Source organism: Pseudomonas sp. E6002 (assembly GCF_013385565.1).
Taxonomy (GTDB): domain Bacteria; phylum Pseudomonadota; class Gammaproteobacteria; order Pseudomonadales; family Pseudomonadaceae; genus Aquipseudomonas.
Map to the genome: position 1 here is coordinate 229,104 of NZ_JACAPT010000002.1, position 115,343 is coordinate 344,446.

The 115,343-nt window shown below is 60.6% G+C and carries 100 protein-coding genes, 5 tRNA genes and 1 pseudogene (2 of these 106 cut by a window edge); 44 read left to right on the plus strand and 62 right to left on the minus strand.

Annotated features, from left to right (window positions below):
- Positions 1-98 carry the 3' end of an RNase adapter RapZ gene (rapZ, locus tag HX815_RS03125; protein ID WP_003216111.1) on the plus strand. 760 nt of this gene lie to the left of the window's left edge, so the window shows 98 of its 858 coding nt (coding positions 761-858); its start codon lies off the left edge, out of view; its stop codon occupies positions 96-98.
- Positions 99-114: 16 nt separating this feature from the next.
- Positions 115-387, plus strand: coding sequence for an HPr family phosphocarrier protein (locus tag HX815_RS03130; RefSeq protein ID WP_003216108.1), 273 nt, complete (start codon positions 115-117; stop codon positions 385-387).
- Positions 388-407: 20 nt separating this feature from the next.
- Here the strand turns inward: HX815_RS03130 and HX815_RS03135 are convergent, their stop codons facing one another.
- Positions 408-1,409: an SLAC1 anion channel family protein gene (locus tag HX815_RS03135; RefSeq protein WP_177027797.1), complete on the minus strand. Its 1,002-nt coding sequence runs from the start codon at positions 1,407-1,409 to the stop codon at positions 408-410.
- Between the two features lie 114 nt (positions 1,410-1,523).
- Here HX815_RS03135 and HX815_RS03140 point away from each other — a divergent pair, with 114 nt between their 5' ends.
- Positions 1,524-2,474: a GlxA family transcriptional regulator gene (locus tag HX815_RS03140; protein WP_177027798.1), complete on the plus strand. Its 951-nt coding sequence runs from the start codon at positions 1,524-1,526 to the stop codon at positions 2,472-2,474.
- 13 nt (positions 2,475-2,487) lie between these two features.
- Here HX815_RS03140 and HX815_RS03145 read toward each other — a convergent pair whose 3' ends face one another.
- The 6 genes from HX815_RS03145 to pmbA all read right to left on the minus strand — a co-directional run bounded on the left by HX815_RS03145 (position 2,488) and on the right by pmbA (position 7,757).
- Positions 2,488-3,381 (minus strand): ZIP family metal transporter, encoded by an 894-nt coding sequence (locus HX815_RS03145; RefSeq protein WP_087692866.1) that lies wholly within the window; start codon positions 3,379-3,381, stop codon positions 2,488-2,490.
- A gap of 31 nt (positions 3,382-3,412) precedes the next feature.
- Positions 3,413-4,024: a superoxide dismutase gene (locus tag HX815_RS03150; RefSeq protein WP_008434313.1), complete on the minus strand. Its 612-nt coding sequence runs from the start codon at positions 4,022-4,024 to the stop codon at positions 3,413-3,415.
- A 1-nt stretch (position 4,025) separates the two neighbouring features.
- Entirely contained in the window at positions 4,026-4,469 is a 444-nt protein-coding gene (locus tag HX815_RS03155; RefSeq protein ID WP_003216099.1) for a hypothetical protein, read from the minus strand.
- A 27-nt stretch (positions 4,470-4,496) separates the two neighbouring features.
- Positions 4,497-5,873 (minus strand): aspartate ammonia-lyase, encoded by a 1,377-nt coding sequence (locus tag HX815_RS03160; protein ID WP_008434316.1) that lies wholly within the window; start codon positions 5,871-5,873, stop codon positions 4,497-4,499.
- The gene (locus HX815_RS03165; RefSeq protein WP_008434319.1) at positions 5,866-6,261 is read right to left on the minus strand and encodes a hypothetical protein; all 396 of its coding nucleotides are present in this window, start codon (positions 6,259-6,261) and stop codon (positions 5,866-5,868) included. The genes HX815_RS03160 and HX815_RS03165 overlap by 8 nt, the downstream gene beginning before the upstream one ends.
- Before the next feature lie 149 nt (positions 6,262-6,410).
- Positions 6,411-7,757, minus strand: a complete 1,347-nt coding sequence (gene pmbA, locus HX815_RS03170; protein ID WP_003216094.1) for a metalloprotease PmbA — start codon at positions 7,755-7,757, stop codon at positions 6,411-6,413.
- Between the two features lie 108 nt (positions 7,758-7,865).
- Between pmbA and yjgA the strand changes: the two genes are divergently transcribed.
- A complete protein-coding gene (gene yjgA / locus HX815_RS03175; RefSeq protein WP_003216092.1) occupies positions 7,866-8,387 on the plus strand; it encodes a ribosome biogenesis factor YjgA in 522 nt (173 codons plus the stop codon).
- 45 nt (positions 8,388-8,432) lie between these two features.
- On the opposite strand, the gene tldD is transcribed toward yjgA, so the two are convergent.
- From tldD to mreB, 8 genes are all read right to left on the minus strand, one after another.
- Positions 8,433-9,875 carry a metalloprotease TldD gene (gene tldD, locus HX815_RS03180; RefSeq protein ID WP_010170608.1) on the minus strand — a complete coding sequence of 481 codons (1,443 nt, stop codon included), beginning with the start codon at positions 9,873-9,875 and terminating at the stop codon, positions 8,433-8,435.
- A 16-nt stretch (positions 9,876-9,891) separates the two neighbouring features.
- Complete coding sequence (locus HX815_RS03185) at positions 9,892-10,740, minus strand: carbon-nitrogen hydrolase family protein (RefSeq protein ID WP_177027799.1); 849 nt, start codon at positions 10,738-10,740, stop codon at positions 9,892-9,894.
- Positions 10,741-10,788: 48 nt separating this feature from the next.
- On the minus strand, positions 10,789-14,604 hold the full coding sequence (locus tag HX815_RS03190; protein ID WP_177027800.1) for a YhdP family protein: 3,816 nt from the start codon (positions 14,602-14,604) through the stop codon (positions 10,789-10,791).
- Between the two features lie 76 nt (positions 14,605-14,680).
- Positions 14,681-16,138, minus strand: a complete 1,458-nt coding sequence (rng, locus tag HX815_RS03195) for a ribonuclease G (RefSeq protein ID WP_003216085.1) — start codon at positions 16,136-16,138, stop codon at positions 14,681-14,683.
- Positions 16,139-16,208: 70 nt separating this feature from the next.
- Positions 16,209-16,805 (minus strand): nucleoside triphosphate pyrophosphatase, encoded by a 597-nt coding sequence (locus HX815_RS03200; RefSeq protein ID WP_003216083.1) that lies wholly within the window; start codon positions 16,803-16,805, stop codon positions 16,209-16,211.
- A 50-nt stretch (positions 16,806-16,855) separates the two neighbouring features.
- Positions 16,856-17,344 carry a rod shape-determining protein MreD gene (gene mreD, locus HX815_RS03205; protein WP_003216081.1) on the minus strand — a complete coding sequence of 163 codons (489 nt, stop codon included), beginning with the start codon at positions 17,342-17,344 and terminating at the stop codon, positions 16,856-16,858.
- Positions 17,344-18,453 carry a rod shape-determining protein MreC gene (gene mreC / locus HX815_RS03210; RefSeq protein WP_080673268.1) on the minus strand — a complete coding sequence of 370 codons (1,110 nt, stop codon included), beginning with the start codon at positions 18,451-18,453 and terminating at the stop codon, positions 17,344-17,346. Before mreC ends, mreD begins: the two co-directional genes overlap by 1 nt.
- Before the next feature lie 140 nt (positions 18,454-18,593).
- On the minus strand, positions 18,594-19,631 hold the full coding sequence (mreB, locus tag HX815_RS03215; protein WP_002555108.1) for a rod shape-determining protein MreB: 1,038 nt from the start codon (positions 19,629-19,631) through the stop codon (positions 18,594-18,596).
- 210 nt (positions 19,632-19,841) lie between these two features.
- Here mreB and gatC point away from each other — a divergent pair, with 210 nt between their 5' ends.
- The 6 genes from gatC (at position 19,842) to HX815_RS03245 (ending at position 25,101) form a co-directional block, all read left to right on the plus strand.
- Positions 19,842-20,129 carry an Asp-tRNA(Asn)/Glu-tRNA(Gln) amidotransferase subunit GatC gene (gene gatC / locus HX815_RS03220; RefSeq protein ID WP_003216077.1) on the plus strand — a complete coding sequence of 96 codons (288 nt, stop codon included), beginning with the start codon at positions 19,842-19,844 and terminating at the stop codon, positions 20,127-20,129.
- Between the two features lie 16 nt (positions 20,130-20,145).
- Complete coding sequence (gene gatA / locus HX815_RS03225; protein WP_003216075.1) at positions 20,146-21,597, plus strand: Asp-tRNA(Asn)/Glu-tRNA(Gln) amidotransferase subunit GatA; 1,452 nt, start codon at positions 20,146-20,148, stop codon at positions 21,595-21,597.
- A gap of 10 nt (positions 21,598-21,607) precedes the next feature.
- A complete protein-coding gene (gatB, locus tag HX815_RS03230) occupies positions 21,608-23,053 on the plus strand; it encodes an Asp-tRNA(Asn)/Glu-tRNA(Gln) amidotransferase subunit GatB (RefSeq protein WP_003216073.1) in 1,446 nt (481 codons plus the stop codon).
- A gap of 193 nt (positions 23,054-23,246) precedes the next feature.
- Positions 23,247-23,618 carry a septal ring lytic transglycosylase RlpA family protein gene (locus tag HX815_RS03235; protein ID WP_003216071.1) on the plus strand — a complete coding sequence of 124 codons (372 nt, stop codon included), beginning with the start codon at positions 23,247-23,249 and terminating at the stop codon, positions 23,616-23,618.
- A 59-nt stretch (positions 23,619-23,677) separates the two neighbouring features.
- Positions 23,678-24,724 (plus strand): calcium/sodium antiporter, encoded by a 1,047-nt coding sequence (locus HX815_RS03240; RefSeq protein ID WP_032899620.1) that lies wholly within the window; start codon positions 23,678-23,680, stop codon positions 24,722-24,724.
- The gene (locus HX815_RS03245) at positions 24,721-25,101 is read left to right on the plus strand and encodes a carboxymuconolactone decarboxylase family protein (protein ID WP_177027801.1); all 381 of its coding nucleotides are present in this window, start codon (positions 24,721-24,723) and stop codon (positions 25,099-25,101) included. Before HX815_RS03240 ends, HX815_RS03245 begins: the two co-directional genes overlap by 4 nt.
- On the opposite strand, the gene HX815_RS03250 is transcribed toward HX815_RS03245, so the two are convergent.
- The 5 genes from HX815_RS03250 to kdgD all read right to left on the minus strand — a co-directional run bounded on the left by HX815_RS03250 (position 25,098) and on the right by kdgD (position 31,645).
- A complete protein-coding gene (locus HX815_RS03250; protein WP_102604562.1) occupies positions 25,098-26,039 on the minus strand; it encodes an AEC family transporter in 942 nt (313 codons plus the stop codon). The two genes, HX815_RS03245 and HX815_RS03250, sit on opposite strands and share 4 nt — an antisense overlap.
- A 175-nt stretch (positions 26,040-26,214) precedes the next feature.
- Positions 26,215-27,768 (minus strand): galactarate dehydratase, encoded by a 1,554-nt coding sequence (gene garD / locus HX815_RS03255; RefSeq protein WP_177020453.1) that lies wholly within the window; start codon positions 27,766-27,768, stop codon positions 26,215-26,217.
- Positions 27,769-27,781: 13 nt separating this feature from the next.
- A complete protein-coding gene (locus tag HX815_RS03260; protein ID WP_008437249.1) occupies positions 27,782-29,146 on the minus strand; it encodes an MFS transporter in 1,365 nt (454 codons plus the stop codon).
- An 87-nt stretch (positions 29,147-29,233) separates the two neighbouring features.
- On the minus strand, positions 29,234-30,679 hold the full coding sequence (locus HX815_RS03265; protein WP_003216060.1) for an aldehyde dehydrogenase family protein: 1,446 nt from the start codon (positions 30,677-30,679) through the stop codon (positions 29,234-29,236).
- Positions 30,680-30,733: 54 nt separating this feature from the next.
- Entirely contained in the window at positions 30,734-31,645 is a 912-nt protein-coding gene (gene kdgD / locus HX815_RS03270) for a 5-dehydro-4-deoxyglucarate dehydratase (protein WP_003216058.1), read from the minus strand.
- A 224-nt stretch (positions 31,646-31,869) separates the two neighbouring features.
- On the opposite strand from kdgD, the gene HX815_RS03275 reads away from it, so the two are divergent.
- Positions 31,870-33,024, plus strand: coding sequence for a phospholipase (locus HX815_RS03275; RefSeq protein ID WP_177027802.1), 1,155 nt, complete (start codon positions 31,870-31,872; stop codon positions 33,022-33,024).
- A gap of 201 nt (positions 33,025-33,225) precedes the next feature.
- Here the strand turns inward: HX815_RS03275 and HX815_RS03280 are convergent, their stop codons facing one another.
- The 8 genes from HX815_RS03280 to rplM all read right to left on the minus strand — a co-directional run bounded on the left by HX815_RS03280 (position 33,226) and on the right by rplM (position 39,034).
- Positions 33,226-33,975, minus strand: coding sequence for a FadR/GntR family transcriptional regulator (locus HX815_RS03280; protein ID WP_008437251.1), 750 nt, complete (start codon positions 33,973-33,975; stop codon positions 33,226-33,228).
- 170 nt (positions 33,976-34,145) lie between these two features.
- Positions 34,146-34,565, minus strand: coding sequence for a ClpXP protease specificity-enhancing factor (locus tag HX815_RS03285; protein WP_003216051.1), 420 nt, complete (start codon positions 34,563-34,565; stop codon positions 34,146-34,148).
- Between the two features lie 17 nt (positions 34,566-34,582).
- Positions 34,583-35,200, minus strand: coding sequence for a glutathione S-transferase N-terminal domain-containing protein (locus tag HX815_RS03290; protein ID WP_003216049.1), 618 nt, complete (start codon positions 35,198-35,200; stop codon positions 34,583-34,585).
- Positions 35,201-35,345: 145 nt separating this feature from the next.
- Positions 35,346-36,125 (minus strand): cytochrome c1, encoded by a 780-nt coding sequence (locus tag HX815_RS03295; protein ID WP_003216044.1) that lies wholly within the window; start codon positions 36,123-36,125, stop codon positions 35,346-35,348.
- Positions 36,125-37,336 carry a cytochrome bc complex cytochrome b subunit gene (locus HX815_RS03300; RefSeq protein WP_003216042.1) on the minus strand — a complete coding sequence of 404 codons (1,212 nt, stop codon included), beginning with the start codon at positions 37,334-37,336 and terminating at the stop codon, positions 36,125-36,127. The genes HX815_RS03295 and HX815_RS03300 overlap by 1 nt, the downstream gene beginning before the upstream one ends.
- The gene (gene petA, locus HX815_RS03305; protein ID WP_003216040.1) at positions 37,336-37,932 is read right to left on the minus strand and encodes a ubiquinol-cytochrome c reductase iron-sulfur subunit; all 597 of its coding nucleotides are present in this window, start codon (positions 37,930-37,932) and stop codon (positions 37,336-37,338) included. Before petA ends, HX815_RS03300 begins: the two co-directional genes overlap by 1 nt.
- 266 nt (positions 37,933-38,198) lie before the next feature.
- Positions 38,199-38,591 carry a 30S ribosomal protein S9 gene (gene rpsI, locus HX815_RS03310; protein WP_003216038.1) on the minus strand — a complete coding sequence of 131 codons (393 nt, stop codon included), beginning with the start codon at positions 38,589-38,591 and terminating at the stop codon, positions 38,199-38,201.
- A 14-nt stretch (positions 38,592-38,605) separates the two neighbouring features.
- Positions 38,606-39,034 (minus strand): 50S ribosomal protein L13, encoded by a 429-nt coding sequence (rplM, locus tag HX815_RS03315; RefSeq protein WP_003216032.1) that lies wholly within the window; start codon positions 39,032-39,034, stop codon positions 38,606-38,608.
- Positions 39,035-39,282: 248 nt separating this feature from the next.
- Here rplM and HX815_RS03320 point away from each other — a divergent pair, with 248 nt between their 5' ends.
- The gene (locus HX815_RS03320; RefSeq protein WP_177027803.1) at positions 39,283-40,323 is read left to right on the plus strand and encodes an NADP(H)-dependent aldo-keto reductase; all 1,041 of its coding nucleotides are present in this window, start codon (positions 39,283-39,285) and stop codon (positions 40,321-40,323) included.
- Between the two features lie 123 nt (positions 40,324-40,446).
- Here the strand turns inward: HX815_RS03320 and HX815_RS03325 are convergent, their stop codons facing one another.
- Positions 40,447-41,583, minus strand: coding sequence for an acyl-CoA dehydrogenase family protein (locus tag HX815_RS03325; RefSeq protein WP_003216028.1), 1,137 nt, complete (start codon positions 41,581-41,583; stop codon positions 40,447-40,449).
- Positions 41,584-41,803: 220 nt separating this feature from the next.
- Here HX815_RS03325 and HX815_RS03330 point away from each other — a divergent pair, with 220 nt between their 5' ends.
- Complete coding sequence (locus tag HX815_RS03330) at positions 41,804-42,724, plus strand: GlxA family transcriptional regulator (RefSeq protein WP_173406101.1); 921 nt, start codon at positions 41,804-41,806, stop codon at positions 42,722-42,724.
- A gap of 194 nt (positions 42,725-42,918) precedes the next feature.
- On the opposite strand, the gene zapE is transcribed toward HX815_RS03330, so the two are convergent.
- The 3 genes from zapE to HX815_RS03345 form a co-directional block, all read right to left on the minus strand.
- The gene (zapE, locus tag HX815_RS03335) at positions 42,919-44,013 is read right to left on the minus strand and encodes a cell division protein ZapE (protein WP_003216025.1); all 1,095 of its coding nucleotides are present in this window, start codon (positions 44,011-44,013) and stop codon (positions 42,919-42,921) included.
- A 78-nt stretch (positions 44,014-44,091) separates the two neighbouring features.
- Positions 44,092-45,447, minus strand: coding sequence for a tryptophan--tRNA ligase (locus HX815_RS03340; protein WP_102604564.1), 1,356 nt, complete (start codon positions 45,445-45,447; stop codon positions 44,092-44,094).
- A gap of 16 nt (positions 45,448-45,463) precedes the next feature.
- Positions 45,464-46,093: an alpha/beta hydrolase gene (locus tag HX815_RS03345; RefSeq protein ID WP_023659190.1), complete on the minus strand. Its 630-nt coding sequence runs from the start codon at positions 46,091-46,093 to the stop codon at positions 45,464-45,466.
- Between the two features lie 147 nt (positions 46,094-46,240).
- Here HX815_RS03345 and HX815_RS03350 point away from each other — a divergent pair, with 147 nt between their 5' ends.
- Entirely contained in the window at positions 46,241-46,678 is a 438-nt protein-coding gene (locus tag HX815_RS03350; RefSeq protein WP_003216019.1) for a YhcB family protein, read from the plus strand.
- 198 nt (positions 46,679-46,876) lie between these two features.
- On the opposite strand, the gene HX815_RS03355 is transcribed toward HX815_RS03350, so the two are convergent.
- The 3 genes from HX815_RS03355 to HX815_RS03365 all read right to left on the minus strand — a co-directional run bounded on the left by HX815_RS03355 (position 46,877) and on the right by HX815_RS03365 (position 50,517).
- Positions 46,877-48,601, minus strand: a complete 1,725-nt coding sequence (locus HX815_RS03355) for an ABC transporter ATP-binding protein/permease (protein ID WP_008437256.1) — start codon at positions 48,599-48,601, stop codon at positions 46,877-46,879.
- Positions 48,602-48,701: 100 nt separating this feature from the next.
- A complete protein-coding gene (locus HX815_RS03360; RefSeq protein WP_003216016.1) occupies positions 48,702-49,262 on the minus strand; it encodes a response regulator transcription factor in 561 nt (186 codons plus the stop codon).
- Complete coding sequence (locus HX815_RS03365) at positions 49,255-50,517, minus strand: ATP-binding protein (RefSeq protein ID WP_003216013.1); 1,263 nt, start codon at positions 50,515-50,517, stop codon at positions 49,255-49,257. Before HX815_RS03365 ends, HX815_RS03360 begins: the two co-directional genes overlap by 8 nt.
- Before the next feature lie 206 nt (positions 50,518-50,723).
- On the opposite strand from HX815_RS03365, the gene HX815_RS03370 reads away from it, so the two are divergent.
- The 13 genes from HX815_RS03370 (at position 50,724) to HX815_RS03430 (ending at position 70,623) form a co-directional block, all read left to right on the plus strand.
- Positions 50,724-51,437 (plus strand): SIMPL domain-containing protein, encoded by a 714-nt coding sequence (locus tag HX815_RS03370; RefSeq protein WP_003216012.1) that lies wholly within the window; start codon positions 50,724-50,726, stop codon positions 51,435-51,437.
- A gap of 299 nt (positions 51,438-51,736) precedes the next feature.
- Entirely contained in the window at positions 51,737-55,084 is a 3,348-nt protein-coding gene (locus HX815_RS03375; protein ID WP_023659189.1) for a dermonecrotic toxin domain-containing protein, read from the plus strand.
- Between the two features lie 119 nt (positions 55,085-55,203).
- Positions 55,204-55,515, plus strand: coding sequence for a hypothetical protein (locus HX815_RS03380; protein ID WP_134327322.1), 312 nt, complete (start codon positions 55,204-55,206; stop codon positions 55,513-55,515).
- Complete coding sequence (locus HX815_RS03385) at positions 55,512-57,884, plus strand: hypothetical protein (RefSeq protein WP_218168889.1); 2,373 nt, start codon at positions 55,512-55,514, stop codon at positions 57,882-57,884. The genes HX815_RS03380 and HX815_RS03385 overlap by 4 nt, the downstream gene beginning before the upstream one ends.
- A 135-nt stretch (positions 57,885-58,019) precedes the next feature.
- On the plus strand, positions 58,020-59,621 hold the full coding sequence (locus HX815_RS03390; RefSeq protein WP_177027804.1) for an ABC transporter substrate-binding protein: 1,602 nt from the start codon (positions 58,020-58,022) through the stop codon (positions 59,619-59,621).
- 258 nt (positions 59,622-59,879) lie between these two features.
- Positions 59,880-61,508 carry an ABC transporter substrate-binding protein gene (locus HX815_RS03395; protein WP_003216000.1) on the plus strand — a complete coding sequence of 543 codons (1,629 nt, stop codon included), beginning with the start codon at positions 59,880-59,882 and terminating at the stop codon, positions 61,506-61,508.
- A gap of 364 nt (positions 61,509-61,872) precedes the next feature.
- Positions 61,873-63,417: an ABC transporter substrate-binding protein gene (locus HX815_RS03400; protein ID WP_371135981.1), complete on the plus strand. Its 1,545-nt coding sequence runs from the start codon at positions 61,873-61,875 to the stop codon at positions 63,415-63,417.
- A 171-nt stretch (positions 63,418-63,588) separates the two neighbouring features.
- Positions 63,589-64,986, plus strand: a complete 1,398-nt coding sequence (locus HX815_RS03405) for an OprD family porin (RefSeq protein WP_003215995.1) — start codon at positions 63,589-63,591, stop codon at positions 64,984-64,986.
- A gap of 81 nt (positions 64,987-65,067) precedes the next feature.
- The gene (locus tag HX815_RS03410) at positions 65,068-66,666 is read left to right on the plus strand and encodes an ABC transporter substrate-binding protein (protein ID WP_003215993.1); all 1,599 of its coding nucleotides are present in this window, start codon (positions 65,068-65,070) and stop codon (positions 66,664-66,666) included.
- A 74-nt stretch (positions 66,667-66,740) separates the two neighbouring features.
- Positions 66,741-67,751 carry an ABC transporter permease subunit gene (locus HX815_RS03415; RefSeq protein WP_003215992.1) on the plus strand — a complete coding sequence of 337 codons (1,011 nt, stop codon included), beginning with the start codon at positions 66,741-66,743 and terminating at the stop codon, positions 67,749-67,751.
- Between the two features lie 10 nt (positions 67,752-67,761).
- Complete coding sequence (locus HX815_RS03420) at positions 67,762-68,673, plus strand: ABC transporter permease subunit (RefSeq protein WP_003215991.1); 912 nt, start codon at positions 67,762-67,764, stop codon at positions 68,671-68,673.
- A gap of 10 nt (positions 68,674-68,683) precedes the next feature.
- The gene (locus HX815_RS03425; protein WP_003215989.1) at positions 68,684-69,652 is read left to right on the plus strand and encodes an ABC transporter ATP-binding protein; all 969 of its coding nucleotides are present in this window, start codon (positions 68,684-68,686) and stop codon (positions 69,650-69,652) included.
- Positions 69,652-70,623: a peptide ABC transporter ATP-binding protein gene (locus HX815_RS03430; RefSeq protein WP_003215987.1), complete on the plus strand. Its 972-nt coding sequence runs from the start codon at positions 69,652-69,654 to the stop codon at positions 70,621-70,623. Before HX815_RS03425 ends, HX815_RS03430 begins: the two co-directional genes overlap by 1 nt.
- Before the next feature lie 113 nt (positions 70,624-70,736).
- On the opposite strand, the gene HX815_RS03435 is transcribed toward HX815_RS03430, so the two are convergent.
- A complete protein-coding gene (locus HX815_RS03435; protein ID WP_003215984.1) occupies positions 70,737-71,012 on the minus strand; it encodes a hypothetical protein in 276 nt (91 codons plus the stop codon).
- A gap of 168 nt (positions 71,013-71,180) precedes the next feature.
- Positions 71,181-72,764 carry a peptide chain release factor 3 gene (locus HX815_RS03440; RefSeq protein ID WP_177027805.1) on the minus strand — a complete coding sequence of 528 codons (1,584 nt, stop codon included), beginning with the start codon at positions 72,762-72,764 and terminating at the stop codon, positions 71,181-71,183.
- Between the two features lie 295 nt (positions 72,765-73,059).
- Here HX815_RS03440 and HX815_RS03445 point away from each other — a divergent pair, with 295 nt between their 5' ends.
- From HX815_RS03445 to HX815_RS03465, 5 genes are all read left to right on the plus strand, one after another.
- Positions 73,060-73,812 (plus strand): ABC transporter permease, encoded by a 753-nt coding sequence (locus HX815_RS03445; RefSeq protein ID WP_233092015.1) that lies wholly within the window; start codon positions 73,060-73,062, stop codon positions 73,810-73,812.
- Between the two features lie 38 nt (positions 73,813-73,850).
- A complete protein-coding gene (locus tag HX815_RS03450) occupies positions 73,851-74,744 on the plus strand; it encodes a glycine betaine ABC transporter substrate-binding protein (protein WP_003215975.1) in 894 nt (297 codons plus the stop codon).
- Between the two features lie 11 nt (positions 74,745-74,755).
- Positions 74,756-75,409, plus strand: a complete 654-nt coding sequence (locus tag HX815_RS03455; protein WP_003215973.1) for an ABC transporter permease — start codon at positions 74,756-74,758, stop codon at positions 75,407-75,409.
- Positions 75,406-76,563: a betaine/proline/choline family ABC transporter ATP-binding protein gene (locus HX815_RS03460; protein ID WP_003215971.1), complete on the plus strand. Its 1,158-nt coding sequence runs from the start codon at positions 75,406-75,408 to the stop codon at positions 76,561-76,563. Before HX815_RS03455 ends, HX815_RS03460 begins: the two co-directional genes overlap by 4 nt.
- Before the next feature lie 474 nt (positions 76,564-77,037).
- Complete coding sequence (locus tag HX815_RS03465; protein ID WP_003215969.1) at positions 77,038-78,201, plus strand: type III PLP-dependent enzyme; 1,164 nt, start codon at positions 77,038-77,040, stop codon at positions 78,199-78,201.
- Positions 78,202-78,267: 66 nt separating this feature from the next.
- On the opposite strand, the gene HX815_RS03470 is transcribed toward HX815_RS03465, so the two are convergent.
- Both HX815_RS03470 and HX815_RS03475 read right to left on the minus strand, forming a co-directional pair.
- Positions 78,268-79,068, minus strand: a complete 801-nt coding sequence (locus tag HX815_RS03470) for a tetratricopeptide repeat protein (RefSeq protein ID WP_177027806.1) — start codon at positions 79,066-79,068, stop codon at positions 78,268-78,270.
- A 2-nt stretch (positions 79,069-79,070) separates the two neighbouring features.
- On the minus strand, positions 79,071-79,751 hold the full coding sequence (locus tag HX815_RS03475; protein WP_008437276.1) for a Fe2+-dependent dioxygenase: 681 nt from the start codon (positions 79,749-79,751) through the stop codon (positions 79,071-79,073).
- 219 nt (positions 79,752-79,970) lie between these two features.
- On the opposite strand from HX815_RS03475, the gene HX815_RS03480 reads away from it, so the two are divergent.
- Entirely contained in the window at positions 79,971-82,265 is a 2,295-nt protein-coding gene (locus HX815_RS03480) for a TonB-dependent siderophore receptor (protein WP_177027807.1), read from the plus strand.
- Positions 82,266-82,400: 135 nt separating this feature from the next.
- Positions 82,401-84,926, plus strand: coding sequence for a sulfite reductase flavoprotein subunit alpha (locus HX815_RS03485; protein ID WP_177027828.1), 2,526 nt, complete (start codon positions 82,401-82,403; stop codon positions 84,924-84,926).
- A 145-nt stretch (positions 84,927-85,071) separates the two neighbouring features.
- On the opposite strand, the gene HX815_RS03490 is transcribed toward HX815_RS03485, so the two are convergent.
- The 4 genes from HX815_RS03490 to ptsP all read right to left on the minus strand — a co-directional run bounded on the left by HX815_RS03490 (position 85,072) and on the right by ptsP (position 92,303).
- Positions 85,072-86,613: an alkaline phosphatase gene (locus HX815_RS03490; protein WP_087694616.1), complete on the minus strand. Its 1,542-nt coding sequence runs from the start codon at positions 86,611-86,613 to the stop codon at positions 85,072-85,074.
- A gap of 186 nt (positions 86,614-86,799) precedes the next feature.
- The gene (locus HX815_RS03495; protein WP_008437280.1) at positions 86,800-88,512 is read right to left on the minus strand and encodes a PTS fructose-like transporter subunit IIB; all 1,713 of its coding nucleotides are present in this window, start codon (positions 88,510-88,512) and stop codon (positions 86,800-86,802) included.
- An 11-nt stretch (positions 88,513-88,523) separates the two neighbouring features.
- The gene (pfkB, locus tag HX815_RS03500; RefSeq protein ID WP_087694617.1) at positions 88,524-89,444 is read right to left on the minus strand and encodes a 1-phosphofructokinase; all 921 of its coding nucleotides are present in this window, start codon (positions 89,442-89,444) and stop codon (positions 88,524-88,526) included.
- Entirely contained in the window at positions 89,445-92,303 is a 2,859-nt protein-coding gene (gene ptsP / locus HX815_RS03505; protein ID WP_177027808.1) for a phosphoenolpyruvate--protein phosphotransferase, read from the minus strand.
- A 294-nt stretch (positions 92,304-92,597) separates the two neighbouring features.
- On the opposite strand from ptsP, the gene cra reads away from it, so the two are divergent.
- Entirely contained in the window at positions 92,598-93,593 is a 996-nt protein-coding gene (cra, locus tag HX815_RS03510; RefSeq protein WP_003215943.1) for a catabolite repressor/activator, read from the plus strand.
- 5 nt (positions 93,594-93,598) lie between these two features.
- Positions 93,599-94,375 (plus strand): TatD family hydrolase, encoded by a 777-nt coding sequence (locus HX815_RS03515; protein WP_177027809.1) that lies wholly within the window; start codon positions 93,599-93,601, stop codon positions 94,373-94,375.
- Between the two features lie 32 nt (positions 94,376-94,407).
- On the opposite strand, the gene HX815_RS31875 is transcribed toward HX815_RS03515, so the two are convergent.
- The 5 genes and pseudogenes from HX815_RS31875 to HX815_RS03535 form a co-directional block, all read right to left on the minus strand.
- Complete coding sequence (locus HX815_RS31875) at positions 94,408-95,337, minus strand: methyl-accepting chemotaxis protein (RefSeq protein ID WP_371135982.1); 930 nt, start codon at positions 95,335-95,337, stop codon at positions 94,408-94,410.
- A pseudogene (locus HX815_RS31880) lies at positions 95,314-96,405 on the minus strand (methyl-accepting chemotaxis protein); the annotation flags it as partial. The gene HX815_RS31875 and the pseudogene HX815_RS31880, both read right to left, overlap by 24 nt.
- 192 nt (positions 96,406-96,597) lie before the next feature.
- Entirely contained in the window at positions 96,598-97,434 is an 837-nt protein-coding gene (gene ampE / locus HX815_RS03525) for a regulatory signaling modulator protein AmpE (RefSeq protein ID WP_003215936.1), read from the minus strand.
- Positions 97,431-97,994 carry a 1,6-anhydro-N-acetylmuramyl-L-alanine amidase AmpD gene (ampD, locus tag HX815_RS03530; protein WP_003215934.1) on the minus strand — a complete coding sequence of 188 codons (564 nt, stop codon included), beginning with the start codon at positions 97,992-97,994 and terminating at the stop codon, positions 97,431-97,433. The genes ampE and ampD overlap by 4 nt, the downstream gene beginning before the upstream one ends.
- Positions 97,995-98,055: 61 nt before the next feature.
- Complete coding sequence (locus tag HX815_RS03535; protein WP_087694621.1) at positions 98,056-100,215, minus strand: DUF1631 domain-containing protein; 2,160 nt, start codon at positions 100,213-100,215, stop codon at positions 98,056-98,058.
- Between the two features lie 282 nt (positions 100,216-100,497).
- Here HX815_RS03535 and nadC point away from each other — a divergent pair, with 282 nt between their 5' ends.
- Positions 100,498-101,346: a carboxylating nicotinate-nucleotide diphosphorylase gene (nadC, locus tag HX815_RS03540; protein ID WP_177027811.1), complete on the plus strand. Its 849-nt coding sequence runs from the start codon at positions 100,498-100,500 to the stop codon at positions 101,344-101,346.
- Positions 101,347-101,480: 134 nt separating this feature from the next.
- On the opposite strand, the gene HX815_RS03545 is transcribed toward nadC, so the two are convergent.
- The 4 genes from HX815_RS03545 to HX815_RS03560 all read right to left on the minus strand — a co-directional run bounded on the left by HX815_RS03545 (position 101,481) and on the right by HX815_RS03560 (position 103,944).
- A complete protein-coding gene (locus HX815_RS03545; protein WP_008437299.1) occupies positions 101,481-101,786 on the minus strand; it encodes a DUF6388 family protein in 306 nt (101 codons plus the stop codon).
- A gap of 136 nt (positions 101,787-101,922) precedes the next feature.
- A tRNA-Thr gene (locus HX815_RS03550) sits at positions 101,923-101,995 on the minus strand.
- Between the two features lie 39 nt (positions 101,996-102,034).
- A complete protein-coding gene (locus HX815_RS03555) occupies positions 102,035-103,444 on the minus strand; it encodes an O-antigen ligase (protein ID WP_177027812.1) in 1,410 nt (469 codons plus the stop codon).
- A gap of 86 nt (positions 103,445-103,530) precedes the next feature.
- Positions 103,531-103,944, minus strand: coding sequence for a pilin (locus HX815_RS03560; protein ID WP_087694624.1), 414 nt, complete (start codon positions 103,942-103,944; stop codon positions 103,531-103,533).
- A 201-nt stretch (positions 103,945-104,145) separates the two neighbouring features.
- On the opposite strand from HX815_RS03560, the gene HX815_RS03565 reads away from it, so the two are divergent.
- The 4 genes from HX815_RS03565 (at position 104,146) to yacG (ending at position 107,046) form a co-directional block, all read left to right on the plus strand.
- A complete protein-coding gene (locus tag HX815_RS03565) occupies positions 104,146-105,354 on the plus strand; it encodes a type II secretion system F family protein (protein WP_218168891.1) in 1,209 nt (402 codons plus the stop codon).
- 68 nt (positions 105,355-105,422) lie between these two features.
- Positions 105,423-106,229: an A24 family peptidase gene (locus HX815_RS03570; protein WP_256351036.1), complete on the plus strand. Its 807-nt coding sequence runs from the start codon at positions 105,423-105,425 to the stop codon at positions 106,227-106,229.
- Positions 106,226-106,849, plus strand: a complete 624-nt coding sequence (coaE, locus tag HX815_RS03575; protein ID WP_003215920.1) for a dephospho-CoA kinase — start codon at positions 106,226-106,228, stop codon at positions 106,847-106,849. Before HX815_RS03570 ends, coaE begins: the two co-directional genes overlap by 4 nt.
- The gene (yacG, locus tag HX815_RS03580; RefSeq protein ID WP_003215918.1) at positions 106,846-107,046 is read left to right on the plus strand and encodes a DNA gyrase inhibitor YacG; all 201 of its coding nucleotides are present in this window, start codon (positions 106,846-106,848) and stop codon (positions 107,044-107,046) included. The genes coaE and yacG overlap by 4 nt, the downstream gene beginning before the upstream one ends.
- On the opposite strand, the gene HX815_RS03585 is transcribed toward yacG, so the two are convergent.
- The 3 genes from HX815_RS03585 to HX815_RS03595 all read right to left on the minus strand — a co-directional run bounded on the left by HX815_RS03585 (position 107,043) and on the right by HX815_RS03595 (position 108,477).
- Positions 107,043-107,258, minus strand: coding sequence for a hypothetical protein (locus tag HX815_RS03585; RefSeq protein WP_003215917.1), 216 nt, complete (start codon positions 107,256-107,258; stop codon positions 107,043-107,045). The genes yacG and HX815_RS03585 overlap by 4 nt on opposite strands.
- A 65-nt stretch (positions 107,259-107,323) precedes the next feature.
- Positions 107,324-108,013 (minus strand): energy-coupling factor ABC transporter permease, encoded by a 690-nt coding sequence (locus tag HX815_RS03590; RefSeq protein WP_003215915.1) that lies wholly within the window; start codon positions 108,011-108,013, stop codon positions 107,324-107,326.
- Positions 108,010-108,477, minus strand: a complete 468-nt coding sequence (locus HX815_RS03595) for an FAD/FMN-containing dehydrogenase (RefSeq protein ID WP_177027814.1) — start codon at positions 108,475-108,477, stop codon at positions 108,010-108,012. The genes HX815_RS03590 and HX815_RS03595 overlap by 4 nt, the downstream gene beginning before the upstream one ends.
- Positions 108,478-108,579: 102 nt before the next feature.
- Here HX815_RS03595 and HX815_RS03600 point away from each other — a divergent pair, with 102 nt between their 5' ends.
- From HX815_RS03600 to HX815_RS03610, 3 genes are all read left to right on the plus strand, one after another.
- Positions 108,580-109,209 carry a DUF1780 domain-containing protein gene (locus tag HX815_RS03600; protein ID WP_008437312.1) on the plus strand — a complete coding sequence of 210 codons (630 nt, stop codon included), beginning with the start codon at positions 108,580-108,582 and terminating at the stop codon, positions 109,207-109,209.
- An 89-nt stretch (positions 109,210-109,298) separates the two neighbouring features.
- Positions 109,299-109,472, plus strand: a complete 174-nt coding sequence (locus tag HX815_RS03605) for a DUF3094 family protein (RefSeq protein ID WP_010174986.1) — start codon at positions 109,299-109,301, stop codon at positions 109,470-109,472.
- A 60-nt stretch (positions 109,473-109,532) separates the two neighbouring features.
- Positions 109,533-110,831, plus strand: a complete 1,299-nt coding sequence (locus HX815_RS03610) for an NAD(P)/FAD-dependent oxidoreductase (protein ID WP_003215906.1) — start codon at positions 109,533-109,535, stop codon at positions 110,829-110,831.
- Positions 110,832-111,023: 192 nt separating this feature from the next.
- On the opposite strand, the gene HX815_RS03615 is transcribed toward HX815_RS03610, so the two are convergent.
- From HX815_RS03615 to rluD, 7 genes are all read right to left on the minus strand, one after another.
- A tRNA-Pro gene (locus HX815_RS03615) sits at positions 111,024-111,100 on the minus strand.
- Between the two features lie 94 nt (positions 111,101-111,194).
- Positions 111,195-111,270, minus strand: a tRNA-Lys gene (locus tag HX815_RS03620).
- 5 nt (positions 111,271-111,275) lie between these two features.
- Positions 111,276-111,352: transfer RNA gene (locus HX815_RS03625), tRNA-Pro, on the minus strand.
- A 10-nt stretch (positions 111,353-111,362) separates the two neighbouring features.
- Positions 111,363-111,438, minus strand: a tRNA-Asn gene (locus HX815_RS03630).
- 300 nt (positions 111,439-111,738) lie between these two features.
- The gene (gene clpB / locus HX815_RS03635; protein WP_177027815.1) at positions 111,739-114,303 is read right to left on the minus strand and encodes an ATP-dependent chaperone ClpB; all 2,565 of its coding nucleotides are present in this window, start codon (positions 114,301-114,303) and stop codon (positions 111,739-111,741) included.
- Between the two features lie 151 nt (positions 114,304-114,454).
- Positions 114,455-115,180: a peptidoglycan editing factor PgeF gene (pgeF, locus tag HX815_RS03640; protein WP_177027816.1), complete on the minus strand. Its 726-nt coding sequence runs from the start codon at positions 115,178-115,180 to the stop codon at positions 114,455-114,457.
- On the minus strand, positions 115,177-115,343 hold the 3' end of the coding sequence (gene rluD, locus HX815_RS03645; RefSeq protein WP_003215899.1) for a 23S rRNA pseudouridine(1911/1915/1917) synthase RluD. The gene runs 796 nt beyond the window's last position; only the last 167 of its 963 coding nucleotides appear in the window; its start codon lies off the right edge, out of view; the stop codon is at positions 115,177-115,179. The genes pgeF and rluD overlap by 4 nt, the downstream gene beginning before the upstream one ends.

Genomic DNA, 115,343 nt, shown 5'->3' on the forward strand with positions numbered 1-115,343 from the left:
GCGGCCACCACCGATCCGTCTACCTGACCGAACGCCTGGGCAAGGTGCTGCAACAAACCCTCAAGAACGTCCAGGTTCGCCACCGCGACCTCAGCTGAAAGGAACACCCCCGCGATGCCCGCTCTGGAAATTGAAATCATCAACAAGCTGGGCCTGCACGCCCGGGCCTCGGCCAAGTTCGTCGGCGTCGCCGGGCAGTTCCCTTGCCAGATCCGCGCCGGGCGCACCCCGGAATCCATGGTCGACGGCAAAAGCATCATGGCCATGATGATGCTGGCTGCGGGCAAGGGCACGAAGATTCATTTGAAGACCGAAGGCGAGCAAGAGCAGGAAGCGATGGATGCCCTGGTAGCGTTGATCAATAATTTCTTTGATGAGGGCGAGTAGGTAATCGCCCCTCCCCTGCGTCAGTTGGACAGCAGTTTGCCGTTGAACAGAATCTTCAACGTCTTGACCGTCAGTACGGCCAGGGCGATCGTCAGGAAAGCCAGGATCAGATAGGCAATCGCTTCCAGGATCACGCCTCCTTTGGCATCGGCATATTTCAACGCAGCGTTGCTCAATGCCGCAATCGGAAAGCTGATTGCCCACCAGGCAGGAGAAAAAGGCGCGGCCTGACGGAATACTTTGAATGCCAGCACCCCAAACAGGAACAGGCCAAAGTAGAAGAGCACGCTGGCAAAGTAGTCGACGCTGCCAAAGAAGTTGGTGTAAGCCAGAAAGCCGACTTCAAAGGGGGCGATAAGTATCATCAGCGAAGGTGTCATACCTTTGGCCATCACCGGCTCGTGAACCAGACGTGAAAAAATTCGCGTGAAGAACACCAGCGCAATCACACTCCCTACCGCCATCGCGAACAGATTGAACTCGTATGCCCACGCCATGGGCATGTGGGCACCTGTCACCGCGATGTCGAGCGCCGCCACCCCCGGGATCAGCCAGGCAGGCACCGCATATTGCGACTCCTGATTACCGGACAACAGTCGCGAGAGCACAATTGCCGCCAGGATCATGGTCAGCAGGCTACCCAACATCCAAAGCCCCTGGCTGATCAGGGTGCTAGCTGAGCCTACGACTGCCGAAAGCAGCAGCAACGCGATCGTCACCGTGCCAAAGAAATTTCCTGATATCGGGTGATTGAACTCGGCTTTGACCGCCACAGGGTATTTAACCCATTTGGTGAGATACCCCGCCACCAGTGCGATAAACACCAGAATGGCAAACCCACCAATGACCGCTCCGATCATTTGCGCGTAAGCCACATATTCACTGGCGGACTGCCAGGCCAGGCTCAGGCCGGCCAACCCCATCACGGCGCCAAACAAATTGATGGGAAGATTCTTGATGGACCCCGACCGCTCGCTCGATTCGACAGCGAAGGGGGGAAGTGGCGCGTTACAGATGCTCATGCGGGTCTCCGGTTGACGATAAAGCACGTGACGGACAGTGTCGCCTACCTCCCCTCTGTCCTATAGTGTCGCTTAACGACGATTTCAGCCATTTCCACTACGGAGACCGACACCATGCGAATTGCCCTCCTGGCATTTCCCCGCGTGCAAATGCTGGATGTCGTCGGCCCTGCCGATGTGTTCGCTGAAGCGGCCAGGCAATTGGGTAATTCCCGTGCATACAGGATCTCGGTCATCGGTACCGTCGCCGGGCAGATCAAGGGAACCAATGGGCTTCGCCTGGCCACGGATGACTCCATCGAGACGTTCAAGGGGGCTATCGATACGCTGCTGATCGCTGGAAGCCCCAGCGTGAATGACGTGGCACACGACGCCCACCTGCGGGACTGGGTACGCGACCAGGCCACGCGCGTGCGGCGGATAGGCTCGGTTTGCAGTGGCGCTTTTGTGCTGGGGGCTTCTGGTTTGCTGGTCGGGCGACGCGTCACCACGCACTGGAATTCCAGTGCATTGCTGGCCAGGCAATACCCCGATGCCGTGGTCGAACCGGACAGCATTTTTATCCGCGACGGTAACCTGTACACCTCCGCCGGTGTGACGGCCGGTATGGATCTGGCGCTCGCGTTAGTCGAGGAGGACCACGGCCGTGATTTGGCGCTCAGTGTGGCCAGGGAAATGGTGATGTACTTCAAACGGCCGGGCGGCCAGTCACAGTTCAGCGCCCAACTGGCGGCACAGACCGCAGAGCGCACGAACATTCGCCAGATACAGACCTATATCGTCGACAACCTGGCCGCAGACCTGAGCGTGGCATTGCTGGCCCAACGCGCTGACATGAGCGAACGCAACTTTGCCCGGGTATTCAAGGCCGAGGGTGGATTCACCCCTGCCGAGTTCGTGGAGCTGGCACGTATCGACCAGGCACGGCGGCTGATCGAAGGCTCGAATGTCTCGCTCAAACGCCTGGCCGATCAGGTCGGCTATGCCAATGTTGATGGGTTCCGGCGCGCCTTCGTTCGCCGCCTGGGCGTTACCCCCAGCGACTACCGCAAGCGCTTCTTGTAGAAGCGCGACAGCCTCAGCCCAACGCCGTATCCATCACCATCATCAAGCAAAACCCGATACACAGCCCCAGGCTGGCGAGCTTGTCATGGCCATTGCGCCGCGACTCGGGAATGACTTCGTGAGTCACCACCAGCAGCATGGCCCCGGCCGCCAGCGCCAGCCCCAGCGGCAACAGCACCTGAGCCAGGCTCACCAGCCAGGCACACAGCACCGCAAACACCGGCTCCACCAGCCCTGACGCTGCGCCGATCAGGAACGCCTTGACCCGCGACATCCCTGCCCCGGCCAGCACCAACGCAATCACCAGTCCCTCCGGCACATCCTGCAAGGCAATACCCATGGCGAGGCTGTCGGCATCCGGCATGCCGCCGCCTGCCGAGACACCCACGGCCATGCCTTCGGGAATGTTGTGGGCAATGATGGCGAACACAAACAGCCAGATACGCGGCGGTATCACCGGATGATCCGGACTGCCCACCAGCATTTCCGGGCTCGCGCCGGAGACCTTGCGGTCCACCAGATACAGCCCGAACGCGCCCAGCATGATGCCGAAACTGATCAATCCACTGGCGCCCCATGGCGTCAGCCCCAGGCTTTGGGCAGCCGCAATACCCGGCACGATCAGCGAAAATGCCGTAGCGGCCAACATCACCCCGGCACCGAAGCCCAGCAGCGTGTCGCTCACCGCCAATGGCATCCGGCGGATCACCAGTACCGGCACGGCACCCAGGGCGGTGCCGAGCGCGCAGATGGCCCCGCCCTGCAAGGCACGCAGGATGCGCGGTTCCAGGTCAAGCCAGGCCAGCCCTTGGGCCACCAGCAATGCAGTTCCTGCCAATAGCAGCAGCGAGCCAAACGCATAACGAAACATTCGCACGCTGCTGATCGCCAGTGTTTCAGTGCCCATAGTCGGCCTTAGATCTTGTTATAGAGGAGTTTCAGCCCAGCGCAGCCTGGTAGCGGCCGGCAACTTCCGGCCAGTTGATGACGCTGTAGAACGCATTGATGTATTCCGGACGACGGTTCTGGTACAGCAGGTAATAAGCGTGTTCCCAGACGTCCAGGCCGAGGATTGGCGTATTGCCGTTCATCAACGGGCTGTCCTGGTTGCCGCTGCTTTCCACCACCAGGGTCTTTTGCGGCGTCACGCTCAACCACGCCCAGCCGCTGCCGAAACGGGTCAAGGCAGCTTTGGTGAAGGCCTCTTTGAAGGCGTCGAAACCGCCCAACTGCTCGTCGATGGCGTCACCCAGCGCGCCGTCTGGCTTGCCGCCGCCCTTGGGCGACATGACAGCCCAGAACAACGAGTGGTTGGCGTGGCCGCCGCCCTGGTTGATCACCGCCGCCCGGAGTTTTTCCGGCAGTTGCTGGACGCTGGACACCAGTTTCTCCACCGGCCAAGCGGCAAACTCGGTGCCTTCGACGGCTGCGTTGAGGTTGTTGATGTAGGTCTGGTGGTGCTTGGTGTAGTGGATCTCCATGGTTTGCGCGTCGATATGCGGTTCAAGGGCATCGTAGGCGTAAGGCAAGGCCGGCAAGGTGTAGGACATATCAATGAGCTCCATAAAAAGGGCTGTTGCGGGTCGACGCATCCGATGGCGCCACGTTGCTGCCCAGCAGGCGGTGGGTACGTGGGTACTCACCGTGATCGCTGATGAAATTCAGCAGTTCGACGTAGGTCTTGCTGCTCTGGCGCAGGGCCGCTTCCCGCAATAGCGGGTTAAGACGGGTGTCTTGCATGGTCTGCAACAGGCGCTGGTGAATGGCGCAGAGGTATTCCGCGCTTTCTTCCGGCTGGTTCAGGCGCAAGTGCAGGTCGGCCAGGTTGTGATGGGAAATGACGCAAGCCGCCACCGCTTCGTCGGCATCCGCCCAGCGCTCAAACAACACTTGAGCCAGGGCCAGGGCTTGCAGGTAGGCCTCGCGGGCATCTACCAGCTCGCCCGCCATAAAGCAGCGATTGGCCCGTTCGATCGTGCGTTTCCAGTGCTCCATGGTGAGCCTCCAAAGCAGGGTCGGTGATTACACGCCGCCAGCCGTGAGCTTTTCCGGATCCAGCAGGATTTCCAGTTGGCTGCGGGGCAAGTCGGTATGTTCGAGCGCCACATCAATCACCGGGCGGCCTTGTTGATAGGCCTTCTTGGCGATTTCGGCGGCCTTTTGGTAACCGATGATCGGGTTGAGTGCGGTCACCAGGATCGGATTGCGCGACAGCGCTTCCTTGAGCTTGGCTTCGTTGACCTTGAAGCTGGCGATGGCCTTGTCGGCCAGCAGGCGGCTGGAGTTGGCCAGCAACTCCAGGCTGCCGAGCAGGTTCTGGGCAATGATCGGCAGCATCACGTTGAGTTCGAAGTTGCCGGACTGGCCGGCGATGGTAATCACCGTGTCGTTGCCGATGACTTGTGCGGCAACCATGGCGGTGGCTTCCGGGATCACCGGGTTGACCTTGCCGGGCATGATCGAAGAGCCCGGCTGCAGGCCTTCCAGCTCGATTTCACCAAGGCCCGCCAATGGGCCGGAGTTCATCCAGCGCAGGTCGTTGGCGATTTTCATCAGGGACACGGCGGTGGTCTTGAGCTGCCCGGAGACCGCGACGGCCGTGTCCTGGGAGCCGATCAGCGCGAACAGGTTCTTGCCTGGGGTGAACTGGACGTGGGTCAGGCTGCTCAGTTGCTGGCTGAAGCGCGCTGCAAACTCCGGATGCGCATTGATCCCGGTGCCGACTGCAGTGCCACCCTGGGCCAGCGCCTGCAAACTCGGCAGCAGGTCTTGCAGATGACCGATATTGGCCTTGAGCTGCTGCGCCCAGCCATTGAGCACCTGGCTCATGCGCACCGGCATGGCGTCCATCAGATGCGTCCGACCGGTCTTGACGAAACGGTGCACCTCCTCGGCCTTGTGCTCGATCACCTGGACCAGGTGCAGCAGCGCCGGCAGGGTTTGCTCATGCAGCACCAGCGCCGCGCTGACGTGAATGGTGGTGGGGATGATGTCGTTGCTGCTCTGGCCGCAGTTGACGTGATCGTTAGGGTTGACCGGCTCGCCCAGCAAGCGGCTGGCGAGGGTCGCAATCACTTCGTTGGCGTTCATGTTGGAGCTGGTGCCGGAACCGGTCTGGAAGATATCCACCGGGAAATGCTGCATGAAATCGCCTTCCAGCAAGCCTTGGGCGGCATCAACGATGGCCTTGCCCTGGGCTTCGCTCAGTTGTTTCAGCTCGACGTTGGCTTTAGCGGCGGCAGCCTTGGCCAGGATCAACGCACGAATGAACTGCGCCGGCATGCGCTGGTGGCTGATGGGAAAGTTGTTCACCGCACGCTGGGTTTGTGCGCCATACAGGGCCTCGGCGGGCACTTGCAGTTCGCCCATGCTGTCGCGTTCGATACGGGTGTTACTCATCGGAAGATCCTTGCACCAGGTCAGAGTGAGAAATCGATGGCAGCAATTCGCAGGTCGCCAATTGCCAGGCAAAGGTCTGCCAGCGCTTGAGGCGGCAGGCACAGTGGGAAAGTTTTTCCAGGTCGCGCAACGGGCGCCAGGCCTGGTCCAGGCACATGGACCGCCAGTGCCAGGGCAAGGCGATGTCGGAGGCGGTGTCCAGCAGCAGGCGGAATGAGGTTTCGCCGATGGTCCACGGGTGGGTCGCAGTGCAACAGGCGAGGTACCGGCCTTCGGCCAGATAATGTTCGATCAGGCGGGGCTCGTCGGGAGCAAGGCCGCAACGAATCTGACGACTCATCCAACGCCAGCTTTCCAGGTAGGGATCCTCATGCAGGACAGAACTCATGATCCACACTCATTCGGTAATGATATTTATTATTAAATGATATTGAGAATCAAAACAATAGCCTGAGGGAATCACTCGGAATTCCAGGCACAAAAAAAGGCGCGCCACCCAATGGGTGGCGCGCCTTCTTTATGGCGTCTGTCGGCGGATTAGCTGCCGGCGACGGTCATCTTTTCGATCAACACCGAACCGGTGCGGATGTTGCTGCGCAGTTCCAGGTCATTACCCACCGCGACAATCTGCTTGAACATGTCACGCATGTTGCCCGCGATGGTCACTTCCTGCACGGCGAACTGGATTTCGCCGTTTTCCACCCAGAAACCCGCCGCACCACGGGAGTAATCACCCGTGACCATATTCAGGCCATGGCCCATCAACTCGGTGACCAGCAAGCCACGGCCCATGCGCCGCAACAGCGCCGCCTGGTCTTCATCGCCATGGGTGATGAACAGGTTGTGTACGCCACCGGAGTTGGCGGTGCTTGGCAGGCCGAGTTTGCGACCGGCGTAGGTGCCCAGCACATAGGACACCAGCTCACCGTTCTCGACGAACGGCTTGGCATAGGTGGCCAGGCCATCACCGTCAAACGACGAACTGCCCATGGCGCGCATCAGGTGCGGGCGCTCGTCGATGGTCAGCCATTCCGGGAACAGCTTCTGGCCAATCGCACCTTCCAGGAACGACGACTTGCGGTACAGGTTGCCACCGGAAATCGCCCCAAGGAAACTGCCGAACAAACCACCGGCCAGTTCCGCCGAGAACAACACCGGCACTTCACAGGTCGGCACCGGGCGCGCGCCCAGGCGGCTGGCAGCACGCTGCGCGGCACGCTGGCCGATGAGTACCGGGTCCATCAGCAATTCGCCCTGGCGGTTCACGTCGTACCAGTAATCACGCTGCATCTGGCCGTTGGCTTCGGCGATCATCACGCAGCTCAGGCTGTGACGCGTCGAGGCATAACCGCCGATAAAACCGTGGCTGTTGCCGTATACGCGGCAACCCTGATGAGTACTCAAGGTGGTGCCATCGGCGTTCTTGATCCGGCTGTCGGCATCGAATGCCGCCGCTTCACAGGTCAAAGCCTGTTCAATAGCCTGTTCCGGGGTGATGTCCCAGGCATGGAACAGGTCAAAATCCTTCAAGTCCCGAGCCATCAGGGCTGCATCAGCCAGGCCGGAGCTTTCATCTTCGGAGGTGTGCTTGGCAATCGCCAGTGCTGCTGCAACGGTTTCGCGAATCGCTTCCGGGCCGCTGGCAGAAGTGCTGGCCGAGCCCTTGCGCTGGCCCACGTACAAGGTGATGCCAAACCCCTGGTCGCGGTTGAATTCGACGGTTTCCACTTCCCGCTGGCGCACCGAAGTCGACAACCCCTGCTCCAGGGACACCGCCACTTCACAGGCACTGGCCCCCTGGCGCTTGGCCTCGGCAATGATCTGCTCGACTTGTTCCTGCAGTGCCGGTAACGCTTGCGGACCGACGCTTTGGGCTGCACTCATGGTTTTCTCCACTCAAATTCTGCTTTCGGTTAAGGCCTTCTAGCGACCGGGCCGGACAAGCGGCCCCCGACTGGTTATCATGGCGGCGTTTCTTTGCGGACTGCCACCATGGTTGATTCTTACGACGACTCCCTCGATGGGGAGAAAAGCAAATCTCAGGTCAAACGCGAGCTGCATGCTCTGGTTGACCTCGGCGAGCGCCTTACAACACTCAAGCCTGACTTGTGTGCAAAACTGCCATTGACCGACGCCCTGCGCCGGGCTCTGAACGATGCGCCCAAGCACACCGCGAATATCGCGCGTAAACGGCACCTCATGTTCATCGGCAAACTGATGCGCGACCAGGACACTGACGCCATTCTGACGTTGCTCGATCAACTCGATGCCTCCACTCGCCAGTACAACGAGCGCTTCCATAACCTGGAACGCTGGCGTGATCGCCTGATCGCTGGCGATGACGCGGTACTGGAGAAGTTCGTCATCGAGTACCCGGATGCCGATCGCCAACAATTGCGCTCCCTGATCCGTCAGGCCCAGCACGAACTGGCGCAAAGCAAGCCACCGGCCTCCAGCCGAAAAATCTTCAAATACATCCGTGAGCTGGACGATAGTCAACGCGGCCTGCGCTGACCCTCTTCCCCGGGTGGCGGCCTTCGCCACCCGAAGCTCCCGTTCTTACGACCCCGTGCCACCCACGGTGATCGCATCGATTTTCAAGGTTGGCTGGCCGACACCCACCGGCACCGACTGACCATCCTTGCCGCACGTCCCCACACCGCTGTCCAGCGACAGGTCGTTACCGACCATCGACACCTTGCTCATGGCTTCCGGGCCGTTGCCAATCAACGTTGCACCCTTGACCGGCGCGGTGATCTTGCCGTCTTCGATCAAATACGCCTCGCTGGTGGAGAACACGAACTTGCCGCTGGTGATGTCCACCTGCCCACCACCGAGGTTGGCGCAGTAGATGCCGCGTTTCACCGAGGCGATGATTTCGGCCGGATCGCTTTCGCCGCCGAGCATGTAGGTGTTGGTCATGCGCGGCATCGGCAGGTGCGCGTAGGACTCGCGACGACCGTTACCGGTGCGGGCCACGCCCATCAGGCGCGCGTTGAGCTTGTCTTGCATGTAGCCCTTGAGCACACCGTTTTCGATCAGCGTGGTGCACTCGGTCGGGGTGCCTTCGTCATCGACGCTCAACGAACCGCGACGCCCGGCCAGGGTACCGTCATCGACGATGGTGCAGAGCTTGGACGCAACCATCTCGCCCATGCGCCCGCTGTAGGCGGAACTGCCCTTGCGGTTGAAATCACCTTCCAGGCCGTGGCCCACCGCTTCATGCAGCAGCACGCCGGACCAGCCAGAGCCCAATACCACCGGCAACGTACCTGCCGGGGCCGGAATTGCTTCCAGATTGACCAGGGCCTGGCGCAACGCTTCACGGGCATACCCCATGGCGCGGTCTTCGGTGAGGAAATAACGGTAGTCGGTACGCCCACCGCCGCCATGGCCACCGCGCTCGCGACGGCCATTCTGTTCAACGATCACGCTGACATTGAAGCGCACCAGCGGCCGCACATCCGCCGCCAGGCCGCCATCGGTGGAGGCCACGAGGATGCGTTCCCACACCCCGGCCATGCTTACGGTGACTTGCTGGATACGCGGATCCAGGGCGCGGGTCGCCGCGTCCACACGCTTGAGCAGCTCGACCTTTTCGGCGCGGCTGATCACTTCCAATGGGTTATCCGGGGCATACAGCTGGGCCACGTCCTGGGTGCTGAACGCCTGCACCGTGCCGTTTTGCCCGGCACGGGAGATCGAACGCGCTGCGCGAGCCGCCAGCCCCAGGGCTTCCAGGGTGATGGCGTTGCTGTAGGCAAAGCCGGTTTTTTCACCGGACTGCGCACGCACACCCACGCCTTGGTCGAGGTTGAAGCTGCCTTCCTTGACGATCCCGTCTTCCAGGGCCCAGGACTCGGAAATCTGCCCCTGGAAATACAGGTCCGCAGCGTCGATGCCTGGCCCGGCCAGATCGCCGAGGACCGTTTGCAAGCTTTCGATGGTCACGCCACCAGGCGCCAGGAGGTGTTCACTGACTGAGGACAACAACTCGCTCATAGGTTTGGCCTTAAATTCATCGTTCTGAAGCAGGTCGCTGTGCGCCCTGCGAGAAAAAGCGCCGGTGGCCCGCCACCGGCATGCGCGTCCGTATCGACGCCTGTTCGCTGCTATCGCGTTCGGCCAACAACACCGCCTCGCCTTGATCCTGTTGTGCCAGCACGCGCCCCCATGGGTCGATGATCGCTGCATGCCCGAAGGTTTCCCTGGGCCCCGGATGCACGCCACCCTGGGCGGCCGCCAGCAGGTAGCACTGGGTCTCGATGGCACGCGCACGGATCAGCACATCCCAGTGCGCGGCGCCGGTTACCGCTGTAAAGGCCGAGGGCGCGGTGATCAACTCGGCACCCGCAGCGCGCAATTCGCTGTATAGCTCCGGGAAGCGCAAGTCGTAACACACCGTCAGCCCCAGGCGGCCGACCGGCGTATCCGCCACGACCACCTGGCTACCATGAGCATAGTCATCGGATTCACGATAACGACCCCGGACATCGGCCACATCGACATCGAACAGGTGCAGCTTGTCGTAGCGGGCAACGATTTCGCCCTGATCATCGATCAGCAGCGAGCAGGCATTGGACTTGGCGTTCGGCTGATCCTTTGGGGGCAGCGGCAAAGTGCCGGCCACTATCCATAAGGTGAGGTCGCGGGCGGTCTGTTTCAACCATGGCAGGATCGGACCTTCGCCCAAGGCCTCGGCGCGACCGATATCGGCCACATCGCGACGGCCCATGGCGGCGAAGTTTTCCGGGAGTACCGCAAGCCTTGCACCGCCCGCCGCCGCTTGCTCCAGCAGGCGCCGAGCCTGAGCCAGGTTGGCCAGCACATCGCTTTGGCTGACCATTTGAATTACCGCAAAGGACATGGGCCCACACTCCAGAAAAGGCATGAGGCCATGCTACTCCACAGGTACTCAGTTTGGCTTTTCAAATGGCTTGTCGAAGGTGATTTTCGGGTCCTTCCACGGGCCTTCTACCTTGTACTGCACGCTGGCGAAACGCGAAACACGGTCGCCAATCAGCTTGTCGATCAGGAACAGCGCCCCGCCAATGGCCGGCGCGCCGACGATCAATGCAGCAATCGGCAGGTTGTTGGTGACCGGCAGCGTCACCAGCAACTTGGCATCGACGCGATCAGCCACCAGGTCCAGGGTGCCGTTGATCTCCAGATTACTCGACGGGCCGGTCATGGTGATCGGCTCACGGGTTACAAACACGCCGTTACTGGCGGCCAGCAAGCCCTTGACCCGGTCATAACTCAAGCCCTTGCCAAGCAAGTCCGAGAAGTCCAGGCGCAGCCGGCGACCGATGGAGTTGAAGTTCAGCAAGCCAAACACCCGCAGGGCCTGCGCACCGCCGTCCACTTCAACAAACTGGCCTTTGCGGAAACTGGCGTCCAGGCTGCCGGAGAAACGCTTGGGACCTACCCAGGCCGGCGAACCCGGCCAGCGGCCGTCCACGTCCACGTGAAAATCTTCGCTGGTCACGCTCGGCGCAAATCCCCAGCCCTTGAGCACGTCGCCAATGTTCTTGCCATCGAGGCGGCCCTTGTACCAACTGCTGCTGGCACCGGGTGCACCTTCCCAACCGCCGGCGCCCTGGAGCACCATGCCCTTGAGCCCCAGGTTCAGGCTGTTGAACGCCATGCCCCTGGTGGTCGGGCGAACTTTCAGAGACCAGGCACCTACCAGGTCCGGGCCCTGGAACAACTGGGCAATCGAGATATCCAGCGCGGGAATATCCTTGGGATCAACATCAGCCAATGGGTCCGGCGCATTTTCATCCGCCTGCACGGTCGGATCCACCGCAGGCAGCTTCACGTACTGCAGGTTGACTGCAATCGGCGCGCCCTTGGCGTCCGGCAACCCCACGGTACCCTTGGCCTGCTGGCTGTCGAACTGCAAGCCCCAGGCAGCGGGTTTGCGGTCCAGCTGCAAGCTGACCTGGTCGAACTGGGTGCCGAAACCGGTCAGCTTGCCGACCTTGAAATCGGCCCCGCTCAACAACTGCTTGGCACTGCCACCCGGGTCGTTGCCGGCGTAGCGGTCCACGAGCTTTTTCCAGGGGTCGATATCCAGCTCCGACAACACGCCGCGGATTCGCAAGCCCTTGCCGGCCGGCAACACCGCATCGCCATCTCCCAGGAACAGCTCACCCCGGCCGTCGGCGAAATTGTCCGCCGGGGCGGCGAAGGTGAAGCTGCCCAACTCGCCATAATCGAACCAGTAACGGCGCTCCTTACCCTGCAAGGTCATGCGGAACACACTGTCGCGGCCCTGGCTCGCCGGCATGCCGAACGGCGCCGGCAGGTCCACGGCCACGCCCTTGAGGTTGGAGCTGACCATCAACTGGCTGTCGGCGCCATCGAGGTTGAGCTGCAATTGGTAGGGGATATCGCCGGACACCGGCAACGGCTGGCTGACCTTCAGCCAGTCAGTCAGCCGCTTGACGGTCACCTGCCCTTTCGCGGTGACGCGGGTGTTGAGGTCGCCTGGCTTGCCATCGGCGAAAATCTGCGCGGTGATCGGTCGGTCGAAGGCCTGGGCGCTGATGTTCTGGCCACTCAGGCCCTTGGCGCTGTCGAAGCGGAAATCACCCTTGAGCTGGCTCAGGTCCAGCGTAGGCTCGGCCAGTTGCAGGCGGGACTTGTCGGTCTTGAAATCCACCACGATCTTGGGATCGGCGCCCTTGGCCAGGGGAATATCCAGGTCCAGCTTGCCTTGCAGGTCGCCCTCGCCTTTCCAGCCGGCGAAGGTCGAGGCGGTGCCGATCGGCGCTTCCTGAAGGATTTTCAGGCCATCGCCCAGGCCACCGGCAAAGTTGCCGGTGAGCAGCAGGTGGCTGTCCTTGCCTTCGGGGGCGTGGGGAATGTTGACGTAGATATCATTGACCTTGGTGTCGAGCAGCTGGCCCTTGCTGGCCAGGATGCGCACGCCGCTTTCCTCGACAAACACTTCACCCTTGACCTTGCTCACGTGCGGCCAGCCCGGCTGGAATGCCAGCTCGGCATCATGCACCTTGAAGAACAGGCTGATATTGCGTGAGGCAGGCAGTGCGTCGTGGTTCAGCGAGCCTTGGTACTGGAAGAAGCCCTCGTCCACTGCCCCCTTGAGAATCGCAGTGCGCAGCCACTCATCGAGTGCCGGGCTCAACACCGCCGGCAGGTATTTGGGGGTGAAGCGGCCATCGCCGTCGACCATACCGACCCGCAGGTCCATGTAGTCTTCCTGGCTATGGTCGAAATGCAGGCGAATCAGGAAGTCGGCGGCGACCTTGCCCTCCTCGCCCAGCACCTTGATATACGGCGCGATCAGGGTGAAGCCTTCCTTGTCGAGCTTCCACGTCAGGCGGGCGTTGGCCTGGATGTACTGCCAGGGCTTGGCGAAGATCGGAAACAGGTGCAAGGAGAAATCCTTGCTGTCCATGCGCAGCTCACCCTTGCCCAGGTCACCGCTGATGCTGCCGCTGACATTGCGGGCTGCCGGTGCGCCGAAGTAAGCGTCGAAACCAATACGGTCGAGGTTGGCCGCGAAGCTCACGCGCTGGTCGGTGGTGTCTTGAGGCCGATAATCCAGCAACACGTTCCGCAGCGTGCCGGTGGCCTTCAGATGATCCAGGGTGGTGGCCACGGCTTCCGGCAAGGGTGCCAAGGCGTGCAGCAATGGCGTGATCGGCGTCAGGTCGAGGCGATCGGCCTGCAGGTTCCAGACTTCCTGGGCCTTGTCGGTGGCCAGGGTTTGCTGCAGTTGCAGGCGCGACTCCCAGCGGGTGTCGCCGAGGTTCATTGCGAGCGAGTCAAACAGCACCTTGAGGCCGCTGTCACTGCGTTGCAGGTACGCAGTGAGGGCCAGGTTCTCAATATGAGTCGGCTTGCGATCGGCATAGCTGCCCTTGAGCTGCGGGGCGTTGAGGCGCACGGCGGCGCTTTGCACGGTGCCCTTGGCCCAGGTCAGCCAGAATTCGCCGCCAGCCTTGAGTTCGGAAAGTTTCCATTGCTGGGTCAGTTTTGCCGGGATCCATTTTGCCCAGTCACTCTGGGGCAAGCTCAGGTAAGCCTCGGCTTCGCCGTCTTTCCACTGGCTGGCGCGGATTCGGGTGCGCAGGTTCAACGCCAGGGGCTGGCCGTCGGGCAGGGTCAGGCGCGCGTCCAGGCGCTGGCGGTTGGCGCCGGTCTGCAGGCTCACGCCGACATAGGTCAAGGTCAGCGGAGCCTGGTCGAACGGCTGCAGCGTCACCTGGCTGTCGAGCAATGAAACCTGCCCGACCATTTGCATGCGCGTCAGCAGTTGTTCGGGATCCAGCGGCTGGTCATCCTGCACCGGCAGGCCTTGCAGCGCCCAGTGGCCGTCCTGGTCTTCCTTCACGCTGACTTGCAGGCCGCTGACTTCCAGGTGGGCAATGCGCACTTCACGCGCCAGCAGGCTGGCCCAGATATCCGGCACCACTTGCACCTGGTCCAGGCGCAGGGCGCTGCTGCCCTCGCCGACCATCACGTCGTGAGCCAACAATACCGGCGCGAAGCCACTCCAGCGCCCTTCCAGGCTGCCGATGTTCACGGGCATATCCAGCGCAGTACGCGCCTTGGCCTCGATTTCGCCACGGTATTCCGCCACCAACGGCGTCAATTCACGGCCCAGGCTCACGTACACCGCCGCCAATACCAGCAGCAAGGCGCACAGGCCGAGGCCCCAGCGGGTCAGTGCGGCAAAAAAGCGTATCAGACGCTCCATGTCAGGCGACCCTCAAAGGCAATAGTCGGACGGCAGATCAAGGCCTGCCCGTCTCGTTGATAAGAACTAACGCGAATCAGAGCAGCACCACGTCATATTGTTCCTGGGAATACATGGTTTCGACCTGGAAGCGAATGGTGCGCCCGATAAAACCCTCCAGCTCGGCTACGTTGCCGGATTCTTCATCCAGCAAACGGTCGACCACCTTCTGGTTAGCCAGGACTCTATAGCCCTCGGCCTGGTAGGCGCGTGCCTCCCGTAAGATTTCCCGGAAAATCTCGTAGCAAACCGTTTCCGGGGTCTTCAACTTACCGCGCCCCTGGCAACTGCTGCACGGCTCGCACAGCACTTGCTCGAGGCTTTCGCGGGTGCGTTTGCGGGTCATCTGCACCAGGCCCAGCTCGGTGATGCCGATGATGTTGGTCTTGGCGTGATCGCGCTCCAGTTGCTTCTCCAGGGTACGCAGCACCTGGCGCTGGTGCTCTTCGTCTTCCATGTCGATGAAGTCGATGATGATGATCCCGCCCAGGTTGCGCAGGCGCAGCTGGCGGGCGATCGCGGTGGCCGCTTCGAGGTTGGTCTTGAAGATGGTTTCTTCGAGATTGCGATGGCCCACAAAGGCACCGGTATTCACGTCGATAGTGCTCATGGCTTCCGCCGGGTCCACCACCAGGTAACCGCCGGACTTGAGCGGCACTTTGCGCTCAAGGGCTTTCTGGATTTCGTCTTCGACCCCATACAGGTCGAAAATCGGCCGCTCGCCCGGGTAATGCTCCAGGCGATCGGCGATTTCCGGCATCAGCTCGGCAACAAATTGCGTAGTGCGCTGGAAGGTTTCCCGCGAGTCGATGCGAATTTTCTCGATCTTCGGGCTGACCAGGTCGCGCAAGGTGCGCAGGGCCAGGCCGAGGTCTTCGTAGATCACGCTCGGGGCGCCGATCGTCTTGATCTGCGCGCCGATCTGGTCCCACAGGCGACGCAGGTAGCGGATGTCCATGAGGATTTCATCGGCACCGGCACCTTCTGCGGCAGTACGCAGGATAAAGCCGCCGGCCTCCTTGATGCCTTCGAGCGCCACGCAGTCACTGACCACCTTTTTCAGGCGCTCGCGCTCGGCTTCGTCTTCGATTTTCAGGGAAATACCGACGTGGGCCGTGCGCGGCATGTACACCAGGTAGCGCGAAGGAATCGACAGTTGCGTGGTCAGCCGTGCGCCCTTTGAGCCAATCGGATCCTTGGTGACTTGCACCACCAGGCTCTGCCCTTCGTGCACCAGGGCGCTGATGCTTTCGACCGCCGGGCCTTCGCGCAGGGAGATTTCCGAAGCATGGATAAACGCAGCGCGGTCCAGGCCGATGTCGACGAACGCCGCTTGCATCCCCGGTAACACACGCACGACCTTGCCTTTATAAATATTGCCGACGATCCCGCGCTTTTGGGTGCGCTCGACGTGCACTTCTTGCAGAACACCGTTCTCTACCACCGCCACGCGCGATTCCATCGGCGTGATATTGATCAGAATCTCTTCACTCATGGCTGGGTCTCGTTCAGGCGTTTTCACAATAGTGACCGATCGCTTAAGGCTTGGCGCTGGAATACGGCGTTTAGCGCACGGTAAGGTTTTGCCAACAGGGTATGCCGAATTGGCCCAGCAGTTCTGCGGTTTCGCAGACCGGCAGGCCAACGACGGCAGAGTAGCTGCCATTGAGTCCGGCGACGAACACCGCCGCCAAGCCTTGGATAGCATAGCCGCCCGCTTTGTCCTGGGGCTCGCCGCTGTGCCAATAAGTGGTGGCTTCGTCCGCTGAAATCCTGCGAAAGCGCACACGACTGCTGACCAGCTGCGTTTCGCAACGCTGGCCGTCAATCAGGGCAATGGCCGTCAACACTTCGTGTTCACGCTCGGAAAGGGCCAGCAACATGGCCAGGGCATCGGCTTGATCCACAGGTTTACCGAGGATCCGGCCGTCGAGGATGACGGCTGTGTCCGCGCCCAGCACACAGGCGCCGGTGGCATCGGCCAAGGTCGCTCGACCGGCCGCAGCCTTGCCGCGCGCCAGGCGTTCTACGTAGGACGCGGGCGATTCATTTGTAAGGGGAGTTTCATCAATGGCGGCGCTGACGACGGTGAACGGCACGCCGATCTGTGTCAGCAGCTCACGCCGCCTCGGGGAGCCCGAGGCCAGATAAAGCGAATTCATGCAGACTCTCCCTGTAGGGTTCGATAACCAGGCAGAGCCTCGCGATCCATTCAATTGATTTTATAGCGACGACGCAATCCACGCAGGCCAAAACTGACCCAGGGCCACAACAGCGCGCTGACCAGCGCGGGCAACACCAGCGCCAGGGTCGGTTGGCGGTTGCCGGTCAAGGCGCTGAGCCACAGCTGTACCAACTGCGCCAGGCCGAAGATCACCAGGATCACCAGGCACTGTTGCCACATCGGAAACATCCGCAGGCGCTGCTGCAATGACAGCACCAGGAAGGTAATCAGGGTCAGGATCAGCGCGTTCTGCCCGAGCAGGGTGCCGTAGAGCACATCCTCCATCAGCCCCAGGCACATGGCCGTGACCATCCCGACCTTGTGCGGCAGCGCCAGGGCCCAGAACGCCAGCAGCAAGGCGAGCCACAGCGGGCGCAGGATCTCCATGAATTGCGGCAGCGGCGAAACGCTGAGCAGCAAGCCGATGGCAAAGGTCAGCCAGACGATCCAGCCGTTACGCGAATGAGTACCGGCCATTATTCTTCCCTCTGCCGAGTGGTTGCCGGGGCCGCGGCCGGTGGTTTGGCGGCGGCGGGCGGTTTGGCAGCGGCAGGTGTTGCAGCCGCAGGCTTGGCCGGACGCGCGCTATGGGCCACAGGCTTGACCGGTGTCGCAACCGGCGCGGCTGGCGTTGCCGGAGCGGCTGCCGGGGCAGCAGGTGCCGCCGGTTTTGGCACGGTGGCCGGAATGATCGGCGCGGTGCCGTTTTGCTTGTCTTCCGCTTCCTGGGCCTGGGCGGCTTCGTTGGCACGCTCTTCCGGGGTGCGGTTGTCACTGAACACCAGCAACAGGTAACGGCTGCGGTTCAACGCGGCGGTCGGCACGGCGCGCACAATGGCGAACGGCTGGCCGGAATCGTGGATCACTTCCTTGACCGTCGCGACCGGGTAGCCTGCCGGGAACCGCTGACCCAGGCCGGAGCTGACCAGCAGGTCGCCTTCCTTGATGTCGGCGGTGTCTGCGACGTGACGCAACTCCAGGCGTTCCGGGTTACCGGTACCGCTGGCAATCGCCCGCAGGCCGTTGCGGTTGACTTGCACCGGGATGCTGTGGGTGGTGTCGGTCAGCAACAGCACGCGGGAGGTATAAGGCATCAACTCCACCACCTGGCCCATCAAGCCACGGGCATCGAGCACCGGTTGGCCAAGGACTACGCCGTCGCGCTCACCCTTGTTGATGATGATGCGATGGGTGAAGGGGTTCGGATCCATACCGATCAACTCGGCCACTTCGACCTTCTCATTGACCAGCGCAGAGGAATTGAGCAACTCGCGCAGCCGAACGTTCTGCTCGGTGAGGGCCGCGAGCTTTTGCATGCGCCCCTGCAGCAGCAGGTTTTCGGTCTTGAGTTTTTCGTTCTCCGCCACCAGTTCGGTGCGGCTGCCAAATTGACTGGCGACACCCTGATAGAGACGCTGCGGCAGGTCAGTGATCCAGTACGTCTGCATCAGGACCAGCGACATCTGGCTACGCACTGGCTTGAGCAGTGTGAAGCGGGCATCGACCACCATCAGCGCAACCGATAGCACGACCAGCACCAACAGGCGCACGCCCAATGAGGGGCCTTTCGAAAAAAGCGGTTTAATAAGCCGCTCCTCCCAGGCAAATGTTTTCTTTATTCATACGGCATCAAACCGGCCTGGATGCAGATTGAAGAAGATAAACGCCAACAGGCAGCACTGCAAAGTGCTGCCTGTGAGCGAAACATGGGCAAACCAGCAAATTCTTATTCGCTGGAGAGCAGGTCCATGGTGTGTTTATCCATCATTTCCAGTGCACGGCCACCGCCGCGGGCGACGCAGGTCAACGGGTCCTCAGCGACGATCACTGGCAAACCGGTTTCCTGGGCCAGCAACTTGTCGAGGTCGCGCAGCAAGGCGCCACCACCGGTCAATACCAGGCCACGCTCGGCGATATCGGAAGCCAGTTCCGGAGGCGATTGCTCCAGGGCGCTCTTCACCGCCTGAACGATGGTGGCCAGGGACTCTTGCAGAGCTTCCAGCACTTCATTGGAGTTCAGGGTGAAGGCACGTGGAACGCCTTCGGCCAGGTTGCGACCGCGAACATCGACTTCGCGAACTTCGCCGCCCGGGTAAGCGGTACCGATTTCCTGCTTGATGCGCTCGGCGGTGGATTCGCCGATCAGGCTGCCGTAGTTGCGACGCACGTAGGTGATGATCGCTTCGTCGAAGCGGTCGCCGCCAACCCGTACGGATTCGGCATACACCACACCATTGAGGGAGATCAGGGCGATTTCAGTGGTACCACCACCGATATCCACCACCATCGAACCGCGCGCTTCTTCAACCGGCAGGCCGGCACCGATCGCAGCGGCCATTGGCTCTTCAATCAGGAACACTTCACGGGCACCGGCGCCAAGGGCCGATTCACGGATGGCACGACGTTCCACCTGGGTGGACTTGCACGGAACGCAGATCAGCACACGAGGGCTGGGCTGCAGGAAACTGTTTTCGTGAACCTTGTTGATGAAGTACTGCAGCATCTTTTCGCAGACACTGAAGTCAGCAATCACGCCATCCTTCATCGGACGAATGGCAGCAATGTTGCCCGGTGTTCGGCCCAACATGCGCTTGGCCTCGGTGCCAACGGCAACGACACTTTTCTGATTACCATGGGTCCGAATGGCCACAACCGATGGCTCATTCAGGACGATACCGCGCTCGCGCACGTAAATAAGGGTGTTGGCAGTGCCCAGGTCGATGGAAAGATCGCTGGAAAACATGCCACGCAGTTTCTTGAACATGGGAAAGGGACCCTAGGCAACGCGTGGGTAAAAAAGTGCGGCAAACTCTAACAACGACAGGGATTTTGGGCAAGGCGCCAATGTGCTAAATTGGCCGACTTTCTGTGCACCAACCCCCACAATCGCGGCCATATGACCGTAGAAATGCGGTAGTGTTCCTACAATCTAACACACGGATAGCTTCCGTTCTGTTTTCCACTGGAGAATCCCATGGCGCTTGAACGCTCCGACGTGGAAAAAATCGCTCATTTGGCCTGCCTGGGCCTCAATGAAGCCGATCTTCCACAGACCACCGCAGCCCTGAACAGCATTCTCGGGCTGGTCGACCAAATGCAAGCCGTGAATACCGACGGCATCGAGCCCCTGGCTCACCCGCTGGAAGCCAGCCAGCGCCTGCGCGCCGACGTCGTGACCGAGCGCAATAATCGCGAGGCTTACCAGTCCATCGCGCCAGCGGTCGAAAACGGCCTGTACCTGGTTCCGAAAGTCATCGACTAAAGGGAAAGAGCCTGCAATGCATCAATTGACTCTGGCCGAGATCGCCCGCGGTCTCGCCGACAAAAAGTTTTCTTCCGAAGAGCTGACCACGACCCTGCTGGCGCGTATCGCCGAGCTGGACCCTAAGGTCAACAGCTTCATCAGCATCACCGAAGAGCTGGCCCTGAGCCAGGCCAAGGCCGCCGACGTACGTCGTGCCAACGGTGAGAACGGCGCCCTGTTGGGTGCGCCGATTGCCCACAAGGACCTGTTCTGCACCCAGGGCATTCGCACCAGTTGCGGCTCGAAGATGCTCGACAATTTCAAGGCGCCCTACGACGCCACTGTGGTCGCCAAGCTGGCCGCTGCCGGGGCCGTGACCCTGGGCAAGACCAACATGGACGAATTCGCCATGGGCTCGGCCAACGAGTCGAGCCACTACGGCGCGGTGAAAAACCCGTGGAACCTTGAGCACGTGCCCGGCGGTTCGTCCGGTGGTTCGGCGGCCGCGGTTGCCGCTCGTCTGTTACCTGCCGCCACGGCCACCGACACTGGCGGCTCGATCCGCCAACCGGCCGCTTTCACCAACCTCACCGGTCTGAAACCGACCTACGGTCGCGTTTCCCGCTGGGGCATGATTGCCTACGCCTCCAGTCTCGACCAGGGCGGCCCCCTGGCACGCACCGCTGAAGACTGCGCAATTTTGTTACAAGGCATGGCAGGCTTCGATCCGCAGGACTCCACCAGCATTGATGAACCCGTGCCGGACTACAGCGCCAGCCTGAATACCTCGATCAAAGGCCTGCGCATCGGCGTGCCGAAAGAATATTTCAGCGCCGGCCTCGACCCGCGCATCGCCGAACTGGTGCACAACAGCGTCAAGGAGCTGGAAAAGCTCGGCGCCGTGATCAAGGAAATCAGCCTGCCGAACAACCAGCACGCGATTCCGGCCTACTACGTGATCGCGCCGGCAGAAGCGTCCTCCAACCTGTCGCGGTTCGACGGCGTGCGCTTCGGCTACCGCTGCGAAAACCCGAAAGACCTCACCGACCTGTACAAGCGCTCCCGTGGCGAAGGTTTCGGCGCGGAAGTACAACGCCGGATCATGGTCGGTGCCTACGCCCTGTCGGCCGGCTACTACGACGCGTACTACCTCAAGGCGCAAAAGATCCGTCGCCTGATCAAGAACGACTTCATGGCTGCCTTTAATGAAGTCGACGTGATCCTCGGCCCAACCACGCCGAACCCGGCCTGGAAGATCGGCGCCAAGACCGGCGACCCGATCGCCGAGTACCTGGAAGACCTGTACACCATCACCGCCAACCTCGCCGGTCTGCCGGGCTTGTCCATGCCTGCAGGTTTCGTCGATGGCTTGCCGGTGGGCGTGCAACTGCTCGCCCCGTATTTCCAGGAAGGCCGCCTGCTCAATGTGGCGCACCAGTACCAGTTGAACACTGACTGGCACACTCGCACCCCTACCGGCTTCTGAGGAGAACACTATGCAATGGGAAGTCGTGATCGGGCTGGAGATTCATACCCAGCTCGCCACCCAATCGAAGATTTTCTCCGGTAGCGCCACCACGTTCGGCGCAGAACCCAACACCCAGGCCAGCCTGGTAGACCTGGGCATGCCCGGCGTGCTGCCGGTGCTGAACCAGGAAGCGGTGCGCATGGCGGTGATGTTCGGCCTCGCCATCGATGCCGAGATCGGCCAGCACAACGTGTTCGCCCGCAAGAACTACTTCTACCCGGACCTGCCCAAGGGCTACCAGATCAGCCAGATGGAATTGCCGATCGTCGGCAAGGGCTACCTGGACATCCCGCTGGAAGACGGCACCATCAAACGTGTCGGCGTGACCCGTGCGCACCTGGAAGAAGATGCCGGCAAGAGCCTGCATGAAGAATTCAACGGCGCCACCGGCATCGACCTGAACCGCGCCGGCACCCCGCTGCTGGAGATCGTTTCCGAGCCGGACATGCGCAGCGCCAAGGAAGCCGTGGCCTACGTCAAGACGATCCACGCGCTGGTGCGTTACCTCGGGATCTGCGACGGCAACATGGCCGAAGGCTCCCTGCGTTGCGACTGCAACGTGTCGGTGCGGCCAAAAGGCCAGGCCGAGTACGGCACCCGCTGCGAGATCAAGAACGTCAACTCGTTCCGTTTCATCGAGAAGGCGATCAACACTGAAGTACGTCGCCAGATCGAGCTGATCGAAGACGGCGGCAAGGTGATCCAGCAGACCCGCCTGTACGACCCGAACAAAGACGAAACCCGCGCCATGCGCAGCAAGGAGGAAGCCAACGACTACCGTTACTTCCCCGATCCGGACCTGTTGCCGGTGGTCATCGAGGACTCGTTCCTGGCTGACGTGCGCGCCACGCTGCCGGAACTGCCACCGCAGAAACGCGAGCGTTTCCAGGCGCAGTTCGGTCTTTCGGTGTATGACGCAAGCGTGCTGGCGTCGAGCCGCGAGCAAGCCAACTACTTCGAAAAAGTCGTGAGCATTGCCGGCGACGCCAAACTGGCGGCCAACTGGGTGATGGTTGAGCTGGGCAGCCTGTTGAACAAACAGGGCCTGGAAATCGACGAAGCACCGGTGTCGGCAGAACAGTTGGGCGGCATGTTGCTGCGGATCAAGGACAACACCATCTCCGGCAAAATCGCTAAGACCGTGTTTGAAGCCATGGCCGCCGGCGAAGGCAACGCTGACGAGATCATCGAGAAGCGCGGCCTGAAACAAGTCACCGACAGCGGCGCGATTTCGGCCGTACTCGACGAGATGCTGGCAGCCAATGCCGAACAGGTTGAACAATACCGTGCGGCGGATGAAGCCAAGCGCGGCAAGATGTTCGGCTTCTTTGTCGGCCAGGCGATGAAAGCCTCCAAAGGCAAGGCCAACCCGCAACAGGTCAACGAACTGCTGAAAAGCAAACTCGAAGGCTAAACGCGGTGAAATGGTCGGAGCAGGACCTCACGTCCAACTCTGACCCCTTGTGGGAGCGGGCTTGTGTGGGAGCGGGCTTGCTCGCGAAAGCGGTGGATCAGTCAGCCTATTCGTTGCCTGACACACTGCATTCGCGAGCAAGCCCGCTCCCACCCAAGCCCGCTCCCACATCTGTAAGGGGGAAACCTTGAAAATGAAGCGTCTACTCGGCCTGTTGGCCCTGTTCTCTCTGCTCGCCGGCTGCGCCAGCGGCCTCATCGACCCCAACGGCTATGACGAAACCGGTTCCGCTTCCTACTACGGCGCCAAACACCACGGCAACCGCACTGCCAGCGGTGAACCGTTCAACCAGAATGCCCTGACCGCCGCCCATCGTCGCCTGCCCTTCGGCACGCAGGTGAAGGTCACCAATCTCGACAACAACAAAAGCGTCGTTGTCCGCATCAATGATCGCGGCCCGCATACCCGTGGGCGCCTGATCGACCTTTCACGCAAGGCCGCCGAACAGATCGGTATGATCGGCAGCGGCACCGCGCGCGTTCGCGTGCAAGCCCTCAGCAACTGACCGACGGAGCCCAGGCCATTTCCGCATTAACCGCCCTCTCGCCCTTTAGCCTGATCGAACTGATCAGCGGCCTGCTGCTGTTGATCTTCGGCGCAGAAGTATTAGTGCGTGCCGCCGTGCGCCTGGCGGCCAGCCTCAAGGTGCGCCCGCTGATCATCGGCCTGAGCATCGTCGCCTTCGGCAGCAGCGCGCCGCAGATGGCGATCAGCTTGCAAGCGACCCTGGCGGACAACACCGACATCGCCGTGGGCAGTGTGATCGGCAGCAGCATCTTCAACACCCTCGTGACCCTTGGCCTGGCAGCCCTGATCATTCCGCTGCGGGTCTCCCGGCAACTGGTACGCCTGGATATCCCGATGATGATCATCGCCAGCCTGCTGGTGTTTGTGCTAGCCGCCAATGAAGAACTCACGCCGATCGATGGCCTGTTACTGCTGGTGGCCCTGGTGGCCTACCTCGGCGTGCTGCTCTACCAGACCCGCCACTCCCGCCGCCCGCGCACCCGGGACACTGTGGTGCAGGCGCCGTGGCTGAGCAGCGTGCTGCTGATGCTCGGTGGACTGTTGATCCTCGTACTGGCCGGGCACCTGCTGCTGGGCGCGGCGGTGGACGTGGCCTCTGACCTGGGCCTGTCGGAACGCATCATCGGCCTGACGCTGATTGGCGTCGGCACTTCCCTGCCCTGCCTGGCCACCTCGCTGATCGCCGCCCTGCGCGGCCAGCGGGAAATTGCCGTGGGCAACGTGATCGGCAGCAACCTGTTCAACCTGCTTGGGGTGCTGGGCTTTACCGCCCTCGTGGCGCCCTCGCCGTTGTCGGTGTCGCCCAATGCCCTGGATTTCGACCTGCCGGTAATGCTCGGCGTGGTCGCCCTGTGCCTGCCGGTGTTTTATTCGGGCTACCGCGTCACCCGGGCCGAAGGCCTGGTGTTCCTGGGCCTGTACCTGGTGTACGGGCTGCACGTGGTGTCGTTCACCTTCGGCATGCCGCTGGCCAACAAGCTTGAACAACTGATGCTGTATTACGTCCTGCCAGCGCTGGTGGCTTTCCTGTTGTTCACCTCGCTGCAAGCCTGGCGCCGCCAACACAAGAGGGAATCGCAATGACCGAACAGAAAAAGCCCGGCGTTGAAATGCGCCGCCAGGTGATGGGTGATTTGTTTGTCGATCGGGCGCTGGGCAATGCCACGGAGTTCAGCCAGCCGCTGCAGGATTTCGTCAACGAGCATGCCTGGGGCAGCGTGTGGAATCGCGAAGGGTTGCCGCTGAAAACCCGCAGCCTGATCACCCTCGCCGCGTTGACCGCCCTCAAGTGCCCGCAGGAACTCAAGGGCCACGTGCGCGGCGCGCTGAACAACGGTTGCACCGTGGAGGAGATTCGCGAGGCGCTGCTGCATTGTGCGGTGTATGCCGGTGTGCCGGCGGCGATTGACGCCTTCCGCGCCGCGCAGGAAGTGATCGACAGCTACCAGAAAGACGCCTAGATCCAGCCACCCGCCTGCAACACGAAAATCCCGATATTCGTGGTCACCGCCGCCATCAGGGTGGTGATCACGATAATCGCGGCCGCCAGTTCATGATTGCCCTCCGCCGCCCGCGCCATGACAAAACTGGCCGCCGCCGTGGGCGCGCCGAAGTACAGGAACAGAATCCCCAACTCCGGCCCGCGAAACCCCAGCAGCCACGCCCCCAGGGTCGCGATCACCGGCAGCCAGACCATCTTCATCAGGCTGGCGCTCAGGGCCATGTCGCCGCTTTTGCGCAGTGCCGCCAACGACAACGTGCCACCGATACAGATCAACGCCAATGGCAACGTCATGTCCGCCAGGTACTGCCCGGAGGATTCCAGCCAGCCAGGCAAGCCAATCTGGAAGTACGCGAAGGGCGCCGCCGCGATCACGCTGATGATCAACGGGTTGGCCAGCACGCTTTTGAAAATGCTCCACGGGTCGGACTTGATCACCGGGCTGTACACCGCCAGCACAATGGTCGACAGGGTGTTGTAGAACAGGATCACCAGCGCCGCGAGCACCGCGCCAAGGGAAATCCCGTAGTCGCCGTACATACTGGCGGCCAGGGCCAGGCCGATCACCCCGTTGTTACCGCGAAACGCGCCTTGGGCATAGATGCCGCGATCTTCCCGCGGGCATCGAAAGATCGCCCAGCCCCAGGCCAGGGCGAAACTCACCAGCGTGGCGACGGCGAAGTAGATCAGCAGGCCCGGCTTGAGGGCTGAATGCAGGTCGGCATGGAGAATCCCGAGGAACAGCAACGCCGGCATGGTGACGTTGAACACCAGGGCCGAAGCGATGTGGATAAAGTTGTCGTTGATCCAGTTGATGCGCTTAAGCAGGACGCCCAGGAACAGCATGGCAAACACCGGCGCGGTGATGTTCAGGGTTTGTAGGAAGATTGCCAGCATGCCGGAGAGAACCTTGGGTGGGCGTCGGTAGGTGGCTAATGATAAGCCAGCATGGCCAGCTTCGTCTGGACTACCGCTTTCGCGAGCAAGCCCGCTCCCACATTTGACCGAGTTCTACCTTTGGAATGCAGTCAAATGTGGGAGCGGGCTTGCTCGCGAAGCAGGCGACTCGGTCTTAAGTAATCGGCGCGGGATTGAACAACGTAATGTCGTTATGCAGCTTGTGCTGCTCCGCCCATGTCTGCTTCTTGCCGCTGGCCACATCCAGGTAGAAGTGGAACAACTCCCAACCCAGCTCCTCAATCGTTGCCCGGCCGGTGGCGATCCGCCCGGCGTCGATGTCAATCAGGTCAGGCCAACGCTGCGCCAGCTCCGTCCGGGTCGAGACCTTCACCACCGGCGCCATCGCCAGCCCATAGGGCGTGCCACGCCCGGTGGTGAACACATGCAAATTCATCCCCGCCGCCAACTGCAACGTGCCGCACACAAAATCACTCGCCGGCGTGGCGCAAAAGATCAGGCCCTTGCGATTGAACCGCTCACCGGGGCCAAGCACGCCGTTGATCGCACTGCTGCCCGACTTGACGATGGAACCCAACGACTTCTCGACAATATTCGACAACCCACCCTTCTTGTTCCCGGGCGTAGTGTTGGCGCTGCGATCCGCCTCGCCCTTGGCCAGGTAGCGGTCGTACCAGTCCATTTCCCGCACCAGTTCCCGGGCCACGTCCTGGTTCTCGGCACGGGAAGTCAGCAGGTAGATCGCATCGCGCACTTCGGTCACTTCGGAAAACATCACCGTCGCGCCCGCCCGCAACAGCAAATCCGAGGCATAACCCAGCGCCGGGTTGGCGGTAATCCCCGAGAACGCATCACTGCCGCCACACTGCATGCCGAGGATCAACTCCGACGCCGGTACGGTTTCCCGCCGGCGCAGGTCGAGTTTCTTCAGGCGGGTTTCGGCCAGTTCCATGATCTGTTCGATCATTTCGGTAAAGCCGTGGCTGGAGTCCTGCAACCGATACAGCCATGGCTCACTCAGGTCTACCGAGCTGTCGTTTTCATGCATCACCTGCCCGGCTTGCAACTTCTCGCAACCCAGGCTGATCACCAGGGCTTCACCGCCCAGGTTCGGATTGCGCGCCAGGTTACGCACGGTGCGGATCGGGATGTAGGCGTCGGTGGCCGTGATCGCCACGCCGCAGCCGTAGCTGTGGGTCAGCGCCACCACGTCATCGACGTTCGGGTACTTGGGCAGCAACTCGTCCTTGATGCGCTTCACCGCATGGTCCAGCACGCCCGTGACGCACTGCACCGTGGTGGTAATTCCGAGGATATTGCGCGTGCCCACGGTGCCGTCGGCATTGCGATAACCCTCGAAGGTAAAACCCTCCAGCGGCGCCTGGGTCTCGGGCACTTCAGTGGACAGCGGCAAGCTGTCCAGCGGCGGCGCCGTGGGCATGCGCAGTTGATCTTCCTGCACCCAACTGCCGCGGGGAATCGGGCGCAGGGCATAACCGATGGTCTGGCCGTAGCGAATGATGCGGCCGCCTTCGGGGATGTCTTCCAGCGTCACCTTGTGGCTTTGGGGAATGAAATCCACCGTCACCAGGCCGTCGGGAAACTCGGTCCCCGCCGGTACGCCCTGGTCGTTGACCACAATCACCACGTTATCCAGCGCGTGCAAACGGATGGAGCGTGGCGAATCGGCATGTTCAATCAACTGCATGACGCGGGCCCCTTCAGGAATGCGCTTGGGAAAGTTTAGTCATCTCGGGGCCTTTGGCCGGCGGCTCTTTGAGCACCACACGCTTGATCGGGCCGACGATTACCAGGTAGCTGAACACCGCCAGCAATGCGTTGGCACCGACAAACACCAGCGCCCACTTGAAGGAGCCTGTGGTGCTGATGATGTAGCCGATCACGATCGGGGTGCTGATGGACGCCAGGTTGCCGAACATGTTGAACAAACCGCCACTCAAGCCAGCGATTTGTTTCGGCGAGGTGTCGGACACCACCGCCCAGCCCAGTGCGCCAACGCCTTTACCGAAGAAGGCCAGGGCCATGAAGCCCACCACCATCCATTCGATGTCCACGTAGTTGCACGCGACAATGCTGCTGGAAATCAGCAAGCCACCAATGATCGGCGCCTTGCGGGCGAAGGTCAGCGAATGGCCCTTGCGCAGCAGGTAGTCGGAAATCACCCCGCCCAACACGCCGCCGATAAAGCCGCAGATCGCCGGCAAGGACGCGATGAAGCCAGCCTTGAGAATCGTCATGCCGCGTTCTTGAACCAGGTACACCGGGAACCACGTCAGGAAGAAATAGGTGATGCCATTGATGCAGTACTGGCCCAGGTACACGCCGAGCATCATGCGGTTGGTCAGCAACTGACGGATGTAATCCCACTTCGGGCCGTCGGTTTTCTTGCCTCTGCCCTTGTCCTGGTCCATGTCGACCATGGCCCCGTTGGCAGCGATGTGCTGGAACTCGGCCTCGTTGATCATCGGGTGCTGGCGCGGGCTGTGGATAACTTTCAGCCAGATCAGCGAGAATACGATACCGATGCCGCCCATCACCACGAACACGTGCTGCCAGCCGAAGGTGTAGACGATCCAACCCATCAGCGGTGCGAACAACACAGTCGCGAAGTACTGCGCCGAGTTGAAGATCGCCGAGGCGGTGCCGCGTTCAGCCGTAGGAAACCATGCCGCCACGATGCGCGCATTTCCGGGGAAGGATGGCGCTTCAGCCAGGCCCACCAGGAAGCGCAACATGAACAGCGCAACGATGGCCGTGGAAACACCGAACTCACCGACATAGCCTTGCAGCACGGTGAACAGTGACCAGGTGAAGATACTCAGGGCGTAGACTTTTTTCGAACCGAAGCGGTCCAGCAGCCAGCCGCCGGGAATTTGCCCGGCCACGTAGGCCCAACCGAATGCGGAGAAGATATAGCCAAGGGTGACCGCGTCGATGCCGAGGTCTTTTTGCAGGCTGGAGCCGGCAATGGCGATGGTGGCCCGGTCGGCGTAGTTGATCGTGGTCACCAGGAACAGCATGAGCAGGATCAAATAGCGGACATGGGTCGGCTTGGTCGCTTGCATGAAGATGTACTCCCACTAATTATTTTTTTTGCGGGTAATCAAATTGTAAGCCTGTGGCGGGCACGGACCCGCCACAGGGTGCAGCCGTTACGAACCGATGTAGCTGGTTTTCACCACGGTGTAGAACTCTTGCGCATAGCGACCCTGCTCACGCGAACCGTAGGATGAACCCTTACGGCCGCCGAATGGAACGTGGTAATCCACACCGGCAGTCGGCAGATTGACCATCACCATCCCGGCCTGGGAATGACGCTTGAAGTGGTTGGCGTATTTCAGCGAGGTGGTGGCGATACCGGCCGAGAGGCCGAACTCGGTGTCGTTGGCCATCGCCAGCGCCGCCTCGTAATCCGCCACGCGCACCACGTTGGCCACCGGGCCGAAGATCTCTTCACGGCTGATGCGCATCGCGGCTTCGCTGTCGGCAAACAGCGTCGGCGCGAGGAAGTAGCCTTCGGTGTCGCAGGTCACCAGCTCACCGCCGCTGACCAGCCGGGCGCCTTCGCTCTGGCCGATGTCGATGTACTTCAAGTCCTGGTCCAGCTGGGCCTGGGAAACCACCGGGCCGATGTCGGTGCCGGTTTTCAGGGCGTGGCCGACCTTGATCGACTTCATCCGCTCGGCCATGGCCGCGACGAACTGGTCGTGAATCCCGGCGGTGACGATAAAGCGGCTGGACGCGGTGCAACGCTGTCCGGTGGAGTAGAACGCGCTCTGCACCGACAGCTCGACGGCTTGCTTGAGGTCGGCGTCGTCGAGAATGATCTGCGGGTTCTTGCCGCCCATTTCCAACTGCACCTTGGCCTGGCGCGACACGCAGCTGACGGCGATCTGACGACCCACGCCCACCGAGCCGGTGAAGCTGATGCCGTCGACTTTCGGGCTGTTGACCATGGCATCGCCGACCACACGGCCGCTGCCCATCACCAGGTTGAACACACCGGCAGGGAAGCCGGCGCGGGAGATGATTTCGGCCAGGGCCCAGGCGCAGCCCGGTACCAGTTCAGCCGGTTTGAGCACCACGCAGTTGCCGTAGGCCAGGGCCGGGGCGATCTTCCAGGCCGGGATGGCAATCGGGAAGTTCCACGGCGTGATCAGGCCAACCACGCCCAACGCCTCACGGGTCACTTCAACGTTGACGCCCGGACGCACCGACGGCAGGTAGTCGCCGGACAGGCGCAGGCATTCACCGGCGAAGAATTTGAAGATGTTACCGGCGCGGGTCACTTCGCCGATGGCTTCCGGCAGGGTCTTGCCCTCTTCCCGGGCCAGCAGGGTGCCGAGCTCTTCGCGACGGGCGAGGATTTCGGTACCGACTTTATCCAGCGAATCATGACGCGCCTGGATCCCGGAAGTGGACCACGCCGGAAAAGCAGCGCGCGCAGCGTCGATGGCCGCGTGAACCTGGGCGAGGTCAGCCTTGGCGTATTCGCCAATGACATCAGACAACTCCGACGGATTGATGTTGGCCGAGTAGTCGGCGCCGGCAACCCACTGGCCACCGATGTAGTTTTCAAAACGCTTGGCTTGGGACACGAATTCTCTCCTGACGCAAAAAGCCGCTGATTACTCAGCGGCCTTGGTGATGGGTTATTGCGCGCCTTGCTTGTCGATCAACGCGGCCAGGGCTTCGTATTCTTCCGGCAGCAGATCGGTCAGCGGGGTACGCACGGGGCCTGCGTCGTAGCCGACGATTTTCGCCCCGGCCTTGACGATGCTCACCGCGTAACCGGCCTTGCGGTTACGGATGTCGAGGTACGGCAGGAAGAAGTCGTCGATGATCTTGCCGACGGTGGCGTGATCTTCCCGGGCAATGGCGTGATAGAAATCCATCGCGGTTTTTGGAATGAAGTTGAACACCGCCGAGGAGTACACCGGCACGCCCAGGGCCTTGTAGGCAGCGGCGTAAACCTCTGCAGTCGGCAAGCCGCCCAGGTAGCTGAAACGGTCACCGAGGCGACGACGGATCGACACCATCAATTCAATGTCACCCAGGCCGTCCTTGTAACCGATCAGGTTCGGGCAGCGCTCGGCCAGGCGTTCCAGCAGCGGCGCGGTCAGGCGGCAGACGTTGCGGTTGTAGACCACTACACCGATCTTGACCGACTTGCACACCGCTTCAACGTGGGCGGCAACCCCATCCTGGCTGGCTTCGGTCAGGTAGTGCGGCAGCAGCAGCAAGCCTTTGGCGCCAAGACGCTCGGCTTCCTGGGCGTACTCGATGGCCTGGCGGGTGGCACCGCCGACACCGGCAAGAATCGGCACGCTGGTGGCGCAGGTATCAACGGCGGTTTTCACCACTTGCGAATATTCGCTGGCCGCCAGGGAGAAAAACTCACCGGTGCCGCCAGCGGCGAACAAGGCGGTAGCGCCATAAGGGGCCAGCCATTCCAGACGCTTGATGTAGCCCGCCTGGTGGAAATCACCCTGGGCATTGAAATCGGTCACCGGGAAAGACAGCAGACCGTGAGAGAGGATGGACTTCAGTTCTTGTGGATTCATTATTCGAACACCCTGGGCGAAGACTTTCTGTTGTGAGATTACGGATGGTTATCTTGATGTCGTACGTCATCGTACAACTATAAAAATATTCGTCAACTGCAATTCATCGCCGCCCTTCTCGATTGCTGCTTTCTTGACGTAGGAAGTTTTTCCTCTATGCTCGGAATAACTGTATATACGTACAGTTATTACGGAAGATTCCTACGACATAGCAAGGAGCTAACATGTCAGATCTTGAACTCGCCACACCTGTGAAAACCCCGCCAACCCTGCGTTTTGAAGGCGGCGAACACACCGCCATCGGCGACGACACCCTGTTGCGTTTCGTCAAGGACGCCCCGCCGATTCCCGCCCGGCAGGTCGAATTGCACCTGCCCAATGGCCTGGCCCTGAGCTACGGCCAGATCATCGCCCTGGGCGGTGATTTCTATGGCATCCCCGGGCGCCCCATCAACGAAGGCACATCGCCCGCTGATCGTGTGCAGCGCTTTACCGATGCATTCAACTCGCTGGCGGTATTGCCAGCATCACGGGAAGAAGCGGGCAAGATCCTCGCGGTGATGCAAAAGGAGATCAATGCGGTCAACCAGGCGATCAAGGATGGCAAGCAACCCCATGAAGCCTATGACGCGCTGGGTGACACCTTGTCCGAGGAATGGAACCGCATCACCGGCGGCGGCAGTGCCGTCTCGGCGCTGATTCCACTGGGGCGCTACCTGAAACTGGCGGCAGACAATGCCGACCACTTTGGCGAATGGGCTTTGGCGGCCTATCTGGCGGGGCATACGGCAGCCTTGCAACAAGCCGTCGTGGCGCATCAGACCGGCACCGACCAGGCGCTGGAACTGGCCTATGCCATGAACAGCTTTGCTGATCACTTTTTGACCGATCTATTTTCCGCCGGGCACCTGCGGGTACCGCGCAAGCAACTGGCGGCGGTGGTGACACCGGGTGAACTGGGCTCGCTGATCAGCCGCTTCATGCACGATGAAGACAGCAAGTTCGGGCTCAATGTGCGCAACGCCCTGGGCGAGCAGTGGCATGCCTACGGTGATAAACGCTATTTCGACAGCAACGATGCGGCCAACCGCGCCATGGTCAAACGCGCCGTGCAGGCCTCGGCCGATGAGATCTTCGAAACGTTTATCAGCGGCATGGCGCCCTCCCCGGCCAACTTCAAGGCACCGCTGTATGTGCCGGACCTGAACGCCGCGCAGAACCCGGCGAACAACTTCTCACCGCTGTTCAAGGCTGAAGGCGACAAGGTGCTGCGACGCAAGGACGTCAACAACCTGAACGACAAGCAGTGGACCAGTGACTGGTGGGGTTGGAGCACGTATCTGCTGCTCAAGGACTACACGCCGAATCAGCCGGCCTGAAAGACGTAAGTTAAGCCTCGCGCACTAACCTGTGGCGAGGGAGCTTGCTCCCGTTGGGCTGCGAAGCAGCCCCGGCAAGAACACGAGGTTCTTTCAGACAGAACTCGGGGCAATGGATTTGGGGCCGCTGCGCGGCCCAACGGGAGCAAGCTCCCTCGCCACAATGAGCTTTCAAGCCACACGCTTACGTCCAGCCTGGAATCAACCGCGCTGCGCTTCCGCCTCTTCATGGGCATGGCGCAGCCGCTCACGGCTGTTGGTCAGGTGCAACCGCATGGCCGCCCGCGCCGCATCCGAATCCTGGCGCGCGATCGCCTCATAGATCTCTTCGTGTTCGCGGCTCAGGCGGCTCATGTAGTGCTGCTGGTCATCATGGGCCAGGCGTGCCGAGTTCAGCCGCGTGCGCGGAATGATGCTGGTGCCCAGGTGGGTCATGATGTCGGTGAAGTAGCGGTTGCCGGTGGACAGGGCAATCTGCAGGTGGAACTGGAAGTCCGACGCCACCGCATCACCGGCGTGGGCCGCACTTTCGTTCAGCGCATCGAGGGCAGCACGCATGCCGGCCAATTGCTCGTCACTACGGCGCTGGGCAGCAAGCCCGGCAGACTCCACTTCCAGGCTGATCCGCAGTTCAAGGATGGCCAGCACATCACGCAGGGTGACGACAGTGGCCGGATCAATCCGGAAACCGCTGGGGCTTGGCGTATCCAGCACAAAGGTACCGATGCCATGGCGGGTTTCTACCTGCCCGGCGGCCTGCAATCGCGAGATGGCTTCACGCACCACGGTGCGGCTGACCCCATGGGCGTCCATGATCGCCGACTCGGTGGGCAGTTTGTCGCCACGTTTGAGTTGGCCGTCGCGGATCTGCTCGGACAACACCGTGACCAATTCCTGGGCAAGGCTGCGGCGCTTGCGGGGAAGACGAGGGGCGGCGCTGGAGTTTTCCATGATGAATCATCTATCTCGGCGATCTGAAGCACGCATGATAGCCCATGGCGGTTGTACGATCACCGTCCTGTCATGACTTTCATCTATAAGCGCCGGGGTTTTCGCCAGGCAAAAAAATGCCCCGGCATCGCCGAGGCATTTTCAACGCTGGCCCGAGGGCCCGCGCCTTGTTACTTCACCACTTTCAGACTCGGCCGACCGCTTGGACGCGGTGGCTCGGAATCCGGCGGCGGCACATCATCTTCGCCTTCGAGCTCGATCGCTTCGTCATCCTCAAGGGAAGACTCCAGATCAAACACCATGCCCTGGCCATTTTCCCGGGCGTAGATCCCGAGGATGGCACCGATGGGCACGAACAGCGTATGCGGCACACCGCCGAAACGCCCTTCAAAGCTGACCGCTTCATTGTCCATGTGCAGGTGTCGCACGGCACTGGGTGAAACGTTCAGGACGATTTGTCCGTCACTGGCAAAACCTTGCGGTACCTGAACCGCGGGAAACTCGGAATTGACCAGCATGTGCGGGGTGCAATCGTTGTCCACTATCCACTCATAGAGCGCGCGGACCAGGTAAGGTCGACTGGAGTTCATCAACGGCTCCTTAAGCCTTAGCGCATATCGCGTTCGACACCAGACAGACTCGCCTGGAAAGCCTCACGCGCAAACTGGCGCTCCATGTAGTCAAGCAGCGGCTTGGCAGGCCGCGGCAGTTCTATGCCCAAAATCGGCAAGCGCCAGAGTATGGGTAATAGGCAGCAATCCACCAGACTTTGTTCCTCGCTGAGGAAAAAAGGTTTGTCGGCAAACAACGGCGAAACACCGGTCAGGCTCTCGCGCAATTCCTTGCGCGCCTGAACCCGGGCCGCTTCCTTGCTGCGTGAATCCAGAATCAGGTCCACCAGGCCACACCAGTCACGCTGGATCCGATGGATCAGCAGGCGGCTGTTGGCACGCGCCACCGGATACACCGGCAGCAACGGTGGATGGGGATAACGCTCATCCAGGTATTCCATCACCACGGTTGACTCCCACAACGCCAGGTCACGATCGACCAGGGTGGGCAAGCTGCCGTAAGGGTTCACTTCGATCAGTTTCGGCGGGTGACGTCCCACCTCCACACTGATGATCTCTGCGCTGACACCCTTCTCTGCGAGCACGATGCGTACTCGGTGGGAATAGTGGTCGGCGGGGTCGGAGTAACAGGCCAACCGATTGGTCACGCCCATGGCGGTCCTCCTCGCTTGTTGAAATTATCGGAAGCTCAAAAACGAGCGCGCCCAGTGAGCATCTCCGTGACGCCTGGATAAACCAGACTTACCTTCAGAGATGCCGCTGGGCGCGCAAGATTAACAGCAATTACTTACGGTTGGATCAATGCACATCCTTCCAGTATTCGCGTTTCAGCAGATAGGCGAACACGAAGAAGAAGGCCAGGTACAGCAACACATAGGTACCAATGCGCTGATGCTGCAGCTTCACTGGGTTGGCCGAGTAGGCCAGGAAGGTCACCAGATTCTTGACCTTCTCGTCGAACTGCTCTTCGTTCAGCGTGCCGGTCTTCGGCACTATGGTCAGCTGATCGCACGCTTCATGAGTCAAAGGCGTACCGGTGAGCGGATCATACTGCTTCTTGCCGTCTTCGACGATTTGTACTTGCTTGCATCCTACCACTTGGCGACCTTGCAGGCCGACCAGAACGTTAGGCATACCGACGTTCGGGAACACTTTGTTGTTCACGCCGTAGGGACGCGTCGGGTCTTCATAGAAGGATTTCAGGTAGCCATAGAGCCAATCGGTGCCACGCACACGGGCCACCAGGGTCAGGTCGGGCGGTGCAGCCCCGAACCAGGTCTTGGCGTCGGCCGGTTGCATGCCGATGGTCATGTGGTCGCCGATCTTCGCCCCGGTGAACACCGAGTGGCTCAGCATCACGTCATGGGGAATGCCCAGGTCGTCGGCCACGCGCTCGTAACGCTGGAACTTGGCGCTGTGGCAGCCCATGCAGTAGTTGGTGAACGTACGCAGCCCGTCCTGCATTGCGGCTTTGTCCGACACGTCGATGTCGACTTTTTCCAGCTCTGGGCCGTGTTCAGCGGCGAAAGACAGCAGCGGCAGGGCCGCAAGAATGAATGCAACGAATAATTTTTTCATCAGCCAGTCACCCTTTCCGGTACCGGTTTGGTCTTCTCGAGCCGGGTATAGAACGGCATCAGAATGAAGTAGGCGAAGTACAGGAAGGTGCAGACCTGCGACAGCAACGTACGCTCCGGGGTCGGCGCCAGTACGCCCAGTACACCCAGGATCACGAACGCAATGCAGAACACCCACAGCCAGATCTTGCTCAGCCAGCCCTTGTAGCGCATGGACTTGACCGGGCTACGGTCGAGCCACGGCAGCACGAACAGCACTGCAATCGCTGCGCCCATGGCGATAACGCCCATGAGTTTGTCGGGAATCGCCCGCAAGATCGCGTAGAACGGAGTGAAGTACCAGACCGGGGCAATGTGTTCCGGGGTCTTGAAGGCGTTCGCCTGTTCGAAGTTCGGTTTCTCGAGGAAATAACCGCCCATCTCCGGGAAAAAGAACACGATCGAGCAGAAGATGAACAGGAACACCACCACACCGACGATATCTTTCACGGTGTAGTACGGGTGGAACGGAATGCCGTCCAGTGGTACGCCGTTTTCGTCCTTGTGCTTCTTGATATCCACGCCGTCGGGGTTGTTCGAACCCACTTCGTGCAACGCCAGGATGTGCAGCACTACCAGGCCCAGGATCACGATCGGCAAGGCCACCACGTGCAAGGCGAAGAAGCGGTTCAGGGTGATCCCGGAGATCAGGTAGTCACCGCGAATCCACTGGGTCAAGTCGTTGCCGATGACCGGGATCGCACCGAACAGCGAGATGATCACCTGGGCGCCCCAATAGGACATCTGGCCCCACGGCAGCAGGTAGCCCATGAAGGCCTCGGCCATCAGCGCCAGGTAGATCAGCATGCCGAACACCCACACCAGCTCGCGGGGCTTCTGGTACGAGCCGTAGAGCAGGCCACGGAACATGTGCATGTAGACGACGATGAAGAACGCCGAGGCGCCGGTGGAGTGCAACAGACGCAGGATCGAGCCGTACTCGACGTCGCGCATGATGTATTCGACAGAGGCGAAGGCTTCTTCGGCCGACGGGGTGTAGCTCATCGTCAGCCAGACACCGGTAACGATCTGATTGACCAGTACCAGAAGTGCCAGGGAGCCAAAGAAATAGAAGAAGTTGAAGTTCTTCGGTGCGTAGTACTTGCTGAGGTGGTCTTCCCACATCTTGGTCGCGGGGAAGCGCGCATCCACCCAATCCATGAACTTGCTCATCAGGCTTTCTCCCCCTCGTCGACGCCAATGACAATGACACTGTCAGTCTCGTAGTGATGTGGCGGAACTGGCAGGTTCAGTGGTGCAGGTTGTGACTTGTAGACGCGGCCAGCGAGGTCGTAGTGAGAACCGTGGCACGGGCAGAAATAGCCCCCGACCCAGTCCTTGCCCAGGTCCGCGGGCGCCACTTCCGGGCGGAAGGTGGGAGAGCAACCCAAGTGGGTGCAGATACCGATCAGCAGCAGAATTTCCGGCTTGATCGAGCGAATTTCCTTATCGACGTAAGCGGGTTGGTCGGAATTCTTCGAGTCGGGGTCGGACAGCTGGCCCTCGATCTTCTTCAGATTTCCCAGGATTTCCTCGGTACGACGAACGATGAACACTGGCTGACCGCGCCATTCAGCAATCATTTGCTGGCCTGGATCGATCTTGCTGACATTCACCTTCACCGGTGCACCTGCGGCTTTCGCCTTGGCACTGGGAAACCATGACCCCACGAACGGGACCGCAGCCCCCACCGCTCCTGCAGCACCCACCACGGATGTGGCTGCTACCAAGAAGCGACGCCGGCCTGCATTCACGCCGTCATTGCTCATTCAGTCCTCTCCCATCAGCTTTGTGGCCTGTTAAATCAGGCGTCTACTAAGTGTTAAATCTGAACTTATAAAAATTTTGCCGAATGGTAATGAAAAGCCCCACGTCTGACAAGGTAATTACCCCCGGCACTGGCTCCAAGCCTTTGAGTATAGGGGCTCTACGGATGTGGCAAGTTGTCACACAGATTTTTTTACATAAATAGCAGGCAATAAAAAACGCCCAGCTCCGTGAGGAGGCTGGGCGTTTTCTGGAACGTAAAAGCGAATTAACGCTTCGAGTACTGCGGACGCTTACGCGCTTTACGCAGACCAACTTTCTTACGTTCAACTTCACGAGCATCGCGAGTCACGAAGCCAGCTTTGCGCAGAGCGCCACGCAGGGTTTCGTCGTACTGCATCAGAGCGCGAGTGATACCGTGGCGGATTGCGCCAGCTTGACCACTTACACCGCCACCGATAACGGTGACGTAGATGTCGAACTTTTCAACGGTCTCGGTCAATTCCAGCGGCTGACGAACTACCATGCGGGCAGTTTCGCGACCGAAGAAATTTTCCAGAGTGCGGTTGTTGATCGAGATGTTACCAGTACCCGGACGCAGGAAAACGCGAGCGGTAGCGGTTTTGCGACGGCCAGTGCCGTAATTTTGAGTCGCCGACATAATGAACTATTCCGTTAAAACTTCAGTTCTTGGGGCTGCTGAGCAGCATGAGGGTGAGCAGCGCCCGCATAGACTTTCAGCTTGCGATACATGTCGCGACCCAGTGGGCCCTTCGGCAGCATACCTTTGACCGCGATTTCAATCGGGGCTTCAGGCTTTTTGGAGATCAGGCCTTCGAAGTTCGAAGACTTGATACCGCCTGGGAAACCGGAGTGACGGTAGTACATTTTGTCTTGCGCTTTGTTGCCGGTAACACGTACCTGCTCGGCGTTGATGATGACAATGTAGTCACCGGTATCAACGTGAGGGGTGTACTCAGGCTTGTGCTTGCCACGCAGACGGCTGGCGACTTCAGTGGCCAGACGACCCAGGGTCTGACCAGCGGCGTCGACGACAAACCAGTCGCGCTGAACTGTTTCTGGTTTTGCAGTAAAAGTTGTCATTCTTTAATAGCCTCAGGGGCCGCCCTGTAAATTAGACGGCGGATCTTACTGAATAGTGCGTACTTTGACAAGTCAAAGGCAGCCGGATACAGACGCTATCGGGGGCTCGGGTCGGCGCGTCCGTTCAACGGCAAGATTCTTCGGCAGGCGGCGCATCACTTCCACTGCAGAAAGAGGTGGGCAATTATGCAGATTGCCAAAAAAATTTCAACCTGCTTTTATGATTGTTTTCCCCGAAGGAGTACCCGATGGACTATCGACAGCTGGGCCGAACCGATCTGAACGTGAGCGCGATAGCCTTGGGCACCATGACCTGGGGCGAGCAGAACAGTGAGGCAGAGGCCTTCGCACAGATCGAACGGGCCAAGGCCGCGGGGATCAACTTCCTCGACACCGCGGAAATGTACCCGGTGCCGCCCAAGGCCGACACCTACGCCACCACCGAGCGCTACATCGGTAATTACTTCAAAAGCCGCGGCGACCGTGCCGACTGGATCCTCTCCAGCAAGATCGCCGGCCCCGGCAACACCATCGACTACATCCGCGATGGCAGCCTCAAGCACAACCGCAAGCACATCGCCGAAGCCCTGGACGCGAGCCTCAAGCGCCTGCAAACCGACTGGATCGACCTCTACCAGCTGCACTGGCCGGAACGCAGCACCAACTTTTTCGGCCAACTGGGCTACAAGCACAAGGCCGAAGAAGACCTGACACCGCTGGAAGAAACCCTCGAAGCCCTGGATGAGCAGGTCAAGGCCGGCAAGATCCGCCACATCGGCCTGTCCAACGAAACCCCGTGGGGCACCATGAAGTTCCTGGCCCTGGCCGAAGCCCGTGGCTGGACCCGCGCGGTGTCGATCCAGAACCCCTACAACCTGCTCAACCGCAGCTTTGAAGTGGGCCTGGCGGAAATCGCCATCCGTGAACAGTGCGGTTTGCTGGCGTATTCACCGCTGGCGTTCGGCATGCTCAGCGGCAAGTACGAAGGTGGCGCACGCCCGGCCAAGGGCCGCCTGAGCCTCTATAGCCGCTTCAGCCGCTACTTCAATGCGCAATCGGAAGCTGCGTGCAGCCGTTACGTGGCACTGGCCCGTGAGCACGGCCTGGACCCGGCGCAGATGGCATTGGCGTTTGTGACCCAACAACCGTTCGTGACCAGCAACATCATTGGCGCCACGACCCTGGAGCAGCTGGACAGCAACATCGCCAGCGCTGATTTGAAACTGTCGGATGAGGTGCTGGCAGGGATTGAGGCGATTCAGAAGGATCATCCGAATCCTGCGCCTTGATTGATCTCTAGACCGCCTTCGCGAGCAAGCCCGCTCCCACATTCCACCGAGTTCCACCTTTGGAATGCAGTCGAATGTGGGAGCGGGCTTGCTCGCGAAGAGGCCCTCAAAAACACCAAGAATTCAAAGCGCCCGTGCGATGATCTCCTTCATGATCTCATTCGTCCCCGCATAAATCCGCTGCACCCGCGCATCTGCCCACGCCCGCGCAATCGGGTATTCCCACATAAACCCATACCCGCCGTGCAGTTGCACACACTCATCCAGCACCTTGCACTGCAGGTCCGTGGCCCAGTATTTGGCCATCGCGGCCGTGGGCACATCGAGCTTGCCTTCCAGGTGCAACTCCATGCACTTGTCGACAAATACCCGGCCGATCTGGGTTTCAGTGGCAATCTCCGCCAGTTTGAATCGGGTGTTCTGGAAGTCGATGATCGCCTTGCCGAAGGCCTTGCGGTCGCGGGTGTATTCCAGTGTCCATTGCAGCGCCGCCTCGGCTGACGACAACGCGCCAATCGCCACCGTCAAACGCTCCTGCGGCAACTCCTGCATCAGGTAGGCAAAGCCCATCCCCGCCTGGCCCAGCAGATTCTCCTTGGGCACCCGCACATCCTGGAAGAACAGCTCCGATGTATCCTGGGCCTTCATCCCGACCTTCTCCAGGCGCTTGCCCTTGTCGAAGCCCGGCGTGTTGGCCTCCACCAGGAACAGGCTGGTGCCCTTGGCGCCGGCCTTGGGATCGGTCTTGGCCACGACGATCACCAGATCAGCCAGGAAGCCATTGGTGATGAACGTCTTGGAGCCGTTGATCACGTATTCATCGCCATCCAGCACCGCCGTGGTCTTGACCCCTTGCAGGTCGGACCCGGCCCCCGGCTCGGTCATGGCAATCGCCGTGACCATTTCCCCGGAGATCAGCTTGGGCAGGTACTTGTGCTTCAGCGCCTCACTGCCGTAATGCAGGATGTAGGGCGCAACAATGTCCGAATGCAGGGAGAAACCAATCCCGGTCAATCCCAGGCGGCTGATCTCCTCGATCACCACCGCGCTGTAGAGAAAGTCCGCCCCGAGGCCGCCGTACTCTTCCGGCAAATGCGAGCAGAGCATCCCCGCCTCCCCCGCCTTGTTCCACAGGTTGCGGTCGATATAGCCCTGCTTTTCCCATTGCCCGTGGAACGGCGCCGCGTCTTTTTCGAGGAAGGTGCGCACGCTCTGGCGGAAGAGTTCGTGCTCCGAGCTGAACAAGGTTCTGGGAATCATGGGTCACCTGTGTGAATTGTCGGACAAGACCGGGATCACAGAGCCTAAGCCGCGAAGGCGTCACAGGACACTGGACACATGCGACAAAAAATAAGACGATCCAGCCGTCTGGTGACCACTTTCCCCTATAAGAATAAATGAAATTATGTCTAACCAAATCTCCACGCCCTTGCGGCGCGTCAGCATTTTGGCCATTGATCGGGTATTCGCTTCAACCCTCATGCAAGCCAAGGATTTCTTCCACCTCGCGAGCCTGCGCTACGGCAAACAGCTGGGCCAGGGCCTCACTCCCGCCTTCGAAACCCGCCTGGTCAGCCCCGACGGGCAGTCGGTGCGCAGCTTCAGCGATGTGATCATGCCGGTGGACGGCGGCCTCGAAAACGCCGACATCATCGTGCTCCCGGCCTTCTGGGACGATTTCGACTCGTTGTGCCAACGCTACCCCCAAGTGCTGCCCTGGCTGCGTGAACAACACGCCCGTGGCGCGGTGCTGTGCGGCGAAGCCACCGGGGTGTTCTGGCTCGCCGAAGCCGGCCTGCTGGATGGCAAGGAAGCGACCACCTATTGGCGCTTCTTCAACGCTTTCACCGAACGCTTTCCCAAGGTGCAACTGAACCAGGACAAGCACCTGACCGACGCCGACAACCTCTACTGCGCCGGCGGCACCACTTCAGCCTGCGACCTCTACATCTACCTGATCGAACGCTTCTGCGGCGCCAACATCGCCCAGGCCGTGGCCCGCGACATCCTCTACGAAGTGCAACGCAGCTACGCCCCCGGGCGCATCGGTTTTGGCGGGCAGAAGCTGCACCAGGACGTGATCATCCTGCAGATCCAGCATTGGCTCGAAGAGCACTTCGCCGACAAGTTCCGCTTCGAAGACGTGGCCCGGGAACACGGCATGAGCATCCGCAACTTCATGCGCCGCTTCCAGACCGCCACCGGTGACAAGCCGCTGCACTACCTGCAACGGTTGCGCATCGAGACAGCCAAGGGCCTGCTGTCCGGCAGCCGCAAAAGCATCAAGACCATCAGTTACGAGGTGGGCTACGACGACGCGAGCTTCTTTGCGAGGCTGTTCCGCCAGCATACCGAGCTGTCGCCCAACCAGTATCGCCAGCAGTTCCAGCAGGCCGCGTAACCAAAGGGTATACGCAGTAAAAATGTGGGAGCTGGCTTGCCTGCGATGGCGGCGTGCCAGGCACCAGAGGCATCAGCTGACAGACCGCTATCGCGGGCAAGCCCGGCTCCCACAGTTGCTTTCTGTTGACCTGGAAATTTTGCATAAAAAAAGGCCCGCATCGCTGCGGGCCTTTTTCATTTCAAGCACATCGCTTACGGCTTGTGCGCCCGCGACAGGAACTCGTGGGACTGCATTTCCAGCAAGCGGCTCAAGGTGCGCTGGAATTCGAAGTTCAAGCGGCCGCCGGTGTAGAGGTCCTTGAGCTCGACTTCCGCCGAGATGATCAGCTTGACGTTGCGGTCGTAGAATTCGTCGACCATGTTGATAAAGCGCCGCGCGATGTCGTCGGTGGTGACGCTCATCTGCTCGACACCGCTCAGGATCACCGCGTGGAAGATCTTGCCCAGTTCGATGTAGTCGTTCTGGCTGCGAGGGCCGTCGCACAGTTCGCGGAATTCGAACCAGGCCACGTCATCGCAGGTGCGCAGTGCGATGATTTCGCGGTTTTCGATGATCAGCTTGTCGTTTTCAATCGCCTGGGTGCATTCCGGCGTCAGCGCGCGGAAGCTCTTGCGCAGGCTTTCCTGGGCCACTTCATTGAGCGGGTAGTGGAACAGTTCGGCTTGTTCAAGGTGACGCAGGCGGTAGTCGACGCCGCTGTCGACGTTGACGATGTCGGTGTTCTGCTTGATCAGGGCGATGGCCGGCAGGAAACGCGCGCGTTGCAGGCCGTCCTTGTACAGGCCGTCGGGCACGATGTTCGAGGTGGCGACAAGGGTCACGCCGTTCTTGAACAGCTCTTCCATCAGGGTGCCGAGGATCATCGCGTCGGTGATGTCGGACACGAAGAACTCATCGAAACAGATCACCCGGGCTTCTTCCGAGAAGCGCTTGGCGATGATGGTCAGCGGGTTCTTTTCGCCCGGCAGGGTCTTCATCTCTTCATGCACGCGCTTCATGAAGCGGTGGAAGTGGGTGCGGACCTTTTCCTTGAACGGCAGCGCTTCGAAGAAGGTGTCCACCAGGTAAGTCTTGCCCCGGCCAACACCACCCCAGAAATACAGGCCCTTGACCGGCGTATGGTCTTTCTTGCCAAACAGCTTGCTGAACATGCCCGGCTTGTTCTGCGAGGCCTGGACCAGGTCGTCGTACAGGCGCTGCAAATGGCGCACCGCAGTTTCCTGGGCAGCGTCATGGAAGAATTCAGGGCGTTTCAGATCAGCTTGATATCGTTCTAGGGGCGTCATAATTCGTTAGCAAGGCAACAAAAACGGGCCGCCACTGTAACGACGGCCCTGAAGAATGGCAATCAACCCTTGGTCGGGTCAATCCTCGATTGGGGTCAACGCAACGCGCAAGGCTTCGATCGCCGCATCCCGCGAGGCGCTGTCGGCGAACGCCGGGCTATCGGCGACGACTTCACCGTCCAGCCACACGCTGAAGCTCGAGGCTTCACTGCGTACATCCAGCGCCTGACCCGATTGCAGCTGCTTGGTTACGGCGCCTGCGGTTTTACCGTCGGCAAAGTTGCGCGACAGCAGCAGTTGCTCGCCTTCGGCCGCCAGCAAACGGAAGCGGAAGCTGCCGTCGTCTTCGCGGAAGCTGACAAAGCGTGCGGCTTTCGCAGCTTTCTTCTTGGTGGTGGCAGCCACGGCGACCGGATTGACGAACGAGCGCAGGCCCACCGCTTCACGCAGTTCGGCCAGGAACGGTGCAGCCACGGCGCGGGCTTTGCGGGCGCCGACCAGCAGCAGGTCTTCCATGTCCGACGGGCGCGACATCAGTTGGTGATAACGCTCGCGCGCTTCACCCAACTGGCCGTCCAGCAGTTGGAACAGACGGTTCTTCGCCTCGCCCCAGCCCAGGCCTTGCAGCAGTTCACCGCGGAACTCTTCTTCCTGGGTCTGGGTGGCAAATGCCTGGTACAGGGTGAACAGGTGCGAGTTGTCCGGATCCTTGGCTTCGCCCGGCGCGCGGGAGTCGGTGACGATCCGCGAGATCGCGTCCTTCATGTCCTTGGCGCTGGTGAACAACGGGATGGTGTTGTCGTAGCTCTTCGACATCTTGCGGCCATCCAGGCCCGGCAAGGTGGCGACGCTTTCTTCGATCAGCGCTTCGGGCATGGTGAAGAATTCTTTACCCTTGCCGAACAGGTGGTTGAAGCGCTGGCCGATGTCGCGAGCCATTTCCACGTGCTGGATCTGGTCACGACCGACCGGCACCTTGTGGGCGTTGAACATCAGGATGTCCGCGGCCATCAGCACCGGGTAGCTGTACAGGCCCATGGTGATCCCCGCATCCGGGTCTTCGCCGTTCTCCAGGTTCTTGTCCACCGAGGCCTTGTAGGCGTGCGCACGGTTGAGCAAGCCCTTGGCCGCCACGCAGGTCAGCAGCCAGGTCAGCTCGGGGATTTCCGGGATGTCGGACTGGCGGTAGAAGGTTACCCGGTTCACATCCAGGCCACCGGCCAGCCAGGTCGCGGCGATTTCCATGCGCGAGCGCTGGATGCGCTGCGGGTCATCGCACTTGATCAGGGCGTGGTAGTCGGCCAGGAAGTAGAAGGAGTCGGCGTTGGCGTCCTGGCTGGCAAGGATCGCCGGGCGGATCGCGCCGGCGTAGTTGCCCAGGTGCGGCGTGCCGGTGGTGGTGATGCCGGTGAGGATGCGGGTACGGGTCGTCATGGGTGATCGCTTGTCATCAATTCGAAAGACGTGGCAGCACAAGATCCTTGAGATCGGTCAGCTTGCCATGAAAAAAGTGTCCGCATTCTGCCACTTTCAGCAGCTCATGGGGGCGATTCAGGGCCGCGGACCAGTCGTAGACGAGTTGCGGGTCGACCACTTCGTCGGTTTCCGGCTGGATCACGGTCAATGGGCAGCCTTGTGGCAACACGTCGTTATCCCGCAGGCGCATCACGGCCGCGGCCACCATGAACAGGTGCGCGAGTTTTTCGCCCTTGGCTTCCAGGCGGCCGCCGAGGGTGGCCGCGACAAACCCGCCGAAGGAAAAACCCAGCAGGGTGATCGGCAGGTCGGGATGCTTTTCACGCAGCCAGGTGGCTGCCGCTTCGGCGTCGTCGACTTCACCGGTGCCCATATCGTGCGTACCGGCACTGGTGCCGACACCGCGATAATTGAAACGTAACGTGATCAAGCCGGCATCGCGCGCGGTGCGTTGCAGGGTCGATACGACTTTGTTGAGCATGGTGCCGCCCTGCACCGGGTTAGGGTGACAGATCAGCGCCAGGCCACGTGGCTCGGGGTGATCCAGATACAGGGCTTCCAGTTGGCCTACCGGGCCATCGATCAAAACGGGGGTTTCACGCATCAGCAAGGAAGGAACTCCGTGACCTCTCAAGGGGTCGACTCGTCTAGCTAAAAGTCTGTGCATGGCATCATTGCGAGCTTAATCGCGGTATACAGCGCAGGTCCGAGCCGTTAACGTAAAGCAAAGCCGTTTATAGAGGAAGGACTCGTGGAACACTCGCTCTTAGTTTGGTTGTTGCCGACTCTCGCCTTGGTTGCCGGTGTCGCCATTGGATTCCTGGTTGCCCGCCTGCTGCCGAATGCCGCGCCTAACCGCACGCAGCGTCAGCTGGATGACATTCAGGAACGTTTTGACAGTTATCAGAACGAGGTTGTTACCCACTTCAACAGCACCGCGACCCTGGTGAAAAAGCTCACTCAGAGCTATCAGGAAGTACAGGATCATCTCGCCGAGGGTGCCAACCGCCTGGCCCTGGACGACATCACCCGCCAGCGCCTGCTGGCCGCGCTGCATTCCGATGCACCGCACGCTCCACGGGAACGCCTGACCCCTCCGCGGGAAAATCAGGAACCGCCACGGGATTACGCGCCAAAAACGCCAAACGCCCCGGGGATGCTGGATGAGCATTACGGCTTGAAGAAGTAATAGCTTTTCAAGCGGCATGAAAAAGCCCGGCTGATCGATGATCAGCCGGGCTTTTTTGTTGGAATCAGGTCGACCAGACGACACTGATCCAATGTGCGAGCGGGCTTGCTCGCGAATGCGGTCTATCAGTCACCCTATGTATTAACTGACCCACCGTATTCGCGAGCAAGCCCGCTCCCACATTGACCGAGTCCGACTTCAGGACACTGGCTGTTCTTGTAGCTGCCCGTCCTGTATCCGCACATGCCGCCCATGGAAACGCTTGAGGCTGCTGCGGTGCCCGACGCTGACGATGCTCAACCCCGGCAACTCATCGATCAACGCCTGATACAGCGCCGCCTCATCTTCCTCGTCCATCGCCGAGGTGGCCTCGTCCATGTATAGCCATTGCGGTTCAAACAACAACGCCCGCGCAAACGCCAGGCGCTGTTGCTCACCCGGCGACAGCATGCGCTGCCAGTGATTGGCTTCGTCCAAGCGTGGAATCAGATGCGCCAGGCGGCAGGTTTCCAGGACCTGTGCATAACGTTGCGCCGGGTACGCGCCCTCCTCCTGTGGATAACTCAACACACCCCGCAAGGTACCAATCGGCAGGTACGGCTTTTGCGGCAGGAACAGATAACGCTCGGCCGGCAAGCGGATGTTGCCGTGGCCGTTTGGCCAGAGATTGCCCATGGCCCGCAGCAAGGTTGACTTGCCGCTGCCGGAACGCCCGCTGAGCATCAATCGCTCACCCTCGGCAACCGTCAGGTTGGCGCCATCCAGCAGGTGACGACCATCCGCCAGATCGAGGCTGAGGTTGCTCATCTGCAAATTGCCGCCCTGGCGTTGCAACTCGATGCCCGTGTTGCGGCCTTCGTTTTCTTCCATCGCCTCGCCAAAGCTCAGCAGACGATCACAGGTCGCACGCCAACTGGCCAACACGGTGTACGCGTCGACAAACCAGCTCAGGCTGCCCTGCACGCTGCCAAACGCACTGGCCACTTGCATCAGCACGCCCAGCTCTATCTGGCCGGAAAAGTAACGCGGCGCTGCCACCACAAACGGGAAGATGATCGCGATCTGCGAGTAACCACTGGTGAAAAAGTTCAGGCGCTTCTTGAGCTGCATGATGCTCCAGAAGTTGCTCCACACCCGCCCGAAACGTGCACTCAGTTGCTGGTGTTCATTCGGCTCGCCATTGAACAGCGCGATGCTTTCCGCGTTCTCGCGCACTCGCACCAGGCTGAAACGCAAGTCGGCCTCGAAGCGTTGCTGGCGGTTGCTCAAGCCGATCAGTTTTCGACCAATCAAGTGGGTCAACCAACTGCCCAGCACGGCATATACCAGTGCCGCCCAGAACATATAGCCGGGAATCGTGATGCCCCAAACCTCGATACTGCCGGACACGCCCCACAGGATCACCGAGAACGACACTAGGCTCACCAGGTTACTGATAAACCCCAGGCCCAGGCTCAGGGTGCTGCTGGTAAAGGCGTTGAGGTCTTCGGAGATACGTTGGTCGGGGTTATCGGTGTAGCCGCCATATTCCAGGTGGTAGTAGTTCTTCTCGCTCAGCCACTTGGCGAAGTAGGTTTCAGTCAGCCAGCGCCGCCAGCGGATGGTGAGCATTTGCTGCAAATAGGAAGTGAACACCCCGGTGACGATCGCCACCACGGCGATCACGCTGAAATACATCAGCAGGTGGGTGAAGGCGTCGTAGTCCTTCTTTTCCAGGGCGTTATAGAAGTCGCGGTTCCAGCTGTTGAACCACACCGACACGGCCACACTGAACAGCGAAAGCCCCAGCACCACCAGCAACAACAGCCAGGCCTTGAACTTCTCCTCACTGCGCCAGTAGGGGGTGATCAGCGCCCAGACTTTCCTTAAAAATTGCCCACGCACCGCGTCATTGACCGCGGAATACTCAGCGTTCTGATTCATTGTTCAGGCTCGGTAGGAAAAAAATAACAGGCGTTTGAACCGATCATAGACGATCGGTTCAGGGCTCCGTGCGGCCTGAAGCAGATTGTTCAGTCGCCGTTCAACGTCGAACCGGGCGTTTCTGCAACTTGCGCTGCAACGTTCGACGATGCATGCCCAGGGCGCGGGCCGTGGCGGAGATGTTGCCTTCGTGCTCGGTCAACACCCGCTGGATGTGTTCCCACTGCAGGCGGTCCACCGACATCGGGTTTTCCGGCACCAGGGTGTCGAGGTCAGCGTGCTCGGAGAGCAAGGCGGCCAGCACGTCGTCGGCATCTGCCGGCTTGCACAGGTAGTTGCAGGCGCCACGCTTGATCGCCTCGACGGCGGTGGCAATGCTGGAATAGCCGGTGAGGATCACCACGCGCATTTCCGGGTCCAGCTCCAGCAGCTTGGGCAGCAGCACCAGGCCGGAGTCGCCGTCCATTTTCAGGTCCAGGGCCGCGTATTCCGGCAGGTCGGCCGTGGCGATGGCCAGGCCTTCCTCGGCGGAACCTGCGGTGCTGACGCGAAAGCCACGACGGCTCATGGCGCGGGCCATCACGCGGGTAAAGGTGGCGTCGTCATCTACCAGCAGCAGGTGCGGCAGTTCTTCGCCTTCGACTTGGATCTCGTCACTCATCGATGTCTCCTCGTGCGACACGGGGCAGGCGCAGCTCGGTGAGCGTGCCGCCTTCCTCATGACTATAGAGTTTCACTGAGCCGCCCGCGCGGGTCACGCTGGCCTTGCTCAAAAACAGGCCCAGGCCGAAGCCTTTGCCCTTGGTGGTAAAGAAGGGCTTGCCGATCTGCTCGGCAATCGCCAGCGGCACACCGGCGCCGTGGTCGCGAATGCTGATGGTGAAATCTTCCGCATCCCAGTCCAGGGTCACTTCCAACCCTTCCGGGCAGGCATCGGCGGCGTTGTTCAGCAGGTTCAGCAACGCCTGGGTCAGGTCCGGCGGCGGTGCCATGCGCGGCACCGTGCCCTGGCCCAGCAGGTGGAACCGGTAACTGGCTTCGGGACGCATCAGGTGCCAGCGGTTCAGGGCTTCGTCCAGCCACTGGGTGACGTCTTGCATCTCCACCGCCAGGCGGCGATTGGCCTCGGCGGCGCGCACCAGCTGCTGCAAGGTCAGCTTGCACTGCTTGACCTGTTCCTGCAGCACACTCAGGTCGTCTTGCAGGGCCGGGTCGTGGTGGTCCTGGGTCATTTCCTTGAGCAGTACGCTCATGGTCGCCAGCGGCGTGCCCAATTCGTGGGCCGCGCCGGCGGCCTGGGTGGCGACGGCCAGCAACTGCTGGTCCCGCAGGCCTTCTTCACGGCGAATGGCGCGCAGCTCTTCCTGGCGGCGCAGCTCTTCCGCCATTCGTGCGGCAAAAAAGGTGATGACCGCCGCCGACAGGGCAAAGCTCAGCCACATGCCGTAGATCTGCAGGTTTTCCCGGGCGATGGGGAAGGTCTGCAACGGGTAGAACTGTGCCAGCAGCAGGGTGTACAGGGTCAGGGCAATACCCGACAGCACCACCGAATAACGCCACGGCAAGGTCACCGCCGCGATGGTCAGTGGCACCAGGTAATAGGACACGAACGGGTTGGTGGAGCCGCCGGAGAAGTACAGCAACACGCTGTGGATAAACAGGTCGCAGGCCAGTTGCAGGGCGTATTCCAGCTCGGTCACAGGCCACGTGGTGCGCAGCCGGATGACGGTAAATACACACAGCACCGTGGAGAAGCCGAGGGTCACGGCCAACTGCAACCAGGGCAGCGGCAGCAGCTTGAACCAATAGGCGAGCCCCACCGAACCGGCCTGTGCGGCCAGCACCAGGGTGCGGATGAACGTCAGGCGCCAAAGGTTCTGGCGGGTGGCGGAAGTCAGTTTTACGGCGGCGAGCATGAGCTCTCCCGATGAGCGCTGCAGGCGGATCGCACGGAGTATAAACGAAGCGACAGCGCTGGCACGGCGTGTGTGGCTCTTTGACGCAGGGGTCAGGATCATGACCGTTCGTCGGCATCCGCCAACTTGTAGCGAATGTGTAAACCCGAAGAACTGAAACCTTGCGTCTACAGTCTTACCGAACACGAACATCTCAAGGAGCTTACATGTCTCGTTTCATTCGCAGTGCAGCCACCCTCACCCTCGGCGCCGCTACCCTCGCCAGCCTGCCGGCCATGGCCGCTGACGAACTGCATTACAACCAGATTTCCCTGCGTGCCGAAGTCAGCCAGGAAGTGGCGCGCGACCAGATGATCGTCACCCTGTACACCGAGTCGCAGAACACCGACCCGGCCAAGCTTGCCGCCGAAATCACCACCACCATGAACAAGGCGCTGGCCCAGGCCCGCGAAGTCAAAGGCGTGACCCTGCGCCAGGGTAGCCGCAACAGCTACCCGATCTACGACAACAAGAACCAGAAAATCACCGGCTGGCGTGAACGCGCTGAGCTGCGCATGGAAAGTGCCGACTTCGCCGCCCTGTCCAAGCTCACCGGCGACATGCTGACCAACCTGAAAATGGACAGCATGGACTTCGCCATCGCCAACCCGACCCGCAAGGCCAGCGAAGATGCCCTGCTTAAAGAAGCGGTCACCGCATTCAAGGCCCGTGCCCAACTGGCCACCGATGCGCTGGGCGGCAAGGGCTACAAGATCGTCAACCTGAACTTCAACACCAACGGTTATCCACAGCCGTATGCCCGCGGCGGGATGATGATGAAAGCCGCAGCGATGGATTCGGCACCGACGCCGGAAGTCGAAGCCGGCACCAGCCAGGTCAACATGACCGCAGATGGCGTGATCGAAGTCCAGATGCCTTGATCGAGCGGTACCCCAGTTGCAATGACGCTGCCCACGGGCAGCGTTTTTTTTGCCTGCGCACTTCATTCAAGAAGTATCAGCGGTAATAACCGGATATCAGCTTAAGAAAATACTCAATGGCTGAGAGTGTTCTGGTCCACACACCTTGAAGCGCACCGGCGATAAATCTTTTCAGCTTATAACCCGCGTAATGGCGAACTACATCTTCCCCATCAAAGAACGGAACACGCCTACACGCTGAACCACCTATGGCGGACATCACATCATTCCTGCACACCATGCACATCAGGATTTGTCATATGACCACCATAGGTTCCATCGCGGCAAACAACGGCTTCTTCCTTGATACCCCCTCCTCGGCAGGTATTGCCGAAGAACAGGGAAAACCCCGCCAAGGTACGGATACTTCACGGCAGACATATTCGCCAGGGCAGCCCGTAAAGGCAGCCGATCGGGCCACCGACACTCCCGCATCACGACCCCGCCGTCACACTCACGACGTGTTGATCCCGGGATTGCCATACAACAAGACAGTCGAAAACTACATTCGCAGTGCAACGACAGGGTTCGAGACGCCCCTGGAAAGCACCGCCAACCTTATCAAGGCCGAAATCAAGAAAAAGTGGGGCGAGGACGTTGATCCGGACAACACGTTTATTACTACCTTCAACTACGACCCGACACGGGGAAGGCCTCCTCGCAATGCAAAGGTACTGAACCGGATAACCTTGACCCAGGCGGCCCTGCAAGATGTGCAGAAAAAAAACAACACCGATGAACACCAGACGCCCGAGGAAAAAACACGCACGACCCTGCATACCTGGCTGGAACGGCTACTGACGTTTTCGCCGCTGGGCCAGGCGGGGCTTGCCATTGACTCTGCCGTCAATGCCCAGCAGACCTATGAGTTTATATACCGCGCCTCCCCGCCCGGCCAGCGCCAGCAATACAACGAGTCGATGCGGATCAAAAAGACCCCGGAGCAATTCAGGGAATTGGTGTGGAACACCGAACGCGCCGCGCCGTATAAAACATTCCTGGATACGTTCTGGCCCAGCCACGAAAGCAAATACACGGCATTGACCAAGGCCTCCTTCGTTGCCGCCATCCTGCTCCAGGAAAAGACCGGCAGCCTGAGCCCAAGCGACAAGGAACTGGCGCTACGCGCAGCGAACTTGACCACCGATAAAGACTGGTCGAACCTCCGCGTCGAGGACCTGAAAGCCTCTGCCGCCCAGGACCCAGGCCTGGAAATGGGTCTGCTCAGCATCAACGGTTTTCAATCTTCGGACCTGCTGTACATCACCGACAAAAACCCCAAGGTCACCGATGACGGCAAGATCATCAGCCCCACGCTTTTGTATATTCCCGGCAACTCGTCGCCTATTCATCGCTTTGACAGCCAGGCCCAGATGAAAAACTGGCTGGCTGAGCAAGCTGCCGACCCCACCAAGCGCGAAGCCCTTTCAACCCATTTCACGCTGCGTGACCAGGCCGACCGGACGTTCTCCGACGGCGTGAACCAGACACTGACCGGGCTGGGTGGCTGGCACCGCAAAGACGCGCCGGATGCCGATGTGTTGGAGCGCCTGAATGAATTCAACCCGCAGACTTTCATCACCACCGAACCCCTCGCCCAGGACCCATTCGAGGCCATTACTGCCCGCCAGAAAGATCGCTCGTACAAGGATGCCGAGACCCAAATCGTCACCGACAGCGACGTGACCAAAGCCAACATCCTCAAAGGCCTGGAAACCGCCACCAAAGTCGCGATGCTGATGACGCCGCTGGCACTGGTGATGCCCGAAGTCGCCGTGGCCCTCGAGGTGTTCTACGTCGCCTCCGGCGTAGCGGAGGCCGGTATCGGCATCGATGACGTCAAGCACGGCAAGAAAGGCGGGGCCGACCATATCGTGTTCGGAGTGCTCAATGCGCTGCCGACGGTGGCTTCGGGCGCAACTTCACTGGTGGAGAAAGGGATAGAGAGGGCCTCGAAAGCCCTTGAGTCCTCCACCCGCATCGCCCTCACGCGCGAAGTCGAGCCGGGAGCTGCAGGGGCAAGCGTGCTGGTACCTGAGGGCCTGTCCGCAGACCAGACCTTCCTGATCAAGCGTGCAACCCATACCGATGTAGTGGTCGGGGATGACGTTTACCGCTACGACCCCGCACAACCGGACGCCTTGACCAAGATGGGGCCTACCGAGCATGCCGAGCCGCTGGAGGATTTTGAAGCCGTTTGTGCGCCGGTTGGGCGCCGCGTAAAGCGCAACATTGACAGCTTGTGCTACACAAAAATGATCGAGGACGCCGATACATCGGTCGCTCAAGACGCCCAGGCACTTGAGCATCGGCGTCTCTTGCCGGGCGCCCCAACGCAGGAAGGCGCGCGGACCGTGGTGCATGAGCACAGGCTGTATAGAGTGAGCGACACATCCAGCCAAGAGCTGATGTCGGTGCCCGGGCACACGCCGGTTACCTACCGCAACCAAACCAGCGGGGTGGTGCTCAATGAGCCGGACTTCGGCTATGAAGATATCGGTCAACCACGGGCGCTCAACCAGGAAACCGTGGTTGTAAAGCTGGACCAGATCAGTGATCTCAGTGATGACCAGCGCGTCCTGAGGGGCATAAAAATACCCTACGCAGGAATAGATTATGTGGTGGTCGAGGGCGATACCGGCATTTACTACGTGGCCGAATACGACGGTTCGAACCCTGCGCTCAACTTTCAACGCATCGCCGCAAACACCGATCCGGCCAGCCGGGACATCATCAGGCTGCATGACGAGTACAAGGACCTCTATCGTGACATTTCCGGAAAAACCCACAATAACGATCTGGTGATACTGCCCTCCCTGGACTCACTGGCAAAAAAACTGAGCCTTGAATACAACTTCACACCCGATCAAGCCACCCAACTGGACCGAGTCCTGGCCGGACTGTCCGATGAAAAGAAACGTGAAGTTCTACTGGCAGTCTATGCCTGGGACAAGAAGGTAGAGGTGGCCGCCAAGACCATACAACTTGAGCCCCTTCAAAAGCCTCACTATTTCGGGCAGCTCACGGTCAACGAGCAAAACAAGGCCTACGCCCGTTGGGGCAAGAGAACGGTGGAGGAACAGTTCCAGACAACCGGTATACGGTCGGCCAACCAGAAAACCCTGGCCGATGCCGGTAACAGTCTGCGCAGCGACGTGGCCAATGAAATAGTGACCTGGCTATACACTCGAACCGGCGCGCCCAACTACTCGGAGGTCATCCTGAAAACGGGGGCCGGCAATTGCGACCAGATGGCCAGGGTCGCCACCGATACCGTTAACGCCAGTGGCGGCTTTGCCCGCATTGCACAAGTGCAGGGACACACCTTCAGCGTGGTCGGCGGCCCCGCAAGTCAGCCTAACCTCTTGACCGCTGGATTTGCCGAGCCCGAATGGGCTGATGCGTGGATAGTGGACCCATGGGCCGGTATCACTTGTCCAGCCAACGAGTACCACGGCCAATTCGCACAACGCATGCAGGAATGGAGCGACGAGGGCCGGCAAATCCTGATCGGAGATGGTGGTACGCCGCCTCGGCACGTCTGGAGCGATCCTATGGACCCGCGGTGGATACAGTCCACCGTTTATGGCGGCGCACAGGTGTTTTAAGGCGATCGCCGCGACGCAGGCGCTTATCTCAACCTGGGTAACCCGAACGGCGGCAACCGTGGTGACCGCCGTTCTCGTTCGCGTAGCGTTTACCTGCCATTTCAGGGAGCAGGACTGCAATGCCGCTGCCTTCGGGCAGCATTTTTTTTGCCTGGCACTTAATTCAAGAAGTTTCAGCGGTAATAACCGGTTACCAGCTTCAGAAAATGCTTAATCGCCGGGCGTCTGCTGGTCCGGACACATTGAAGTGCGTTGGTGATAAATCTTTTCAACTTATAACCCGTGCAATGGACAACTACATCCTCACCCTCAACGAGCGGAACACGCCTGGACGCTGCACCACTCATGGCGTAGATCACCGTACTCCTCATCCACAGTTTATGGCGGCGCAGATGCGTGCAATCAACATCCAGCCAGGTAATCTGAAATGACAAGCTCAGCTCAACTTAACATTGTCCATTACCCACAAACACCGCTACCCGGTACGACTCAAGAACAACGTACCGAGGCGCTGGAACGAATACCGCCAACGCCATTGAAGAGTACCGATATTTATGAAACGGACAACGTTGGCACTGCCGCCAGGAACGAGTCTGATATCTACAAGGCAACCATTTACGGACCCGACTTTGTTCACGCGCCAGGCGATGGGTATATCTACAATGAGCGAGAGGCTCATATCGATGCCTATGCCAATCGTGTAAAGACGCAGATCGAAAATATAGAAAGTGGCACTGAAGGCGAACGAAACGTCAAGTTCCAGAACGTGCGCCTGTTCATGGACCCCGCAGGATACTTCAGTGGGGGTTTATTGGCAGCCGGGTTCGACCCGCATGAAAAGTTCACGGTAACGTTCAATACCTATGTCGGTATGGGCACAGCACAAAATCTCTCTGATACCCAGACACACACTTATTTCGCATGGGAAATTGCAGCGGGTGCTCTAGCGCACGACAGACCCGCACGTGGTGGGGTTTTAAATTTTCCTGAAATGGAAATAGAAAAAAAAGACCGGACAAAAATCAATGATTTGGAAGCGTTCGGCCGACAACTTCAAGCTCGCTGGGAGAAAGACATAGCCGCGCCGATGCGCGAGGGCTCCGGAACAATAGCAGAGCGATCGGGAAAAGCAGACGCCTATGTAACACGGGGCACGTTGCTGAGCCTTCGTAGTGACACGGAAAATTTCGCAAGGTTAAGCCCTGCCGGCCAGGAAGCGGTGAATCGCACGCTGGACAAGAATGGGCAAGTGATTATCCCCAATATTTACGGCTACCCCATGAGCGGGTATGCCTTTATCCCCTACACGCCTTACGATGGCAATCCCGCCAATCGCCCCAATCAGGGAGTCATGATCGACTTGAAGAACGGCGCTGTCCGCGAGATAAAAGGCGATGACGAATTTGCGAACTGGGCCAAAGACAATCGTGATGAATTGATGCGCCGTTTCAATACCGGTGATATGCAAGGGGGACACAATGCCCACTGGCCACCGGCCGGGGCGGTGCTCGACAGCCTCATCCAGGATAATCGGTCGCGATATCCGGGGTACGAACACTGGTACAAAGATAAATCCGTGCCGGTACGAGAGCTATTCAACTACACCGAATCGCGAAAAGCAGGTTATGGGCTGCAATTTGGCGATCTGAACAAAGGTATCGCCCCCCACTATCAGGAGCAGAACGCCAACAATGCGGTGTGGGCCGACCAGACGGATGTGTTTGGTGCCTCGCAGCAAGCCTGGAAGTCGGTGAAAGACACCTGGGGCAAAACCTTTGGTAATCTGCCCATTGTTGGCAATATAGGCAATATCGTGTTTGGCGTGCATGACAGCCTCTATGGCAAGACCGCAGGCGAGCGCACAGGGGGAACTGCTGCGGCCGTCATCTCAAGCCTGATGCTGGCACACGAAGTTGCACCCGGTTTGGTCGAGGCGAGCCTGGGTGAAACTCCGATTACGTTCAACTCCACCGTTACTGAAGACTACCGCTGGAACTATAATTCGCAGAAGAGCGAATTTGAGCTGACACGCGTTTCGAAAGTATCCGGCGATAGTCATCCGGACCCGTCTTTAAATGAAATTGAGTCGAGTGGACCAGAGGTCCCCCCGGCATCTATCAACGTAGACGGCGTCGAACTGCCGCCCCTGAAAACGGTTAAAAATCTGCCGGTCGGCGAAGCCCTTTTTTCTACTGCTGAAAAAACCAGTATTCTCAGTGGAGAAATAGATAGCCTGAACACTATCAACGATAAACTTTACACGTTCGTGGATGTGAACAAACAAGGTTCGGCCCAGCGATTGAACATACTGGTACACGGTAAAGTCGATGAGACTACGGGGGTCGCAAAAGTTTCTTATGATGGAAAGCTCAATAGTCCGGAAGAATTGCTGGATACGCTTCACAGCAAAGGGATCCATCCGGAAGAGTTCGACAACGTGCGCCTGCTGTCATGTGATTCCGCAACCGGTGGGGATGCTTCGTTTGCCGCTCAATTCCAAAAGTTGATTGGCCGCCCTGTCAAAGGTTATAGCGGCACCTTGACCGCCAACCTGTCCCCGGAACAAGTAAAAGCAGCCATTGATAAAGTAGAGCACCTCTACCTGGAGAACTTATCCGCACAAAAAATCCCGATCACCGACAACGTCCGTACCGCAGTAAGAGCTCAGGCTGAACAGTATGTCAGCGAAGAAATGGCGCGGATCAAGAAATTCAAGCCGTCAAAGAACAACCCGTACTGGAATCCGTTCAAGTGGTGGGCGTTCACTTATAAACCCGAACACTTTCCGGCTAAATCGTAGCGACCTGGAATAGCCGAATCCCGGAGACACTGGGGCCTCGCATGCTTATCTCTACCTGAGTGACAAGAACGGCGGTAACCTCGGTGACTGCCGTTTTCGTTCGGGCACTATTTGCCTGCCACTTCAGGGGTCTCCATGGAAAGAATCACCTTAAAACCGCTGCTCCTTGCTGCCGGCCTGCTGGCATTCATGCCCATGGCCCAGGCAGCCGGCACCCTGGTCTACTGCTCCGAAGCCAGCCCTGCCGGCTTCGACCCCAGCCAGTACACCAGCGGCACCGATTTCGATGCCTCCGCCGAAACCGTGTTCAACCGCCTGACCCAGTTCAAGCGTGGCGGCACTGAAGTCGAACCCGGCCTGGCAACCAATTGGGACGTGTCGAAAGACGGCCTGATGTATACCTTCCACCTGCGCGATGGCGTCAAGTTCCACACCACCGACTATTTCACCCCGACCCGTGATTTCAACGCCGACGACGTGCTCTTCACCTTCCAGCGCCTGCTGGATCCCGAGACCCCGTTCCGCAAGGCCTATCCATCGGAGTCGCCCTACTTCACCGACATGGGCTTGAACACCACGATCAAGAGCGTCGAAAAATTCGACGAGCACACCGTGCGCTTCAACCTGAACAACGTTGACGCCTCCTTCGTGCAGAACCTGGCCATGAGCTTCGCCTCGGTGCAGTCCGCCGAATATGCCGCGCAGCTGCTCAAGGAAGGCAAGGCCGCCGACATCAACCAGAAGCCCGTGGGCACCGGGCCGTTTGTGTTCAAGCGGTACCAGAAGGATTCGCAGATTCGCTACAGCGCCAATAAACAGTATTGGAAGCCCGACGATGTGAAGCTCGACAACCTGGTATTCTCGATCACCCCGGACGCCGCCGTGCGCCTGCAAAAGCTCAAGGCCGGCGAGTGCCAGGTCAGCGGTTACCCGCGCCCTTCCGACATCGAAGTGATGAAGCAAGACCCCAACCTGCGGGTTCTTCAGCAAGCCGGCTTCAACCTGGGCTTTCTCGCCTACAACGTGACCCACCCGCCCCTGGACCAGCTCAAGGTGCGCCAGGCGCTGGACATGGCCATCGACAAGCCGGCAATCATCAAGGCGGTGTACCAGAGCGCCGGACAATTGGCGCAGAACGCCCTGCCTCCGGCCCAGTGGTCTTATGACCCGACAATCAAGGACGCGCCCTACGATCCGGCCAAGGCGCGGGCGCTACTAAAAGAAGCAGGGGTTGCACCAGGTACCACCCTCAACCTGTGGGCGATGACCGTACAACGCGCGTCGAATCCCAATGCCCGGATGTCGGCGCAGATGATCCAGCAGGATTGGGAAAAGATTGGCATCAAGGCCAATATCGTCAGCTATGAGTGGGGCGAGTACATCAAACGCGCCAAAGCCGGCGAGCACGACGTGATGATCTACGGCTGGACCGGCGACAACGGCGACCCGGATAACTGGCTGGGCGTGCTCTACAGTTGTGCCGCGGTGAAGGGCAGCAATTATGCAAAATGGTGTAACCCGGCCTACGACAAACTGGTGCAGCAGGCCAAGGTCAGCAGCGACCGCGAGCAGCGCATCAAGTGGTATCAACAGGCACAAAAAATCCTTAAGGAACAAGTACCTATAACACCTATCGCAAACTCGACGGTTTTCCAGCCCCTGCGAAAGGAAGTACAGGACTTCAAGATCAGTCCTTTTGGACTCACTCCCTTCTACGGCGTCAGTCTGAATAAGTAACAGCCGCGCCCCAACCGAGTGCGTCAGACGCCTCGGTTGGGCATTCCTGGTGCAGCCCTCGCACCGAAAAAAACCCTCAAAAGTGCGTAAATGTGTCTGAACTTACACATATGCGACATTCGTGTACGTTCGTACCACTGTTTAGCCGTTGTAGGCTCTCAACATCTTGCATTGGGTATGGGCCCTGCATAAGTATCCGCAGGTCGACTCACGAGGTCGCCCTCACTACCAAAAATGACAACAAATCATGAGGCCAACATGCTTAAACACGCAGTCATTCCGTTATTAGTCAGCGCCGGTTTAATGGCTGCTGCACCTTTCGCCCAAGCGGCGAGCAACCTGGTGTTCTGCTCCGAAGGGAGCCCGGCCGGTTTTGATCCAGGCCAGTACACCACCGGAACAGACTTCGATGCTTCGGCCGAAACCATGTTCAACCGTCTGACCCAGTTCGAGCGCGGCGGCACCGCTGTTGTTCCTGGGCTCGCCACGACCTGGGACGTTTCCCCGGATGGCCTGACGTACACCTTCCACCTGCGTGAAGGCGTCAAGTTCCACACCACCCCGTACTTCAAGCCAACTCGTGAATTCACGGCTGACGACGTACTGTTCACCTTCAACCGGATGATCAATAAAGACGATCCGTTCCGTAAAGCCTACCCGACCGAGTTCCCGTACTTCACGGACATGGGTATGGACACCAACATCAAGAACATCGAGAAAGTCGATGACCACACCGTCAAGTTCACCCTTGGCACCGTGGACGCCGCCTTCATCCAGAACCTGGCAATGAGCTTCGCCTCCATCCAGTCGGCTGAATACGCCGCCCAGCTGTTGAAGGAAGGCAAGGCACAGGACATCAACCAGAAGCCAATCGGCACTGGTCCGTTCGTGTTCAAGAGCTACCAGAAAGACTCCAACATCCGTTACACCGGCAACAAGGATTACTGGAAACCTGAAGACGTGAAGATCGACAACCTGATCTTCGCCATCACTACCGACCCGTCGGTGCGTATCCAGAAGCTGAAGAAAAACGAATGCCAGGTGACCCTGTTCCCACGTCCGGCCGACCTCAAGGCGCTGGGTGAAGACAAGGACCTGAAACTGCCGCACCAAGCCGGTTTCAACCTGGGCTACATCGCCTACAACGTAATGCCGGTCCTCAAGGGCCAGACCGCGCCTAACCCGCTGTCCGACCTGCGCGTGCGTGAGGCCCTGGACATGTCGGTGAACAAGCAGCAGATCATCGACTCGGTGTACCAGGGCGCAGGCCAACTGGCTGTCAACGCCATGCCGCCAACCCAGTGGTCCTATGACACCACCATCAAGGATGCGCCGTTTGATGTGACCAAAGCCAAGGCTTTGCTCAAGGAAGCCGGCGTCAAGGAAGGCACCGAGATCACCCTGTGGGCGATGCCGGTCCAGCGTCCGTACAACCCGAACGCCAAGCTGATGGCCGAGATGCTGCAGAACGACTGGAAACAGATCGGCCTGAAAGTGAACATCGTCAGCTATGAGTGGGGCGAGTACATCAAGCGTTCCAAAGGCGGCGAGAACCAAGCCATGATCATTGGCTGGAGCGGCGACAATGGTGACCCGGACAACTGGCTGAACGTGCTGTTCGGCTGCGATTCCCTGGCCGGCAACAACTTCTCCAAGTGGTGCGACAAGAAATTCGACGGCATCGTGAAAGAAGCCAAGGCGACTTCCGACGTAGCCAAACGCACCGAGCTGTACAAGCAGGCGCAACATATCCTCAAAGATGCAGTCCCGATGACACCTATCGCGCACTCGACGGTGTATCAACCCATGCGCAACAACGTGCAGGACTTCAAGATCAGCCCATTTGGCTTGAACTCCTTCTACGGCGTGAGCGTAAGCGGCAAGTAAGGATCTCTGGCGGCGACGTTTCATAACGTCGCCGTTATTGCATCCGCCAAGACCGTAGGAAACAGACCACCTCCGCACACGCTGCCGTCCTACGGCAGCTAACTGCGAATCGCGGCTCCGTTACCTACAAGGTCTGTCAGATTCGTTGCATTTACTGCCTGGCTCCCGACCCATAACGTCGTGGTACGGCAGACGCATCGTCTCTGTAGGGCAACTGCCGTTGTGGGATCAGTGTTGTCGCAAGGTCGTGAATGACCTTGCGATTGCTCACTGACGAAAACAACAAACAAGGATCGGGATTGTTATGCGCCATACCACCGTTCTATCCGCGATATTTGGCACCAGCCTGCTGGCTGTGGCCTCGATGGGCCAGGCTGCCGAGAAAAAGAGCCTGGTGTTTTGCTCCGAAGGCAGCCCGGCGGGCTTCGACACCGCGCAATACACGACGGCCACCGATAACGACGCCGCCGAGCCTATCTACAACCGCTTGGCCGAGTTTGAAAAAGGCGCGACCAATGTCGTACCGGGCCTGGCAACCCGTTGGGATATTTCCGAAGACGGCCTGACCTATACCTTCCACCTGCGTGAAGGGGTGAAATTCCACGGCAACAAGGACTTCAAGCCGACGCGCGACTTCAACGCCGACGACGTGCTGTTCACCTTCAATCGCATGCTTGACCCCGAACACCCGTTCCGCAAGGCCTACCCCACCGAGTTTCCGTACTTCAACGGGATGAGCCTGAACAAGAATATCGCCAAGGTCGAGAAAACCGACCCGCACACCGTGGTGATGACCCTGAACACGGTCGACGCCGCGTTTATCCAGAACATCGCCATGAGCTTCGCCTCGATCCTGTCGGCCGAATACGCCGACCATTTGCTCAAGGTCGGCAAGCCCAGCGACATCAACCAGAAGCCGATCGGCACCGGGCCGTTCGTGTTCCAGCGCTACCAGAAAGACTCGCAGATTCGCTACACCGGCAACAAACAGTACTGGGACCCGAGCCGCGTGAAGCTCGACCAGCTGATTTTTGCGATCAACACCGACGCCTCGGTACGGGTGCAAAAGCTCAAGGCCGGCGAATGCCAGATCACCCTGCACCCGCGCCCGGCCGACGTCGAAGCCCTGAAGGCCGATCCGAACCTGCAACTGCTGACCAAGCCGGGTTTCAACCTGGGCTACATCGCCTATAACGTGCGGCACAAGCCCTTCGACCAGCTCGAAGTGCGCCAGGCCCTGGACATGGCGGTGAACAAGCAGAGCATCCTCAACGCCGTGTACCAGGGCGCGGGGCAACTGGCGGTCAACGCCATGCCGCCGACCCAGTGGTCTTACGACGACACCATCAAGGACGCCGCCTACAACCCGGAAAAAGCCAAGGAATTGCTCAAGGCTGCCGGCGTGAAGGAAGGTACCGAGATCACCCTGTGGGCGATGCCGGTACAACGGCCGTACAACCCCAACGCCAAGCTGATGGCCGAAATGCTGCAAAGCGATTGGGCAAAGATTGGCCTCAAGGTCAAGATCGTCAGCTATGAATGGGGCGAGTACATCAAGCGCACCAAGAATGGCGAGCATGACATCAGCCTGATCGGCTGGACCGGCGACAACGGTGACCCGGACAACTGGCTGGGCACCCTCTACAGCTGCGACGCCATCGGCGGGAACAACTACTCCATGTGGTGTGACCCGGCGTACGACAAGCTGATCAAGCAAGCCAAGGTCGTCACCGACCGCGAACAAAGGACTGTTCTATACAAACAGGCGCAGCAACTGCTCAAGCAGCAGGTGCCGATCACGCCAGTCGCCCACTCGACGGTCAACCAGCCGTTAAGCGCCAAAGTCGAAGGTTTCAAAGTGAGCCCCTTCGGCCGCAACGTGTTCTCGGGCGTCAGCATCAACCCATAAAAAGATAACCGGATTGCGCAGGGCGAGCATTCGCCTTGCTGCAAACGTGCAGCCTTATTTCGGGTTTTACCCATGGGCAAACGTTTGCAAAGGCTTGAACGAGTTACACACCCAATAGCCGGTTCACCTAAAAAGACCGGCATTAAAAAGAGAACCAAAGGAGCTTCACCCATGAAACTGAGCAGCACCGCGCTACTGGCCCTGGCCATCAGCAGCATCACGGCTAACGCCTACGCTGATCCTGCAAGCCAGGACTTCGTTCCAACCACACTGGCCGGCACCAGCGCCCAAAGCGAGGCCAAAGGCTTTATCGATGGCGCAAGCCTGGGCGGTACAACCCGTAACTGGTTCTCCAACGAACAACGCTTCCGTGGCAGCAAGTTCACTTACCAGAAGCACGGCGAAGCCCGTACTGACAACTACCGTACCAACTGGGTGCAAGGCACCATCCTCAACGCTACCTCGGGTTTCACCCAAGGCACCGTTGGCGTGAGCACTGAAGTGGCTGTCTACAACGCTCTGGTCCTGGACCGCAGCAAGCGCGACATCAAGGGCGGCTCCAACCGTACCCTGGCCGACTCCGACGGCGACGCTGTAGACCAGTGGAGCAAACTGGGCCTGGCCAACGTCAAGTTCCGTGTCTCGAACACCACCTTGACCGCCGGTCGCCAGAACTTCAGCAGCGGCATCATCGACACCATCGGTAACCGTGCGCTGCCTTCGAGCTTCGAAGGTGTGAGCTTCAACAGCGAAGAGTTCAGCAACCTGTCCTTCCAGGGCGGCGTGTTCGACCGCGTTTCGCCACGGACCGAGCAGAGCCTGTCGAAATTCCGTACTGAATACGGCAATGGTCGCCAGGAAACCGACAAGGTCAACACCCTGGGCGTCAACTACCAGCCGTTCAAGAGCCTGAAGACCAGCCTGTTCGCCGCTAACGTGGAAGACTTCTGGAACCAGTACTACTTCGGTGCTACCCACGAGCTGGGTGACAGCCAGACCCTGTCCCTGACCACGGGCCTGAACTACTACAAAACCGTCGACGAAGGCAAAAAGTTGATGGGCAAGATCGACAACGACACCTACTCGCTGTCGTTCGGCCTGACCCACCAGGCTCACAGCCTGACCTTCTCCTACCAGGCCGTGAACGGCGACGAGTACTTCGACTACCTGCACGAAACCAACGGCATCTACCTGGCCAACTCCCTGACGTCCGACTTCAACGGTCCGAACGAGAAGTCCTTCCAGATCGCCTACGGCATCAACATGGCCGAATACGGCGTGCCGGGCCTGAAGTTCAACGTCTACTCGGCACGTGGCTGGGGTATCGACGGTACTCACTACACCGGCGACGGCGGCCGCGCTGGCTTTGCCTACAACGGCATTCAGGCCCAGGACGGCGAGAAGCACCAGGAATACGGTGTAGGCGCGGCTTACGCGATCCAGAGCGGCGCACTCAAGGCCACCACCATTCGTGGTACCTACGTGACTCACCGTGCCAGCGCCAACCAGGCTGACGGCAACCTGCGTGAGTTCCGCCTGGTGACCACCATCCCGTTCAACATTCTTTAATCAGCGCCAGGTCGGCGGCGGGCTCAGGACGAGCCCGCCGCCTACGCTTGTCTGGTCCAATCGATTGCAGAGGGCTCTTAGATGAAAATGCTCCCGTTACAAGCTGCCATTGCCGCTGCGCTGTTGAGCGTCGCTGTCGGCATCTCGGCCAAACCGTTGGTCGTCTGCACCGAAGCCAGCCCGGAAGGCTTCGATCCGGTCCTGTACACCACGGCTGTCACCGCCGACGCCGCGGCCGAAACCATCTTCAACCGCCTGGTGGACTTCAAGCCCGGCACCACCGAAGTGATCCCGGCACTGGCCAAAGACCTGCCCGAGATCAGCGCCGATGGCCTGACCTACACCTTTCACCTGCGTGACGACATCAAGTTCCACACCACCGACTACTTCAAACCCACGCGCAACATGAACGCCGACGACGTGCTTTGGAGCTTCCAGCGCCAGCTGGACCCGAATCACCCGTGGCACAAAAAGTCCAACGTGGGCTACCCATACTTTGAAAGCATGGGCTTCAAGGAACTGCTCAAGAGCGTAGAGAAGACCGATGACCACACCGTGGTCTTCACCCTGACCCGCCCTGAAGCACCGTTCCTGGCCGACCTGGCCATGGCGTTTTCCTCGATTCACTCCGCCGAATACGCCGACCAGTTGCTCAAGTCCGGCAAGACCGACGACCTGAACGCCAAGCCCATCGGCACCGGCCCGTTCATCTTCACCCGCTACGCCAAAGACGCCCAAGTGCGCTTCAAGGCCAACCCGGACTACTTCCGTGGCAAGCCGCCGGCTGACCCGCTGATCCTGGCCATCACCACCGACAACAACGTGCGCCTACAAAAGCTCAAGGCCAACGAATGCCAGATCGCGCTGTATCCGAAACCGGATGACGTGCCGAGCATGAAGGCCGACCCGAACCTGAAGGTGGCGGAACTGGCGGCGATGACCACCGCCTACACCGCCATGAACACCACCCACAAGTACATGAGCGACGCGCGGGTGCGTCACGCGATCAACATCGCGTTCGACAAGAAGGGCTACAACGAATCCCTGTACGGCAAAGGCAACGCGGTCGACGCCACCGGCCCTTACCCGCCAACCCTGCTGGGCTTCAGCGACAAGCTGAAAAACCCGCCCCGCGACCTCGACAAGGCCCGCGCCCTGCTCAAGGAAGCCGGCGTACCGGAAGGCACCGAGTTCACCCTGTTCACCCGCAACGGCGGCGGCCCGACCAACCCCAACCCGATGCTCGGCGCCCAGCGCATGCAGGCGGATTTGGCGCAGATCGGCCTGAAAGTGAACATCAAGGTCATGGAATGGGGCGAAATGCTCAAGCGCGCCAAGAATGGCGAACATGACATGGTCTCCGCCGGCTGGGCGGGGGATAACGGGGACCCGGATAACTTCCTCACCCCGAACTTGAGTTGCGATGCAGCGAAAAACGGCGAAAACTACGCCCGCTGGTGTAACAAGGAGTTTCAAGACTTGATCGACAAGGCGCGCGCCATCGCTGAACCCACCCAGCGCGCTGCACTCTATGAACAAGCAATGGACGTTTTCGACAAGGACCAACCATGGATTCCCATGGCTTACCCGAAAATGTTCACCGCCATGCGTAAAAACGTCGAGGGTTATACCCAAAGCCCTCTGACCACAAATAACTTCGCCACCACCCAGGTGAAGTAGATAAGAGACGCTCGGCACCGTCGACATTGACGGTGCCGAACCTGCCTAACCGGCTGATTGAGGTACACAACAAGATGTTTAGTTTTATTGCCCGCCGATTGGGGTTATTGATCCCCACGTTTTTCGGCATCACCTTGCTGACCTTCGCGTTGATTCGCATGATCCCTGGCGACCCCGTCGAAGTCATGATGGGCGAACGACGAGTCGACCCCGAGATGCACGCTCAGGCAATGGAACGCCTTGGTCTGAATAAACCGCTCTACGCGCAATACCTGGATTATGTCGGCAAGCTCGCCCACGGCGACCTCGGCGAATCCCTGCGCACCCGTACCAGCGTGTGGACTGAATTCACCGCCCTTTTCCCTGCGACCCTGGAACTGTCCATGGCCGCCCTGTTGTTCGCCGGCATCCTGGGGCTGTTAGCCGGGGTGATCGCGGCCTTGAAGCGAGGATCCCTGTTCGACCATGGGGTGATGGGCATCTCCCTGGCGGGATATTCGATGCCGATCTTCTGGTGGGGCCTGATCCTGATCATGTTCTTCTCCGTCAGCCTGGGCTGGACGCCAGTCTCCGGACGGATCGACCTGCTCTACGACATCGAGCCGCGCACCGGCTTCATGCTGATCGACACCCTGCTGGCCGACGAGCCGGACGCATTCTGGGACGCGTTGCACCACCTGATCCTGCCGGCCATCGTGCTCGGCACCATCCCGCTGGCCGTTATCGCGCGGATGACCCGTTCGTCGATGCTCGAAGTACTGCGCGAAGACTACATCCGCACCGCCAAGGCCAAGGGCCTGTCGCCGGCACGCGTGGTGTTCGTCCACGGCCTGCGTAACGCCTTGATCCCGGTACTCACCGTGGTCGGCCTGCAAGTCGGCACATTGCTGGCCGGTGCGGTCCTGACCGAAACCATCTTCTCGTGGCCCGGCATCGGCAAATGGCTGATCGAAGCCATTGGCGCACGGGATTATCCCGTGGTGCAAAACGGCATCCTGTTAATCGCCTGCCTGGTGATTCTGGTGAACTTCGTGGTGGATATCCTCTACGGCTTCGCCAACCCACGCATCCGTCACCAGCGCTGAGATCATGACCATGACCACACCTACTCCCGCGGTAGCAGTCGATCAAAGCCTGCTGTACCCGTCCCCGTACAAAGAATTCTGGCAAGCCTTTTCCAAGAACAAGGGCGCCGTTGCCGGCCTGCTGTTCATGTTGCTGGTGGTGTTTTGCGCGCTCTTCGCCCCTTGGGTGGCCCCGCATAACCCGAGCGAGCAATACCGTGACTTCCTGCTGACCCCTCCGGCCTGGCTGGAAGGTGGGCAGATCCAGTTCCTGCTGGGCACCGATGAACTCGGGCGTGACCTGCTGTCGCGCCTGATCCAGGGTTCGCGCCTGTCGTTGCTGATCGGCTTGTCGTCGGTGGTGATGTCGCTGATCCCGGGGATCCTGCTGGGCCTGTTCGCCGGTTTCTTCCCGCGCCTGCTCGGCCCGACCATCATGCGCCTGATGGACATCATGCTGGCCCTGCCGTCGCTGCTGCTGGCTGTGGCGATTGTCGCGATCCTCGGCCCTGGCCTGATCAACACCGTGATTGCGATCGCGATCGTGTCGCTGCCGTCCTATGTCCGTCTGACCCGCGCTGCGGTGATGGGCGAACTGAACCGTGACTACGTGACTGCCGCCCGCCTCGCCGGCGCCGGCCTGCCGCGCCTGATGTTCGTCACCGTGCTGCCGAACTGCATGGCGCCGCTGATCGTTCAGGCCACCCTGAGTTTCTCCTCGGCGATTCTCGATGCTGCCGCCCTGGGCTTCCTGGGCCTTGGCGTACAACCGCCAACCCCTGAGTGGGGCACCATGCTGGCTTCGGCCCGCGACTACATCGAACGCGCCTGGTGGGTCGTGAGCCTGCCTGGCTTGACCATTTTGCTCAGCGTGCTGGCAATCAACCTGATGGGCGACGGCCTGCGCGATGCGCTGGACCCGAAACTCAAGAACGCCGCCTGAGGAGATTCCCATGTCACTGCTAGAAATCAAGAATCTCAATGTCCGCTTCGGCGACAAGACCGCCGTGCCGGTGGTCGATGGCCTCGACATCTCCGTCGACAAAGGCGAAGTACTGGCGATCGTTGGCGAGTCGGGTTCGGGTAAATCCGTGACCATGATGGCGCTGATGGGCCTGATCGAGCACCCCGGCATCGTCACTGCCGACGCCCTGAACTTCGACGGCAAGGACATGCTCAAGCTGAGCAACCGCCAGCGTCGGCAGATCGTCGGCAAAGACCTGGCGATGGTGTTCCAGGACCCGATGACCGCCCTGAACCCCAGCTACACCGTGGGTTTCCAGATCGAAGAAGTGCTGCGCCTGCATTTGAAGATGTCCGGCAAGCAAGCGCGCAAGCGTGCCATCGAACTGCTCGAAAAGGTGGAAATCCCGGGCGCAGCCAGCCGTATGGATGCCTACCCGCACCAGCTGTCCGGTGGTATGAGCCAACGTGTGGCCATCGCCATGGCGATTGCCGGCGAGCCGAAACTGCTGATCGCCGATGAACCGACTACTGCGCTCGACGTGACCATCCAGGCCCAGATCATGGACCTGCTGCTGGCCTTGCAGAAAGAGCAGAACATGGGCCTGGTGCTGATCACCCACGACCTCGCGGTAGTGGCCGAAACCGCCCAGCGCGTGTGCGTGATGTATGCCGGCCAGGCCGTGGAAGTCGGCCAGGTGCCGCAGTTGTTCGACATCCCGGCGCACCCGTACAGCGAAGCGTTGCTCAAGGCGATCCCCGAGCACAGCCTCGGCGCCACGCGCCTGGCCACGCTGCCGGGTATCGTTCCCGGCCGTTATGACCGCCCGCAGGGTTGCCTGCTGTCGCCGCGGTGCCCGTATGTGCAGGAGTCCTGCCGCGCCCAACGCCCGGGCCTTGACCCGAAAAGCCACAGCCTTGCCCGCTGCTTCTACCCGCTGAATCAGGAGGTGGCGTAATGGCCGTCGTACTTACCGCCCGCGACCTGACCCGTCACTACGAAGTGTCCCGTGGCCTGTTCAAGGGCCATGCCCTGGTGCGCGCACTCAACGGTGTGTCGTTCGAACTGGAAGCCGGCAAGACCCTCGCGGTCGTAGGCGAGTCCGGTTGCGGCAAATCCACCCTGGCCCGCGCCCTGACCTTGATTGAAGAGCCGTCTTCCGGCTCGCTGAAAATCGCCGGGCAAGAAGTCGCCGGTGCCGACAAGGCCCAGCGCAAGCAACTGCGCAAAGACGTGCAGATGGTGTTCCAGAGCCCTTACGCCTCGCTGAACCCGCGCCAGAAGGTCGGCGACCAACTGGGCGAGCCGCTGCTGATCAACACCAACCTGTCTGCCGCCGAGCGCCGGGAAAAGGTCCAGGCGATGATGAAGCAAGTGGGCCTGCGCCCTGAGCATTATCAGCGCTACCCGCACATGTTCTCCGGCGGCCAGCGCCAGCGAATCGCACTGGCGCGGGCGATGATGCTGCAACCCAAGGTGCTGGTGGCGGATGAACCGACCTCGGCGCTGGACGTATCGATCCAGGCCCAGGTGCTGAACCTGTTCATGGATTTGCAGCAGGAATTCAACACCGCCTACGTGTTCATCTCCCACAACCTCGCGGTGGTGCAGCACGTCGCCGACGACGTAATGGTGATGTACCTCGGCCGCCCGGTGGAAGTGGGCCCGAAGGAAGACATCTACGCACGCCCGCTGCACCCGTACACCCAGGCGTTGCTGTCGGCAACCCCCACCATTCATCCGGACCCGAACAAACCGAAGATCAAAATCGTCGGCGAGTTGCCCAACCCGTTGAACCCGCCGTCTGGCTGCGCCTTCCACAAGCGCTGCCCGTACGCGACCCAGCTGTGCAGTACCGATGAACCGGTGCTGCGACCACTCGACAACCGCCAGGTGGCTTGCCACTACGCGGAGCAATTTGTGGTCTGACGTGCAAAAAAAATGCTCTGGAGGGTGAGTCCAGAGCATTCCAGTGTTCTACAGCCCTGCTTGTCGGATAGCGCATCTGTTCGGCAAGCGGGGCTTTCTTTTGCCTGCGTTACTTACGTATCGCTGTCGCCATCGTTGTAAGTGTCGCTGTCTTCGCCATCATTGTCCGGGTTCTCGGCATCGTCATCGTCCTTGGAACCGCCCTGGTTTTCGTCACCGGGCTCGGATTCACTCTTGGCCAACTGCAAGCCACCCGCCTGCACCGTCTTCGCCGCCACAAACCCCGTGCCATGGCTTTGCACAGCCGTATTGGCCCACGCGGCAGACATGCCCAATGACATCATCACCAGCACTTTGAGCAACAGCACCACACGTTGAAAGATACTCATGGTCGAATTCCGCCCAGTCAGGAGTTGAACTGCGTACGACAGCTGTCCACCGTCGCCTTGCTTCAAACTAGTCCCGAACTGAAGTTTTCGCCAATGAAACAACCTGAATAGCAGCCAAAGAAAAAGGCGAAGCCATCACAGCTTCGCCCTCTCTTATATCGCTAACCCTTAGTGATGCTCACGGGTCGCGCGGAATTTCACATCCGGCCAGCGCTCTTCCATCAGCGCCAGGTTGACCCGAGTCGGGGCCAGGTAGGTCAGGTGACCACCGCCGTCGATCGCGAGGTTTTCCACGGCCTTGATCTTGAACTCTTCCAGCTTCTTCTTATCGCTGCAGTCGATCCAGCGCGCGGAGTACACGGTGATCGGCTCATAAGAGCATTCCACCTTGTATTCCTCTTTCAGGCGACTGGCCACTACATCGAACTGCAGCACACCGACGGCGCCGAGGATGATGTCGTTGCTGCGCTCCGGGAAGAACACCTGGGTGGCGCCCTCTTCCGCCAACTGCTGCAAACCCTGGCGCAGTTGCTTGGATTTCAGCGGGTCACGCAGGCGTACGCGGCGGAACAGTTCCGGGGCGAAGTGCGGGATACCGGTGAAGCCCAGCACTTCGCCTTCGGTGAAGGTGTCACCGATCTGGATGGTGCCGTGGTTGTGCAAGCCGATGATATCGCCAGCATACGCTTCTTCCAGCTGCTCACGCTCGGAGGAGAAGAAGGTCAGGGCGTCGCCGATGCGCACGTCCTTGCCGGTACGCACGTGGCGCATCTTCATGCCTTTTTCGTATTTGCCGGAGCAGATACGCATGAAGGCGATACGGTCGCGGTGCTTGGGGTCCATGTTCGCCTGGATCTTGAACACGAAGCCGGCGAATTTCTCTTCCACAGGCTCCACGGTACGCTCGTTGGCAACCCGGGCCAGCGGCTTGGGTGCCCAATTGACCACGGCATCCAGCACGTGATCGACACCGAAGTTGCCCAGGGCGGTACCGAAGAACACCGGCGTCAGCTGGCCGTCGAGGAATTCCTGCTGGTTGAACTCGTGGCAGGCGCCCTGCACCAGTTCCAGCTGGTCGACAAACCGGTCGTACTCGTCACCCAGGTGGTCGCGGGCTTCGTCGGAGTCGAGCTTCTCGATGATTTTCACATCGGTACGTTCGTGGCCGTGGCCAGCGGTGTACACAATGATGTAGTCGTCGGCCAGGTGGTACACGCCCTTGAAGTCGCGGTAGCAACCAATCGGCCAGGTGATCGGCGCGGCCTTGATCTTCAGGACGGCTTCGATTTCGTCCAGCAGTTCGATCGGGTCGCGGATGTCACGGTCGAGTTTGTTGATAAAGCTGACAATCGGCGTATCCCGCAGGCGGCACACGTCCATCAGCGCGATGGTGCGGGGCTCGACGCCTTTACCGCCGTCGAGGACCATCAGCGCCGAGTCCACCGCCGTCAGGGTGCGGTAGGTGTCTTCGGAGAAGTCTTCGTGGCCCGGGGTGTCGAGCAGGTTGATCATGTGGTCGCGATACGGGAACTGCATGACCGACGTGGTAATGGAAATACCACGCTGCTTTTCCATTTCCATCCAGTCGGAGGTGGCATGGCGGTCGGATTTACGGGATTTCACCGTGCCGGCCACCGCGATCGCCTTGCCCATCAGCAACAGCTTTTCGGTGATGGTGGTTTTACCGGCATCGGGGTGGGAAATAATGGCGAAAGTGCGGCGTTTCGCGACTTCGGCGGCCTGGTGGGTCATGGGAAATCGCCTGGCAGGTGAGTCAAAAAAGGGCGGCGAGTATAGCGCAAACCCGGGGTGACGGACCACCGTTCACCCCATTGGGGGTGGCTAATTGCTGCCAAGTATGGAACCTTTTAAAAGGTAGAGACGTCCACTCCCCTGCTATCGCACTCGTAACAGGGGCTGAAAAATCAGCAAGTTAGCCTGACGAGGCTGCGCTCATGGCTCGACCGCATACCGCGTTGCCGGTAGGGGCGAGCTGCTATTCGCGACCACATTCGCCGACAGCCAGGAATGGCATTGCCGCTCGGAAATGTGTTCGCCGACAAAAGAAAAAAGGAGTCCGCCTGTGGCTATTCGCTATGGCAAAGGGCTGATAGGAGGAGCGGTTGTCGTCGCTCTCCTGGCCCTGCTGGTCCACTGGATCGGCATCAACACGATCGAACTGTACCGCGACGATTTGTTGTTTTACCTGCAAGCTCACTTGATCCTCGTCCTTGTTTCGATGCTGGCCGCCCTGATCGTAGGGATTCCCGCCGGTATCCTGCTGAGCCGACCCAACATGGTCGGGCGCGCAGAACGCTTCATGCAGATCTTCAACATCGGCAATACCGTCCCTCCCCTGGCCGTACTGGCCATCGCCCTCGGTGTCCTTGGCATCGGCAGCGGCCCCGCGATCTTCGCGCTGTTCCTCGCCTCGTTGCTGCCCATCGTGCGCAACACCTATGAAGGCCTGAAAAACGTTCAAGGTTCCCTGAAAGAAGCCGCCGTCGGCATCGGCATGACGCCGCGCCAGGTGCTGTTTCGCGTGGAATTGCCCAACGCCGTGCCGATCATCATCGGTGGTGTACGCGTGGCCCTGGCGATCAACGTCGGTACCGCGCCCCTGGCGTTCCTGATTGGCGCCAACAGCCTGGGCAGCCTGATCTTCCCCGGCATCGCCCTGAACAATCAGCCGCAACTGCTGCTCGGCGCCGCATGCACCGCGCTGCTGGCCTTGCTGCTCGACGGTCTGGTGACCATGGCCAGCCGCCTTTGGCTGGAACGCGGGTTGCGTCCGTCTTAAGGCTTTGGCCCCGTCTTGGGCCTGAAACAGGAATTCACATGAAAAAACTGACATTGATATTGAGCTGCGTCCTGCTGTTCGCAGGGTTTGCGCAAGCCGCTGAAAAACCGGTCATCCGCATCGGCGCCCGGGTGTTCACTGAACAGACCCTGCTCGCCGAAATCACCTCCCAGTACCTGCGCACCAAGGGTTACGACACCCGTGTGACCGGCGGCCTGGGCAGCAACCTGGCACGCAGTGCCCAGGAAAGCGGGCAACTGGACCTGATCTGGGAATACACCGGCGTGTCGCTGGTGGCCTATAACCACGTCGACGAGAAGCTCGACAGCGAACAGTCCTACGCCCGAGTGAAAGAACTCGACGCGAAAAAAGGCCTGGTCTGGCTCTCCCCGTCGAAATTCAGCAACACCTACGCCCTGGCCCTGCCAGAGAACGTGGCCAAGGAATTCCCGCAGATCAACAGCATCAGCGACCTGACCGCGGCACTGGCCGAGAAAACCAAGGAAAACCGCCTGGTGGCCCTGGACACCGAGTTCGCCAACCGTTCCGACGGCATGGCCGGCATGGTCAAGCTGTACGACATGAACCTGACCCGCAAGAACACCCGGCAGATGGACGCCGGCCTGGTGTACACCGCGCTGCGTAATGGCCAGGTGTTTGCCGGCTTGGTCTACACCACCGACGGCCGCCTGAACGCCTTCAAATTGAAGCTGCTGGAAGACGACAAGCACTACTTCCCGGACTACACCGCCGCGCCGGTGGTGCGTCAGGTTTACCTCGATGCCCATCCGCAACTGGCCGCTGATCTCAAGCCACTGGCTGCGCTGTTCGACGACGAAACCATGCGCCAGCTGAATGCGCGGGTCGACGTCGACCACGAAAGCCCGTCCGCCGTGGCCGCAGATTTCCTGCGCCAGCATCCGATCAACTAAGAGGAGAAGACATGGAATTCCTGAACGCCTTTTCCCATCTTGATTGGGCCCAAGTCCTGCACCTGACCTGGCAGCACATCACCCTGGTCGGCATTGCAGTGATCCTCGCAATCGTCGTCGGCGTGCCCCTGGGTGTGCTGATGACCCGCTTCCCGACGCTCGCCGGCCCATTGCAAGCCAGTGCCACGGTGTTGCTGACCGTGCCGTCGATTGCGCTGTTCGGCCTGCTGCTGCCGTTCTACTCCAAGTTCGGCCAGGGCCTGGGGCCGATGCCGGCGATCACCGCCGTGTTCCTCTATTCCCTGTTGCCCATCATGCGTAACACCTACCTCGCCCTCACCGGCGTTGAGCCAGGCATTCGCGAGGCCGCCAAAGGCATCGGCATGACCTTCGGCCAGCGCTTGCGCATGGTCGAGCTGCCGATTGCCGTACCGGTGATCCTCGCCGGTGTGCGCACCGCCGTCGTCATGAACATTGGTGTGATGACCATCGCCGCCACCATCGGCGCCGGTGGCCTGGGTGTACTTATTCTGGCTTCCATCAGCCGCAGCGACATGTCGATGCTGATCGTTGGCGCCGTGCTGGTCAGTCTCCTGGCCATCTTCGCCGACCTGCTTCTGCAATGGCTGCAACGCACGCTGACTCCAAAAGGACTGCTCAAATGATCGAACTTCAAAACCTGACCAAGACCTTCCAAAGCAACGGCAAGACCATCACCGCCGTTGATTCCGTAAGCCTGACCGTCAACGAAGGCGAAATTTGCGTATTCCTCGGCCCCTCGGGCTGCGGCAAGAGCACCACGCTGAAGATGATCAACCGCCTGATCAAGCCGACCTCCGGCAAGATCCTGATCAACGGCGAAGACACCACCGACCTCGACGAAGTGACCCTGCGTCGCAACATCGGCTACGTGATCCAGCAGATCGGTCTGTTCCCGAACATGACCATCGAAGAGAACATCGTGGTGGTGCCCAAGCTGCTGGGCTGGGACAAGCAGAAATGCCACGACCGCGCCCGCGAGTTGATGAGCATGATCAAGCTCGAACCCAAGCAGTACCTGCATCGCTACCCGCGTGAGCTGTCCGGCGGCCAGCAACAGCGGATCGGCGTGATCCGCGCCCTGGCGGCGGATGCACCGTTGCTGCTGATGGATGAGCCGTTCGGCGCGGTCGACCCGATCAACCGCGAGATGATCCAGAACGAGTTTTTCGAGATGCAGCGCGCGCTGAACAAGACCGTGATCATGGTCAGCCACGACATCGACGAAGCCATCAAGCTGGGTGACAAGATCGCGATCTTCCGCGCCGGCAAGCTGCTGCAGATCGACCACCCGGACACCCTGCTGGCCCACCCTGCCGACGAATTCGTCAGCAACTTCGTTGGCCAGGACAGCACCCTCAAGCGCCTGCTGCTGGTGAAGGCTGAGGATGCGGCGGACAACGCGCCGTCGGTCAGCCCGGAAACCCCGGTGGCGGAGGCCCTGGAGCAGATGGATGAGTTGGACCGTCGCTACGTGGTGGTCACCGATGCCGAGAACAAGGCCCTGGGTTATGTGCGACGTCGCGACCTGCATCGTCAGACCGGTACCTGCGGCCAGTACCTGCGGGAATTCAACGCCACGGCGGCGTATGACGAGCATTTGCGCATCCTGCTGTCGCGGATGTACGAGTTCAACCGCTCGTGGTTGCCGGTGATGGATGCGGAGCGGGTGTTCCTCGGGGAAGTGACCCAGGAGTCGATTGCCGAGTACCTGAGTTCCGGTAAGTCCCGTGGGGGCAAGACCAGCATTGTGTCGCCTGCCGAGACAGCACTGGCCTGACCTGACACACAGCGGTCAAAATGTGGGAGCGGGCTTGCTCGCGAAGGCAGAGTGTCAGTCACCGGATGCATTGGCTGATACACCGCATTCGCGAGCAAGCCCGCTCCCACATTGGATCTTCACTGTACCCGCAACACCTCAAATTGCCCCTACCGGGGAACATCAATCCGTCATACCGGTCGGTTACATAAGTAGCTGCACGCGGCCGCACGACGAACGCGTGCAAAAACGCGACATTTTTAGTTGATCTATAGCCCCTCACGTCCTAAAGTTCGCGCCGAACGTCCATGCTGGAAACGATCCATCCGGCTCAAGTACTGACGACGAGACAGCAAGGCCAAGGGAAGCGGTTGATCCCATGGCCTTTTTGCTTTCGGCGACATGCCTTGGGAAGTAGGCGAACCAAAGTGGGGATACGGAGGACGTTCATTTGCACCCATTGATCAATCTAGTTTGCCAGTAGGAGTTCCCAGCATGTCGATTCAGGTCGAAGACTATTTCGCGCGCGCCACTTTTGACAAAATGAAGGCGTTCGCCGACACCCAGGAAACCCCGTTCGTGGTGATCGACACCGCGATGATCAGCCAGGCCTACGATGACCTGCGCGCCGGTTTCGAATTCGCCAAGGTGTATTACGCCGTCAAGGCCAACCCGGCCGTCGAGATCATCGACCTGCTCAAGGACAAGGGTTCGAGCTTCGACATCGCGTCGATCTACGAGCTGGACAAGGTCATGGACCGCGGCGTCAGCCCTGACCGTATCAGCTACGGCAACACCATCAAGAAATCCAAGGACATCCGCTACTTCTACGAGAAGGGCGTGCGCCTGTTCTCCACCGACTCCGAAGCCGACCTGCGCAACATCGCCAAGGCCGCCCCGGGTTCGAAAGTGTATGTGCGTATCCTCACCGAAGGCTCGACCACGGCCGACTGGCCGCTGTCGCGCAAATTCGGCTGCCAGACCGACATGGCCATGGACCTGCTGATTCTCGCCCGCGACCTGGGCCTGGTGCCTTACGGCATCTCCTTCCACGTCGGCTCGCAACAGCGTGACATCAGCGTGTGGGACGCGGCGATCGCCAAGGTCAAAGTGATCTTCGAGCGCCTGAAGGAAGAAGACGGCATCCACCTGAAGCTGATCAACATGGGCGGCGGCTTCCCGGCCAACTACATCACCCGCACCAACAGCCTGGAAACCTACGCCGAGGAAATCATCCGCTTCCTCAAGGAAGACTTCGGTGACGATCTGCCGGAAATCATCCTGGAGCCGGGCCGTTCGTTGATCGCCAACGCCGGGATCCTGGTCAGCGAAGTGGTACTGGTTGCGCGTAAATCCCGCACCGCCGTCGAGCGCTGGGTATACACCGACGTGGGCAAATTCTCCGGCCTGATCGAAACCATGGACGAAGCCATCAAGTTCCCGATCTGGACCGAGAAGAAAGGCGAGATGGAAGAAGTGGTCATCGCCGGCCCGACCTGCGACAGCGCCGACATCATGTACGAGAACTACAAGTACGGCCTGCCGCTGAACCTGGCGATTGGTGACCGGATGTACTGGTTGTCCACCGGTGCGTACACCACCAGCTACAGCGCAGTTGAATTCAATGGCTTCCCGCCATTGAAATCGTTCTACCTGTAAACGCACGCCCTGATCGTTCCCACGCTCTGCGTGGGAACGCATCCGGTGACGCTCTGCGTCACGCCGTTAGAGCGGACGCAGGGCGTCCAGGGCGGCATTTCCACGCAGAGCGTGGGAACGATCAAGTTCAATCGCATGCTCTTGATAGATCTCGGCCATTGCCCGTATCTGCGGCTCATTGGCGGCACACAACGCCTTGTGCGCCACCCGCAAGAACTTCAAATTCCCGCCCGCCAGTGCCTTGCGCAACCATTCCAGTGCCGTTTCTATCTCGCCCCGGTCCGCCAACACCGCTGCATAACTGAACTGCCCGCGAAAATCCCCGCCTTCTGCTGACTGGCGATACCACGCCACCGCCGCCTCCAGATCCCTCGGGCAGTACTGCCCTTCTTCCAGATAACGCCCCAGCAGGTTCATCGACTTGGCATGGCCCAGTTCCGCCGCCTGTCGATAACACGCCAGCGCCTGGGCTTGATCCTCGGCAACCCCGCGCCCGGTCGCCAGCAGGTTGGCGTAGTTGTACAAGCCCCAATCCAGCCCGGCCTCGGCCGCCCGACGATATTCCCGGGCCGCCGCCACGGCATCCGCCTCGCAACCCCAGCCATGCTCCAGGCAACGCCCGAGCATATTGCGCGCCATCAAATGCCCGCCCTTGGCGGCGATGCGGAACCAGCGCATTGCCAGTGCTTCATCGCGCTCGATGCCGCGCCCTTCCAGCAGGATTTGCCCGAGCAGCGCCTGGGCATCCACCACACCCTCTTTCGCGGCGATCAAAATCGCCTGGGCGGCGCGCACCGGGGAGTCGTCGAGCATGCTCTGCAATTGCTCAACGTTGAGTACTTCTTCACGGCGCAATAAAAAGCCCACGGTCAGACCTCAACCCAGCGGCGCAGCAGGTTGTGATAGGTGCCGGTGAGCTGGATCAGCGCGGGGTGGTCGGGCACGTCGCGGCTCAGTTGCTGGATCGCCCCGTCCATCTCGAACAGCAAGGTGCGCTGGCTGTCCTCGCGCACCAGGCTTTGGGTCCAGAAAAACGAGGCGTAGCGCGCGCCGCGGGTCACGGCGTTGACCTTGTGCAGGCTGGAGCCGGGGTACAGCACCATGTCGCCCGCCGGCAACTTGACCCGCTGCAGGCCGAAGGTGTCCTGGATTTCCAGCTCGCCGCCGTCGTAGTCGTCGGGGTCGCTGAAAAATACGGTGGAGGAAAGGTCAGTGCGCACCCGCTCGTGGCTGCCCTTGGACTGGCGCACGGCGTTGTCGATATGGAAGTCGAAACTGCCGCCGGCGGTGTAACAGTTGAGCAATGGCGGGAAGACCTTGTGCGGTAACGCCGCTGACATGAACAGCGGATTTTTCCACAAGCGATCGAGGATCGCCGCGCCGATTTCCTTTGCCAGCGGGTGGCCTTCCGGCAGTTGCAGGTTGTGTTTGGCCTTGGCCGATTGGTGCCCGGCAGTGATTTTGCCGTCGGCCCACTCGGTGTGCGCCAGGGCTTCGCGGATGCGCAGCACTTCCTCGCGAGAGAACAGGCCGGGAATGTGCAGCAACATGGAGGCATTACCTGAAAACAGTGAGGCGCCAATGGTAGTGATTCTTATTGACTGTGTACAACCCTACTCCCGCCCAAAGGACGAACGAGATCGTCAAAACCGTAAGCAAAAAGTGTAAAGAACGTAAATTCAGTGCGAATAGTAATGTATCGCAATTGATATGAAGTCTTGTTCTCCCTATATTCCGCGGCCTCACCTCCTTGGGGAAAGGACACACTCATGCCGCGCACTTCGATAAAAACACCTGCCAGTTCACCACGTTTGCTGGCCTCGGCCATCGGCGTTGCCATCAGCGCCAGCTCTGCCGCCCAACTGGCGCAAGCTGCTGAAGACACCGAGCAGAAAGGCGAGCGCAACAGCATTTCCCTGGGAGCCACCAGCATCACCGGCCAGGAACAGGACAGCACGTCCTACCAGGTCGAAAAAGCCTCCTCGCAGAAGTACACCGCGCCGCTGGTAGATACTCCGCGCTCGGTCACCGTGGTGCCGCAGCAAGTGCTCAAGGACACCGCCGCCACCTCGTTGCAGGACGCCTTGCGCACCGTGCCGGGGATTACCTTCGGCGCCGGTGAAGGCGGCAACCCGCAGGGCGACCGTCCGTTCATTCGCGGCTTCGACGCCCAGGGCGATACCTACCTCGACGGCGTGCGCGACACGGGCGGCCAGAGCCGCGAGATCTTCGACATCGAATCCATCGAAGTCAGCAAAGGCCCCAACTCGTCATTCGGCGGCCGCGGCTCGGCCGGCGGCAGCCTCAACCTGGTGAGCAAGACGCCACAGGCGCGGGACTTCACCAACGGTGGCTTCACCTACGGCTCCGACCAGACCCGCCGCTATGTGCTCGACGTCAACCGTCAGTTCCTCGACAGCGCGGCCTTCCGCCTGAACCTGATGAGCCACGAACAGAACGTCGCCGGGCGTGATGCCGTCAACTACGACCGCTGGGGCGTGGCGCCGTCGCTGACCTTCGGCCTGGGCACTCCGACCCGAGTCAACTTCAGCTACTACCACATGGAAAGCAACGACCTGCCGGATTCGGGCATTCCGTATGGCTACAGCAACAGCGGCGCAAGAGCCGCCCACGTGCATGACAAGCCAACCGACGGCGGCGACAGCAACAACTTCTACGGCCTCAAGGATCGCGACTTCCGCAAGACCCGCGCCGACAACAGCACGTTCTCCATCGAGCACGACCTGAACGACAACATGACGCTGAAAAACACCCTGCGCCACGGCAACACCGGCCAGGACTATATCGTCACCCAACCCGACGACAGCCAGCACAACGTCAACCAGTTCGGCACCGTGTGGCGCCGCGCGAACACCCGCGTGTCCACCACCGAGACCACCACCAACCAGACCGATCTGTTTGGCAGCTTCCAGGCGCTGGGCTTCAAGAACACCTACTCCACCGGGCTGGAATTCACCGGCGAAGAAACCCGCTACAGCGGCTACACCGTCAGCCCGAACAGCAACCCCGGTTGCCCGGCGCCCGGCAAAGGCGGCCAGTGCACCTCGCTGGGCAACCCGAACCCGGACGATGCCTGGACCGGCAGCATTGCGCGCAACTACAACGGCACCAACACCAAGGCCACCAGCCGTGCCGCCTATGTGTTCGACACCATCGAGCTGGACCCGAAATGGCTGCTGAACGTCGGCCTGCGCTACGACACCTTCGACACCGTGGCCAACACCAATGCGGTGCCGACCGCCACCGTCAAGGCCCGCAGCAAGATCAAGAACGACAGCCAGTTCTTCAACTGGCAGGCGGGCCTGGTCTGGAAGCCGGTTGAAAACGGCAGCATCTATGCCTCCTACGCCACCTCAGCCTCACCGGCCGGCGGCCTGGTAGGTGAAGGCGCCGACGGCAACCCGCTGTCTGCCGGCGCCGCCACCAGCGACCTGAAACCGGAAGAGACCGTCAACTACGAGCTGGGCACCAAGTGGGACATGTTCCACGACCGCCTGTCCCTGACCGCCGCGGTGTTCCGCACCGAGAAGAAAAACACGCGGATCCTGGTGGACGCGCTGACCTATGAAAACGGTGGCGAATCCCGCGTCGACGGCCTGGAGCTTTCCGCCAGCGGCAAGCTGACCGATCAATGGCAAGTGTTCGCCGGCTACAGCTACCTGAAAAGCGAACTGGTGGACCCGGGCCTGAACGGTCGTAACGGTGTCGTCAGTGCCGGCTCGAACAAAGGCAACCAGATGCCCAACACGCCGAAGAACACCTTCAGCCTGTGGACGACGTATGACGTGACACCCAAGCTCACCATCGGCGGCGGCGCGTTCTATGTCGACGAGGTCTACGGCGATGCGGGCAACACCGTCTACGTGCCGTCCTACACCCGCTACGACGCTATGGCCAGCTACAAGCTGACCAAGAACGTCGACCTGCAGTTGAACGTGCAGAACCTCACCGACAAGACCTACTACGACAAGGCCTATGCCTCGCATTTTGCCAACCAGGCAGCCGGTCGTACGGCCCTGCTGACCACCAGTTTCCATTTCTAAACCGATACAAATGACTGCACGAAACCCCACGCATCGGATGCGTGGGGTTTTTGCGTGTAAAAAAGAATGTTTCTCGACAACTCGCGGCATAATGCGCGCCGTGAAACACCTAACCTGATGACGAGGCCGTACGACGTGTTGAAGAAAACCCTGTTCCAGTTGCATTGGTTCTTCGGCATTACCGCCGGGCTGGTGTTGGCCTTGATGGGGATCACCGGCGCAACGGTGTCGTTCCAGGATGAACTCATCGAGTTGCTGAACCCGACGGTGTTGACGGTGGAAAAGCGTCCGGCCGGGGTACTGCCGCCCGCTGAACTGGTGCACCTGCTGGAAGCCCGTGAAGGCAAAGTCGTGTCGATGCTCACGGTGCAGCCCGACAGCACCAACGCGGCCAAGGTCTGGTTCACCCCACCGCCCGGTGAACGTCGCGGGCAGATGCGCTACTTCGACCCGTACACCGGCGACTACCTGGGCGATGCCGTCGGCCAGGACTTCTTCGGCTTCGTGCTGCAACTGCACCGTTTCCTCGCCATCGGCGACACCGGCCGGCAAATCACCGGCGCCTGCACGCTGATCCTGGTGTTCTTCTGCCTCTCGGGCCTGTACCTGCGCTGGCCGCGCCAAGTGGCAAGCTGGCGTGCATGGCTGGCGGTGGACTGGCGCAAGAAAGGCCGCAGTTTCAACTGGGACCTGCACTCGGTATTCGGCACTTGGTGCCTGCTGTTCTATCTTCTGGCGGCACTGACCGGACTGTTCTGGTCCTACGAGTGGTACAGCAACGGCATGACCAGACTGCTGTCCGACGCGCCGCAGAACGAACGCGTACGCAAGCGCGGCCCGGCCCCCGAAGGGCCTGCGCCGGTGGCCAATTACGCCGCGATCTGGAGCAGCATCTACAGCAACGCCGGCCCCGGCTTGAGCGGCTACAACATCCGCATGCCCGCGGTCGCCGGCCAACCCGCCACCGTCTACTACCTGCTGAAGACCTCGCCCCACGATCGCGCGCTGAACCAGATCAACCTCGACCCGGCCACCGGCGAAGTCAAATCCCATGACACCTACGCCGGCAAAAGCTTCAAGGCGCAGATCCTGACCAGTATCTATGCGCTGCACACCGGCAGCTACTTCGGCCTGCCCGGCCGGATCATCCTGACGTTCAGCGCGCTGCTGATGCCGCTGTTCTTCATCACCGGCTGGCTGTTGTACCTGGACCGCCGCCGCAAGAAACGCCAGGTGCGCGATGCCCGCAAAGGCCTGACCGGCAACCACAGCGACGCGCCGGCCTGGCTGATCGGCTTTGCCAGCCAGAGCGGCTTTGCCGAGCAACTGGCCTGGCAGACCGCCGGGCAGTTGCAGGCCGCCGGCGTGCCAGTGAACGTGCAGTCGCTGGGCAGCGTCAGCGAAGAGGATTTGCGCCAATCGAGCCATGCGCTGTTCGTGGTCAGCACCTTCGGCGACGGCGAGGCACCGGACAGCGCCCGCGGTTTCGAGCGCAGCGTGCTCGGCCAGGACCTGTCCCTCAAGGGCCTGAACTACTCGGTGTTGGCCCTGGGTGATCGCCAGTACCAACACTTCTGCGGCTTCGCCCGGCGCCTGCATTTCTGGCTGACCAACCAGGGCGGCAACCCGCTGTTCGCCCCGGTGGAAGTCGACAGCGGCGACACCGATGCGTTGCTGCACTGGCAACAACAACTGGGCCAACTGACCGGCCATGCACCCGCTGCGGCATGGGCCAGCGCGACCTATGAAAACTGGACCCTGAAGCAACGCACCCTGCTCAACCCGCACAGCAGTGGCTCCGGCGTCTATTTGCTCGGGCTCACCCCGCCAGCCCCCCGGGACTGGCTGGCCGGCGACCTGGTGGAAGTGCTGCCACGCAATTGCCCATGGGCCATCGAACACTTCCTGGAAGGCCTGGGACTGGCCGGCAGCGAAGGTGTGGTAGTCGACGGCCTTGCACACACCCTCGACCAGGCCCTGGCCGGCCGCCAACTGCCGGACAATCGCGCACACCTGGTGGGCCTGCATGCCCAGGCGCTGGTCAATGCACTGGTGCCGCTGGGCATGCGCGAATACTCCATCGCCTCGATTGCCAGCGACGGTGTGCTGGAGCTGATCGTGCGCCAGGAGCGTCACCCCGATGGCAGCGTGGGCGTGGGTTCCGGCTGGTTGACCGAACATGCACCGCTGGGTTCGACCATCAGCCTGCGAGTGCGGCGCAACAGTGGTTTCCATCTGCCGACCGAGCCGCTCCCGATGATCCTGCTGGGCAACGGCACCGGCCTTGCCGGGTTGCGCAGCCTGCTCAAGGCGCGGGTTGCCGACGGCCAGCAGCGCAACTGGCTGCTGTTTGGCGAACGCAATATCGCCCATGACTACCACTGCCAGGACGAGCTGCAAGGCTGGCTGGCCAGCGGTGACCTGGCGCTACTGGACCTGGCCTTTTCCCGGGACCAGGCAGAGAAAATCTACGTGCAGGATCGCCTGCGCGAATCAGCGGATGTGCTGCGTAAATGGGTGGCCGATGGCGCCGCGATTTACGTCTGCGGCAGTTTGCAGGGGATGGCGGCGGGTGTGGATCAGGTGCTGCACGATGTGCTGGGCAGCGAAGCCGTCGAACGCTTGATCGAGCAGGGCCGCTACCGCCGGGATGTTTACTGACCCCCTGAAGATACACCGATCAAAATGTGGGAGGGCTTGCTCGCGAAGGCAGTGGATCAGTCCATACATCTGTTGACTGACACACCGCCTTCGCGAGCAAGCCCTCCCACATTGGCTCTTCTTCAGTAGGTAGATTGCATTGCAATCACACTGGCGCCAGCTTCTGCTCAAACACCGAAACCCCATCCAGGTCCCGCAAAATCACCGTCAGCTCCGCCGTCTGTCCATCAATCTGCACCTCGCCAAAAAACTGGAACCCGGCAAACGGCGAGCTGTTCTGCACCGTCGGCGCCTTCTCGAACACCACTTCCGGGCCAAAGGTTTTATCCAGCGGATTAGGCCCGAAACTCCCGGCATTCAACGGCCCGGCGACAAACTCCCAGAACGGCTCAAAATCCTGAAACGCCGCCCGATCCGGATGGTAATGATGGGCCGCGCAGTAATGCACATCCGCCGTCAGCCACACGTGATTACGCACCTGCTGCGCCCGCAGAAACGCGAGCAATTCGGCAATTTCCAACTCGCGCCCCTGGGCCGGGCCCGGGTCGCCGTTGGCGATCGCTTCCCAACGCGGCACGCCGGGGCTGACCTCACCGTCGGGCACGCCCAGGCCAATGGGCATGTCGGCGGCGATGACTTTCCACTGCGCCTGGGAGGCCTTCAATTCGCGCTTCAGCCAGTCCAGTTGCTCACGCCCAAGGAACGGTTTTTCACCGCCAAGGTTGTCATCGTTCGGCCCGCGATAGCTGCGCATGTCCAGCACAAACACATCCAGCAACGGGCCGTAGCTGAGCTTGCGATAAATCCGCCCGCCCTGGTCGGCGCTTTGCCGGCGCATCGGTGAATATTCCAGCCAGGCCTGACGCGCACGGCCCACCAGGGTGTTGATGTCGCGGGTTTTGTAGCGCTCATCCAGTTGCTTGCTCGGCGACCAGTTGTTGATCACCTCGTGGTCGTCCCACTGCCAGATCTGCGGCACTTCGGCGTTGAAGCGACGTACGTTCTCGTCCATCAGGTTGTAGCGGTAGTTGCCCCGGTATTCATTCAGGGTTTCAGCGACTTTGCTTTTGGCTTCGGTGGTGATGTTGCGCCAGATGCGTCCGTCCTCGGTGGTCAGTTGCGCGGGCACCGGGCCGTCGGCGTAGATGGTGTCGCCGCTGTGAATGAAGAAGTCCGGCAGGCGCAGGCGCATGGCTTCGTAGATGCGCATGCCGCCGATGTCCGGGTTGATGCCGAAGCCCTGGCCGACGGTGTCGCCGCTCCACACAAAGCGGATATCCCGGCGCTGCTGCGGCACGCTGCGCAGGTGACCGAACCAGGGCTCGCTGGCCACGCCGGTCTGGGCATCTTCAAAGTGCACACGGTAGAAAATCGCCTGGTCGACGGGCAGGCCGGTGAGTTCGACACGGGCGGTGAAATCGGTGCGGCTGTCGGCCAGGGGCGAGACGAATTTGCGCGGGTTGCTGAACACACTGCGGGTGTCCCACTCCACCACCATCCGGGCCGGGCGGTCGCTGCGGCTCCAGATCATCGCGCGGTCGCCCAGCAGGTCGCCGGACTGCACGCCGTCGGTGAGTTGCGGGCGATCCTTGACCGAGGCGATCACCGCAGGCGCGAGGCCCGGCAGCAACAGGCCTGCGCCGACGGCTTGCATCACGCGGCGGCGGCCGAGATTGAAGTGGCTCATGCGGGTTCCCTCTCGAGCAGCAAAAGGGAAACTTAAGCATGACGGGATGAACGGGTTATGACACCGGCCTTATTGCTCACGGAGGTCAAATGTGGGAGCTGGCTTGCCTGCGATAGCCTCAACTCGGTTGCGTTGATACACCGAGGTGCCTGCATCGCAGGCAAGCCAGCTCCTACATGAACCGCGTCATGCCTGGGCGGGTGCGACAGAAAGCTCTACGGTCTCAGGGCGCTTGAGGAATGCATACACCACGGCCGTCAACAAACTGCCCGCCACGATCGCCAGCAGGTACAGCAGCGCATGGTTGATCGCATTCGGGATCAGCATCACAAACAATCCACCATGGGGCGCCATCAGCTTGCAGCCGAAATACATCGACAGCGCACCGGTCAGCGCACCGCCGGCGATGCTTGCCGGGATTACCCGCAGCGGGTCCTTGGCAGCAAACGGAATTGCGCCTTCAGAGATAAAGCACATGCCGAGGATCAGCGCGGCCTTGCCGGCTTCACGCTCGGTCTGGGCGAACTTGCGCCGCGCCAGGAAGGTGGCGATGCCCATGCCAATCGGCGGCACCATGCCGGCGGCCATGGTCGCGGCCATGGGGGCACCGCTTTGCGCTGCCAGCAGGCCGACGGAAAACGCGTAGGCTGCCTTGTTGATCGGGCCACCGAGATCGACGCACATCATGCCGCCCAGCAAGATGCCCAGCAGCACGGCGTTGGTGGTGCCCATGGTGCTGAGAAAATCCGTGAGGCCGGTGAGCATCTTCGCCACCGGCGGCCCTACCAGGTAAATCATCGCCAGGCCGGTGAACAGACTCGCCAGCAACGGGATGATCAGGATCGGCTTGAGGGCTTCCAGGCTCTGGGGCAAACGGATCGCGCGGCTGATGAATTTGACGCAGTAGCCGGCGAGAAAGCCGGCGAAGATCCCGCCGATAAACCCCGCGCCCAAGGTGCTGGCCAGCAGGCCACCGATCATGCCGGGGGCCAATCCAGGACGGTCGGCAATCGAGTAGGCGATGTAACCCGCCAGCAGCGGCACCATCAGCATGAACGCCTGGTCGCCGACGGTTTTCAGCGCGGCGGCCAGGGTGCCTTTTTCTTCAAAGGCATGAATGCCGAACACGAATGACAGGGCGATCAGCAGACCGCCCGCCACCACCATCGGCAGCATGAACGACACGCCGGTGAGCAAGTGTTTGTAGACACCGGTCTTCTCCGGTTTGGCAGCGGCACCACTGGCAGCGGATTCCTGCTTGCCTTCGGCCAGCGCCTTGTTGAGGGTCGCCTCGGATTGCTTGAGCGCGATCCCGGTGCCGCAGCGATAGATTTTCTTGCCGGCAAAGCGCTCGGTGGCGACTTCGATGTCGGCGGCGAGCAGTACCACGTCGGCGTCACGAATCGCCTCGGGACTCAGCGGCGTGCGGGCGCCCACGGAGCCCTGGGTTTCCACCTGCAAGTCATACCCGAGGCGCTTGGCGGTTTGCTGCAACGCTTCGGCAGCCATGAAGGTGTGGGCGACGCCGGTCGGGCACGCGGTGATCGCGACGATACGCGGCGTGCTTTTCGCCGGTGCCGCGTCAGCCACCTGCACCTGGGCCTCCTCGGCTCCGCGACGCAACACCGCGTCCACATCCTGCAACGCCTGGGCCGGCGTGCTGCGGAATACGCGTTTGCCGACAAAACGCTGCATGTCCACCGGCGTGCTGCTGACCAGCAATACCCACTCGGCGGCTTCAATGGTGGCCGCCGACAATTGGCGTTCCGGATGCTGCACGTCGACCACTTCGACGCTGGTGCTCCAGCCCTGGCGTTGCGCGGCGGCATCCAGCAAGCGGGCGCACAGCACACTGGTGACCATGCCGTTCGGGCAGGCAGTAACAATGGCTAACTTCATGACCAACCCTCTTATTGTTCTGTCAGCGGGCGCACGTGGACGCCGCTCTGCAAAGTCTCAAGCTGCGCTTCGTCGGTGATGCCAAAGCCGATCTGCGTGACCGCCATCGCGGCAATGGCGGTGGCGCGGCCCAGGGTCTGCTCCGGCGTATCGCCACTGAGCAGACCGTGAAGCATCCCGGCCAGCAGCGAGTCGCCGGCGCCTACGGTACTGGCCACGGTTACCTTGGGCGGCGTGGCGTGCAGCGCGGTATCCGGGCTGTACCAGCTCACACCCGCGGCACCGTCGGAGACCACCACATGCTCCACACCTTGCCGATGCAGTTGGCGGATGGCATCTGTGGAATGACCAAGGGCATCGGCCAGTTCTTCGGTATTGGGTTTGACCAACCACGGGCCGGCGTTCAATCCAGCGCGCAGCGCTTCGCCGCTGGTGTCCAGGGCGACTTTCAAGCCGAGGTTTTTCAGTTGCTGCAGCAGGCCCTGGAACCACTGAGGGGTGATGCCGCGTGGCAGGCTGCCGGCCACGACGACGGCGTCGTAGCCCGGAGCAATCCGCGCCAGTTGCTCAAGCAGTGCGTGTTGCGCCTGCTCGCTGACCAACGGGCCCGGCGCATTGACATCCGTGACCCGCCCATCCTGCTCGGCGATCTTGATATTGCTGCGGGTTTCTCCCGGCACCCGAATAAACGCATCGGTAAAACCACGACGGGCAATCAGCATCTCGAATGCCTGGGGATTGTCCTCGCCAAGAAAGCCGCCCACGGTCACCTGATGACCAAGGTCCGCCAGCACCTGGGCGACGTTCACGCCCTTGCCGGCAGCGTGGGTGATCATCGCTTCGCTGCGATTGACCTCGCCCGGTTCCAGGCGCGCCAGGCGCACCGTCAGGTCCAACGCCGGGTTCAGCGTCAGGCTTAAAATCCTTGCCATTTACACGGCCTCCACAAGCGCACGCACTTCGGCGGGAGAACCCACCGCCAGGGCTTTTTGTGCCAGGCCCTGGGCCTCGCTCAGACTGAATTCACGCACCCGTGCCTTGACCTCGGGAATGCTGCGCGCAGACACACTCAGCTCATCCACTCCCAGGCCGATCAGCACCGGAACTGCCAAAGGGTCGGCTGCCAGCTCGCCGCACACGCCGACCCATTTGCCATGGGCATGGGCGGCGCGCACGGTGATGTCGATCAGTTGCAACACCGCCGGATGCAGGCCGTCAGCCTGGGCCGACAGCGTCGGATGGCCACGGTCGATGGCCAAGGTGTATTGGGTCAGGTCGTTGGTGCCGACGCTGAAGAAGTCCACTTCCTTGGCCAGTACCGGCGCCAGCAACGCGGCCGACGGCACTTCGATCATGATCCCCAGTTGCAGGTCGGCCACCGGGATTTCCAGGCGCAGGCGCTCGGTCATGGCCCGGGCCTGGCGCCACTCGTCAACACTGCCAACCATGGGGAACATGATGCGCAGTGGACGGTTGTCTGCCGAACGCAACAGCGCGCGCAATTGCGCTTCCATGATCTGCGGGCGTTGCAGGGTCAGGCGGATGCCGCGCACGCCGAGGAAGGGGTTTTCTTCCTTGGCGATCGGCCAGTACGGCAGCGGTTTGTCGCCGCCCACATCAAGGGTGCGTACCACCAGCGGCCGGCCGCCGAGGCCGTCGAGCACGCGGCGGTATTCGGCTTCCTGGGTGGCTTCGTCGGGCGCTTGTTTGTGGGCCATGAAAATCAGTTCGGTGCGCAACAGGCCGATGCCTTCGGCGCCCTGCTCCACCGCGCCGGCAACCCCGGCGCTTTCGCCGATATTGGCGAACACTTCGACGGCATGGCCATCGCGGGTCAGGGCCGGTTCATGGCGTTGCGCGGCGGCGGCTTTCAAGCGTTGTTCGCGGGTGTCGCGCTCGACGGTGGCGCGCTGCAAGGTGGCGGCGTCGGCGTCCACATGCAGGCGACCGCGCTGGCCATCCAGCAACAACGGCGTGCCCGAAGCCAACAGCAATACAGCAGGGCCTGCACCCACCAGCGCGGGAATGCCCAAAGCACGGGCGACGATGGCGCTGTGGGCGGTGGCGCCGCCACGGGCAGTGAGGATGCCGGCGACACGCACCGGGTCCAGGCGCGCCACGTCCGAGGGACCCACTTCGTCCATCACCAGGATGTAGGGTTCGTCCGGCTCCTGGGCGGTTTCGACGCCGCACAGTTGTGCCAGCACGCGGCGGCCAATGTCACGCAGATCGGCAGCGCGCTCGGCGAGCAAGGCGTCCTGCAACGATTCCTGCTGTTTGGCGGCGGCTTCGATCACGCTCATCCACGCGGCCTCGGCGCTTTCGCCCTGCTTGAGGCGCGTCTCGACTTCGTCGGTCAGTTCCGGGTCGTCGAGCATCTCCTGGTGGGTGATGAAGATCTCGCGGATGGCCTTGGATTTGCTGCGCTCGATCAGGCCCTGGATGTCCCGGCGCACGTCGGTCAATGCCGCGTGCAGGCGCTGGCGCTCGATCACCGGCGACTCGCCGCGCAGCGGGTATTCGAAAGGTTGCAGCACCTGGATATGCGCCGGGCCAATCGCAATGCCGGGGGCGGCGGCGATGGCCTGGATCAGGCTGCCGGACACTGGCGCGCTGATCACCGGTTCGATCTCGACCACGGCTTGTTGGGCGCTGACTGCCGGCAACGGCTCGACCTCTTCGCCGAGGCCGTCTTCCACTGCCGCCAGCAAGGCGGGCAAGGCGTCACCGGCAATGGTTGGCTCGGCGACAAACTCCAGTACCTGGCCGCGACGCGCACCGAGGCTGAGCAACTTGCTCAGGCTTTTTACCGATACCGCGCCGACGTCTCCATCGACGATGCGCACACGGATTTCACCGGCAAAACTTTTCGCCAATTGCGCGAGGATCTTCGCCGGGCGCGCATGCAGCCCGTGGGCGTTGGCCAGGGCAATGCGCACGCTTGGCCAGTCGGCTGGCAGTTCACCGCCGAGCACTTCCAGTACGGCCCGGCTGCTGGTGGCGCGGCCGAGTTCCTGGCCACGGCCTTCGATCAGCAAGGCACACAGGCGTTCGAGCAAGGTCTGGTGGGCCTCGCCGAGGCTGGCCAGGCAGAACAGGCCGCTCAAGGGCTGGCCCAGGTAACGCATGGGTTTGTCCGGGGTGACGAAGGCCAGGCCGGGACGCTTCACCGTCTGCTCACTGTGCAGCCACCACAGGCCATCGCCCAGGGGCAGCGCGTCGACTTGTTGCAGCACGGCGGCAAAGCCATTGCTCACGCAATCGGCCTGGCGCAACAGGCGTGCGCCTCTCCACACCAGTTCTTCGAAATCATCAGCCGACACGCCCAGGCCAATCATCTGTGCGTCCAGCGCCAGCTCCTGCGGCGCGCCTTGCAGCAGTTTCAGCAAGGCCTCGGCAGAACTGGCGCGGCGCAGGGCCTGGCCCAGGTCGGTCTCGCCAAGGGCACGGGTCAGCAGTTGCAGCAGGCGCAGGTGTTCGTCGGATTTGGCGGCAATGCCGATCGCCAGGTAAACGATCTGGCCATCGCCCCAATCCACGCCGTCGGGAAATTGCAGCAGGCGCACGCCGGTGGCGAACACCTGGTCGCGTGTTTCGGGGGTGCCGTGGGGGATGGCGATGCCCTGGCCGAGAAAGGTCGAGCCTTGGGCTTCACGCGCTTGCAAGCCACTGAGGTAACCCTCGGCGACCAGGCCATCGGCCACCAGTTTTTCAGCGAGCAGTTGCAAGGCAGCAGACTTATCCACAGCCGTCTGGCCCATGGATATCTGCTCGTGGGTGAGCTCAAGCATGCCGTTCTCCTAGTTAGTGCGGCGGGCGCACTAGGTATTATTTTGAATAAATCAGTGCAAAAGCGTTCGAATAAAATTGACTGAGTGGTCAGTTGGCAGAACCACACTCGTCGCGATAATCGTAAAAATACGCTTGCTGAAACGTTTAATCTAGAATTTATGGCAGATTACGCGTTAATTTCCCATGATTGAAGAGCCACTCGGCTGTTGAGTTGCGACAATGGTCGCCTGCAGTAATCGGTTACGATTGGACAAAATGTCGGGGCAAGCTCTAAAAAACAAGGAAATCCCGGTTTGAAACTCAGTGATATCGCGCGCATTGCCGGTGTGTCTGTGACCACCGCCAGCTACGTCATCAATGGCAAGGCCGAACAGCAACGGATCAGCAGCGCAACCGTCGAACGGGTGCGCGCCGTGGTTGAAGAACATGGCTTTACGCCCAACCCCCAGGCCGCCGGGCTGCGCAGCCGGCACACCCGTACCCTGGGTTTTATCCTGCCGGACCTGGAAAACCCCAGTTACGCACGCATCGCCAAGCTGCTCGAACAAGGCGCCCGTGCCCGCGGCTATCAATTGCTGATCGCCAGCTCCGACGACGACGCCAACAGTGAGCGGCAACTGCTGCAACTGTTCCGCGCCCGCCGTTGCGATGCGCTGTTTGTCGCCAGCTGCCTGCCGGCCACCGACGACAGCTACCGCGAACTGCAAGCCAAGGGTTTGCCGGTGATCGCCATCGACCGGGTGATGGAGTCTACGCAGTTTTGCTCGGTGGTCAGCGATGATCGCCAGGCCTGCCAGCAATTGACCAGCAGCCTGCTGCACCCGCTGCCCAAGCAGATCGTGTTGATCGGCGCGCGGCCAGAGCTGAGCATCAGCCAGGAACGTACCGCCGGTTTCAAGCAAGCGCTGAAAGACTTCAGCGGCGAAGTGCTGATCGAACAAGGCGAGTCGTTCAGCCGCGACTGTGGCCGACAGCTGATGGAGCAGTTGCTGCAAAGCCTGGGGCATTTGCCTGACGCACTGGTGACTACGTCCTACGTCTTGCTGCAAGGGGTGTTTGACGCGCTGCATGACTTCCCGCTCAAATCCCGGCCACTGCGACTGGGGACGTTTGGCGACACCCAACTGCTGGATTTCCTGCCGCTGCCGGTGAATGCCATGGCCCAGCAGCATCAGTTGATTGCCGACACCGCGCTGCGCCTGGCGCTGGCGGCCATTGAAGAACAGCACTACGAACCCGGCGTGCATGCCATCGGCCGAACGTTCAAGCAGCGGATTCACTCGGAGTAAGCGGTGTGGAGCTGATCGACAGCCACACCCATCTGGATTTTCCGGACTTCGATACGGACCGCCGCGAAGTCCTGAGCCGCAGTCGCCGCCTGGGCGTGCGCAGGATGGTGGTGCTCGGGGTCTATCAGCAGAATTGGCAACGGTTGTGGGACCTGGTGCAAACCGACGCGGATTTATTCGCCGCCTTCGGCCTGCACCCGGTGTATCTCGACCACCATCGCCCCGCCGACCTGACGGAACTGGGCGACTGGCTGACCCGCCTGAACGGCCACCGGCAACTGTGCGCGGTGGGCGAAATCGGCCTGGATTATTTCCTCGAACAGCTGGATCGCGAACGCCAGCAAAGCCTGTTTGAAGCGCAACTGAAGCTGGCGGTGGACTTCCAACTGCCGGCGCTGCTGCATGTGCGCCGCAGCCACGCTGCCGTGATCGCCACCCTCAAGCGCATTCGGCTGCCACGGGGCGGAATCATCCACGCGTTTGCCGGCAGCCAGGAAGAGGCCCGCGAGTACATCAAGCTCGGCTTCAAACTGGGCCTGGGCGGCGCGGCCACGTGGCCGCAAGCCCTGCGCATGCACAAGGTGATCGCCCGGCTGCCGCTGGAAAGCGTGGTGCTGGAAACCGACTCACCGGACATGGCCCCCGTGATGTACCCCGGCCAGCGCAACAGCCCCGAACACCTGCCAGACATCTGCGCCGCCCTGGCGGAGCGTATGGGCATCAGCTCCTCAGCGCTGGCCGAGGCGAGCACCCGCAATGCCTGCGAGCTGTTCAACTGGTAGGCGCCCATCCCCGATGCATGCCTGGCCATGCCTCACACTCGAAAGGCCCCGATCAACTGCTTCAGCTCGATCACTTGCAAGGACAACTGCCGGCTGGCCTCTTCAGTCTGGTGCGCGCCCTGCGCTGCATGTTCACCGGCGCGATTGATCTCGACGATGTTCTGATCGATGTCATGGGCCACGGCAGTCTGCTGTTCGACGGCGGCGGCAATCTGCTGGTTCTGGTCGACGATCATGCCTACCGCGCCGAGGATGTTTTCGAGGGCCTGCTGGACTTTTTCCGACTGCCCCACCGTGCCATTGGCCATCTCGTGGCTGGTGCCCATGGCCTTCACCGCAGCGCCGACACCGCTGTGGAGCTTGGCAATCATCTGCTCGATTTCTTCGGTGGAGTGCTGGGTGCGCCGGGCCAAAGTGCGCACCTCATCGGCCACCACGGCGAAACCGCGTCCTTGCTCACCGGCGCGCGCGGCCTCGATAGCGGCATTCAACGCCAGCAGATTGGTCTGTTCAGCAATGCTCTTGATCACTTCCAGTACGCGACTGATGGATTGGCTGTCGATGGCCAATTGGTTGATGACCCGTACCGATTGATCGATCTCCGAAGCCAACGCCGCGATACTGCCTTGCTGGGACTGCACCAGGCCGCGTCCGCTGACGGTTTCATCGTTGACGCTGTGGGCGCTGCTGACCGCCGCCGCTGCACTGCGCGCCACTTCCTGGGCAGTGGAGGACATCTGGTTCATGGCGGTCGCCACTTGCTCGATCTGGCTGCGTTGGCCGGACACGGCCTGGTTGCTGCTGGCCGAGACCGACTCCACTTGCCCGGCCTGGTGTTCGACCTGGTTGACGGTGTGCCCTACCCGCTCGATCAGGTCATGGATCTTGGCCACGGTAGCGTTGAACACCTGGCCCAAATCCCCCAGTTCGTCGCGGCTGTGGGCGATGAAGGTGACGGTCATGTCACCGGCCGCCACCTTGTCCATCGTCGCCCCCAGGCGGCGCAAGGTGGTGCGGGTGGAGGCGTAGAAACCGGCATACAAATAGAAGATCAGCAAAAACACCGACGCCAGTGCCGCCACCAATCCGATCATGTGCGTGCGGTTTTCCGACAGGCGTTGCTCCAGTTGCTGCTCGAGAAAGGTCAGGGTGGCTTCGTCGAGCTGATAGGTCTTGGCCATCAACGTGCTGACGTCGTCGTAGAAGTCTTGCCATGGGGCGTCGAGGGTTTCGGCCATGACGACCTGCTCTTCGAACAACTCACTGCCTTGCTTGAGGCTGGCCTTGCTCGCGTCCGCCAGGCTCGCCAATGCTGCGTGGGCGGGCTTGCTGGAGCCGAGGGCATCCTGCAGTTTCAGGCCGTATTCCGCCTGGAGCTTTTCCAGTTGCTGCAGCAGCTCGTCAAAACGAGTGCTGGACGACGAATTGAGAAAACCCTGGCCCAACGAATAAGCCCCCATGGCCCGGCCTTCCCCCAGGGTCTGGGTGACTTGTGGGGTAACGCTGGTGATCAGTTCACTGAGTTGGCGCAGGTCGCCCTGGGGGTCACGGCTCAAACCCGACTGGCTGGCGATGATCTGGCTGAGCATCTGCGCCTTGTTGAGGAGTTTGCCGATCAGCGCGCTTTTGCTGAGCAGTGAAGTTTCCTGTTGCTGGGCCTTGAAGGCGGCGATCATTTCATCGCGCTTGGCTTCGAAGGCGGCGGCCTGTTCTGGGTCGGCGGACAGGGCGTGGAAGCTTTGCAGGCGCTGCAGCAGGCTGTCTTCGAGGGCGATGATTTTGTTTTCGATATCACCGGCCTTGCCTGATTGGCCGAGGGTTGCGTTGATCTGTACCTGGTTGTTCAGGGTTTCCAGGTCACGGCGCAGGGCCAGGCTGCTGCCCAGCAGGTCGAGGCTTTGCAGCTCGATGCGAGTGCCCTGGAATTCTCGCCAGGAATCGCGCACCAGGTAGTAGTTGGTGGCCAGCATCGGCAACAGGAACAGCACGCTGATAAGGCTGAACTTCATGCCGAAGGTCAGGCGGTTCATGAACGCGACGGCGGGATAGAGCAAGCTCTTCACAGGTGAACTCCCTTTTCTTTTATTTTTATTGAGGGCGCAGGGCGGCGGCAGATAGCCACTATTTGGCGCTCTGTCTGTATAGCTCAATTCGAAAAGGAGGTTTGTAACTTAAGGTTAACGAGGTAGGAGCGAGCTTGCCCGCTCCTACAGGGAGGCAAATCAGGGCAGCACGGTCCAGATGGCAAAGCCGGCGTACCACAGCACGGCGGCACGCAGCAGCAACTCCCAGATACGATCAAGGCTGTTGATGCCCTCGGCGCCTACCACCGGTGGCGGGATCTCCGCGGCCACCAGGCCCACCTTCTCCACCAGTTGCGCAGCACTGATGTCCCAGCTCAGCAGCTCATGCAGCATCACCCGGCCGACCGCCACAAAGTTGCCGACCAGGGCAAAACTCGCCGCCAGCAAACGTACCGGCAACCAGTCGAAGGCATGGCGCAACTGCCCGGCACGCTCGGCCACCAGCGGGTTCTTGCTGTTCTCGGTCGCTAGCGCCAGCAGACGGTAGGCCAGGGCGGCCACCGGCCCGAGGAGGAAGTACCAGAAAATCACCGCGAAGAAGCTTTGGTAGGCCTGCCACAACAGATGGCCCTGGACCCGCTCCAGCAACTGCTCACCACTGTCGGCACTGATGCTCAAGTCACGTTCGGCCACATGTTCGGCCGCTTGCAGGTCACCCCGGCGCCAGGCATCACGGAACGGGCCCAATCCGGCCAGGAGATCGCCACGGCCCAGGCTGTAGATCACCACCAGCAGGTGCACCGGCAGCGCCAACAGGCCATAGGCCACTGGCTCCAGCACCAGCAACAACAGCGCAAGCAAGGCCACCGGCAACAGCACCAGCAACGTGAGGATCAGCCACGGCTGCTTGCCCAGGCTGGCGCTCGACTCCAGCTTGGCCAGTTCCCGCAACCAACCGCCATCACGTTGTATACGATGACGCAGGGCCGAGAACTTCTCGATCCATACCGCCAGCACCAACACCAGAAAACTCATTGTGCGTGTCCTCCATCCTGCAAGGCGCTGCGAAAGCGCGCCCAATCAAATTCGGGTCCGGGGTCGGTCTTGCGTCCCGGGGCGATATCGCTATGGCCACAAATGCGCTGGCGGGTAATGCCCGTGTACGCCGCCAGCAACTGGCGCGTCAGGGCGATCAGGGATTGATACTGGGCATCGGTGAAGGGCAGGTCATCAGTGCCCTCCAGCTCGATCCCCAGGGAAAAGTCGTTACACGTCTCACGCCCCTCGAAGCTCGATACCCCGGCATGCCAGGCCCGGTCCCGGCACGAGACAAACTGCGTCACCGCGCCATCACGCTCAATCAGAAAATGCGCAGAAACCCGTAGGTCGGCAATACCTTCAAAGTAGGGATGTTCCGTGACATCCAGGCGATTCTGGAAAAACTCGTGCACCTTGCCGGTGGCGAATTGCGCCGGTGGCAGGCTGATGTTGTGCACCACCAACAGGGAAATCTCGCCACCGGGGCGCTCGTTGAAGTTGGGCGAGGGGCAATGGCGAATGCCCTGGCACCAACCGCTGGCGGGGTCCAACTGCATACTGGTTCCTTGAACGAGGCTGGGGTGACTCAGTATGCCGCGTTCCGCTGTCTGGTTGCGATCACTTGGCGCGATGAAGTTGGCGCAGGTTGCCAATCACCGAAGCCAGGGCGCGGTCGAACAACAGCGCATCATCCAGGGTTCGCACCGCGCCACGCTTGAACTCCAGGGCCAGTTCAAGCGGATTTTTTTCCAATACCTTGAGGCCGGTTCGATTGACGAAAATGCAGGTATTGCCCGGCGCAATAATCGCCGTCAGCTTGCAACGCAGGGTGTTTTCGGCGTCTTCCTGAAATTCCACCCAGCAACCGATCCGCAGTTGGCGAACCTTGAGCAGGTCGGGATCATCTTCCGGCAGGCTCGCCTCGATGGCCGGTGCCGCGGGACTGAGGACGAATGCCTCGCGCACCTCGACTTGCGACAGCGACGGTTGTTCCTCGGCACTGCCCCGGAACGACTGGACATGCAGGGTTTGCAAGCGGGTGAAAAATTCCCGGGTAATGAAGGGATCGAATGCCGCGCCGCTCAACCCATCGCGCAAGGCTTTCAGCAAGCCTGGCAACTGCTCCAGCAGGTGCCGGCCGGCTTCGGTGTCTTCGCTGAGGCCGACACTCCAGATCAACTCGTCCATGGTGCGCAACCCGGCCAGCCATTGTGGCGAGTGCTCGCCATGCTTCAGGCACGCCAGCAACAGCACCTGGCTCCAGGCCTGTTGCAGGAACTGCACCACGACCTCGGGCAGTACTTTGCCCAGCAACCGCAGATTGAGGGCTTCGGCTACACGCTGACGAGCGATTTCGGTACGGGCGCGCCCTTCTTCCGCATCGCGGGTACGTTGCTCCAGCAATTCGCTGCGGCGTCGCTCGTCATGGGTAAACGCGGTGAACTCGGTCAGTAACTGGGAAAAGATTGCCGGATCATCCACAAAATCATTCAACAACCGCTGCACCACCTGCTCGATGTGCAGGTACAGGCTGTCGCGCTGATAATCGTCGCGCTGGCTCCAGCCCATGGCCGCCGAAGCGATTTCATTGAGCAAGCGTCGCGCCGGATGATTGGTGCGGCTGAAAAAACTCTTGTCCAGCACCGCCACTTTCAGCATCGGAATCTGCAGGCGCGCGATCAGCGCCTTGAGGGACTCGGGCACCGTACCGTCATTGAGGATGAACTCGAACAGCATGGCGATCAGGTTGATCACATCCTCGTCCGCATCCTCCACCACCCGCGACTTGCCGCTCTTGACGCTGACCCGGGTCAGCAGTTGTTCAAGCTGGTTGCGCAGGTCGAAATCATCCTCGACCTCAGGCTCAGGCACATATTGCTGCAAATGGGAGAGCAGGCGCAGCAGGTCACGGGTGGAGATGGGCTGGGTCTCGGCGCTGGCTTCCAGCGTGGGTGCCACGCTGCCGCGCACTGCCGACAGCAATTCCTGCAACGCCGCGAAAACTTCCTGGCCGCTGTCGTCTGCCGGGTGGCCGGCAATCGGCGGGGTGTCTTCAGGCAACTCGGCCGTGGCGACGGCGCGCCGCGATGGCACGGCCTTGAGTTCGGGCAATACGCCGGTGGCGATCAGCAACTGATTGGCTTCGCCGTACAACAGATCAGCGTCACTGAGCACGTATTTCTCAAACAGCTTGAGAATGATCAGCTTGACCCGGATTTCCACGCCAAGGCTGCGTCCTGCTTGCAGAAAAAACGCGCACAGCATTGCCGGGCCCAGGGGGTTGTCCCGATCATCCAGGCGTTTGTCGAGCAAGGCATTGAGCCGGGCTGTCAATTGCCCAAGGGCGAGCCCGTCACGGCGCAGCACCTTGCCCAGCATGGCCTCGAGCGCGACGGCTTTTTCCAGCTCATCGCCCGAGACCCCGGGCGCCGCGGTGTAGGACACCACCGGAATCAGTTGCAGCTCACCGCGCTCCACGTTGCCAAGATTGGCAAACGCTTCGTAGAGTTGCTCCATGAAGCCACGCTCGAAATTCTTGCGCTTGAGGCGCAGGTCGCGCATGGCCTCAAAGAAAATACCGTGGTCGACGTTACTGCGGGTCTTGTCGGCCATTTCGAACAGGGTGTCGTCGGCGTTATCAAACAGCTCCTGCAGTCCCTGCCTGAGTTGCTGCGCCGCCTTGTCACGGACCTGGAGCAACACCACCGGCAGGCGGGCGAGCGGCGATGGCGTCGCCCGTGCCTTATTGATCGGCACCACCTTCCCGTCATTGTGCATCCTGGCCTCCTGAAACGGCGGTATTCGATTGTGTGAAGGATCGGTGCAGCAACGGCGCGAAGCACGCCGGGGCACTGCGAAAATCGGGCTATCACCGTGACGTCAAAGCTATGACGCCAATTGCAAGGCGCGAGATTATCTTGCAAATGAGGGTTGTTGCGCCAGCGAACTCTGTGATTGCCGTGTAAATGAACATCGCGCACCGCACCCGTGGTGCCAGTTGCCTTGGGTTCAGGCCCGCCCTGCCCCTATAATCCAGGCACTTTGTTTGTGGAGCCTGTTATGCCCAATCTTCGTCTAGCCGACCTGACCGCCGAAATCGAAGCCAACGTGCGTCGCGCACTGCTGGAAGACATCGGCAGCGGGGATATCACCGCACAACTGATCCCCGCCGAACGCCTGGCCAAGGCCACGATCATCACGCGCGACGCCGCCGTCATCAGCGGCACGGCCTGGGTGGAAGCGGTGTTTCGCCAATTGGACCCACGCGTCGCGGTGCATTGGCAGGTGCGCGACGGCGAACGTGTCAGCCCCAACCAGGCGCTGTTTCACCTTGAAGGCCCGGCCCGCTCGCTGCTCAGTGGCGAGCGTTGCGCGCTGAATTTCCTGCAACTGTTGTCAGGCGTTGCCACCCGCGCCCAATACCTGGCGGACTTTGTCGCGTCCACCCAGGTCAAGCTGCTGGATACCCGCAAGACCCTGCCCGGCCTGCGCCTGGCGCAAAAATATGCAGTGACCTGCGGCGGTTGCCACAACCACCGCATCGGCCTGTATGACGCGTTCCTGATCAAGGAAAACCATATCGCGGCCTGCGGCGGCATTGCCCAGGCGATCAACGCCGCCCACAAGATCGCCCCGGGCAAGCCGGTGGAAATCGAAGTGGAAAGCCTGGAGGAACTGCGTGAGGCACTGGCGGCGGGCGCCGATATCATCATGCTGGATGAGCTGAGCCTGGATGACATGCGCGAAGCAGTGCGCCTGAACAACGGCAAAGCCAAGCTGGAGGCCAGTGGCGGGATCAACGAAAGCACCCTGCTGCCCATCGCTGAAACCGGCGTGGACTACATCTCCATCGGGGCGATGACCAAGGATGTGAAGGCGGTGGATTTGTCGATGCGGCTTAGTCTCTGAAACGCCCTTGAATGTAAGCGCATGCTTTTGTGGCGAGGGAGCTTGCTCCCGCTGGAGTGCGCAGCGCTCCCAAGGTTTTTGGGGTCGCTTGGCAACCCAGCGGGAGCAAGCCCCCTCGCCACATTAAACTTGTGTCAGATCGCGAGATTGTTCATCCCGCAATACTCGTTCCAGTCGACACCCAACACCTCGGCCGCTTCCTTGTGCAAAGCCAGGCGCGCCGCCTCGAACGCTTCGGGGGTGGAGGTGTACTTCAGGGTCAGTTCCCATGGCTGCAGGCCCTGGGCCTCGGCCTCATCCTCAAACGCCCATTGGATCTGGTCCCTTTGATCATCGGCGCTCAGGTCCTTGATCTCATCCAGCAGTTCCGGCGATTCCGCGACGTACTTTTTGAGGGCTGCTTCGTGCCGCGCTTCCTGGGTCATTTCTTGTGTGGTCATGTCGTTCTCTTAGATCGAGGAATGGGGATGCATCTGGGTCATCAAGGTCGCGCAGATACAAAAGAACAGGCATGAATACCGGTTCGTCTGGCCTTCAGAACCATTCTGGGATCATCTGAAAACTGTGTTGCCTTTGTGCCCGAGACAGGAATCGAACCTGCGACCTTCGCGTTACGAGTGCGCTGCTCTACCGGCTGAGCTACACGGGCGGTGGGCTAAAGCTAGCACTGCCTTGGACGTCCGGCAACTCACTGCATTTCGAGGGCAATCACACCTTGCACCCAAAAGCGTGGCTGCAGGTGACCGTTACTCAGGCCCATGTAGTGCTCGCTGCGCTCCGTGAGTCGGGGCACATCACGAATCGCGACGAACACCAGCAAGCCGACGGCCACGACGCTCGCGGCCATCCACACCCTGTACAACGCCGGCACCGGGGCGACCGATGGAGCGCGCCACACATGCAATCCCATCAGCCAGCCAACCACCAGTGCCAGCCAGAGTTGCGACACCGGCATCACGATCACCCCATCCACCTGTGCCTGGGCCAGTGCACCGATCAGCGAGGCAAACAGGCACAGGCGCAGCAGGTCCACGGGCGCCAATGACAACGCACGCTCACGCAACACGCCCAAGGTTGACCAACCCGCCCACGCAACCAACGCGATCACGCACAGCGTCGACGGTACGCCCCATTCGCTGGCCCACTGCAGAATCGCCTGGTGAGGGTGAGCGGCAATGTCATTGGCGATGTCGGCAAAATGCATCGGCCCGAAACCCAGCCAGGGCCGCTCGATAATCATGCTCCAGGCCTGCCACCATATCGGCCCACGCCCCGAGAGGCTGGTGGTCAGTCGATCTACGGCACCATTGGAAATTACAATCCCCAAGTACCCTGCCAGCACCGTGAAGACCAACCAATACAACACTAACCCACAGGCCAGTGCCGCCAACTGCCAGCCCAGCCAACGGCGCCCCTGCGGCCCCAGGAACATCAGCACGCAGCCGGCAGCGCCCATACCGAGCCAGGTGCCGCGGGTACCGCCACCGATCGCGATCAGCCACCAGACACACAGCAGGGCGAACACTGCGCCCCGCGCTGGACGAGCGACGTTTGAAACCAGCAAGGGAAGCGCCAGCAGCGGCAGGGTGAAGGTCTGGAACTGACCGTAGAACCGTTTATTGGAGAACCCGGACAACAGCAAATCGGTATTCACGATTGCTTCGCCGCTGGTGAAGGCGAGGACCCCGGCGTGCAGATATTGAATGCTTTTAACCATGCACAGCAGCAATACGAACAGGACCAATACACGATCCAGGGACTCATCCCCATTGCGCCTGGCCCGGCTGAAAGCCACAGCAGTGGCGCAACAACTGATGAGCAGCGCCAGCTCGGTCAACGCCCAGAGTGGCTGGTGGGCCAACAGGGCCGAAACCAGCCCCGCGCCCCCGATCAGCAACACCCCGAGCGCTGTCGACCTGTCTACGCATCGCTCTGCCTGCGGCAAGCACAGCCCATACACCACCGCACACAGCCCCACGGATATCTGCACCGCACGTTGCCAGTCATGGCTACTGAACGGCGCGCAGATAGCCAGCATCAGCAGACACATAACCACGACGAGGAATATGTTCCCCCGCTGCTGGACAGACGACGTCATCGGCAACCTCTACTTCCTTGTGATGGGCGTAGAGCGGTTTACACACACGCTCTTCCTTGCTGCGTAAACAGTAGACGACCTGATGATCACGCGCCGCCGGAAGCACAACCTTTAGCGGCGTATTGGTCTTCTGCCGTGGTGGTGCACTTCCAGCCGGTTGTGGCGCTACGGGTCAAGGTGATGATCTTGCCCAGGACCGGCGCGGGTGCATCGAGGATTTCACAGGCAATCGTGCCAGCACCGGTGGCGATGTCGCCGGTCACGTCAATCTTGCAGTTGGCCGTTGGGCTGGTCCCGCCAATCAACGCCAGGGTCGGTGGCGTCCCCTGGTTCAGCGTGTCTTCAAAGCCCGCCTTCAACGCGGAGACTTCGGCCAGCCCTGCGGTGAACTTGGCCTTGGCCTGGTGCTTGGTGTACATGGGCAGGCCGATGGTGGCCAAAATGCCGATGATTGCCACGACGATCAACAATTCGATCAAGGTAAAACCTTTCTGACGCATCACATTCACTCTCCAGAATAAAACCTTTCGCGAGGCGCATCCTGCACCCCGTCTCGGCAACCGCGCCAGTGTACTCACCCCCGCGCAACCAATGCTGAACAAGACGCACAAACTGACATTTTTTCGCTCACGGCGAGCCTGCCCGAATCCGTCACCTGACTAAGCTATAAATCTTCCACTGTCTGTGTGCGGAACCGTGAAATGAATGATGTTTCAGCGATCTATGCCTGGGAAGGCGTCAACCGCAAAGGGCGCAAGGTATCCGGAGAAACCCGCGGTCACAATCCCGCCCTGATCAAGGCACTGCTGCGCCAGCAAGGTATCAATCCTGGGCGCGTACGCAAGAAATTCGCCGGTTGGCCGAGCCTCGCCCTGCCGGTCAAACCGGCAGAGATCGCCCTCTTCACCCGCCAAATGGCGACGCTGCTGAAGGCAGGTATCGCACTTTTACAGGCGCTGGATATCATCGCCGAGGGCTTCGACAACCGGCATATGGGGGCGCTGGTACAAGGATTGAAGCAGGAGATCGCCGCCGGCAGCAGCCTGGCTGTCGCCTTGCAGAAATACCCACGCTACTTCGATGATCTGTACTGCAACTTGGTTGCGGCGGGTGAACAGGCGGGCGCACTCGAAGCGCTGTTGGAAAGGGTGGCCATTCACCTGGAAAAAAGCGAACAGCTGAAAGCCAGAATCAAGAAGGCCATGACCTATCCCGTGACGGTACTGGCAGTCGCCACCGCTGTCAGCGCAATCCTGCTGATTCACGTGGTGCCGCAGTTTCAGGGGTTGTTTGCCGGCGTCGATGCACAACTGCCGGGCTTTACCCTGGGCGTCATCAGCCTGTCGGAGTTCATGCAGCAAAGCTGGTGGATGCTGATCCTGGCCGCGGGTGCCGGTTTCGCAGGACTGCGCAAAGCCTATCGCTCGTCCACAGACTTTCGCCACTGGCTCGATGCCAGTTTGTTGAAAGCTCCCGTGGCAGGCACACTGCTGAAAAAATCGGCGGTCGCCCGCTACGCTCGCACGCTCTCGACCACCTTTGCGGCGGGCGTTCCATTGGTGCAGGCATTGGATTCCGTGGCCGGCGCCACGGGTAACGGGCAGTTCAAACAGGCAATCAATCGTATGCGGCACGACGTTGCAACCGGAATCCAGCTGAATGAATCCATGGCCATAAGCGGCCTGTTTCCAGGCATGGCGATCCAGATGACGGCTATCGGCGAGGAGTCGGGCACCCTCGATAACATGCTGGAAAAAGTCGCCTGCCACTACGAGGCTGACGTCGACAACCTGGTGGACAACCTTACCAGCCTCATGGAGCCGCTGATCATGGTGGTACTCGGCGGCATCGTCGGGGCATTGGTGCTGGCCATGTACCTGCCGATCTTTCAACTCGGTACAGCCTTTTGAGCACGCCATTGACTGAGATCCTCGTTTATCAGCCGTGGGTGTTTGTGTCAGGCGCGTTGCTGCTGGGCATGATTGTCGGCAGTTTTATCAACGTGCTGGTATGGCGCCTGCCGAAGATGCTGGAGCGCGAATGGCGAGCCCAGGCCCATGAGGTCCTTGGCCTTCCCGCCGAGCCTGTCGCCGCGCCCTATAACCTGATGCACCCAAACTCCTGCTGCCCGCGTTGCAACCACCCGATTCGCCCCTGGGAGAATATTCCGCTGCTCAGTTATGTACTGCTCAAGGGACGTTGCTCAAGTTGCCATCAACCTATTGGCGCGCGTTATCCCATCACCGAACTGGCGTGCGGGCTGATCTCGGCGGTTGTCGCCTGGCATTTCGGTTTTGACTGGGCAGCCGGAGCGGTGTTGTTGTTGAGTTGGGGCTTGCTGGCGATGAGCCTGATCGATGCAGACCACCAACTGCTGCCGGATGTGCTGGTGCTGCCGTTGCTGTGGCTGGGCCTGATCCTCAACAGCTTTGGCGTTTTTGTGTCATTGCACGATGCGCTGTGGGGCGCGGTAGCCGGTTACATGAGCCTGTGGTCGGTGTTCTGGGTGTTCAAGCTGATTACCGGCAAGGACGGGATGGGGCACGGGGATTTCAAGCTGCTGGCCATGCTCGGTGCCTGGGGCGGCTGGCAGATCCTGCCGATGACGCTGTTGCTGTCTTCCCTGGTGGGTGTGATGGGAGGCCTGATTCTATTGCGCCTGCGCAAAGCCCACGCATCCACTCCAATGCCTTTTGGTCCGTATCTGGCAATTGCCGGCTGGATTGCATTGCTCTGGGGTGGTCAAATAACCGACTTCTATTTGCAGTCTGTCGGTTTCAGATGACCACTTCTGTTGCAACACCCTGGATTCTTGGCCTCACTGGCGGCATCGGCAGTGGCAAAAGCGCGGCCGCCGAACACTTCGTCCGGCTTGGCGTGGACTTGATTGACGCCGACCACGCCGCGCGCTGGGTAGTCGAACCCGGGCGCCCTGCCCTGGCGCAGATTGCCGGGCATTTCGGTGCGGATGTGCTGCAGCCTGACGGGCAACTGGACCGCGGCGCGTTGCGCAAGCTGATCTTCGAAGTGCCCGACGAGCGCCGCTGGCTGGAGGCGTTGCTGCACCCGCTGATCGCCGAGGAGATTCGCAGCCACCTGGCGCGTGCACAATCGCCTTACGCGATCCTGGTGTCACCGCTGCTGATCGAGTCCGGCCAATACACCATGACCCAGCGGGTGCTGGTGATCGACGTGCCGCAATCGTTGCAGATACAGCGTACCCTGCAACGCGATGGCATCAGCGAAGCGCAGGTGCAGGCGATTCTCAAGGCCCAGGCCACCCGTGAAGACCGCCTGCGCCATGCCGATGACGTGCTGGTCAATGACCAGGACCTGGCCCGGCTGCACGCCGAGGTCGAGCGACTGCACCACTTTTACCTTACTTTGCGTGGAGGCCGATCATGAGCCAACCCTTGAACGTCGAATGCCCAACCTGCGGCGCACCTGTGGAATGGAAAGCAGAAAACGTCAACCGTCCCTTCTGTTCGGACCGTTGCAAACTGATCGACCTGGGCGCCTGGGCGTCCGAGGAACACAAGATCCCGGTCAGCCCGGACGCCGAGGACGACCTGTTCTCCGAAGACTTTCAGCCCAAACACTAAGGCCGCATAAAGCCATAGTCCTGCTGGTCGTCGAGATTCTCTGCAAGGTATTGCAACTCGTCGGCCAGGTCTTCAAAACTGCGCACGCCCTTGCTCTGCTGCACCACCGCACTGAGCATGGCGCGCAGGGTCAAGCCCGGGTCAAAGCCGATTTCCTGCGCCGCGTCCTGGCTTCTGCGTAACTCCTGCCGTGCCCACTCGTACACACTCATGATTCCGTGCTCCTGGAAATTTTGCAGAGCATGCGACCACTTGCGTGTGCGGCATTTGACCTGGATCAAGGCCGCGGATCGTCATCCTTCCAAGGCGCCGAGAGGTAGCGAGTGCGGTTGAATGTCTCCAGCCACTCGGGGCAGAACACCACCAGGGCGCTGATCACCATGCCGTTGATAAAGGCCTCGGGGAAAATGATCAGCCACAAGTAGCCGACAAAATCCTCGATCCATTCCGGCATCGCAAAACGGCCATCGAACCACAGCAAGCCCAGGCCTGCCAGCAGGCACAACAAGGCCGACAGTGCGGCGGCGAAAAAGCCCGAACAGAAGATATACACAAAGGGATTGCGTGGCTTCGCCCGCTCCACCAGCAGCGCACATCCTTCGGTGACCAGCACCGGCAACAGGATCAGCAGCATGCCGTTGATCCCCACGGCGGCCAGGTCCTGGCGGCCGAGCAACACCAGGCCGATTTGCGCGGCAAAGCCTCCGACGATCGCCAGGGGCCAATCGAGCAACAAGGTCACGGCGGTCATGCCGATGAAGTGGTAGGACACCCCAGTGTCGAAATCCCGGCGCACCAACCACAACATGAACAGTGCGAATACGGTGCCGAACAGCAAGTGCTGGCGTCGGCGGTCGGCAAACAGCTCGACCCACGGCGAACGCAGGAGCGCCCACATCACCACCGGCGCATACAGCAGCCAGCCGATGCTGAGGGTTTCCGGCGCCAGCACCGCTGCACTGATCACGGCTGCACCTGCTCCAGGGCCTGGCGCAGTTCAGCGGCGGAATCGTATTCGTGCTGCGCCACCAGCGTTCCGTGATCCAGTTGCAGCCACAGCACTTTATCCACAGGTGCGGGATAGCGCGGGCTTACACGGGCATCGCGGTCGAGCATGACGCGATAGTTGTAGGCCTGCATCGCCGGCACCGCGAACATCTTCGCGATCAGCCGGGGCATGCGCTGGATATCGGCGAGAAACACCGCATGCCGAGCCTCCAGGTAACCCTTGGGCTGGCCTTGCAGCGCCGCATCGACGATCTTGGCGGCGTCCATGCTGCGCGCTACGAGCAAGGTTTGCGCCTGGTCATCCAGGGTGTAGGCCTGGTCGAACTGATCAAGCAACGTCCAGGGTGCAACGCGCTCACCCACTTCGACGGCGTGGGCCCACACGGGCAAAAGACTCAAGAACAGCACCACAAAACACTTCACTGCATACTCCTCATGCCACGGGAAACTGTCGAGTGGCCAGTCTACACCGACCTTTTGACGCGGGACTTCCTGCGGTCATCATTTGGACGCTAAGCTGGTGACATGGATGACTCAGATTATTTGCGCCTGCTCACCGTAGCGGCCGAACAAGCCAATGCTTTCCTGTCCAATGCCCGCAAATGGGAGCGTGAGCGTTGGGTCTGCCAGCGCCTGTTGCAAGGCTTGAACGTGCCCTATCGCGCCGAAGAATTCCACGCCGCCGGGCAAGAACCGCCGGACGTGCTGTTTCGCGACGCCAGTTTCGAAGTGTTTTTCGTACTCGATGAAGGCCGGCGCCTGAACGATGAATGGCGTGACGAACTGCTGCGGCGGCGCAGCGCGTTTTCCCTGAGCCAACTGGTTCGGCGAGAAGCCAAGCCCCGGCGCATTCCCGCCCACGAATTCCTGTTGCGCCTGGCGCCCACCCTGCGCAAGAAGGCCCACAACTATAAAGAGCGCGGGATGGACCTGGGGGAGCTGGACCTCATCGCCTTCGCCAGCCTCAAGCGCGAAGTACTGGACCTCAACAGTCACTTCCCTCCTCCCACCGAGTACCTGCGCCAGGGCTGGCGCTCGCTGTCCCTCGTGGGGCCGACCTTCGCCCGCGTACTGTTCGCGCACCCGGACGCACCGGACTTCTTGCGCAACAATCTGGGGCGCAGCATAGTGTTCGATGTGGGCATCAGCCTGTGATCGGGTTGGCGACTATGCTTCAGGCAATGCCGCCAATCACCCGACTGTAACGTGGCGCCCTTCAGCAACGTCTACCTGACGAGGCCTTTATGACCAGCCGCCTGAACCCCGACGACCAACAGCATGTCGAAGAGTACCTGCAACTGTCCCAGAACCAAGTCGAGCGCAAGCCTTTCCGGCCCTGGCTGCTCCTTGCGGTGGTGCTGGTTGCTGTGATCGGCCTGGGTTTGCTGAGCCGCCTTTTGAGTTACCTGACGCTATGAGCTGCCTGGCGCTCGCTCGGGTAACTGCACCGATTTCCTTTAGCCTTGCGAGATATCCCCATGACCCATCGTATTATTATCGTCGGCGGCGGCGCCGGCGGCCTGGAGTTGGCTACCCGCCTGGGTAAGACTCTGGGCAAGCGCGGCATCGCCAGCGTCACCCTGGTGGATGCCAACCTCACCCACATCTGGAAACCCTTGCTCCACGAGGTGGCGGCCGGCTCGCTGAACTCTTCGGAAGACGAACTCAATTATGTTGCCCAAGCCAAATGGAACCACTTCGAGTTCCAGCTGGGGCGCATGAGCGGGCTTGATCGCGAGCAGAAAAAAATCCAGCTGGCCGCCACCCTCGACGAGGAAGGCCGGGAACTGGTGCCCGCGCGCGTGCTGGGCTACGACAGCCTGGTGATCGCCGTCGGCAGCACCACCAATGACTTCGGCACCGAAGGCGCGGCGCAACACTGCCTGTTCCTCGACACCCGCAAGCAGGCTGAGCGTTTCCACCAGCAATTGCTCAATCACTATCTGCGCGCCCATGCCGGGCAGACGGACGTGGTAGAGCAGATCAGCGTCGCCATCGTCGGCGCCGGTGCCACCGGCGTCGAGCTGGCCGCCGAGCTGCATAACGCCGCACATGAACTGGCCGCCTATGGCCTGGACAAGATCAAGCCGGAAAACATGCACATCACCCTGATCGAAGCCGGCCCACGGGTGTTGCCTGCCCTGCCGGAGCGGATCGGCGGGCCTGTGCATAAAACCCTGGAGAAACTCGGGGTGACCGTCCTGACCAACTCCGCCGTGAGTGAGGTGACGGCCGACGCCCTGATCACCAGCAGCGGCCAGGTAATCCCGGCCAGTCTCAAGGTCTGGGCCGCCGGGATTCGTGCGCCAGGCTTCCTCAAGGACATCGACGGCCTGGAAACCAACCGTATCAACCAACTGCAAGTGCTGCCGACCCTGCAAACCACCCGCGACGAGAACATCTTCGCCTTTGGTGACTGCGCGGCCTGCCCGCAACCCGGCACCGATCGCAATGTGCCGCCACGGGCCCAGGCAGCTCACCAGCAGGCATCGTTGCTGGCCAAGTCGCTGAAACTGCGAATCGAGGGCAAGGACCTGCCGTCGTACAAGTACACCGACTACGGCTCGCTGATCTCGCTGTCGCGCTTCTCGGCGGTGGGTAACTTGATGGGCAACCTGACGGGCAGCGTGATGCTGGAAGGCTGGCTGGCGCGGATGTTCTATGTGTCGCTGTATCGCATGCACCAGATGGCACTGTATGGCTTCTTCCGCACGGCGATGCTGATGCTGGGGAGCAAGATCGGGCGAGGGACCGAGCCGCGCCTGAAACTGCACTGACAGCACGTTCCGGGATAGGACTCGGTGAGTGTGGGAGCGGGCTTGCTCGCGAAAGCGGTGGTTCAGTGCCAGATGCACTGACTGACACACCGCTTTCGCGAGCAAGCCCGCTCCCACATTTGTTTTGTGGTGCGGACAGGATTCCGCGCACAAAAAAAATCCCCGTATCTTTCGATACGAGGATTTTTAATATGGTCGGGGTAAGGGGATTCGAACTCCTGACATCCTGCTCCCAAAGCAGGCGCGCTACCGGACTGCGCTATACCCCGGTAAAAAAAAGGCGACCTCTCAGTCGCCTTCTTCGATCAGCGCTTTTGGCCTCTGATCTTAAGATTCGATTCCAGCGTTAACTGGTCTCAAAAATGGTGGGTCGTGTGGGATTCGAACCTACGACCAATTGGTTAAAAGCCAACTGCTCTACCAACTGAGCTAACGACCCAAATATGGTCGGGGTAAGGGGATTCGAACTCCTGACATCCTGCTCCCAAAGCAGGCGCGCTACCGGACTGCGCTATACCCCGGTTTTGAAATTGGCTCCGTGACCAGGACTCGAACCTGGGACCCAATGATTAACAGTCATTTGCTCTACCGACTGAGCTATCACGGAACTACATATTTCAAAGTGTTACGTTGTTGCATGTTACCTTCTCTTCGACGCTTCCGTATCGCTACGTTAGTGTCTCTGAGGCGCGCTATTCTACAATCTTAAAAACCCCTGTCAACCCTTTAAATTGCTTTTAAGACAATGATTTGCGCTTCTTTCTGATTTCTCCTTGGGGAGAAGAAACCGTTGGGCTGACGTTGCTGCGGGGCGCACTTTACAAGCCTTTGCCTTACAGTTCAACGCCCTATCGAAAAAAAAGGCCCCGCAATGCGGGGCCTCTTCTTATAGCAGTACCGCTTGGGCTTAGTGGAAGACGATTTCGTCGTTCTCCACCGTCGCCTCGACGCTGGAGCCCGGCATAAAGCTGCCCGACAGGATCAGCTGCGCCAACGGGTTCTCGATCCAGCGCTGGATCGCACGTTTCAACGGCCGTGCGCCATAAACCGGGTCGTAACCAACCGCGATCAGCTTGTCCAACGCCTCGCGGCTCAGCACCAGGGACAACTCGCGCTCCGCCAGACGGCTGCGCAGGCGGCCCAACTGGATCTCGGTAATGCCCGCGATCTGATCCCGCGCCAGAGGCTCGAAGATCACCACTTCATCGACCCGGTTGATGAACTCCGGCCGGAAGTGGCTGGTCAGCGCGTCCATTACCGCTGCACGCTGGGCTTCACGGTCACCCACCAGCTCCTGAATCTGTACCGAGCCCAGGTTGGAGGTCATCACGATCACCGTATTGCGGAAGTCCACGGTACGCCCGTGACTGTCCGTCAGGCGGCCATCTTCCAGCACTTGCAGCAACACGTTGAACACATCCGGGTGGGCCTTCTCGACCTCGTCCAGGAGGATCACCGAGTAAGGCTTGCGCCGTACCGCTTCGGTCAGGTAACCGCCTTCCTCGTACCCTACATAGCCTGGTGGCGCCCCGATCAGGCGAGCCACGGAATGTTTCTCCATGAACTCGGACATATCGATCCGCACCATCGCCTCTTCGGTATCAAAGAGGAATTCGGCCAGGGCCTTGCACAGCTCGGTCTTGCCCACGCCGGTCGGGCCGAGGAACATGAACGAGCCGCTCGGACGGTTCGGATCGGACAACCCGGCCCGCGAACGCCGCACCGCGTTGGACACCGCGACCACCGCCTCTTCCTGGCCGATGACGCGCTGGTGCAACAGGCTTTCCATCTTCAGCAGCTTGTCGCGCTCGCCTTCGAGCATTTTCGACACCGGGATACCGGTCCACTTCGAGACGACTTCGGCGATTTCTTCCTCGGTCACCTTACTGCGCAGCAGCTGGTTCTCGGGCTTGCCGTGCTGGTCGACCATCTGCAGGCTACGCTCCAGGTCCGGGATCACCCCGTACTGCAACTCGGCCATACGGTTCAGGTCGCCTTTACGGCGGGCTGCTTCCAGTTCCTGACGGGACTGCTCGATCTTTTGCTGGATCTGCGCAGAACCCTGCACTTCGGCTTTTTCCGAGGTCCAGATTTCTTCGAGGTCCGAATACTCACGCTCGAGGCGAACAATTTCTTCCTGGAGTTTTTCCAGGCGTTTCTTCGCCGGCTCGTCTTCTTCTTTCTTCAGGGCCTGGGATTCAACTTTCAGCTGAATCAGGCGCCGATCCAGACGGTCCAGCACTTCGGGCTTCGAATCGATTTCCATCCGAATGCGGCTGGCCGCTTCGTCGATCAAGTCGATGGCCTTGTCCGGCAACTGCCGATCAGTGATGTAGCGATGGCTCAGTTTCGCCGCCGCGATGATCGCACCGTCGGTGATCGCGACTTTATGGTGGACCTCATACCGCTCTTTCAAGCCACGCAGGATCGCGATGGTGTCTTCTTCGCTCGGTTCTTCCACCAATACTTTCTGGAAGCGACGCTCAAGGGCCGCGTCCTTCTCGATGTACTGACGGTATTCGTTCAACGTGGTCGCACCCACGCAATGCAACTCGCCCCGCGCCAGTGCCGGCTTGAGCATGTTGCCCGCGTCCATCGAGCCTTCGCCTTTACCGGCGCCGACCATGGTGTGCAGTTCGTCGATAAACAGAATGATCTGCCCTTCCTGCTTCGACAGTTCGTTCAGCAGGGATTTGAGGCGCTCTTCGAACTCGCCACGGAACTTGGCGCCGGCAATCAGCGACCCCATGTCCAGGGACAGCAGGCGCTTGCCTTTAAGGCCGTCCGGCACTTCACCATTGATGATGCGCTGGGCCAGGCCTTCGGCAATCGCGGTTTTACCCACGCCAGGTTCACCGATCAGCACCGGGTTGTTCTTGGTGCGACGCTGCAGGACCTGGATGGTGCGACGAATTTCGTCGTCACGACCGATCACCGGGTCAAGCTTGCCTTCTTCGGCGCGCTTGGTCAGGTCGACGGTGTATTTGTCCAGGGCCTGGCGGGACTCCTCGTGGTTAGGGTCATTTACCGCCTCGCCGCCGCGCAGGTTGTTGATGGCGTTTTCCAGGGCTTTTTTGCTCACGCCCTGGCCCAGCAACAATTTGCCAAGTTTGCTGTTGTCGTCCATCGCGGCGAGCAGCACCACTTCACTGGAGATGAACTGGTCACCCTTTTGCTGCGCCAGTCGATCCGCCTGGTTAAGCAGACGCGCCAGATCCTGGGACATGTTCACGTCGCCAGTCGGGTTTTGGATTTTCGGCAGTTGGTCGAGCTCTTTGCTCAACTCCTTGCGCAGGCTGTTGACGTCGAAGCCCACCTGCATCAGCAAGGGTTTGATGGAACCGCCTTGCTGCTCCAGGAGCGCTTGCATCAAGTGCGCAGGCTCGATGGCCGGATGATCCAGGCCAACCGCCAGAGATTGGGCATCGGATAAAGCCAACTGCAATTTGCTGGTTAAACGATCAATACGCATTAGTCACCTTCCTTTTGAGCAGGCCGGAGCTATGAACAAACACATCCTGAATGAAGAAACCTGCCAGATACCCTTATAGATGGGGTGGATTCTGGAAGATTCAAGCGGGCGACCGCTGACTTGCGTCAGGATTGACCCAAGTCAAAGGAGTCTAGTGTTCAAGCCAGACAAGGGAGGCAAACCGACCGGTGCGCGGGCTGCGACGGTAGGAGTAGAAGCGGGGATCCGTCACGGTGCACAAGCCGCCACCGTACACGGCAGTGACGCCGCGGGCGGCAAGCCGCAGGCGGGCCAGCTGATAAATGTCGGCCATGAACTTGCCCGGGTTCTGACTGGGCACGAACCCCTCAATCGTTTCCGGAAGTTGCTGCATAAAGGCTTCACGCACTTCCGGGCCGACTTCAAAGGCTTGCGGACCGATGGCCGGCCCCAGCCACACCAATACGTCGGCAGGCTCGGTATCCAGGCTTTCAACGGTCGCTTCCAATACGCCAGCGGCCAGGCCACGCCAGCCGGCATGGGCTGCCGCGACGCGGGTACCGGCGCGATTGCAAAACAAGGCAGGCAGGCAATCAGCCGTCATCGAAGTGCAGGCGATGCCCGGAGTGCTGGTCCAACTGCCATCGGCTTCGGCAGTCCGGCCGGGATCCGCCTCAACGACAACCACACCGTGAACCTGGCGCAACCAGGCGGGCTGGATATTGAAGGCAGCGCAGAGACGACGGCGATTTTCGAGCACGGCATCGAGGCTGTCCTCGACATGATCGCCGAGATTTAGGCTGTCGAACGGCGCCACGCTGACGCCGCCCGCACGGGTGGTAACGCAGGCTTTCACCCCGGCCGGCGCGGGCCAGTCAGGAATCAGCCAGTCACTCATCCGATAAACGCCTCGCGATCCTGCTTGAGCAGCGACAACAACCAGACAAAATCGTCTGGGAGTGGCGATTCCCAGCTCATCCGTTTACCGCTCGTCGGATGATCCAGCTCCAGGAAGCGTGCATGCAGCGCCTGGCGCGGGAAGGTTTTCAGCGAATCAACCA

Bases quoted from the DNA above. Each gene is read 5' to 3' on its own strand.
- HX815_RS03545 (WP_008437299.1), bottom strand. From the start codon at position 101,786: ATGACCACACAAGAAATGACCCAGGAAGCGCGGCACGAAGCAGCCCTC.
- pmbA (WP_003216094.1), bottom strand. From the start codon at position 7,757: ATGAGTGCAGCCCAAAGCGTCGGTCCGCAAGCGTTACCGGCACTGCAG.
- pfkB (WP_087694617.1), bottom strand. From the start codon at position 89,444: ATGGCAAGGATTTTAAGCCTGACGCTGAACCCGGCGTTGGACCTGACG.
- HX815_RS03130 (WP_003216108.1), top strand. From the start codon at position 115: ATGCCCGCTCTGGAAATTGAAATCATCAACAAGCTGGGCCTGCACGCC.
- HX815_RS03345 (WP_023659190.1), bottom strand. From the start codon at position 46,093: ATGCGTGAAACCCCCGTTTTGATCGATGGCCCGGTAGGCCAACTGGAA.
- HX815_RS03460 (WP_003215971.1), top strand. From the start codon at position 75,406: ATGATCGAACTTCAAAACCTGACCAAGACCTTCCAAAGCAACGGCAAG.
- rplM (WP_003216032.1), bottom strand. From the start codon at position 39,034: ATGACAACTTTTACTGCAAAACCAGAAACAGTTCAGCGCGACTGGTTT.
- HX815_RS03190 (WP_177027800.1), bottom strand. From the start codon at position 14,604: ATGGAGCGTCTGATACGCTTTTTTGCCGCACTGACCCGCTGGGGCCTC.
- HX815_RS03605 (WP_010174986.1), top strand. From the start codon at position 109,299: ATGACCAGCCGCCTGAACCCCGACGACCAACAGCATGTCGAAGAGTAC.
- gatB (WP_003216073.1), top strand. From the start codon at position 21,608: ATGCAATGGGAAGTCGTGATCGGGCTGGAGATTCATACCCAGCTCGCC.
- HX815_RS03490 (WP_087694616.1), bottom strand. From the start codon at position 86,613: ATGAGCCACTTCAATCTCGGCCGCCGCCGCGTGATGCAAGCCGTCGGC.
- HX815_RS03535 (WP_087694621.1), bottom strand. From the start codon at position 100,215: ATGCACAATGACGGGAAGGTGGTGCCGATCAATAAGGCACGGGCGACG.
- HX815_RS03455 (WP_003215973.1), top strand. From the start codon at position 74,756: ATGGAATTCCTGAACGCCTTTTCCCATCTTGATTGGGCCCAAGTCCTG.
- HX815_RS03570 (WP_256351036.1), top strand. From the start codon at position 105,423: ATGATTGTCGGCAGTTTTATCAACGTGCTGGTATGGCGCCTGCCGAAG.
- zapE (WP_003216025.1), bottom strand. From the start codon at position 44,013: ATGACGCCCCTAGAACGATATCAAGCTGATCTGAAACGCCCTGAATTC.
- ampD (WP_003215934.1), bottom strand. From the start codon at position 97,994: ATGCAGTTGGACCCCGCCAGCGGTTGGTGCCAGGGCATTCGCCATTGC.
- clpB (WP_177027815.1), bottom strand. From the start codon at position 114,303: ATGCGTATTGATCGTTTAACCAGCAAATTGCAGTTGGCTTTATCCGAT.
- HX815_RS03355 (WP_008437256.1), bottom strand. From the start codon at position 48,601: ATGAATCAGAACGCTGAGTATTCCGCGGTCAATGACGCGGTGCGTGGG.
- HX815_RS03430 (WP_003215987.1), top strand. From the start codon at position 69,652: ATGGCCGTCGTACTTACCGCCCGCGACCTGACCCGTCACTACGAAGTG.
- HX815_RS03360 (WP_003216016.1), bottom strand. From the start codon at position 49,262: ATGAGTGACGAGATCCAAGTCGAAGGCGAAGAACTGCCGCACCTGCTG.
- HX815_RS03410 (WP_003215993.1), top strand. From the start codon at position 65,068: ATGAAAATGCTCCCGTTACAAGCTGCCATTGCCGCTGCGCTGTTGAGC.
- HX815_RS03440 (WP_177027805.1), bottom strand. From the start codon at position 72,764: ATGACCCACCAGGCCGCCGAAGTCGCGAAACGCCGCACTTTCGCCATT.
- HX815_RS03155 (WP_003216099.1), bottom strand. From the start codon at position 4,469: ATGGAGCACTGGAAACGCACGATCGAACGGGCCAATCGCTGCTTTATG.
- HX815_RS03420 (WP_003215991.1), top strand. From the start codon at position 67,762: ATGACCACACCTACTCCCGCGGTAGCAGTCGATCAAAGCCTGCTGTAC.
- HX815_RS03295 (WP_003216044.1), bottom strand. From the start codon at position 36,125: ATGAAAAAATTATTCGTTGCATTCATTCTTGCGGCCCTGCCGCTGCTG.
- HX815_RS03555 (WP_177027812.1), bottom strand. From the start codon at position 103,444: ATGACGTCGTCTGTCCAGCAGCGGGGGAACATATTCCTCGTCGTGGTT.
- HX815_RS03365 (WP_003216013.1), bottom strand. From the start codon at position 50,517: ATGCTCGCCGCCGTAAAACTGACTTCCGCCACCCGCCAGAACCTTTGG.
- gatC (WP_003216077.1), top strand. From the start codon at position 19,842: ATGGCGCTTGAACGCTCCGACGTGGAAAAAATCGCTCATTTGGCCTGC.
- HX815_RS03140 (WP_177027798.1), top strand. From the start codon at position 1,524: ATGCGAATTGCCCTCCTGGCATTTCCCCGCGTGCAAATGCTGGATGTC.
- HX815_RS03275 (WP_177027802.1), top strand. From the start codon at position 31,870: ATGTCAGATCTTGAACTCGCCACACCTGTGAAAACCCCGCCAACCCTG.
- HX815_RS31875 (WP_371135982.1), bottom strand. From the start codon at position 95,337: ATGACCGTCACCTTCATCGCCCACAGCCGCGACGAACTGGGGGATTTG.
- ampE (WP_003215936.1), bottom strand. From the start codon at position 97,434: ATGAGTTTTCTGGTGTTGGTGCTGGCGGTATGGATCGAGAAGTTCTCG.
- kdgD (WP_003216058.1), bottom strand. From the start codon at position 31,645: ATGAATCCACAAGAACTGAAGTCCATCCTCTCTCACGGTCTGCTGTCT.
- HX815_RS03405 (WP_003215995.1), top strand. From the start codon at position 63,589: ATGAAACTGAGCAGCACCGCGCTACTGGCCCTGGCCATCAGCAGCATC.
- rng (WP_003216085.1), bottom strand. From the start codon at position 16,138: ATGAGTGAAGAGATTCTGATCAATATCACGCCGATGGAATCGCGCGTG.
- HX815_RS03600 (WP_008437312.1), top strand. From the start codon at position 108,580: ATGGATGACTCAGATTATTTGCGCCTGCTCACCGTAGCGGCCGAACAA.
- ptsP (WP_177027808.1), bottom strand. From the start codon at position 92,303: ATGCTTGAGCTCACCCACGAGCAGATATCCATGGGCCAGACGGCTGTG.
- HX815_RS03565 (WP_218168891.1), top strand. From the start codon at position 104,146: ATGAATGATGTTTCAGCGATCTATGCCTGGGAAGGCGTCAACCGCAAA.
- HX815_RS03380 (WP_134327322.1), top strand. From the start codon at position 55,204: ATGCCGCTGCCTTCGGGCAGCATTTTTTTTGCCTGGCACTTAATTCAA.
- HX815_RS03465 (WP_003215969.1), top strand. From the start codon at position 77,038: ATGTCGATTCAGGTCGAAGACTATTTCGCGCGCGCCACTTTTGACAAA.
- HX815_RS03285 (WP_003216051.1), bottom strand. From the start codon at position 34,565: ATGAACTCCAGTCGACCTTACCTGGTCCGCGCGCTCTATGAGTGGATA.
- gatA (WP_003216075.1), top strand. From the start codon at position 20,146: ATGCATCAATTGACTCTGGCCGAGATCGCCCGCGGTCTCGCCGACAAA.
- rpsI (WP_003216038.1), bottom strand. From the start codon at position 38,591: ATGTCGGCGACTCAAAATTACGGCACTGGCCGTCGCAAAACCGCTACC.
- HX815_RS03290 (WP_003216049.1), bottom strand. From the start codon at position 35,200: ATGGGCGTGACCAATCGGTTGGCCTGTTACTCCGACCCCGCCGACCAC.
- HX815_RS03425 (WP_003215989.1), top strand. From the start codon at position 68,684: ATGTCACTGCTAGAAATCAAGAATCTCAATGTCCGCTTCGGCGACAAG.
- coaE (WP_003215920.1), top strand. From the start codon at position 106,226: ATGACCACTTCTGTTGCAACACCCTGGATTCTTGGCCTCACTGGCGGC.
- mreB (WP_002555108.1), bottom strand. From the start codon at position 19,631: ATGTTCAAGAAACTGCGTGGCATGTTTTCCAGCGATCTTTCCATCGAC.
- HX815_RS03165 (WP_008434319.1), bottom strand. From the start codon at position 6,261: ATGAGTTCTGTCCTGCATGAGGATCCCTACCTGGAAAGCTGGCGTTGG.
- HX815_RS03560 (WP_087694624.1), bottom strand. From the start codon at position 103,944: ATGCGTCAGAAAGGTTTTACCTTGATCGAATTGTTGATCGTCGTGGCA.
- HX815_RS03185 (WP_177027799.1), bottom strand. From the start codon at position 10,740: ATGTCCTTTGCGGTAATTCAAATGGTCAGCCAAAGCGATGTGCTGGCC.
- pgeF (WP_177027816.1), bottom strand. From the start codon at position 115,180: ATGAGTGACTGGCTGATTCCTGACTGGCCCGCGCCGGCCGGGGTGAAA.
- HX815_RS03400 (WP_371135981.1), top strand. From the start codon at position 61,873: ATGGGCCAGGCTGCCGAGAAAAAGAGCCTGGTGTTTTGCTCCGAAGGC.
- HX815_RS03160 (WP_008434316.1), bottom strand. From the start codon at position 5,873: ATGAGTAACACCCGTATCGAACGCGACAGCATGGGCGAACTGCAAGTG.
- HX815_RS03340 (WP_102604564.1), bottom strand. From the start codon at position 45,447: ATGACGACCCGTACCCGCATCCTCACCGGCATCACCACCACCGGCACG.
- HX815_RS03320 (WP_177027803.1), top strand. From the start codon at position 39,283: ATGGACTATCGACAGCTGGGCCGAACCGATCTGAACGTGAGCGCGATA.
- HX815_RS03585 (WP_003215917.1), bottom strand. From the start codon at position 107,258: ATGAGTGTGTACGAGTGGGCACGGCAGGAGTTACGCAGAAGCCAGGAC.
- HX815_RS03375 (WP_023659189.1), top strand. From the start codon at position 51,737: ATGACCACCATAGGTTCCATCGCGGCAAACAACGGCTTCTTCCTTGAT.
- HX815_RS03385 (WP_218168889.1), top strand. From the start codon at position 55,512: ATGACAAGCTCAGCTCAACTTAACATTGTCCATTACCCACAAACACCG.
- HX815_RS03330 (WP_173406101.1), top strand. From the start codon at position 41,804: ATGCAAGCCAAGGATTTCTTCCACCTCGCGAGCCTGCGCTACGGCAAA.
- HX815_RS03480 (WP_177027807.1), top strand. From the start codon at position 79,971: ATGCCGCGCACTTCGATAAAAACACCTGCCAGTTCACCACGTTTGCTG.
- HX815_RS03245 (WP_177027801.1), top strand. From the start codon at position 24,721: ATGACCGAACAGAAAAAGCCCGGCGTTGAAATGCGCCGCCAGGTGATG.
- garD (WP_177020453.1), bottom strand. From the start codon at position 27,768: ATGCAGTTGATTGAACATGCCGATTCGCCACGCTCCATCCGTTTGCAC.
- HX815_RS03325 (WP_003216028.1), bottom strand. From the start codon at position 41,583: ATGATTCCCAGAACCTTGTTCAGCTCGGAGCACGAACTCTTCCGCCAG.
- HX815_RS03145 (WP_087692866.1), bottom strand. From the start codon at position 3,381: ATGGGCACTGAAACACTGGCGATCAGCAGCGTGCGAATGTTTCGTTAT.
- petA (WP_003216040.1), bottom strand. From the start codon at position 37,932: ATGAGCAATGACGGCGTGAATGCAGGCCGGCGTCGCTTCTTGGTAGCA.
- HX815_RS03150 (WP_008434313.1), bottom strand. From the start codon at position 4,024: ATGTCCTACACCTTGCCGGCCTTGCCTTACGCCTACGATGCCCTTGAA.
- HX815_RS03235 (WP_003216071.1), top strand. From the start codon at position 23,247: ATGAAGCGTCTACTCGGCCTGTTGGCCCTGTTCTCTCTGCTCGCCGGC.
- HX815_RS03415 (WP_003215992.1), top strand. From the start codon at position 66,741: ATGTTTAGTTTTATTGCCCGCCGATTGGGGTTATTGATCCCCACGTTT.
- yacG (WP_003215918.1), top strand. From the start codon at position 106,846: ATGAGCCAACCCTTGAACGTCGAATGCCCAACCTGCGGCGCACCTGTG.
- HX815_RS03260 (WP_008437249.1), bottom strand. From the start codon at position 29,146: ATGCAAGCGACCAAGCCGACCCATGTCCGCTATTTGATCCTGCTCATG.
- HX815_RS03445 (WP_233092015.1), top strand. From the start codon at position 73,060: ATGTGTTCGCCGACAAAAGAAAAAAGGAGTCCGCCTGTGGCTATTCGC.
- HX815_RS03475 (WP_008437276.1), bottom strand. From the start codon at position 79,751: ATGTTGCTGCACATTCCCGGCCTGTTCTCTCGCGAGGAAGTGCTGCGC.
- HX815_RS03610 (WP_003215906.1), top strand. From the start codon at position 109,533: ATGACCCATCGTATTATTATCGTCGGCGGCGGCGCCGGCGGCCTGGAG.
- HX815_RS03200 (WP_003216083.1), bottom strand. From the start codon at position 16,805: ATGAATTCGCTTTATCTGGCCTCGGGCTCCCCGAGGCGGCGTGAGCTG.
- HX815_RS03250 (WP_102604562.1), bottom strand. From the start codon at position 26,039: ATGCTGGCAATCTTCCTACAAACCCTGAACATCACCGCGCCGGTGTTT.
- HX815_RS03495 (WP_008437280.1), bottom strand. From the start codon at position 88,512: ATGAAGTTAGCCATTGTTACTGCCTGCCCGAACGGCATGGTCACCAGT.
- HX815_RS03395 (WP_003216000.1), top strand. From the start codon at position 59,880: ATGCTTAAACACGCAGTCATTCCGTTATTAGTCAGCGCCGGTTTAATG.
- tldD (WP_010170608.1), bottom strand. From the start codon at position 9,875: ATGAGCGAGTTGTTGTCCTCAGTCAGTGAACACCTCCTGGCGCCTGGT.
- yjgA (WP_003216092.1), top strand. From the start codon at position 7,866: ATGGTTGATTCTTACGACGACTCCCTCGATGGGGAGAAAAGCAAATCT.
- nadC (WP_177027811.1), top strand. From the start codon at position 100,498: ATGCCCAATCTTCGTCTAGCCGACCTGACCGCCGAAATCGAAGCCAAC.
- HX815_RS03300 (WP_003216042.1), bottom strand. From the start codon at position 37,336: ATGAGCAAGTTCATGGATTGGGTGGATGCGCGCTTCCCCGCGACCAAG.
- mreD (WP_003216081.1), bottom strand. From the start codon at position 17,344: ATGGCCGGTACTCATTCGCGTAACGGCTGGATCGTCTGGCTGACCTTT.
- HX815_RS03435 (WP_003215984.1), bottom strand. From the start codon at position 71,012: ATGAGTATCTTTCAACGTGTGGTGCTGTTGCTCAAAGTGCTGGTGATG.
- HX815_RS03135 (WP_177027797.1), bottom strand. From the start codon at position 1,409: ATGAGCATCTGTAACGCGCCACTTCCCCCCTTCGCTGTCGAATCGAGC.
- HX815_RS03390 (WP_177027804.1), top strand. From the start codon at position 58,020: ATGGAAAGAATCACCTTAAAACCGCTGCTCCTTGCTGCCGGCCTGCTG.
- HX815_RS03280 (WP_008437251.1), bottom strand. From the start codon at position 33,975: ATGGAAAACTCCAGCGCCGCCCCTCGTCTTCCCCGCAAGCGCCGCAGC.
- HX815_RS03450 (WP_003215975.1), top strand. From the start codon at position 73,851: ATGAAAAAACTGACATTGATATTGAGCTGCGTCCTGCTGTTCGCAGGG.
- HX815_RS03370 (WP_003216012.1), top strand. From the start codon at position 50,724: ATGTCTCGTTTCATTCGCAGTGCAGCCACCCTCACCCTCGGCGCCGCT.